The following is a 98425-nucleotide window of genomic DNA, read 5'->3' as shown; positions in this document are numbered from 1 at the left end:
GGAGAGTGCAAGTGCTTGGTCTGAATGAGATTTTCAAAAATCTGAAGCGCACCCATAGGTTCGCTGGTGATTTTTGGGAAGCTCAGGCAGATCAATGACTTGTGCTGTCCGCCAACAAGGGACCCACTGATTCAGGACACTGTCACAGCACCACATCACCATCCGCGGTACAATGGAAACGAACGAAAGCCGGACGAAATATCGGCTCCTGATTCATCCGTGGAGGTACTGCAATGAAAAGCCTCACTCCGTTGTTACTGGCATTGCTGCTTACGGCCTGTTCCGGGGGCAGTTACCTGACCTGGCAGCATCCGTCAGGGCTGGGGGATAAGGAACGCCTGCAGGCCGAGAAAACCTGCGACGAGATCGTCCAGGACGAGACCTGGCGCAGCGTCGATTATCCACCCTATTACGGCAGATACTACAACCGATCCTACTACTACGGCTACCCCTTTGCCTACCGCCACAGCTTCGGCTACGGCTACTACGACTATCCGGGCTATGTCAGGGCCGCCCGAAGCGCCTTCCGCGTCTGCATGCGGGCCAAGGGCTGGCAGCAGGTTGAAAAACAGCGGGCGGTCGAAGCGGTCCATTGATTGACCAGCTGAAGGCTCCCGCGACAACCCGGATAGTCAACAGACTCCCGGATGTTTTCTTGACCTTCCAATCCGTGTACCCTACCCTGTCTTTTTCACAGGCCTGAATCTGTACGCCCCGTGTCGGTGGTCAGCGCACAGTCATGGATTCAGGACCGGGAGAAAATCTCCGTGCACACCACCCAGGACCTGCTGCAATTCATCTTCTCCGGACTCACCAGCGGGGCGGTCTACGCCCTGATCGCGCTGGGATTCTGTGTTGTCAGCAACACCATGGGGATTGTCAATTTCGTCCAGGTCGATTTCGTTTCGCTGGGCGGCATGCTGATGTTCTCAGCCCTGTTTACCGCCGGACTGCCGATGGTGCCGGGTCTGCTGCTGGCGGTGTCCGGGGTGGCCCTGGTGGCGATGCTGGTCGAACGGATCGGCCTGCGCCCTTCACGCTCCGACCATCACCTGGTGCTGATTTTCCTGACCGTCGGCCTGTCGATTATCCTGCGCGGCCTGATGAAACTGATCTGGGGCAAAAACCGCATGGCCCTGCCGCCATTGACCCCGGATGAACCGATCAGCATCCTCGGAGCAACGGTTCTTCCCCAGGCCCTGTGGCTGCTGCTGCTGACCTGTGTCGCCATCGGCCTGCTGACCTGGTTTTTTTACCGCACCTCGCTGGGGCTGTCGATGCGCGCCGTCGCCAGCAACCCGACCGCCGCCGCGGTGGTCGGCATCCCGCCGGGGCGGGTCAGGATGACCAGTTACGCAGTAGCCGGCGCCCTCGGCGGTCTGGCCGGCGTGCTGGTCACGCCGATCACCACCCTCAGCTATGATGTCGGGGTGCTGCTCGGATTGAAGGGGTTCGCCGCCGCCATCCTCGGCGGATTCGGCTCCTTTCCCGGGGCCATTCTCGGCGGCGTCGGCCTCGGGCTGCTGGAATCGCTGTCAGCCGGCTACCTGTCGAGCGCCTACAAGGACGTGGTGGCCTTCGTCGTGCTGCTGCTGGTGCTGTTTATCCGCCCGAAAGGGCTGTTGGGGAGGTCATAACCGAAAATGAAACAACAGATCGAACTGCTGATGGGCAACGAAGCCATCGGCCGGGGGCTGATCGAAGCCGGTTGCCAGATCGCCGCCGCCTATCCCGGCACTCCGTCGACAGAAATCCTGCAGGCAGTCATCGACCACCGGGAACAGGCAGAAGAGCCGTTGCACATCGAGTGGTCGGTAAACGAAAAGATTGCCTTTGAGGTCGCCCTGGCTGCCAGCTATACCGGCAAGCGTTCAGTCGCGGTGATGAAGCAGGTCGGCCTCAACGTCGCCGCCGACCCCTTCATGCGTACCGCCTACCTGGGCGTCAAGGGCGGGATGCTGACCATCGTCGCCGACGACCCCGGACCGCACAGTTCGCAGAATGAACAAGATACCCGCCTGTTCTGTCTGCAGGCCCGGGTCCCGGTCCTCGACCCCGCCAGTCCGGCTGAGGCAAAAGAACTGGTACCGCTGGCCTTTGAGCTGTCGGAAAAGTATGAAATGAACCTGGTGCTGCGGCCGACCACCCGCATCTGCCATTCACGCCAGAATGTTGAGCGGCAGAAGCCGCTCAAACTGGAACGCGGCGCCAACTTCGAGAAAGATCCGACCCGCTGGGCGGCAACCCCGGCCTTTCTCCCGCCGCTGCACCGCAGGCTCAACGCCGGGCTGGAGGAAATCGCCCGCGAGCCGGGGCTGCAGCCACGCCTGACGAAAGGGGACGGCAGCCGGCCACGCGTCGCCCTGGTCGCTTCGGGGATCGCCTGCGCTCACCTGGTCGACCTGCTCGACGAACTGGGCTTGAGCGGCCGGGTTGACCTTTTCCAGGTGCTGATGCCCTACCCGCTCAATCCCGAGTTCAGCGCCCGGTTGCGGCAGGACTACAGTCGGGTGCTGGTGCTGGAAGAAACCTACCCGGTCATCGAGCTGCAACTCGCCCACCCCGGCACGGTCGGCAAGCAGGACGGCGCCGTTCCGCGCGAGGGGGAGCTGGCCCCGGACATCATTCACCGGGTTCTGGCTGCGTTTCTCGACCTGCCCGCGCCGCCGGAACTGCCGGTGCAAAAACGTGGTCAGCGCCCCTCGCTCTGCCCCGGATGTCCGCATCGCGCCGCGTTCTACAGCATCAGGCAGTGTTTCCCCAAGGGCATTTTCCCGTCGGATATCGGCTGCTATACACTGGGCCTGAATCTCGGCGCGGTCGATACCGTTCACTGCATGGGGGCCTGCATCAGCCAGGGGGTCGGCTTTTACCAGGCCTATGCCCAGGACGGTGAGTTCCCGACCATTGTCGTCACCATCGGCGACTCGACCTTCTTTCATGCCGGCATCCCGGCATTGATCAACGCGGTGATCCAGCAGGCGCGTATCATCGTCGTGATTCTCGACAACGCCACCACCGCCATGACCGGCGGTCAGCCGGTGCCGCACCTGGGACTCGCCGCGGACGGCCGAAAGACCCGGGCGGTGGCCATCGAGCCCCTGGTCAGGGCCAGCGGGGTCGACTTCCTGGAAATCTGCGATCCCTACGACAAACCACGCTTCGAGAAGCTGCTCAGGCAGGCCGACAACTACATCCGCGGTGAGCAGGGCGGCGTAGCGGTGCTGATCTCGCGGCATGGCTGCATCATGGATCCCGCGGTCCGCAAGGCCCAGCCGAGCTGGCAGGTGAGCGTCATAGAAAGCTGCGTGGGCTGCCGTCGGTGCGTCGACGCCTTTGAGTGCCCGGCATTGTCGATGGACAGTGAACAGAATATCGCCCGGATCAACCCGGACCGCTGCATCGGCTGCGGCACCTGCATCCCGGTCTGCCCGGTCGACGCGATCGTCAGGGAGGAAACATCATGAAACAGCAGATCATCGTCAGCGGTATCGGCGGCCAGGGTGTGCTGTTTCTGACCCGGGTCATCGCCCAGGCGGCTGTCAATCGGGGTCTCCCGGTGCTGACCTCCGAAACCCACGGCATGGCCCAGCGCGGCGGCACTGTCCTCTCGACCATCAAGGTCGACAACTTTGCCAGCCCGCTGATCCGCGCCGGACAGGCGGACCTGGGCCTGTTGTTGTGGGAAGAGAACCTGTCAGTTCACCAGACGTTGATCAGGCCGGAAGGCGGGCTCTATCTCAATGCCGCTACAGCGGGACCGGGAGAACGGATCGACGCCTCGGCGATCGCCCGCGGATTGGGCAACGCGGTGCTGGCCAACCTGGTGCTGCTTGGACTGGCGGTCAGGAAGCAGGCGCTGTTCTGCTGTGTCGATGAATGTGAAACGGCGATCCGTCAGCTGGCACCACAAAAATTTGCCCGGCAGAACCTTGAAGCGTTTCATCAGGGATTGAATCATAACTAATGACCGACAAAGAGAAAATTCTCTACTTCATCTACCTGCACCGTACCGGCCTGACGGTCACCGCCCTGACCCTGGCGCTGGTTCTGTTTCCGCTGTATGAAGACAACCCCTACACCCTCGGCCTGACCAACCTGATCGCCATCTACGTGATCATTGTCGTCGGGCTCAACCTGTTCATCGGCTACGCCGGACAGATTTCGCTGGGCCACGCGGCCTTCTTCGGCCTCGGTGCCTACGGGTCGGCGATTGCGACCGTGACCTTCGGCCTGCCCGCCTGGCCGGCCATGGTCGGAGTCGCGCTGCTGGTCGCCCTGGTGGCGCTGCTGGTCGGAATTCCGACCCTGCGCCTCAGCGGCCATTACCTGGCCATGGCCACCCTCGGCTGCAACATCGTCGTTCACACCATCATGCTGCAGTGGGACCAGGTCACCGGCGGCCCGAGCGGCTTTCCCGGCATCCCCTTCCTGAGCATCGGCGGTTTTGTCTTCGATGATGAAGTCCGTCTGCATTACCTGCTCTGGAGCTTTGCCCTGCTGGCCCTGTTGCTGGCCCTGAACCTGGTACGCAGCGGGGTCGGCCGCGGCCTGGCGGCGCTGGCCGGAGATGAAACAGCCGCCGCCGCGCTGGGGGTCGATATCCGCCGCGCCAAGATCAAGGTCTTCGTCCTCTCGGCGGTCTTCGCCTCGATCGCCGGAAGCCTGTTTGCTCATTGCTACAGTTTCATCAGTCCCGATTCCTTCGATATTTTCGCCTCGACCGACCTGGCGATCATGGTCGTGGTCGGCGGCATGGGATCGATCTGGGGATCGCTGATCGGCGCCGGATTACTGACCCTGCTGCCGGAATGGATCGATGTCTTTGAAAACTACAAGGATCTTGTTCACGGACTGGTGCTGGTCCTGATCCTGATGTTTCTACCCCGCGGCCTGATGACCGGGTTGTATGAAATGATCAGGAATCGATGGGTTCTGAAGGGGCAGAAAAATGCTGCATCTTGACGCAGTCAGCAAAAAATTCGGCGGTCTGCCGGCCCTCGACCGGGTCGGTTTTTCCGTGCCGCGCGGGCAGGTGACAGCCCTGATCGGCCCGAACGGCGCGGGCAAAAGCACCCTGATCAACTGTGTCACCGGGGTCCTGGCGCCGACCTCGGGGTCAATCCGCTTTGCTGATCAACAGCTGGTTGGACAGCCGTCGCATGCCATCGCCCGTCTCGGCATCGCCCGCACATTTCAGAACCTGAAACTTTTTCCACGGCTTTCGGTCCTCGACAACGTTCTTACCGGTCTGACCTGCGAAGCGGGGCGCTCCCTGACCATGGCGATGCTGCGACTGCCCTACCTGCGGCACCGGGAACGCCGGCTGAAACTGCGCGCCCTTGAGGCCCTCGACCGCTTCGAGCTGGCCGACAAGGCCCGGTTGCCGGTGGCGGTACTGGCCTATGGTGACAAGAAACGGGTCGAACTGGCGCGCGCCTGTGTCTCCGAACCGCAACTGGTGCTGCTTGATGAACCGGTTGCCGGCCTCAATGTCGACGAAACCGCCGCTGTCGGCGAGCAGTTGAAGCGGCTGCGCGCCGCCGGCCAGACCCTGCTGCTGGTCGAACACGACATGGAACTGGTGATGGAGATCGCCGACCAGGTGGTGGTCCTCGACAGTGGACGCTGCATCGCCCGCGGCACCCCGGATGAGGTCCGCAGCAACCCGCTGGTACTGGAAGCCTACCTGGGACGGATGGAGGCAACGGCCTGAAGATGCTCAGGATTGAAAACCTCAACGCCCATTACGGCGCCGCCCAGGCGTTGTTCGACATCGACCTGGAAATGGCCGCCGGAGAAACCCTGGCGCTGGTCGGCGCCAACGGCGCCGGCAAGAGCACCCTGCTCAAGTGCATCATGGGTCTTCTCAGACCGAGTCAGGGACGCATTCTGCTGGAGGGTCGGGATGTGACCGCTGCCAGCCCGGCACAGATGGTGCGCAACGGCCTGGCCCTCTCCCCGGAGGGCCGGGAGGTCTTTCCCGATCTCAGCGTGCGGGAAAACCTGGAACTCGGCGCCCTGGTGCAGAAGCCGGGCAGGAAAGAGCTGCAGGCCCGCTGTGACGAAATCTACCAGCGCTTCCCCAGGCTGGGTGAACGCCGGGAACAGCCGGCCGGCACCCTCTCCGGCGGCGAGCAGCAGATGCTGGCGATGGGCCGGGCGCTGATGGCGCGACCGAAACTGCTGCTGCTCGATGAGCCGAGCCTCGGCCTGGCGCCGTTGATAACCGACGAGATCTTTGCCATTATTCATCAACTGGCCCGTGCCGGCACCAGCATCCTGCTGGTCGAGCAGAACGCCGCCCGTGCCCTGTCGGCGGCCGACAACGCCTGCCTGCTGGCCAACGGCCGGGTGGTCGAAAAAGGGGCTGCCCGCGAACTGCTGGGCGACCCGGTTTTGCGCGCGGCCTTCCTCGGCTCCGCCAGCAACAGCAATCCGGCCGCCAGCCGCCTGGGGGCGGCCGGCCTGACCAATATCCGTCTGGAGAAACCTGATATGCGACAGCAGAATTTCATGCCGGAGTTCAACTCGGAAGAAGAACTCAGGGACCACCAGCTACGCGGCCTGCAGTGGACCGTCCGCCACGCCTTTGAGGGCAGCGCTTTTTATCGAAACAGGCTCGATCAGGCCGGGATAAACCCGAACAGCATCCAATCCCTCGATGACCTGCGGCGGCTGCCCTTCACCACTGCCGACGACCTGCGTGAAGGCTACCCCTTCCCGCTGCGCTCGGTGCCCTTTGAACAGGTCGTACGTGTCCATGCCAGCTCCGGCACCACCGGCAAACGCAAAGTGCTGTGCTACACCCAGAAGGACCTGGATGACTGGACCCGGTTCTTCGCCCGCTGCTACCAGATGGCCGGGGTGACGCCCCTCGACCGGGTACAGATCGCGGTCGGCTACGGCGTCTGGACGGCGGGGATGGGCTTTCAGCTCGGCTGTGAAAAGGTCGGCGCCCTGGCGGTGCCGGTCGGACCCGGCAATATTGATATGCAGATCCAGTTCCTGCTCGATTTCCAGTCGACGGTCTTCTGCTCCACCGCCTCGATGGCGCTGCTGATGGCCGAAGAGATTCACCATCGCGGCATCGCCGACAAGATAGCGGTCAACAAGATCATCTACGGCTCCGAACGCTCCAGCCGTTCGATGCGCCGCAAGATCTCCGAACTGTTCGGCGGCGCCGAGCTGTTCGACATCACCGGCCTCACTGAACTCTATGGCCCCGGCACCGGCATCGAGTGCCGCGAGCATGACTGCATCCACTACTGGGGGGATTACTACATCCTCGAAATCCTCGATCCCGAAACCCTGCAACCGGTCCCGGAGGGTGAATGGGGTGAAATGGTGGTCACCACCCTGGCCAAGGAGGGCGCGCCGCTGATCCGCTACCGGACCCGCGACATCACCCGCATCATCCCCGGCAGGTGCGCCTGCGGTTCCCTGCTGCCGAGGCATTCACGGATCAAGGGACGCTCCGACGACACCATCAAGTTCCGCGGCGTCAACATCTATCCCTCAAGCATCGAAACCATCCTCTCCGCGGTCCCCGGCCTGGGGTCGGAATACCAGATCCACCTCACCCGCGGTGAAAGTTCGGGACGCGACCATATGCGTCTGGTTGTCGAACGGGCCGAGGGGGTCAGCCGGGAGCGGGGCGCGGAACTGATCCACGAGGCCGTCCACCAGATCAAGAAACAGTTGCTGGTCTCGGTGGACATTGAACTGGTCGACTACGGGGAGCTGCCCCGCTCGGAACGAAAAAGCCGGCGGGTGTTCGATACCCGGATCCAGGATGAGATTGTTTAACTTCGGCGGCTGGGCTATGGTATTGACAGGCCGGGTTGTTCACCGGCAGCCAACTCGTTGATTCCGGTTTAATTGAATTTTTTTGAAAAGGAGATCTGCAATGAAAAGAATGACGGGAATCCTGATCGCCCTGCTGCTGACGGCAACGCCGCTGCTGGCCGCTGACAGCATCAAGATCGGCGCCTTCTTCGATCAGTCCGGGCGCGCCGCCTTCATCGGCACCCCGACCAGACTGGTCGCCGAGATGGTGGTCGACAAGATCAATGCCGAGGGCGGCATCAACGGTAAAAAGCTGCAGCTGGTCCTCGCCGACACCGAAGCCAACCCGACCAAGGCGACATCCATCGCCAGGAAATTCATCTACAAGGAGCATGTCAGGGCGATCATCGGACCGACCCTGACCGACACCGGCATGAGCGTCAAGAAGGTCGTCCACAAGGGCCGAGTGCCGATCTTCATGACCGTGGGCGGTGACCCGGTGATCATGGGCGGCGACCGTTTCGGACCTTTTGACTGGGTGTTCAAATCCCCCCAGCGCTCCAGCATCGCCGTCGAGCGCCTGTTCATCTACCTGAAGAAAAAGGGCCTGACCAAAGTGGCGCTGCTGAACGCCGCCGACGGCTTCGGCAAGGACGGCGCCCGCTGGATGAAGAAGCTGGCTCCCAAATACGGCATCAAGATCGTCAGCCAGGAATCCTTCGGCACCCGCGACACCGACATGACCTCTCAGCTGACCAAGGCCCGCAACGCCAATCCCCAGGCGCTGATCGCCTGGACCATCGGACCGGCCGGATCGATCATCGCCAAGAACAAGGTCCAGCTCGGCATCGACCTGCCGCTCTTCCAGTGCCACGGCCTGCCCGACCCGAAATATATCGAACTGGCCGGCAAGGCCAGCGAAGGGGACCGGATGCCGGCGACCAAGCTGATGGTGGTGGACGAGCTGCCCGACAGTGATCCGCAGAAACCGGTCATTCAGGAGTTCATCCGCCTCTACAGGGAAAAGGGCTACGACAAGCAGTTCCCGATCAACACCCACTCCGGCTACGCCTGGGACGCGATCACCATCGTCGCCAACGCGATGAAGAAGGTCGGCACCGATCCCGAAAAACTGCGTGCCGCGATTGAGAACACCAGGGGCTACGTCGGGGTTTCCGGCACCTACAACATCACCCCGCAGGACCACAACGGCCTGGGCGTCGATTCGATGGTGATGGTCCAGGTCAAGAACGGCAGGTTCGTACTGGCCGAATGAGCCGACGCTCTGACAACACAGTCGGCCAATTCCACACCACAGCTACAAGACGCTGAATTTTTTATCAAATCAAGGCGCAGTCTCGATGAGCGCGGAGGCGTAGCGGCAGCTACGTCGCACAAGCGAAGCGGGCCTGCAACGCAGAGTTGATGAAAAAGCCGGCGTCCTGGCGCGGTAGACCACCAGCCCCGGTTTTCCCCGCAGGTACTCCGGCAGATCGACATCCACGACCCGCCTGACACCATCGCGCGAGGAGGCATGGCGCAGCAGGAAACGCTGTCCCTTCTTCACCAGCAGCCCGGTATGGCTGACATCGAGCCCCGCCTTATCGCTGTAGATGCCGACATAATCGCCCGCCTGCAGGGCTGCCAGGAGGTTGCCGTCAATGCTGCCCGCAGGGATATAGACGATCTCCCGCCGCGTGACGGAAATCCCCGGCAGCCAACGACCACCGTCATCCTTGAGATTGAGCTGCTTGACGACAACCCGGGACCTGCCCTGCCCCACGGTTGCGGTCACATCGTCAATCTCCGTACCGGCTACGGCGACCCAGTCGCTGAAAAAGTGTCGCCGGTTCTCATAGGCCACCTTGCCGCCGCGATAACGGACCTGTCGCAGCTGTACGGGGAAATCGGCCGGGTCCGCTGCGCGACGCAGGGCTTCAACCGTGTCAAGGAAGGTAAAACAGTCGAACCCCGCCAGGTTGATGACCAGCCGCTCCGCGGTCCGCGGCCCGCCGACCAGGCTGTGCGCGACATAGGGGGTCGCGAGGAAGTGGCTGGAGATGGCCACGATCTGCTCACCCGGCGACTCAAGCCGGTGTGCCGCCGTGATGATCCGCGCCAGTTCGGCATCGCTCCAGCGGCCGAGGTTGACCAGAGCCGAGTCGGCCGCCGGGGCAAGGCCGGGGAGCAGGCAAAGGATGAAAAGTATCGATTGAAGTCGTTTGAAAGGTGTCATCTTTGTCCATGGTGACGTTATACAGTTCTTTTGGCAACCTCCGATTTGCAATGACCTTTCTTATGATTTAAAAGGCCAAAATCCCGGGCTCGCGGGCCCGGACTCCGCCATACTCTTTTGCTCGCTCCAAAAGAGTATGCAGAAAAGGGCGTGTCCCAACTCTCCGCGCCTGCTGAGCAGGTTCCCGGCAGCGGCAAGATGAAAACCGGCTGCGCGAAAACTCGCTACGCTCAGACAGTTCGCGCAGCTGATCGGTTTTAATCCAGCCGCTCCCGGCGCTATGCCATGGGACGAAAGGCGAAGATCAAAAACCGAAGAAATCTGTAAGGTCTTTATCAACTGCTTATCCCGGGGCCCCATGTGAAGCCACCGAACAAGCGATTTTTCATCTTGCGGTGTGGCGAACAGGGTGAGCGCAGGATGAAAAGATCGCGCAGCGAGGGCACCCGATCGTCGGGTGGCTGAGGTTGGGGTGTCCTTCTTTTGCTTCCTTTTCTTGGACAAGCAAGAAAAGGAAGGCGCTGCCGGTCGCCACCGGCGATGTCTGCTTTAAAGGTCCTGAACCATCACTGCTCCCCAGCAATATCCTATTTTCTTGATGTCTTGAAGGCCAATTTTAAGTATGGTTACAGAATTGAACAAAATGTCCGACATCACGGAGATTTTCCCTTGAAGAACGTCTTCATCATCACCCCCAGCTACCTGATCCGGAAAAAACGCGACTTTGCCGCCGGCCTCCGGCAACTGTCGGCGCTCGGCTTCAACGTCGTCAACCCGCAGTTCCCCGAAACTCTCCCCTCGCCGCGGGAGAAGGCGGAGCAGCTCCACGCGGCGTTCGCCGATCCGGACATAGTTAAAGGTTTTTCTTAAAAAATAGAAACTAACTCGAATTACCAATTAAGGAGAGAACAATGGCAGTAAATCACAAATCAATAGATTCAACAGCAAGTGGAATTTCAAGAATAATAAAAGAAATTCGTGACGTTTACAAAATTGGTGGCATAGCAATTATTGGTATAACTATAATATGTATAGCAATAACTGTAATTTGTAAGGAATATCTAGGAACATCCTATATGCAGATAGCTATTCCACTGGTTTCGATATTAGCAATTTTATTCATTGTAATCAACTACCTATCACTACAAATAAAAAAAATTACTTCAAATATAGACTCTATATCAACAGGCATAAATACTGATATAAATATTAACAACAAGCTAGACCACAATAAAAACAATATGAAGTTCGATATACCTAGCATGCTAATTATACACAGATACGATTTTACTAAAAAAGTTGACGTTTTTTCATATCGAAGTTTGAAAATTTACACCATACGGTCTTTAACAAATGAAGATTTTATTTTTAAAACATCAAGAAAAAGTTTTGGTGAGATCAAAAAAGACAAATCAATATCTGACCAAGTTGATACATTAGTACATGGTATAGGGTCATACACAAGCGTACTTGAAAAAACTTACTCAAATAATTATATCGGAAAACACTATATAAACATCAGTGAAGCAGAATGGGAAACAAAGATAGGATACCGTCCTGAACTTGCGCAAGACGACACTCTTCATAGAATTTTATATAAAAATGTATTATTCACAAAATATCACGACTATATGGGAACAATAATAGTAGCAAATACTGAAAGAATAAGACAACTAATATACTTTCCTTCTCAACAATATCTTCCGAAAAAGTTAAAATCAATACAAATAAATAATGATGGAGAAATAGTTAATCTTGAACCAAGAATAGAAATTGTCAGTCAGAAGAATTTAGTAATAGTTGAAGTAGACAATTTATCAGTCGGTACTGGTTTTTATACTTATTGGGTCTGGTCTGATGAAATCTTTAGCGAGGAACCCGCAGTTTCAAACTGACAAGAGCAACAATATTTTTCCTACAGGTACGGACTTTTCTGGCACACAATGATCCTGCACCTGCGAAAATCGGCGTGGGAAAACACCTCCAGCACCCGCCACGCCCATCCGTTCTTTCTCGGCGACACGGTCTTTTTTCACAACGGCGTGGTCTACGACTACCAGGGGCTGCTCCCTGGTATCACCCGGCCGGGGCTCAGGGATGATTCCCGCGACACCGAGGTCCTCTTCTATCACGTCATGAGCGGAACAACGGGAAATCTGGGGCGGGACTTTCTCGCCACGGCGGCATTGATCCGGCAGAAGCACGACTTCTCGGCTCTGAACTGCCTGTTCAGTGACGGCCGCAAACTCTTCGCCTATCGGGATTACACCAAAGAGGCGGACTACTATTCTCTCTACAAGGCTTACGCGAAAAACTCCTGCCTGGTTTCATCCGAGCCGCTGGATGACGACCTGAGGTGGGAGATGATGGCAAAGGGGGAATTTCTGGCGATCGATCCGGGCAACGGGGCTGATGGCGCGTAAAGCTCATTCAGCCCCCAATCCCTGCGGGTACAACGTCCTGGTTCAGTGTTGATGACCCTCATCGGCACCCTGTGCCAACCCGGGAAAACGTTCCGTGGCAAACTTGCCGTGGCAGGCGACGCAGGCGGTGGTCATCTTGTAAAGGTAGAAGTTGACCACATCCGCGTTCTTCATCTCCGCCGCATGGGCCAGCATCCCCGCCGACGTGTGAAAATCCATGTCCATCTCGATGAACTGCTGCGGCAGCACCCGGTGCAGCTCCTCTTTCTGGGCCGCAGTCAGTTTCTGCTTGAGAATAAAACTCGCCTTGATCTTCTGGCCGATGTCGGCAACCTTGTCCCAGTCGCCGGCCGCGATGGCCGGCACCAGCTCCATCACCCCCTGCTGGATCAACCCCATTTCCTGGTTGAGCAGCGTCCGCAGTTCGGGGGAAAGCGGGACACGATGTAAGGTCTGCGGCTTCATGTGATGGGCCTGCCCACCACCGATTGTCGTGGTCTGTTCATGACCGGCGGCCAGGGCAAGGTGAGGGAAACAGAAGAGGATGGCAGCGATGACCAGGGACATTCGTTTCAGCAGCGACATGGGTTGACTCCTGGTTGCAAGTGTTGAGGTGTGACTTGAAGTTATAGCAGATAACAGCCGGGAACGACCGGGTTGTCAAGGGAAAGAAAGTGAATTTCTTAACAACGCCCCCCGGTTGTCACCCCGGCAATCGCAACAGCCGCTCACTCCGCCAGATGCGAACGATACTGATTTTCTCCGGGAAACGCCGATAAACAATTCGAAAGGGGGGATGGATCAGCTCTCTCAGTTGGGGGCTGTTGAATTCCGGAACAATTCTCCCCCGGTCAGGATGGCCACTCAAGTTTTCAACCGCGGCGACAATCTCTCTGACAAATCGATCGCCGACTTCCGGTACCTGCTGTTCCCGGTAAAAATCCAGAACATCTTCCAAATCCCTTATTGCAGATTCGGCAAAGGAAATGGTCACACAAGGGAGCTGATTGGACATCTTTACAGACCCAGACGTTCTTTTGCCGCCTTGAGGTCGACCTCCCGCTGGTTGTCAAGATCATCAAGCCCCGCCACCACGGCCCGCATGAACTCTTTTTCTTCTTCGGCACGCTCAAAATCTTCAAGGGACTGCATAACCGCAATGCCTCGACCGCGACTGGTCAGCAGGATGGGACGATGAGTCTGGTTGGTAAGCTTGACGATCTTCCCCGGATTCACCTTCATGTCCGTTAAAGGGACGATATCTTCAGAAAATTTCACCCTCATATCGGCACCTCCTCAATGGTCGATTAATAGCACCAGACAAAGATGCTGTCAATTGGTCTCTGTTTCAGAACGGGAACTTGGGGATTATCGAGGTAGAGAAAGTGAATTTCTTAACAACGTCCCCCGGTTGTCGGTCAGCGTATTTCCGTCAGAAACTCGCGCCACCAGTTCCGGTAGGCCTCTCCACCGACCTCGTAGCTGTTGTTGTGCCCTGCCCCCGGCAGGGAATGAAACCGTTTCGGCTGCGGCGCACGCTCGAACAGCTGCCGCCCCATCTGCTGGGGGACGATTTCATCCTCATCGCCATGGAGAATCATCAACGGCACTCTAAGGTCGGATATCTTGCCCAGACTATCGTAACGGGTATTCAGCAGCCAACCGCCAAGCAGCCAGAGCAGCGGTGAGTGATGCCTGCCCATCGCCCCGATGGAGGTAAAGGGCGATTCGAGAATCAGAGCTGCCGGAGGCTCCTCGAGAGCGAGCTGCAGAGCGACCGCAGCTCCCAGGGAGCGACCGAAATAGACCATCTGTTCCTGCTTCCAGCCCTTCTGTTGCAACCAGACGAGAGCGCCGCGCAGGTCGCTGTAGGTTCCAGCTTCGCTCGGCGTACCCGAACTGCGCCCGTAACCTCGATAATCGAAGATAAAAACCGTCAGCCCCAACTCACGCAGCAGCCGCAGATTGTCGACCCGGTGGGAGATGTTGCCAGCATTGCCGTGGCAGAAAACCAGCAGCGGCCTGCCCGGCTCTCCGGGAAGATACCAGCCGTGCAACGCGGTGCCGTCCGCTGCGGTGAAGAAGACATCTTCATACGCCAGCCCGACCGCGGCAGGAGTGGTGACCAGCTCGGCGGTGGGAAAATAGACGAAGGAGCCCTCCAGCGCGGCACTGACCGGAGATGGGAGCAGAAGTGAGCCGAAGAGGATGGGGAGGAGCTGTTTCATTGGTATCCCGGACAACTGATGTTCAGCGTTCAGAATATCAGAAATCCAGTCCCGTGCCCGCGGATTTCAGCAATCGCAACAGACCGGGGGCCGCATAAGATCGGCGGTCTGCATCGCAACGACTTCATCATGGCCAGCAAGACCGACCGGTTGCTCTAGGGCAATCAGCCCCGGATCCCATTGCCGGTACCAAGTGGGGGCAAAAGCGTTACCTGGACATGGGCTTGCTCAAGGAGCAGGACTTTGAACGGCTGAGAAAGTGAATTTCTTAACAACGTCTCCTAGGTGTTATAGGTGCCAACATTCCAGTTATCTCTGGATGTCGTGACGACCGAAACCTTGCAACCGCATTCATATTTTTTGGACAACTTGCCGTGCCCGGCGACACAAGCGATGGTCATGTTGTAGAGGTAGAAGTTGACCACGCTGACAAATCAATCTTTCTCATTCGATGGTACAAACTCGGAAGGTGTGCCGACTTCATCCTGAACTGGCTCCGATGCTTGGCCTTTGGTTTTGTAGATGCATTCTCAAGTTTAATCCCTGGATCGTAATAAACCTGCCCCTCGTTCATGGCTTTCAAATACAACAGGAAATCAGTCCCCTCACCTATCCGAACAACGCTGCCGTATTGATAACATAAATCCGGGGTTTTCCTTTTAATGCTCGGGACGTAAGCGGCTTTAGCGTGTTTCCTGTTCCAATGCTTCATGATATCTGCATAGTGCCAGATAGCGGCCTCCTCACCAGTACTGGAAAGCAAGGCGATACCACCAGTAGCATCGTGAATTTTTCCTTCAACCGGATCAAAACCAATCAGGGAAAGCGTAAGTCCGGTTCTTGAATGGCGTACTCCTGCCCTATGAATACCCCCAAAGTTTAGCCTGTCTTCCCTGCCAGCCCTGCCTGTCATGTCTGGATAGCCAAACCTGCGGACAAATGCTTCTACCCCCTTTTCTTTGTAATACCCACCAGTTGGTTGAGGAGTCATGAGTGTCAACACACCTACATCTATACGGTCAAACGAAGTGACATTATGCTGTTTCACCTCATACCCGTGGAAGTCTGGTTCTGAAACACCATTAGGGATAATTCCAAGTTCCGCCTCCAAGGTGTAGCCACCGCACTGTGGGGCCTCACATGGAAGTAACTGCCCTTTGCTACCCAAACGCTTCGACCTTATCCAGCCCATCATATAGATTCTTCTAAGCTCAGTCAGGAGAACAATTTCTTCTTGGCCGGATTCCTCATCCAGCCCCAGTTCTATAAATACTCCTTGCTGAGACAGTCCTTTTAATGTCCTAAATTCCTTAGCAAGTTCACTTTCAGGGTGGCAAAGGTATCCAACAATCTTGCCATCTTGCCGAATACCCATGAAGAGGATTCTTCCCGACAACCTTAGGGACTCATCCATCATTTCGGAAGGGGCATTAGGACATCGCGCAAGAAACCCTGAAAACCGTACTTCAGGGTACTGTGAATAAAGTATAAGCTGAGCTTTAGGTGCGGGATGACTAGATCCATCTTCAGAAAGCCACCAGAAATCAAGTCCAGCCTTCAGGATATGAGATTTATCAGGGTCTGGTCGAATCTCTCGGAACGGCAGTAGATTAATTGCTGTAAAATTCCCCCCCAGATAAATCTGTTGTTTCCTGTTATCATTGGCAGCCAGGACCTTACAAATGATGGTCCGGCAACCGTTATCTGCCATCATCGTTTTTAGTGTCTGAAGTTTCATACCCCCTAATCTCACATTCTAAATTATCGGACTTTATCCAATCTGATATTCTCTGAATGACATCATCAAGAAGCAGACGCTTTTTCCCCTTCAATGAACATTCCCAAACAATAAGAAGTCGCCAACCAGAAATTTTAAACAATTCTCTGTTTTTGATATCTAACTGCCTGTTTCTTTCAATTTTTTTCTTCCAAAAAATGATATTAGAAGTTGGTTGTTTAAAAAGATGGCAATCATGACCATGCCAAAAACATCCATGAACAAAAATTGCAGCATGGTACTTTGGCAACAAAATATCAGGCTTGCCAGGAAAACGCTTATCATGAATACGATATCTGAAGCCTAGAGAATGCAACTTTCTCCGGATTAGTAACTCTGGGCGGGTGTTCTTACCCCGGATACCTGACATCATCCGGCTTCTTGTTTTCTTATCAACAATATCAGCCATTAGATGATAACGTTAAATTCTCACTCCATATTCTTCCGTTGTAAGATATGGAAGCAACCTTAATACCATTCAGGTAAACATTACCCGCCTCCCCTGTCCAGTTACCACTTCCAAGATTCCACTGATTGATATACTCCCGGCAAGACTTCGAGGCCTCGTCAAGAGAATCAACCCACACTCTTCGGCTCGGGCTTTGGGGACTAACTTGTCCGTGGTCTGGATTACCAAAAGAGCAAAGAACAACTTCATACTTATTGACACGAGCTTTTTTAAGCGCCAAAACATGAGGAACCATAATACGAGCAACCTCCTGAACAACTGGAACGACAACCGAATTTCCAAACTGCTTGTAGGCCCTAGTGTCTGAGACAGGGATTCTGAAAGAGTCCGGATAACCCATAAGTCGAGCGCATTCACGTGGTGTAAGACGCCTCGGATTCTTCTTGGGCCCCTGATATACGAGAATTTCACTGCCATCCTTGTAGTATCGAGCTGAGAGCGTTCTGGCAATGTCTTCCCGTTTAGTCATTCCAAACCCAAAACCATTTCCAGCAGCCTTGTGCTTGGCGGCATAATTCTGAAGGTACAACCAAAGTTTATCTGAAAGAGTGTACTTTGCATCAACCTCGTCATCAGGAAGCAGTATATCTCCCAAGGTCTTCGACTTCGGATCAGGCAAGTTGAGGTCATTCCATGAAAAATCAGTTTTACCATCAAAGCCAACTATAAATATTCGTTCCCGATGTTGCGGTACAAACCCCTTTGCGTCAATCACCTTATGAAAAACCTGATACCCCAGTTCCTTTTCAAGAGTGTACTTGATTACGTCGAATGTTTTTCCCTTATCATGTCGTTCAAGGTTTTTGACATTTTCAAGCAGAAAAGCAGGAGGTCTGAGGTCTTCAAGCATTGATGCTATATGAAAAAAGAGATTCCCTTGGTCCTTGCATGCAAATCCGTGAGGACGGCCTAGTGCGTTCTTTTTGCTCACCCCTGCGATAGAGAACGGCTGACAGGGAAAACCTGCAAGCAGTACATCGGGGGTTTGCGGGATATGAGTTCTTACTTCACCGATAATTTCATTTATGTCACCTGCCAGATCATGACTGTCATCAAAATTGGCTCTGTATGTTTTCTGCGCATATTCATCCCATTCACTGGTGAAAATGCATCTCCCACCGTAAGCCTCAAAGGCTCTCCTTATTCCGCCGATACCAGCAAATAAATCAATAAAAGTAAAATCACCTGTCCCTTGGGCTGGACGATAGAAGTCAAACAGAAGTTGTTCCAACACAAGTAAATCACTTTTCGAAGGGCTGGCTTCTCCCGCAACCCATCTCCGCACTGTCCTTGCTGACTTGCCGAGTTCATCTGCAGTTTGTTCATAGCCCAAAGCATCCACTGCCCTCTTAACGATCCAAATCGGTTCCTGTTCCATATCCACCTCAATCAGGGAAATTTTGTGACAGAATGTCACAAAATTTCCCTGCAAGCAAGAACCAATTAACAGAAAAATTTCCAAGGCGCAGAAACTGATAGAAGATGCACGGCCCTCGGACTGCGAAGCACGCTGGAAAGCATCGCCACGCCCTGCTCGGAAAATGCATAGGGTGGTGTGCGCCTACCACCCCACTGACTTGAGGTCACAATTTGTGATCTCAAGTCTTTAAATTCCTGATTTATCAACTGAAACATGAAGTCGGCAGGAAACCGATCCATATTTCGCTTGACGGCCTGGATAAGGTTTTTAGTCGCGACTCCATACAAGGCAGCCAGATCCTCATCAAGGATAACTTTATCCCCACGAATAATCCTGATCGATCGCTCGATGCGTACCACATCCATGTGGCTCATGCCTCCCTCCCGAAACCAAAACCGCCCGCTCGGCACAGGCCGACACGGACGGTCATCATTCCCTCAAGTTGTCCCCCTCTGGTACTGCATGAATCCCTCCCGGACAAGTCAAACAATGCTGACAACTTATCCGATTTCAGCGCGAATGTAAATCAATTGATGGGCGCTGGGCATAGGGCGCTGGGCGCTGGGCGCTTGGAAAGAGGAAAAAGCCTCAGTCGCCGATAGACGCTGATAAACCCTTGAGCCCCCGGGGATAAAGTTCCGGCAGACGTGAGTCAACTCGGGTCAACCATCGCCATACTGCTTCAACCATTGGCGGCCCTTGTCGGTGAGGCGATATTGCTGCAGGCGGCTGTTGGGCTTGTCGGGGAGGGTCATTTCTATCAGGCCATCGGCCAGGGCCGGCAGGAGATAACGCCGGCGGAAGGATTTGCGATCCGACAACCCAAGGACGGACTGCAACGCCTCGCGGCTCATCTCACCTCGGATCACCGTCAGCAGTTTGCTGACTTGGGGGCTGACTTGGGGGGCATCCTGGGGAACGGATACGCTCACGGCCGCCAGAATCATCCGCAGCATGAAAGAGATGAAGGGCGCAGAGTCTGTCAGGCGGGTACTCTCCTGCAAGGCCCGGTAATACTCGTTCTGGTGTTCGAAGACCAGGCTTTCCACCGGAATATCCGCGAACAGAGGATTCCAGCGGGCCAGAATCAGACTCTGCCACAGTCTTCCCATGCGACCATTGCCGTCGGCAAAGGGGTGAATAAACTCGAACTCGTAGTGGAAGACAGAACTGGCAATAAGTGGATGGGCGTCGGTTGTCGTCAGCCAGCTGAATAAATCCCCCATCAGTTGCGGCACCCGCTCTGCCGGGGGTGCCATGTGAATGACCTGCCGGCCCGCCATGACTCCCACCCCGCCGTGTCGGTAGATACCCGCCTCGTCAATCAATCCGGTCATCAGAATGCGATGCGCCTCCAGCAGGTCCTTTTCTATCTCGGGTTGCCAGATTTCAAACCGGTCGTAAGCGGACAGGGCGTTTTTGACCTCCTGCACCTCGCGGGGCGGAGCGATCACCCGCCGGCCCTCCAGGATGGCGGTTATCTGAGCTTCACTCAGGGTGTTCCCCTCAATGGCCAGGGAACCGTAAATGGTACGGACACGGTTGGCGCGCCGCAGCCGCAGCATCCTGGCCTGATCAGTAAGCACCGTCAGATGTCTGATGGCGTCGCTGATCGCGGCGACCCGGTCCTGAATCTCCGGAGTCATGGTGAAGGGTGGCTGATACGTGGATTTTTCGCTCACGCTCCTCCTCTCCCGATCCGGGGCAGACCTGGATGACTGTCCTCTGTCCACCTGCCGAAGGTCATTTTTCCCCATTATGGGCAACGGGCCCATCACCGGCGGCCCTTTCAACCAAAAACCGCCCGCTCGGCACAGGCCGACACGAACGGTCATCATTCCCTCAAGTTGTCCCCCTCTGATCCAGCATGATCCCTCCAGGGCAAGTCAAACAATGACGACAACTTATCTGATTTCAGCTCGAATGTAAATCTATTGATGGGCGCTGGGAGCTGTGCACTCTTAAGTCGCTCTTTCGACGTCTTCGTCTTCATCCATCCAGGCCTTGAACAGCGAATACATGATGGCAAGAACCACGGCGCCGACAAAGAGGCCTATGATCCCGGAGAGCATCATCCCTCCTAAGGCCCCAATCAGGATAACCGGCATCGGAATGTTCACACCGCGGCCCATGAGCAGAGGCTTCAGAAACCCGTCACTGGCACTGACGACAATGGACCAGATGAGGAAGAGGACCGCCGGAGTGGTCTCGGACACTGAAAAAACATAGGCGGCGACCGGCCCGAGAATCAGAATCGGCGGCAATTGGGCAACGGCGAAGATCAGAACCAGAATCGCCCAGATGCCGGCAGCGGGAACCTCGACCATAAGCATGCCGGCGGTCGCGAGAACGGCCTGAACGATGGCCACCCCGACAACACCGAGCATGACCCCGCGGATGGTCGCGGTGGCCAGGGTCGTAATTTCGACGCCTCGGTCACCGGCAAGGCGGGTCACGATCTTTTGAACCGTTGCCGCGACCGGATCTGCTTTTGCGAGAAAGAAACCGGCGATAAAGGTTGAGAGCATCACGGTCAACAGTCCGACGAGGCCGCCGCCGACAGAGTTGAGCAACGGTCCGATGGCTTTTTTGATGTGGGGCGCGAATTGCCCCAGGGCCTCGGTCAGATTTGTTGACGCCAGTTGCCAGGTTTCATAGACAGACTCTCCGATAAGCGGCCAGTCGGCAACCCTGGCCGGGGGCAAAGGAATATTCAGCGTGCCCTTCTGGATCCGCACGGTCAGGGTTTGTACCGTATCGATGGAGGACGAGACCAGAACGACGCTGGGAATGATGAGAGCGGTGATGATCACCAGCACAAACAGGATTGCGGCCAGGGACTTTCGTCCGCCCAGCAGCCTGGCAACCCTGGTGATAAAAGGATCCGTGGCAACTGCCAGGATTCCGCCCCAGACAACCGGCACCAGAAACGGTTTCATCAGAAGGAAAGACCAGACAACCAACGCCCCGAGGATGGTGACTTTAATCACTGTCTCAATGACGTTTCTGGTAAAGATCTTATTGTTATCCATAAGTGGCGACCTGATGAGAAAGTTTGACGGACCCTGAACGGAGATAAGTATACCCTGAATCCGTGAGCCCCTTGCAAACATTTCCGGTTACCCTCCCCGGCCGGCAATATCCCCCTGTCACAAAACTGGGGCCACCGGAGAAGAGTCTCCGGCGGCCCCGTTTACTTATTCAAAATAGATGATGTGACAACGACTGTTACTCGCCGGGAGTTTCAGAATGGATGCCGGTGCCGTCGTGCGTCCGGTCATTGTTGTGCAAAAAACCATTCCCCGCCTGCGAATGATCCTGAGTCCCCGTCATTGAGCGGTTCTGATGCTGATTCTGGGACTGATGCCGGTTCTGATCCATGCTTCGGGACGACATCGTATTGTAGGACCGATCCGCCATCGACCGGTTCATGCTTCCATGCCCCGCGGAAAAGCCCCCACCGTGAGAGCCTCCGCCCCCTCTTCCGGCGACTGCCATACCGGCGCTACCGACACTGACAACCAGGGCGAGCATTACGATAAGCATTTTTTTAGACGACATTTTTGTTTCTCCTTGACCAATTTGTTCTGTTAACAGTGATGGCGTCGCAAAAACTCACCAGCAGCTGCGTTGCTGCGCTTGTCTCGCTGCTTCAACGTACGTAAGCACGCCTCATTGCTCGACAATCGCGCGCCTTGCTGCTGGCGCTTTTTGCTTAGTCAACACTGTTGATGCTTTTTTGCGAAAACATCAACAGTGACTGCCGTGTTGAGTTCCACCCCTTCAGCGAAGGGGCGCCTGCGTCCGAAACAGACAGGCCGATCCTGCAACTCTCAATTCCATCCGGACATACTCCTTAGACGCAGGTCGGAAGATTTGGTGTACATGATTTTCGGATTGGAGAAAGGTTTCCAGATTCACAGGATTCTCAGAGGGAATGATGCCGCAGGAGTCCGTTATGCCGGGTTTGATTGAAAACAGAGATCAGAGTCCCTCAATACGGCCATCCGCGCCGAGATCAATCCGCTCCGCCAGGGGCGCCTTCGGCAACCCCGGCATGCGCAGCACATCCCCGGTCAGCACCACCAGGAAACCGGCGCCGGAATTGACCTGCACGGCACGCACGGTAATGTCGAAATCACGTGGTCGGCCTTTTAAGGCGGGATTGTCGGAGAGAGAGGTCGGCGCCTTGGCGACACAGACCGGCAGGTGATCGAGACCGAGCCGTGTCACCTGGCGCAGATCCCGTTCCGCCTGGCGGGTGAAGGCGACATCGTCGGCACCGTAGATTTCCCGGCAGATGACACGGATCTTTTCCTCAACCGGCAAGTCAAGCGGGTAGAGGGGAGCGAAGGGGGTACTGGCGGCAGCGTCCATCACCGCCCGGGCCAGCTCGATCGCCCCTTTCCCGCCCTGCTCGAAATGACGACAGACGGCGCAGGCGACGCCCTGCTCTTCGCAGCGCTTCACCACCAGCGCGATTTCCTGCTCGCTGTCGCCGGCAAAATGGTTGAGGGCAACCACCGGCCGCTTGTTGAACTTGCCGACATTCTCGATGTGCTTGTCAAGATTGACCAGTCCGCGCCGCAGGGCGGCGATATTTTTCGCGCCCGGGTTCCCCGGCGGCTGCCCGCCGTGCATCTTCAGCGCCCGCACCGTGGTCACCAGCACCACCGCGACCGGGTCAAGTCCGGAGAGACGGCACTTGATGTCGAAGAACTTCTCCGCCCCGAGGTCGAAGCCGAAACCGGCCTCGGTGATCCCCCAGTCGGCATAATGAAGCGCCATCCGGGTGGCGATCAGGCTGCTGCAACCGTGAGCGATGTTGGCGAAAGGGCCGCCGTGAACCAGGGCCGGCACCCCTTCTCCGGTCTGTACCAGGTTGGGATGAATGGCGTCGCGCAGCAGCGCCAGCATGGCGCCGGTCACCCCCAGCTCGCCGGCATAGACCGGCTCGCCGTCCCAGCGGTAGGCGACCAGGGTGCGATCAATCCGCCGCCGCAGGTCCTCGCTGTCTTCGGCCAGGCAGAGCATCGCCATCACTTCGGAGGCGGCGGTGATATCGAATCCTCCCTCACGGGGAATCCCCTGCCCGGTCCCGCCAAGACCGACGATGATATGCCGCAGACTGCGGTCGTTCATGTCCATCACCCGCCGCCAGACCACCCGCCGCGGATCGATGGCGAGGGCATTGCCGTGATAGATGTGGTTGTCGATGATTGCCGACAGGAGATTGTTGGCGCTGGTGACGGCGTGGAAGTCGCCGGTGAAATGCAGGTTGATGCGCTCGGCGGGGACCAGGCTGCTGCGTCCGCCGCCGGTGGCGCCGCCCTTCCTGCCGAGGCAGGGCCCGAGCGAGGCCTCGCGCAAGGCCAGGCAGACCGAGGCGCCGAGCTTCGCCAGCGCCTGCGCCAGGCCGATGGAGGTCGTGGTCTTGCCCTCCCCGGCCGGAGTCGGCGTGGTCGCCGAGACCAGAACCAGTTTCCCGACACCCGACGAGGGTCGCTTCAGGGCGTCGAGGTGGATCTTGGCGACCTGTCGACCATAGGGGAGCAGGCAGTCCGGCGGCACTCCCAGTTGTTCGGCAATCGTCCCGATATCGACGACACCCGGCATGATAGCACCTCCCTCAGTTGAGAGTTCAGGCGGCACGGGATGAAAGGTGATAATCAGGTCATGAGATGGCGGTGAAGCATCAATGCCTTGACCACCAGAACAACCCCGCCAGCAGCAATGGACCGAAAAAACCGACCAGGCTGGTCCAGATCGGGATGAGATGGCCGGCGATGATGATCTCGGTGCCGGTCAGCAGCCGGAGCAGGTGCAGGGTCGAGACGAACAACAGGATGAAGAGGATCACCACCTCGACCCGACGCGCCATCTTCTGTCTGATGACAGGGATGCGGGATTGTTGCACGGGACCCGGTTTTTTCATTCTGTCCTCCTCCCGTCAAAGCCAGTGGGCGGCGCGGCCATCCGACAGCCTCCTGTTTTCAGTTTAACGCAACGAGATTGGAAAAGTTAATTTCTTCGGGAAGGATATGTTGCGTGAACAGGTACCATGGTCCCTGTGGGCCGGGGTGGCGGGAATCGCCCAAGACAAAAAAGGGATTCCGTTCAATCCGGCCAAAGGCTTACTCAGCCGGCAATTCTGTCCCCTTATCCATGATTTCCAGATAGCCGGGATAGCTGAACAATCGGTTACGCTTCCCCATGGACAGTTCCTGCACAATCCCCAGTTGCCGCAGACGATCCAGGGCCCGGTTGACTGTTGCAGGGGCAAGCCCGGTCATCTCCACCAGGCCACCGGACATGGCAATGGGGTGCTCCATCAATGCCCTGTGAACCTGGAGAGCCGAAGCCGCAGCCCGGCCGATGCTGCTGATTTTCTGCCGATCCCCGTTCGAGAGTTCAAGGAGCTGCTGCGCGGTTTCCACGGCCTGGGTGGCCGTCACCACAACCGCCTCGGCAAAAAAATCAAGCCATGACTCCCAATCCCCGGTCAGGCGAACCCTGTTGAGCAAATCGTAGTAATGCTGGCGATGGGTCTTGAAATAGAGACTCAGGTAAAGCATCGGCGTTCGTAAAACCTTCTGCTCGCACAGCAGCAGGGTGATCAGCAGGCGCCCCAGGCGGCCATTGCCGTCAAGAAACGGGTGGATAGTCTCAAATTGCACATGTGCCAGGGCGGCCTTGAGAAGCACCGGTGTCGGTTCAGGCTGGTCGTGCAGGAAGAGTTCGAGCTGCCCCATGCATTCAGCCACCACCTCGGCCGGCGGAGGAACAAAGGCCGCATTACCGGGCCGAGTTCCCCCGATCCAGTTCTGGCTGCGGCGGAACTCTCCCGGGGCCTGGTGGCCGCCACGTCCCCAATTCAGCAAAACCCCATGAATCTCGCGAAACAAACGTAGGGAAAGCGGCATCCCCTCTTCCAGGCGACGCAGGCCATGATCCAGAGCGGCAACGTAGTTGCTGACCTCGCGCACATCATCCAGGGGAACCCCCGGGATCTGATCAAGCTCGAACAGCAAGAGGTCAGAAAGGGACGATTGGGTCCCCTCGATCATCGAAGAAAGCACCGCTTCCTTGCGAACGTACATGTACAGAAACAGAGAGGTGTCAGGCAGCAGGGTGGCAACACTGTCCAGCCGGCCCAGGGCCAGCAGCGCCCGGTCGAACTTGTTTCGCAGTTCCGGATCCCAGTTGACAGGAGGGTCAGGGGGCAGGGGTGCGGGGATAAAAGCCCGTGCTTTTTCACCCACGGTCGATATCGTCACATACTTTCCCTGCAGCTGCCGTTTCATCTGCAACCCCCTTGAACTTAAAATAAGAATCGAGCTTATTTTAACTTATTGCGTATTTTAAAATAAGCTGACCGGCAAAAAAGCTCAAGCCGGAAATAAAAAAGCCGCCCGGCAGGGCGGCTGAAAAGTCTTGCTGAAGCTGGAGTTCATTCGGAACGCCCCGCATCTTTCGGGGCATCCTCACCGATCATGACCGGTCGTCCATCCTTCCAGACTACGGCGTACTCACCGAGGCGGCGTTTTCTTTCGAGGGTTTTCTTCGCCACTCTCTGCAGGGTTTCGAGTATGATCCTAGCCTCTTCCGAGGGCTGTTTCTTTTCCGTCGGGCTCATAAAACTGCAGCCTCCTTCAGGAGCAGTTGGTAATAGTCTCTGTGCAGAATATCACGCTCAGCCCCTTCTTGGTCAAAAACCAGCACCGGGACATCCCCATCATTCATGTAGCATGTGCAGTGGTCGACCCTGCAACTGAACAAATCGAGTAAATTTCGCAGGCTGCGTGGGAAGCGGCGCTCGATGTCGCGTTCCGGGATGTTGTGTCCGCCATGCGCAATCCGCCACGACAGGCAGGTACTCCAGGGCAAAGGTGGTCTTGCCGGCGCCATTAGGTCCGGCGATGATCCAGCAGGTCGGCATTGAAATAGCTCCAGAGCAAAGCGGTTACGTGCGCGGTCGGAGTATAGCAAATAACGGTGCGAGGAGCCATCTGCAGTCTTCATGTTACCCACTTTTCTACCCACATTTTGGCCCGGTGCTTACTGATTTTTTTCAGTTGGCCAGGTACGGGAATCGCCCCCTACGGTCAGGGCGTCCTGCCCTTCCCTGCGTCGGCTCCCCTCCGCTCGCTGACGCGGCCATCCCTGGCCGCTTTTCGTCCACTGGACGCGCTCGCTGCGCTTCGATTCCCGCGATGACTTCAGACCAATTAAGAAGGGCCGCCCCGACAGGGCGGCCCTTCTTAATTGGTGGAGGTGGCGGGAATCTGTCCTCCACTCTCTAACAACATGAAATCACTAACTTATCTAGCAGGCTGTGCGTTTATTTTTTTCTTGTGTGGCAAAGTTCTGGGACTAGGTTAGAGCAATTATTTTGTCAAAGCAAGAAATCTAGGTTCTACTCCTCGACAACACACACATTTGCGTCCGTAACCTTCTCAGTGTAAGTTAAATCATTACCGTGGTTGGACTACCTACCTAGCATGGCAGGGAAAAAGGAGGGGGAGAATATGCCTTCAGCAGAGGACTATTCACTCAGAGCTAAGGAATTCGTTAATGAACTCAAAGCCAAGAGAAAGCCTCACGTTCGCCCCGAACATGACAACCTTTACCCATGTATTGAAACTATACCCTGTTATTCAGGTGAAGACCAAAACCATACTTTAATGCTGCAATACAGATTTGATCATCTACGCGACAGACACCCCATCGCCAACATCCCAACAATACCGCTCCCGAACGGTAATCACTTCTACCACTTCACAACGACAAGAGATGCATTGATAAATATTCTTAGTGACCCAGAAGGAGCAATAACCTTTCGAGGAAAAACATACGAAGACCTATTTTATAGCGACTATGAATATTGGCATTATGTTTTCCAAGCCAGAGCGAAGAGAAGAACTCTTTCAGGTAGAGAACAAACAATTCATGGCCCGTTCTCAGAGTTAGTACCTGGAGACACCTTAGTTAGCCACGGTATACCCGGTTCCATCGGAAGAGGGTCAACAGACGTATCAAAGCTCTCTCTACCCGACAAACACTATGAACGATACGTCCCTCAAGCACCAGTGGATGACGGAGCCCAAGAGGACGTAAGTCCAACTCAGTACCTTTTTTTCCTAATCGATAATTTTGGAGTTCCTCTAGAAGGCGTATCACATCTGAATTTGCCTTACGGGGTACAGTGGTGGCCCGCCTCAAAATTTCCAGCTGATGACATTTTGTTAGACAATCTAGTACTTCCCAACTCTTTCGAAGCACAAAAAACCTTTACTGGAGTTCTTCTTGTACCATTCAATCAACACGAAATATCTCATGCAGAAAAAACTCAACTATTAAAAGAAGTACAAAAAATTGTTAAAAGAATAAGGTCATACCTTCACATAAATCATTCAGCAAAAATGAGAATAATTGGAGAAGTACAATTTGCATACTCCAATAACAACCTATACAAACAGAGAATAAATATTTATGATTACCCAATATATAGGTGCTGGAGCGAAACAACTCCCATACGACACTCTTTGTTCCCAGTTCAACACCTGATCGATGCCATAGATTTTGCATTCTATGAACCGGCCCGTAAAAAAGACATAAAAAAACTCCTTATACGAGCTGTAGACTCTCTTGATTTAGCAAGAACATTGGGAACTGATCCTGTAGTGGCTCAAATTATTATCTGGTCAGCAATAGAAACTCTCATTTCCCCGAACTCAAAAACTGAACTGGTTACCAATATGGTGTTCTGTCTAATGGGACTACATGAAGACAGGACTTCCCGACTCGAATTTTGGGAAAGAGTTAAAGATTCCTATCAATTGCGAAGTGACATAGTTCACTCTTTCGACATCCCTGACGAAGAAGACCTTTTGGAAGCTCTTGAGTTTACAGAACACCAGTGCTTATCACTAATGAAGTTCGTAACTTCTGTCGCCATTCCCAATGGGTGGTCTCGAGATGAGCTAACAAAAGAACTCAAAAAAAGAGCCCTTTCCTGATAAATCTCTGGAGGAAACTAATGCAACCCATTGGAATTTTATAGAAAAAATCTGAAACAACATCCCACAAGAGAGGCTACCGAATCCCCCCCCCTGCCTTCGTGCCTTGCTGCCACTCTCTAGCCCCCCCTGACAATCATCTCTAGCCATAGTCTCCGCCCTCCAAATAACGATATGGCAACACATCAACTACCAATAGATCACGCCCTATCGATAGCCATCAACAACCACCCTACAGGCTATCACTAAAGTTTATTCTTGATTTTTGATAGCACACTATCGTATCTTCTTTGAACCAATTGATAGGAGGCGTGATAATGGGTGAAGTAATTGGGTATGCAAGGGTCAGCACAACAGGTCAGAAACTAGATGTACAGCTTCAGGCTCTCAAAGAAGCAGGAGCAACCAAGATTTTTCAGGAGAAAGTGACAGGGGTTAAACGTAACAGGAAACAACTACAGTCAATGCTGGACTATATCCGTGAAGGAGATACTGTAGTGGTGACCAAACTGGATCGAATAGCAAGAAGCACTCGTCACCTACTGGAAATAACAGACACGCTCAAGGAGACAGGAGTTACTTTCAAAGTCCTGAACAACAATCTTGACACCTCTACCCCAAATGGAAAACTGATGCTGACCATGCTAGGTGCCATTGCAGAGTTTGAACGAGAGATGATGCTCGAACGTCAGGCGGAAGGCATCGCCAAGGCCAAAGAAGAAGGAAGATACAAAGGAAGAAAACCTACTGCCAGGGCAAAAGCCAAAGAGGTCTATGATTTGGCAGACAAGGGACTCACAAGACAAGCCATCGCTGATGAACTTGGTATCGGCGTAGCGAGCGTCTACAGGATCCTGAAAGACAGACCATCATGACAAACAAAAATGGCCATAGAGCCTCCGTGTTTGACTTCTGAGGCGTTTTCTCTTTGCGGAAGGCCCCAAGCCTACTTCAGAAACTGTTCGCCTTTTACAGGCCAAATTTGACAAGACTCCACCTTGAGTCCCTCCGTCAGAAGGAACTGAAGAAGTTCATGGGAGGTGTCTTCAACAGGAAATTCCTTCAGAAGCCTGACAGGTGGGTAAATACTGGATTTTAAAGAGAAAACTACAGTTTCACTGAAGTTATCTGAGAATAAATTCATCCCTGTGTAACTTATTGAAATCACAAGTTGTTTTGAAACTACACATTATAGGGGTGAGGGAAAGAGACCCCCTGAGGGTGAAATTGAAAGTTTACTAAAGAGATACTATAGGTAGACCTTAGGATTCCCTATAGGTAGACCTTAGGTTGTCTCTGAAGTGGGTACTGATAATTCATCACCTTCATATCCCTCCCTATCATCTCATCACTGAAGTTCTCTACCGGAGGTCACACTAAAGCTTTCCTCCTGGCTAGTGGCCTCCGGCTTTTTTCCTCAGATGAGAATGGGAAGGGGACAATGGATGATCATCTCTCCAGTCACCACTGTCAGGAGAACTATAGATGATGTCTCCCTCTTTACAGAAAACTGTGGTGATGACCCCGGTCTTCCGTACCACAGGTCTTCTGACCGTGAAGACTTGAGATGGATCACCGTCTTCTTTCACTAAACTCCCCACTGGAGGTCATGTCTATTCAGCAGACAGCCTCCAGATTGACCATAAATGCTCCACCTACCTTTCCCGCAACTCTTCTCCACCCAAGGCCACAAAAACAGCTTTCTCCCCTCAAGCTGGTGGCCTTATTTTTTCCACTTTCATAGTTTTTTTTAATCGTTGAGGCATGTCATGACAGATTGACTAATCCTTACCTTCAGGAGCTTTCAACTCAAGACCATAGTCCAGCCTCCTGATGGTGTCCAAGAGAACCTGAGGCTTGTATCGCTTGCCATATCGACCCATCGTCACTGAATCTTTTTGACTGTGACCTACAAGTTCACCTATCTTGGTCTCAACCTCCCCTCCCTGCTTCAGGTTGTCAACGAAGGCATGTCTCAGGGAGTGAAAAACCTGTTTAGGGTCATCAGTAATGTACCGGTCCTTGATCCTTTTGAACTTCTTACTGTAAGCACCTGAATACCCGTCTCGTCCCTTCTTAAGACCGGGAAACAACTTCTTTGCCTCAACCCTGTTATGATATTCAAGGAAGCCAAGCTCGATAAGATGGGGATGCAAAGGAACCATACGTTCAGAGCTGTCTTTCGTTTTCAGCTTCTTATCGCCTTCCCTGTTGACATCAAAGCACCAGACACCGTCAACCTGCCTTACATCTGACGTGTCAAGCTGGCATATCTCATCAAGCCTCATCCCTGAGAACATGCCTATCAGAGGGATCCACTTCTCTTCCTCGTTTATCGACAGATGACTTGTGAGCTTGCAAGGAGCCTCAATAAACAAGTCATAGAGCTTCTGAAGGTTTTCTCTGGTAAACGCTTTTCGTTGTTCATCCGGCGACCTGCTGTCTTTCGGAACAAGCCCTTCAGCAACATTTCTATCCAGATGCCCAGCCTTCACAGCCCACCTGAGAAGCGTACTCAACAACTGCATGTGATGCTTGACTGTAGTGACTCCAAGAGGGTCAGGGACTGTCTTAAGAGACAATAGCTGTCTTACAGTCTTGTCACGATACTCAGGCTTCTTTTTTCTGTGACGTGGAATACGCTTCAGCTTCTCCAGACAGTCAACAACATCGTCCCTTGTAAGACTCCCTGCTGGTCTGTCACCAATGACTTCAAGCATCAATCCAAGACGCTCTGCACACTGTTCCTTGCTTTTTTCTGTCCACTTTTCCTGAGCAGATTTCTCCTTAATGTACTTCTCAATCAGTTCCGACAGCAAGACGCCTCTTGGGGAGCCTTCAACTCCAAACGGTTGTCTTTCTTCTTGACTGGCTGAGAGGTGGTAATAAGGGTCACTGAAGTCCCCCATGTCACGCTGACAGTCTATCTGGTGAATTTGATTGACGTGAGCCAAGGCAATGTCTCGACAAAGCTGAAGATACTGCACCGAGCCTTTATCCACCTTCAGATTGTTCTTCCGCAGGAACTCATCCAGTCGCTGAGACACATAGTCAAACCGGTTCTTCTCCAGTTCTTCCTTGACATGCTCCACCTCTGGGTCAAACAAAGCTCTCTGCGACACCCTCACAGGTCCATCATCAGTCTCCAACACGGTGTCCTCTGAGATGTGTCTGTCCCCTACCCTGGCACCTTCTCTCTTCAGCCTCTCGGTATCGTGTTCAGCCAGAGTGTGCTTGATATAGCCTTCCACCAGCCTCTTCATTTCAGCATCTGACAACATGCCTGTCCTCATCAGCGTGAATACCTTCTCTGTCTTGACGTTCCAGATTTTAAGGAGGCGTTTTGCTGAGGTCAATGACTTGGTCCTGAGCGTCCTTTTCAATTCGTCTCTCTTGAAGAAGGGTCTGAGGTCGACCGGGAACCTGATCCTGAAATACCACGTCTCCCCCACCCTGTAGAGGTGTGCCGCATGGGCCATTTCGAGGTGTCCTTTCTTCCCGCCTTTGTGGCAAAGTTCTGGGACAACCTGCAGACCGGACTTCAGGAGGATACTGACAGAAAAAGGAAAACCCCCTGAAACCACAGATAGTTGTGATTCCAGAGGGTCGTCACTGGTGGAGGTGGCGGGAATCGAACCCGCGTCCGAAAATCTTTCACATAAGGCTTCTACATGCTTAGTTCGTGTATTGGCTTAACCCTCGGAACTCCCACGAACAGGATTCCCTTCGGGGGAGCCTGTTAGGATTTCGCCTCCGCGTCACAGGCAACCGCGAAAACTAGCCCACTGAATTAACGTTTCATGCCCTGCATGGGCGACAAAGCATGAAACGTGGTCGCTTAATTAAGCGGCCAGTGCGTAACGAACGTCAGTATCGGCGTTTGTATGAGTTGGGCTTTTTTACGGAGCCAGCCCACTCCGGCATGCGACCTTAGCTTCCAATCCCCGTCGAAACCGAGTCACCCCCTTAAATGCTGTTAGATGGTCGATGTGAGATGGGCGCTTCGCTGAGGTAAAACATCTTACATCTCACGCTTCTACGGTTAATTCATTATGCCACAAGTTTTTTTAAAAAGCGAACACCAGTGCCTCGTGATCCGTGACCGATAACTCGTCAGATCCAAAGCGCAGACCTCTGACCTTAACAACTCACATCAGCGCAGCGCCCATCTCACATCTTACAGCCTTCCACGCATGGCGCGGGCCATTTCGCGGGCATCCTGCTTCTGCCTGAGCGTCTGGCGCTTGTCGTGCAGCTTCTTGCCCCTGGCGACACCGATCTCCAGCTTGGCGCGGCCTTCCTTGAAGTAGAGCCGGGTCGGGACCAGCGAGAGCCCCTTCTCCTCGACCTTCTTGGTCAGCTTGCGGATCTCTTCGGCATGCAGCAGCAGCTTGCGGCTGCGCAACGGATCATGGTTCTCGCGGTTGCCGAAATCGTAGGGGCTGATGTGCATGTTTTCGACAAAGATTTCCCCGCCGCGGATGCGGCAGTAGCTGTCGCGCAGATTGACGGCCGCTTCGCGCAGCGATTTCACCTCGGTGCCCTGCAGGACCAGCCCGGCTTCATATTTTTCCTCGATGAAGTAATCGTGGAAGGCCTTCTTGTTGTTGGCGACAACCTTAATGCCCATAATCCTGTTCCGAGCCGAGAATGGCGACAATGCGCGGCAGATAGCGTTCACGCTCAAGTTTTCGATTATAACCACGGATGACCAGCAGGCTGATCACCAGCCCGGCAATACCGAAGGCGGCGGACAACAGATTCGGGTCAAGGTCCTTGCCGATCCATGCCGACACCTGCCCGCCGAGAACCGCACCGATGACCAGCACGATCAGCGGGACGATGTAGACCAGGAAGGACGACTTGAGGAAGGTTCGGCTGCTGATACTGATTCTGACCTGATCACCGACGTCCGCGCCCACCTGGTTGCGCGTCTCGACCAGGCGCTCCCCCGAATCGCGGCCCATCTCGCACTTGTCGGCGGCGCTGCAGTGCCCGCAGGCGCTGCCCTTGCGGCAGAGAACCATCGCCGTGCCGCCGGGCCTCAGTTCAACCACGGTACCGGTTTCTTCCATCATCGTTCAGACTCCATGGCCCGGTTTGCAGGGCGGACGGCATTATACCTGAATCATCTGTTTCGTGGGAGAAAAATGGAGGTCGGTTACAGCTGCGGCCGACCGTGCAGGTAGAGCTGCCACACCGGTTGTCGGCAGCCTTCGGCGACCAGTGCCTCGATCAGTTCGGAGGGATTGGCGGCAGGCGGCAGATCAACCACCTGGAAGTGGGCTCCCCGCCCCGGTTCAAGAGTCCCGATACGCGCATCGACACCGAGCAGCCGCGCCCCGCCGAGGGTCGCCGCCCGCAGCAGATCGACCGGGTCGAGAGCATCGGCATAGATCCGTCGCGCGGCGGCGAGCTCATCCCACATGGAAAGAGAATCGTTGGAGGCCAGGCTGTCAGTCCCGAGCGCCAGCGGAATGCCCGTCCGCCGGTAGAGTTCAACCGGAGCGCGACCGACCCGCAGTTTCTCGTTGGAACGCGGGCAGAGAACCACACCGGAGCCGTGTCGCTTCAGCCGCACGACATCCCCGGCATCAACCTGGACGCCATGCACCAGCAGGATATCGGGACGCAGCCCGCCCTGCTCTTCCAGCCAGGCCACCGGCGACAGACCGCACTCCGGCGGCGCCGGCGGCGACCAGCCGGCCCGGGGATAGAGCCTGTCGACCAGCGGACCGGTCCCGGAGCGCAGCAGCTCGCTTTCGGCCGGCGATTCGGCGAGATGAATCGCGGCCGGGCACCTGTGGCCGGCGGCCAGAGAGAAAACCCGGCGAAGCAGTTCAGCGGCGACGGTGTAGGGCGCATGCGGCGATACGGCGGCTGACAGGCAGGACGAGGGAGAACGGTCGAGGCGTTTGCCGATCCTTTCCAACAGCGAACTGAACAGCTGCGGGTCACGCCCCAGGGTTTCAAAAAAAACACTGCCGAGCAGGGGCGATTGACGGTAGGCGTCAACCGCCGAATGAAAGGAAAGAATGTCACCGATGACGCCGGTGCCGGATTCCAGGCAGAGGCGCAGGCCGCGTTGGATCGCAGGCATGAAGTCTTCCGCCGGCCGGGCCCGTTTGACCCGTACCAGGCGCAGTACCCAGTCAACAAAATCTTCTGCGCCGGTCAGTTCGTCCTCGCCCGCTTCGACGGCCCAGGCCGGAAAATCGGTCAACTCAAGATGAGTATGGGCGTTGGTCAGCGGCGGCAGCAACACCTTGTCGCCGAAATCGACCACCTCGGCAGCGGTGCCGGCGGCGCGGAGATCATTCAGAGGGCCGACCGCGACAATCTGTTCCCCCGTCACCAGCATCGCGCCTCCCGCCACCGGTGGGGAAGAGATCGGCAGCAGGTACCGGGCGGTGTAGATGCGGGAATCACCGGCCGCGTTGGGGTTCAAGATTCCTCCCGTGGGTCGACCTCGAGCAACGCTCCCAGGGCATCCAGCAGATCCTGGATCTCTTCCCGGCAGGCGATCCGGCACTGTTCCTCCAGGATGGAATCGATAATCTTTTCGTCTGTCAGGGGATTGGCCAGCACCACCCGGAAAACGGTCAGATTCTGCTGCCCGTAGCGGGCCGACTGCAGAGTGGTGCGGGAGACGAAGGTCTTGCCCGACTCGCGCTGGTATTTCTGAATCAGTCGGATCACCTGGTCGAGAATCGAATTGGCTTCCTGCCGAACCCCGACCCCGGCAAACTCCATCCGCCGCCGCGCCCAGTCCGGCAGGTAACGATAAGTGAGAATGTTCAGCTCCGGCTCGGTCATCAGTTCGAAGTCGCGATGGTCGCGGACCTTGCCGGCAAACATCCGCGCCCGGTCGATACCGAGATCGATGAGCAGCTCATAGCCCTTGCGACCGATGATCGACAGCCCGGCATGAACCAGCATCGCCTTGCCGGGCCGTGACCCCTCAAGGGTATGGCTTCCCAGGTCCTTGGAGCCCTCACGCAGGATGTAGGCGGCATGATGCTCGATGGCGCGCAGCGCGACCGGATTTTTGAACAGCACCATCCCCGCCCCCATGGGAACATAGAGCTGCTTGTGAGCATCGAGAGTCACCGAGTCAGCCCGTTCGATGCCGGCCAGCAGGTGGCGATGGCGGCTGGAAAAGAGAGTCGGCCCGCCCCAGGCGGCATCGACATGAAAATGGCATCCCGTCTCGCCGGCAATATCGGCCAGCCCTTCCAGGGAGTCGACGTTGCCGGTTTCGGTGGTGCCGGCGATGCCGACGATGGCCAACGGCCGGATTCCCTCGTCACGCAACCGGTCGATCTGCTGCCGCAGGGACTTGAGATTGATGCGGTTGTCGGCATCGGTATCGACCCGGACCAGGTTGTCGCTGCCGAGACCGATCAGGTCGACCGCCTTGGTCAGGGAATAATGCCCGCGGCGGGAAACGAAGACCGCCAGTCCGCGGCAGCCGAGATGGTCCAGGGCGCGGGCGTACCCTTCCCGGGCGATGCCGCCGAAATCACCGTCGGGAGCGCACAGCAGGTTGCGGGCGGTCCACAACGCGGTCATGTTGGCGATCGTGCCGCCGGAACAGAAAGCACCCAGGGCATGAACACTGTCATGCATCCGCCGCCGGTAGAAATCATCCGTCTCGGCATAAATCAGCCGGTGCAGCATCGCCAGAACCTGCCGTTCCATGGGAGTGAAGGCCTTGGAGGTTTCGACCTTGACCAGGTTCTGGTTGAGCGCGGTCATGATGCGCGACAACGGCAGCATGAAATAGGGCAGCGCCGAGGTCATATGCCCGGCGAAACCCGGGGCGGCGGTATGGACCGAATGGGCAACCAGCTTTTCCTTGATGAATTCGGTATATTCGGAAACGAAGGTCGGCTCCTCGGGGATGGCCGGATCGGCGAAATCCCTTTCGACATCCTCCAGGCTCCGCTCCAGGGCAACAATATGCGCCTGCAGGAAACCGGCAACGTCCCGGGAGATGGCCTGATCGATGGCCCCGAGGGTCGAATCGGGGGCTTCGGGAATGGTAAAGATGCGGTAGAGGTTCTCCAGGTTGGCCTTGGCTGTTTCTTGCGGGGTCATGGCGGGTCTTTCCCAGGGGGGCCGGAAACGTCGGCAATCAGCCTTCTGGCAGCAACAGGCTGTTGTCAATCAGCCGGGTTGCACCGATAAAGACGGCGAGCAGCAATACCGAATCGGCGTCAATCCGCTGTTGCTGCGCCAGGGTATATTGATGACAAATCTGGAGATAGTCGATACGGGCTTCCGGTTCAACCCGGATCATCTCCTCGATGCCGGCGAGAATGGCGGCGACATCTCTCTCGCCGCCAGCCGCCAGCCGTTTCGCCTCGGCGATGGAACGGCTGAGCACCAGGGCCTGCCGCCGCTGGTCGTCAGAGAGATAGACATTGCGGGAACTCATCGCCAGGCCGTCCGCCTCGCGGATAATCGGCATCCCCACCACCTCGACAGGGAGGTTGAGATCAAGGGTCATCCGTCGGATAACCGCCAGCTGCTGGAAATCCTTCCGGCCGAAGAAGGCGATATGCGGTTGCACAATGGTGAACAGCTTGGTGACAACGGTGGTCACGCCGCGGAAATGGCCGGGGCGGCTGGCGCCGCAGAGAACCTCGGTCAGCCCCTCGACATCGACATAGCTGGCATAGCCGCGCGGGTACATGTCGACGGCCTCCGGAGCGAAAATGATGTCGGTGCCGACCGCCTCGGCCAGCGCCGCGTCACGACTCAGGTCACGCGGGTAGCTTTCGAAATCCTCGCCCTGGCCGAACTGGGTCGGGTTGACGAAAATCGACAGCACCAGCAGATCCCCGCGCTCACGCCCTTCACGCAGCAGTGAGAGGTGCCCCTCGTGCAGCCAGCCCATGGTCGGTACGAAAGCAATCCGCTGCCCCGCCTCGCGGGCGGCCAGGCAGCGCTGCTGCATCTCGGAAACGGAACGAATGATTTTCATAGGTTCACAGGTTCAAGGTTCAAGGTTCGAGGTTCAAGGTTTTAAACCTTTTGCCTCGTACCTTTTGCCTCGTACCTCTCATTTAAAACTATGCTCAGGCCCCGGGAAGGCGCCGCTCTTGACCTCGTCGATATAGTCACGGATACCGCCGCGGATCAGGGTGGCGGCATCGGCGTAGCGTTTGACGAACTTGGGCGAATACTTTTCGCACAGGCCGAGGATATCATGGATCACCAGCACCTGGCCGTCACAATCGATCCCGGCGCCGATACCGATGGTGGGAATCTCGACGGCGGCGGTAATCTCTTTGGCCAGCGAGGCCGGAATCGCTTCAAGCACCATGGCGCAGGCACCGGCCTGTTCGACGGCACGGGCGTCGGCAAGCAGTTTTTCGGCCTGCTCGGCCTGCTTGCCCTGGACCCGGTACCCCCCCATGCGATGAATCGACTGCGGGGTCAGACCGATGTGGCCGACCACCGGGATGTCGATATCAACCAGGGCGTGAATGGTCTCGGCCATGTTGGTCCCGCCCTCCAGCTTGACCGCCTGGGCCCCGCCTTCCTTGATCAGTCGCCCGGCATTGCGGCGGGCTTCGGCAAGGTCGACCTGGTAGGAGAGGAAGGGCATGTCGGCCACCACCAGCGCCTTCTCGCTGCCGCGCGCCACGGCGCGGGTATGGTAGACCATTTCGTCCATGGTCACCGGCAGGGTGGTGTCGTAACCGGCCACCACCGAGCCGACCGAATCGCCGACCAGGATAACGTCGACCCCCTCAGCGTCCATCAGGCGGGCGAAGGGATAGTCGTAAGCGGTCAGGACGGTAATCTTTTCACCCTCGCGTTTCATGCGTTGCAGATCAAGAATCGTCGTCTGTTTCCTGCTCATGGTATCAACTCCAAAGGCGAAATCGGCTAAGGGCCAAAGGCTAAGGGCCAAAGGCTAAGGGGCAAAGGCTAAGGGCCAAGGGCCAAGGGCCAAGGGCCAAGGGCTAAGGGGCAAGGGCTAAGGGGCAAGGGCTAAGGGGCAAGGGCTGTGGGAGTTCCCCTTTAGCCTTTAGCCGCTCCTGGTTTTTTCCTTTAGCCGCTCCTGGTTTTTTCCTTTAGCCGCTCCTGGTTTTTTCCTTCAGCCACCTCTCAACTCCAAACAACAAACGCCCTTCGGCAGGGCCGAAAGGCGCAACAACGGCAACCACGAACAATCCGTGACCGCAAAATGCTTGTGCCTTCCGTCCCGGTCCGTAGATCCAGGCGGTATGTTGTCAAACAAAAACCCGCGACCTGTTCGGCTCCAGAGCCTGTTCCGGGCCCGTCGCGGGTTTCAAAAAGCGTTTTAGTCTATATCACAACGACTTTTTTCAAGTCCAGAAGAAATTTGATATCCGGAGATATTTTGTATACGCAATCGGATGTCTCGATTCAGCAAATGAAATCGACCCCTTGGAAGGTTGTTGAAAAAGTCGTCCCCGGGCTGAGCAAAAATATCCAGAGGCAGGGCGACCGTAACCCCACGGAACAAGGCATAGCGGAAGGCAGGTCATTGACGCGGGGTGAGGGCAACACCGCGGATGGACGTTTTTCCTCAGACTGTCAGTCCTTTCTGTCAGGATCCTCCGGCACCAGTTGCCGGCCGTCATGATAGGCCGTGGCGATCTTCTCTCCCAGCGACCAGTATTCCCGGACCCCGCCGAGGTAGACCAGCGGATCAAAGGGGGGCACCGAGAGTTTTTCCTGTTCATCGAAAGCGCTCTCGGCGGCGTGAATATCGAGGATTTCTCCCAGCAGCAGCCGATAGTCGCCCAGTTCAATTTCTCTGGCCAGTCGGCATTCGACATTGAGAGGAGACTCTTCAATCAGCGGAGCCTGTTGATGAAGCCCGGGAGTCAGGCTCAGACCGGAGACGGCAAGCTTGTCACAATCCCGCCCCGAGCGGATACCGCAGAAATCAGCCGCGACGGCCAGGTCGGCCGGAACCGCGTTGACGGTAAAACAGCCGGTCTGGCGGATATTGGCGTAACTGAGGCGTCCCTTGTTCAGGGAGATGGCCATGGTCGGCGGTGTTTTGCTGACAATGCCGACCCAGGACGCGGTCATGACATTGACCAGACCCTGGTGATCGACACTGCTGATCAGGGTGGTCGGTTGCGGAAAGAAGGTGACACAGGGGCCCAGTTGACGTTTCTGCATTAATTTTACCTCCGCCGGAATCAGGCTCGATGCTTTCGCAAAAAAGCATCAAGTGTGTTGGCCAAGCAAAAAGCGCCAGCAGCAAGGCGCGCGATTGTCAAGCAATGAGGCGTACTTACGTACGTTGAAGCAGTGAGACAAACGCAGTAACGCAGCTGCTGGTGAGTTTTTGCGACGCCATCAGGCCTCGTTCAGCAGCCGGTTGATGCTGCCGACCAGGACCATGAAAGGATGCAGATTGTCGGGGACCGCCGCGCCGAGACGTTTGCGCTGGGCCCGGTAGGTCTGCATCAGGGAGCGCCGGGCGTTGAAGAATTCGGCGGTCCGCCCCCCGTACTGCTGCAGCACCTTGCGGGCAATCTGGCTGACATGAGCATCGATCTGGGTACGCAGCGCCTCCCGACCGAGGCGCCCCCAGCGATCCTTCACCGCAACCCTGGAAAGACAGTCGAGCAGTGGATCGAGATCGAGTTTCTTCCGCACCGCGCGGTAGCAGTCAACGACCTCGGGCAGCGGCCTCTTCGCCTCTCCCGCCAGAACCACAACCGGCAGAAAATGATCGAGATCGGTCAGCATGGTCAGGCCTGCCGCGACCTCGGGCGGCATGTCCTCGACCTCAACCAGCAGCGTCCCGGTTCCGGATAGAGAGGCACAGTACTCCTCGAACTGCCTGCGAAGAGCGGTGATCCGCCGCCGGCTGTAGACAATCGGGAAACCGACGGCCAGTGCCGTCCGACAGAGTTCGGCGATATGACTCTCCAGCAGCCGCAGCAGCTGGTGCTGCTGTTCGGCCGTCATGCGGTTGTCACGGCTGTAGACCCAGTCCCGAACATTGTCGGCCTGCAGCAGCCGGTCAAAGAACAGGTAGGTTCGGGCGATGGCGACCAGGCCCGCCCCGGTACCACGAACCAGGCGGTCGCAGAAACAGGCCCCGGCCTGGTCGACAATCCTGTTGGTCACCACGGTGGCGATGATCTCCCGCGCCAGCGGATGTCCCGCCAGTTCTTTACCGAAACGTTTCTGCATCAGCGGCGGGAAATAGCTTTTCAGATCGTCTCCCGCCAGTTCATCTTCCGGCAGATCACTTTCCAGCAGCGCCTGGTAGAGCTGCATCTTGGCGTAGGCAAGCAGAATCGACAACTCCGGCCTCGTCAGGCTGCGGTCGGCCCGCGCCATCACCTGCTTGGCACTCGGCAGGCCCTCCCCCTTGCGATCAAGCAGACCGGCATCGGTCAGGCGGTCGGCAAGATCGAGAAAGGGGCCGGCATCCTCTCCGCAACGCTCCAGGTCCATGCTCAGGCAGAGGCTCTGGGTGTAGTTGTTTTTCAGCACCAGCCGGCAGACATCGTCGGTGACCTCTGCCAGCAGACGATCCCGCTGCTGCTCATCCTTGAGTTTGCCTTCGGCGATCAGATGATGGAGGAAAATCTTCAGGTTGACTTCATGGTCGGAGCAGTCGACTCCGGCCGAATTGTCGATGGCGTCAGTGTTCAGCCGCCCGCCGCCGAGGGCATATTCAATCCGCGCTTTCTGGGTCATGCCGAGGTTACCCCCTTCACCAATCACCCGGGCGCGCAACTGGGTGGCGTCAATCCGCAGGGCGTCATTGGCGCGGTCGCCGGCATCACTGTGCTTTTCATCCGAAGCCTTGACATAAGTGCCGATGCCGCCGTTCCAGAGCAGGTCGACCGGTGCCGCCAGCAACAGGCTGATCAGCCCGTTGGGGTCGATTGAATCGTGCTTGACCCCCAGCCATTTCCGGACTTCGGGTGAAAGCGGAATATCCTTGGCGCTGCGGCTGAAGACGCCGCCGCCCCGACTGATCAATTGCGGATTGTAATCCTCCCAGGATGAACGCGGCAGCTCGAACAGCCGTTTGCGTTCAGCCCAGGAAACTTCAGGATCGGGGTCCGGATCGAGAAAAATATGCAGGTGATTGAAGGCGGCCAGCAATTTGAGTTTTTTCGACAGCAACATGCCGTTGCCGAAAACATCCCCCCCCATGTCGCCGATACCGACCACGGTCACCGGTTCGGACTGGATGTCGGTTCCCAGTTCGCGAAAATGGCGTTTGACGCACTCCCAGGCGCCTCGCGCGGTAATGCCGAGTTTCTTGTGGTCGTAGCCCCTGGAACCACCGCTGGCAAAGGCGTCTCCGAGCCAGAAACCGTAATCACAGCTGATCGCGTTGGCGGTGTCGGGAAGGTGAGCGGTGCCCTTGTCGGCGGCCACCACAAGATAGGGATCTTCGCCGTCATAGGCGACGATTCCCCGCGGACGCACCACCCTGGTGCCGACCCGGTTGTCACACAGGTCAAGCAGACCACGCATCAGCGTCTGGTAGGCCGCCTTCGACAACGCCCCACCCTCTTCCCGGTTGCTGAACGGTGTCTTGACGATGAAGCCGCCCTTGGAACCGACCGGTACAATGAGCGCGTTCTTGGTCATCTGGGTCTTCATCAGGCCGAGGATCTCGGTGCGGAAGTCATCCGGCCGATCGGACCAGCGGATACCGCCGCGGGCGACCTTGCCGCCGCGCAGGTGGATGCCCTCCATCTTCGCGCTGTGAACATAGGTTTCGTAGAGAGGGCGCGGCGCCGGCATGTCGATGATGCCGATGGCGCTGATCTTGAACGCCAGGAAATAGTCCTCGGCATCACGACGCAGAAAGAAATTGCTGCGGATGGTCGAATCGATCAGGTTGAACATGATCCGCAGGATTTCATCTTCGTTGGGGTCCTGCACCTGCTGCAGAGCGGCGATCAACTCCATGCGGATCGGCGAGAGCGCCTGTTCTTCCCGTTCGAGGGGATCCTGCCAACGTTCATCGGGCTTGAACCGGGCCTCGAAATAATTGTAAAGCAGTGCTGCCACCTGCGGATTGTTGATCAGCGAGAAGGCCACCCGCCGCTTACTGTAGGGAGAACCCAGCTGAAAATAGTAATTTCGATAGGCACGGAAAAGGTCGATCTGTTTCCAGTCGAGGCCGGAGAGAACCAGCAGTCGATTCAGGTAGTCGTTCTCCAGGTCACCCCGGCGCAGAGCGGTCAGGGCGGCGACCAGTTTGTCGCGCAGCGGTGAGAGCGGCAGGCTTCCCGCGCCGCCGCGGATGGCAAAGCTCTTGATGAAGACTTCGCGCTGATCGACAACCAGGCTGAAATCAACCTCGTCGATGACATTGACACCGAGATTTTCCAGAAACGGCATCAACTCGTTGAGATAGCTCTGCCGAAGGCTGTAGAACTGCAGGCGGAAAAACTCCTCCGGGTCGCGCAACGGCCCCCACAGGGCAAAGGAATCTTCGCCATCGATGAAGAGCTGCTCTATGGCCTGGATGTCGCGCAGGGCGAAGCGCGGGTGAGTCAGGTGACGGTATTCAATCGGGAATGCGTCCCGATAGCGTTCCAGCAACTGATCTCGTCGACAGGCATCGAAACGTCGATCGAGCAGGTCTTCCAGACACAGATCCCAGGGGCGGGCGAGACGCGTCAACCCGCGCTCCAGCCTGCCGGCATCGAAGGCGATGTCGAAATCGTCCTTCTGGATGCTGACATGCAGGCTGAGGTAGGACTTGGCCATGTGAATAACGCGTGTTACGACGCCGGCGGCGCTGAAAAAGCGTTTGAGATACTTCTCCATACGACTCATGTTCTGCGGCGTGTAGAAATCACGCGGCATGATCATCATCAGCGTCAGCCCGCGTACCGCCAGGCTGTGAGCCGGGACAACCTTGACCGAGGCGTGGCGGTACAACTGGGTGAACGAGCGGACCAGGCAGAACAACTCCTCGTCAGCCATGAAAAACATCTCGGTTTTGGGGAAGGAATTGAAGATCTCGGTAATCTTACGGTAATCATGGCTGCCGGCGGGGATACAGAGCTGGTCGAAGGCCTGTGCCATCCGGTTCTTCAGCGCGGGAATGCCGAGGGTCGGCTTCTCCAGCTCTTCGGGAACAAAAAGGCCAAGGAAAACATGCTCGACCGACCCGTCCCGGCAACCGACATAGACCAGGGGTTCATCACGAAAGATGGGACTGCGGCGGTCGCTTTCCTCCACCACTTCGGCCGTCGGGCGATGGATTCTGCTCTGGAAGCGTCCCGGAAGCTCACTCAGGGAGAGGGATTCGCCACTGCGGACCTGAACCATTTTCCACGGAATGCCGAGAGCGCTGTCGGCTTCTTCAAGCACCTCCATGGCATCACCACTGCCGGAAAGCCTCAGTCTTTTATATGACAGAGGCAGAAACGCTCCCTGCTCAAGCCAGGACCAGAAATCATGATTGGCGGTACGGCAATGACCGACGGCATTGAGCTGCTGCCGCAGCTTCTGATCATCGGCCGCAACCTGCAGAACCAGTTCAAGCCGGCGCCGCACCTCCTTCAGCAGTTCAGGAATGTCACGACAGCCGATATCTTCCAGTTCAATGACGATCAGTGATTCAGCATCGCCACCCCGGCCCGCGGGACCGAGACGCACGATCTCTCCCCCCTCACGGTGAACCGAGATGATCGGGTGACAGACAACCTGGAAACGAACTCCGAGACGGGAAAGACAGAGTTGAACGGTGTGCAGCAGGTAGGGAACATCGGGGGTATTGGTCACCAGGAAAGAACGGTCTCCCGGAGCCAGCGAGAAACAGTCCACCATCACCCGGGAGTCCCGCCGGGCGAGAAAACGGTCAAACTGCTCAACCCATTCCGCCAGGCGGTCGGTTGTCGGGGCGACAAAGAAACTCAGCGGAGTGTGATCCCGCAGGATCCCGGCGAGGGCTCGCAACTGGTCGGCCCGCTCCGGCTGGCGCTGGCAGAGCAGCATCAGGGCGGTGGAAATTTTCTCTTCGATCTGCTGTTGCGGCAGACGATGTCCTTGTGAATCAACGATAGTCTTCATGATCTGCTCCCGGCGGGATGAAGGGCGTAGACAAACATACTGGCTGGATAATTACCAGTCATTTTGGGAGTTTAGATCATGAGTGGAGCATTGACAAGCAGGTCGGATAAAAAAAGACTCCGGGGAGACGGCGACGAGCCGCCTCCCCGGATGAAAGGAGGCCGGGTTCGCTCAATCCACAGCGATGTTCAGTTCGATCACCGCCTTGTCGCGCAGCTGCTCAACCCAGGCGCGCAATTTTTCCGCTCCCGCCTGCCCCTGCAGAAAACGAACGATCTGCGGACGAGCTTCCTCGAGGCTCATCCGCTGGTCTTCCTCACGGTCGAGGACCATGATCAGGTGGAAACCGAACTGGGTTTCAACCGGGGCGCCGACTTCACCGACCGGTTGCGAAAAAGCCGCCTGCTCGAACTCGGCGACCATGTCACCACGGCGGAAATAACCGAGATCACCGCCGCCGGTGGCGCTCGGGCAGTCGGAACTGCGTCGGGCCAGGTCGGCAAAGTTGTCGGCCGTTGCCTGCTGCCGCAGCTGCTCGATCTTTTCCCGCGCCTGATCCCGCTCAGTTGCAGGGGCCTTGACCAGGATGTGGCAGGCGCGCACCCTGCCCCGGCGAATCATCTGCTCCGGATGCTCCCGGTAAAAGGATTCGACCGCGTCCAGGTCCGGCTCAGGAAGGCCCATGATCTGCTGTTCGGAGAACTGGTTGACGGTCACATCCTGGCGCAGCATACGGCGATAGGATTCACTATCAAGCCCGGCCTTGGCCAGGGTTGCGGCAAACTCCTCTTCACTGGGGAAGTTGGCAACAATCTTCTGCCGCTCCTCTTCGATGGTCTGTTCATCAGCGACGAAACCGCCGGCCATCGCTTCCTGGAATATCAACTCACGGGCAACCAGCTTTTCGAGAGCGAAATCCTCGGCCTCCCGGAGCTGGTCGGCATCGAGCTGGTCCATGGTCTTGCGGTGCTGTTCCATGGCATAGCCCTGGATAGCATTATCCAGGTCAAATCGATTGATGGGGGTGCCGTTGACACGGGCGACGACCTGTTCGGTTGAACTCATAAATAACAACTCCTGAAAAGAGGGAAGCCTGGACGGAAACGCGTCTGTCTCAGGCCTGAAGATTACGGGTCAAACGGGCGAACTCCTCAAGCTCGAGGGTTTCTCCGCGACGGGTCGGCAGAATGTCGCTGCGCTGCAGGGCGGCATCAAGCACTCCGGCTTCAAAACCAGCCGCGAGCAAACTGTTGCGCAGGGTTTTCCGGCGCTGAACAAAGGCTCCCTTGACCACCCGCAGAAACAGTTCCGGCTGGTCGACAACCACCCGCGGTTCGGGCAACGGATCGAACCGCAGCACCACCGAATCAACTTTGGGAGCCGGTCGAAACGCCTGGGGCGGAACCTTGACAACCCGGCGAATATCGAACCACTGTCGGCAAAGCACCGACAGGATGCCATAATCACGGCAGCCCGGCGCGGCGCGCAGACGCTCACCGACCTCTTTCTGGAACATCAGCACCAGTCGGGAAAACAGCTGCCGGTGATCGAGAATTTTGAAGATGACCTGGCTGGAAATATTGTACGGCAGATTGGCAACCAGCTTGACCGGCGCGGGTTCAAGCAACTGCGGCCAGTCGAGCTTGAGGGCGTCTCCGGCCAGAACCCGCAGGTTGGGCTCCGGCCGCTGCTGCCAACGCTGCAGCAGGTCGCGATCCAGTTCCATGATCAGGACCTCGCCGGCGGCCCGCAGCAGTCCATCGGTCAGGGCACCGAGCCCGGGACCGATCTCCAGAACCCGGTCGGTGGCCGTGATTTCGGCGGCGGCCAGGATTTCTCCCACCACATGGCGATCACGCAGAAAATTCTGGCCGAACCGCTTCTTGGCACGGTGGCCTTGATTGACAGACATCAGGATGTGGGCTTTCTCGGCCAGCGGGGCACCCGTAGACGCTTGGCCATCGGAGCGAGTTTGAGACAGAGATAATAGGCGGCAAACCAGCTGAATACGGTCCATACCAGGCTGCCGACACAGAGCGGCAGAATCACCTGCCATCCAAGGTTGCTGAGAGTGGCAAAAGTCAGTTCATGCGGCAGGGAAACAAAGTCCATGCCGAGCATGGTGCGACCGGTTTCATATTCAAGGGCATAGATAAACGGCGCGGTCAGCGGGTTGGTGATCCAGACCCCGAGGATGGCGGCAACCTTGCTCTCCTTGAGAACCCAGGCCCAGAATGCGGCGATCACCATCTGGAAACCGAAGGTCGGGGTCATACCGATGGCGATGCCGAGGGCAACCCCGCGGCTGATCTCATTCGGCGTCCCCTGCAGCCTGACAAAACGAATCAGGAGCAGTTTGAGCAGTCTGACAAACCCCCACCTGCGATACATCAGCCCCTCATGCCATCATTGGTGCAGCCTGGTCCAGCGGCCAGACCGGCACGGCATTCAAATCAAGTGATGCCCGCGCACCGTTGCGCAGGTAATAGTCTCCGGCGACACCGAGCATCGCGGCATTATCCCCGCACAGAGCCGGGCTCGGGAAATCGACCCTCATCCCGCGCGCTCCGCTCTCGGCGGCAAAACGGCGACGCAGGCCGCTGTTGCAGGCGACTCCTCCGGCAACCACGATGCGTTCCAGGTTCTCTTCTTCGGCCGCCCGCAACGTCTTGGCGGTCAGGACTTCGACCACCGCCGCCTGGAATCCGGCCGCAACATCCCGGACCTGCCGCTCGCTCAGGGCGCCGGTGCTGCGAACATGATTCATCACCGAGGTTTTGATGCCGCTGAAGCTGAAGTCGAGGTTGTCCCGGTTCAGCATCGGTCGCGGAAAACGGATCGCCCGCGGATCGCCTTCGCTGGCCAGACGGTCAATCACTGCGCCGCCGGGATAGCCGAGCCCAAGCAGTTTGGCGACCTTGTCGAACGCTTCACCGGCGGCATCATCCAGAGTCCGGCCGAGAATCCTGTAGCGTCCGATACCGTCGACCCGGTAAAGGTGGGTATGCCCGCCGGAAACAGCAAGAGCCAGGTAGGGAAAAGCAATCTCACGCTCTAGCAGCGGCGACAGGATATGCCCTTCGATGTGATGCACCCCGATCAGCGGCAACCGCCGCGACCAGGCCAGCGCCTTGGCAACCGAGACCCCGATCAGCAACGCGCCGACCAGCCCGGGACCGCGGGTAACCACCAGCCCTTCAATATCGTCCAGCCGGCAGCCGGCCTCCTCAAGCGCCTGGTCAATCACCGGGCTGATCGCCTCAAGGTGTTGGCGCGAGGCGATCTCGGGCACCACGCCGCCGTAGCGGGCATGAACATCGATCTGCGTGGCTATGACGCTGGACAGCGGCTCGCGTCCGTCACGGACAACGGCGGCGGCGGTCTCATCGCATGAACTTTCGATACAGAGCAACAGCATGGCAAGTCAAGGTATCCGGCAATCAGCAGTCAGACATGAGCAGCGGCGCCAACCAGGGGGGACGCTGACAAGGATTCTTCAGACACCTGACCACCGGCAGATTCATAACAGGTTCGCCGCCAATTCCGCCAGGCAGGAACGTTCTCCCTTCTGCAGGGTGATATGCCCGGCAACATCCTGGTCTTTAAACTTTTCCACCACGTAGGTCAAACCATTACTGGACGAATCGACATACGGATTATCTATCTGGTAGGGGTCTCCGGTAAGAACAACCTTGGTCCCTTCCCCGGCACGGGTGACGATGGTCTTGATTTCGTGGGGGGTCAGGTTCTGCGATTCATCGACGATAAGGTACTGGTTGGGAATCGAGCGACCGCGGATATAGGTCAGCGCCTCGATTTCCAGGAGACCCATATCGACCAGTTCACGATAACCGCGCTTCCGCTTGCCCTCTTCGTCCACCGAACCGAGCAGCAACTCGATATTGTCGAAGATCGGCTGCATCCAGGGGGCCAGCTTCTCCTCGATATCTCCGGGCAGAAAACCGAGATCACGGCCAAGCGGAAAAACCGGACGGGAAACCAGCAGTCGGTTGTAGTGATCCTCGTCGGCCGCCATGTGCAGGCCGGCCGCCAGAGCCAGCAGGGTTTTACCGGTACCGGCCATGCCGATCAGGCTGACCAGCTGGATATCATCATTGAGCAGCAGGTCGAAAGCGAACTGTTGCTCACGATTGCGCGGGTGAATGCCCCAGAGACCTTCCTTGGGCGTGGGAATCAGGGCGACAAGACGATTGAGCGGACACTGGTAACGGGCCAGTGCGGTGTGCGAGGGGTTGCTTTCATCCACCAGGGTCACGAACTGGTTGGCACGGCACTCACAGTCGATTTCGAGAAATCCGCGGGCATAGAAATCATCGACCTGATCCTTGCCGACCAGGATTTCAGTGGCACCGGTATAGAGTTCATCGATGGACACCTTGTCCGATTCGTAATCCTCGGCCGTCAAGCCGATGGCGTCGGCCTTGATGCGCAGGTTGGTGTCCTTGGTGACAAAGACAACCGGACCGTCAAGCCGCTCCTTGAATTTCAGCGCCACAGCGAGAATACGGTTGTCCCCCCGGTCGCTGCGCAACTCTGGCGGCAGCCGGTTGAGGGCCTCTTCCGTGTAGAGTTCAACCGTCAGGTTGCCCCCGGATTCGAGCGGCACCCCCTCGGTAAGGCTGTGGTCCTTACGGAGCGCATCAAGAAAACGTGAGAACTGGCGGGCATTTCTACCTGTTTCATTGAGATTCTTCTTGAAACCGTCAATCTCCTCGATGACGGTAATCGGAATCGCCAGGTTGTTGTCTTCAAACTTGAAAATGGCCTGCGGATCATGCAGCAGAACATTGGTGTCGAGAATATAGGTTTTTTTCATCGATTCCGATTCTCCGAGGGTTGCAACCGAACCAGAGGCCCCGAACTCACCGGGGTGAACAACCGGGGCTGACTTCAGCGATCGTAATCCACCACTTCAAGACCATCCGAAGTGGCAAGGATTTTCAGGTGAACGGGATAATTCTTGCCGGGAATATTGCGTTTACTCTTGAGCACCACCTCGCCGTCCCGATTGAGCGCGTTGAGTACCTGCTCGGGAGATTCCTCGATCACGTAGTCGTTGTAGATCCGGGTCTTCATCAGCTCGGCACGGGTGACCGGTTTGTCAGGCGGCAACGAGCAGGCGGCAAAAACCAGCAGCAACAGGGGCAATATCCAGAAGACTTTTCGCATCGGCATGACTCCTTTATTCTTTATCGTTGCGGGCTGACGGATCACCCAGGAGGGCAACCGCAGTCAGCAGCTTCTCAACCTGTTCCGGACGGGTGAAGATGCCGGGACTGACCCGGACCGTCCCTCCCGGAAACGACCCGAGGCTGCGATGAGCATCGGGGGCGCAGTGCAGCCCGACCCGGACACAGATGCCGAACTGCTGTTCAAGACGGTAACCGACTTCAGCCGCATCCATGCCGTCAAGATTGAAGGACACGACATTGCCGCGCCGCTCTCCCCGCGCCGGGCCGTAGAGGGTGACGCCGGGAACAGCTTCAAGCCCGGCGAGCAAGCGGTCCACCAGCTCATTGAGCCTGGCTTCGAGCCGCTCCGGACCCTGCTGCTGAAGATATTCGACGCCGGCCCGCAGACCGGCCAGGCCGGGAACATTCAACGTCCCGGCCTCCAGACGCTCGGGCAGATCTTCGGGCATGGTCCGCATGGTCGAATTGATGCCCGTTCCGCCGTAAAGCAGCGGCTCCAGCCGCAGTTCCGGGTCGACATAGAGAAACCCGGTGCCGGCCGGGCCGAGCAGCCCCTTGTGTCCGGGGACAGCCAGCAGATGAACCCCGAGGCGGGCGACTGACAGCGGCAGGTGACCGGCGCTCTGAGCGGCATCCACCAGGGTCAGGATGCCATGGTCCCGGCACCAGGGGATGATTGTCTCCAGCGGCTGGATGGAACCGCTGACATTGGAACAGTGGCCGATGGCGAGCAGCCGGGTCGGAACCCGGCAGGCACGCTGCAGTTCGCTGACGTCGACAATGCCGTCACGACCGGTCACCACCTGTTCGACCTCGATGCCGCGCTGCTGCAGGGCATACAGCGGCCGCATCAGGGCATTATGCTCCATGCTGGTGGTCACAACCCGGTCGCCCGGCTGCAGCAGACCGAACAGCGCCAGGTTGATTCCCTCGGTGGCACCCGATGTAAATACAATACGGGCGGCATCCTCAACAGCAAAAAAACGCGCCAGTGTTTCGCGCGTTTCCAGAACCTCACGACCGGCGTCGAGAGAAAAACGATGGCCGCCGCGACCGGGGTTGCCTCCCGCGTGCCGCATGGCGCGTTCGACGGCACGATAGACCGATTCGGGTTTAGGGAATGATGTCGCCGCGTTATCGAGATAAATACTCATCGGTTTGCATCATAATGGATTTGCCGCGCCCTGACCATTGGAAAAACGCAAAAATATCGAATTCGGAAAACCGGAATTTCGACAGTCGCGAAACAGATTCCGATCACAAATCTCTGCGACCGGAACACATCAGATCTCGTCCCCGGCCTTCATCATCTTCAGACGAAAAAGCACGCGACAGTCCCCGGCATCCGGCCAGACAGCGGGCGTAGACACGACAACCATTGCACGCGTCGGGTTGACGCGCGATGTCATCCCGTATGGAACGACGCAGATCCCCTTGCCAGAGATCGGTGAGCGCGGCATCAAACAAGGCCCCCAGCGGCTGGTTCCAGGACGAACAGGGATAGAGAATACCGGCGGCATCGAGATGCCCGAGGCTGTTGCCGGCCTGACAGCCGCTGTAGTGGTCGCGACGTTGACCGGGACAGAGGATCTCCCACAGAAAGAGATCATGAACCACCAGCCCGGACGGAATCGGCGGTCGGGGGTCGATCCTCTCCCAGAACCCGGCAAAAGATTCCAGATCTTCGGCCCGCAGCAGCCGAGGGCCGGGATCCTCACCGGCAAAATCGGTCAACGGCACGTTCGGCAGAAGCACCTGATCCACAGCCAGGTCGGTCGCCAGCAGGAATAAATCGGGCAGCAACCTGATCGAGGAACGCAGCGGCAGCAACTGCAGGCCGGGAAAGCAGCCTGCCTCGCGCAGCGATTGGACATGCCCCTCAATCCCCCGCCAGTCGGGAACGACATCCCCTGGAGAGGGCCCCAGATCGAGCAACACCCGCGCCGGCGGCTGGCCGGTCACGGGCAACAGATCCCTGTCGTCAGCGGTGACAACCAGACTGACCTGCATGCCGCGCCCGGCAAGAATCCCGAGAATTTCCTTCAGCACCGGACATCTGAGAGGGTGACCGGTCAGGGTCAGTTCAAAGAGCCCGGCCTCGACCAGCCGTTCGGCGAGCAGGATCTGTCGCGCCGGGGCGAGACGGTCATCAAGGAACCAGGTCATGCGCAATGGCGCGTCGAGATGATCGAGAGCTGTCATATCAAGACATCAGGTTCGCCGTCCCGATCATTTCCAGCAATGAGGATCGGGCTCGGAGAAGTCACCGGTGGTGGCAAAGGCGCGGGCCGTACAGCCGCCGAGGCAGTCACCGTAGGACGAGCAGCCGGCGCATTTGCCCTTCGCCTCCTTGTTCCGCATTTTCTGCAGCACATCGGAACCGTTCCAGATTTCGTCGAAATCCTGGTTGAGAATATTTCCCACCACCAACGGAATAAACCCGCAGGGAGTGATATCTCCGTTCGGCCGCAGGTGCAGGGAGAGTTTGCCGCAGCTGCTCCCCTTGACCAGGGGGTCGGCATCGTAACCGGGCAGAGAAGCGATCACCGGATCGTCGAAGGAAATCGCCGGAGCCTCAGTGCTGTTCTTGACCTCAAGTGCCTCAAGATAAAAGGCTTTCCATTCTCCCGGGTCAAGGTCGAGTTCTTCACGATTCTTGAAACCGCGGCCGCTGCACTTGAAGTTATGCAGGTAGACCTGGCTGACATCATGCTCCCGGGCAAGGTCGAGGATATCCCGGAAATTCCGGTAATTGATGCGCGAAATCACCGCGCTCATGGTGGTGCGGATACCGGCCCGGCGCAGGTGGTCGAGGGCGGCAACGGCCCGCGCGAAGGAACCGGGCATGCAGCGGAAATCATCGTGCAGGGACGCCTCAGCACTGTCGATACTGATGCCGACGCTCTTGAATCCGGCCGCGGCCAGCCGGGACGCATTGTCCGCATCGACGAGCCAGCCGTTGGAGTTCATCGACACATTCAGCCCCTGTTCAGCGGCATAGGCGGCGATCTCGAACAGGTCCTCCCGAATCAGCGGCTCACCACCACCGAAATTGATGAACGGGATCTTCTTGGCTGCCAGGATGTCGACGATACGTTTGATATCGGCGGTCCCCAGCTCGGCCGCCTGCTCTTCGCGACTGTAGCAGTGACTGCAGCTGAAATTACAGCGGTAGGAGAGGGTCCAGTTGAATGTCAGCGGCGCCGAAAGCAGGCCCATCTTTGCATCAGCCATCGATCAGCCACCCCCGCTGTTCAAGGTCGGCGACAAAGTCGCGGACATCCTGTTCCAGTTCACCCCGGTCGACCTCATATTCGCCCGCCAGCTCATTGATAATCTGCTCCAGGCTGCGCTCTCCGTCGCAACGCAACCAGATTTCCCCACCAAGCAGATTGAGCTGATGCATGGTTCCCTGGTGGACCAGGATCACCGTCCCGCCGTCGGAGATATCCTCGCCCTGCTGCTGAGCGGCCAGGAGTTCCCGCTCCCGTCCGGTTTCATGCCGCCAGACAATAGCTGTATGACGTTGTGGTCTGTTCACGATCGCTCCTTCCATCAATTCAGGCTTCCGCCACCCGCTCTCTCCAGAGCAGCGAATTGGCGGCGACAAAAGCCAGGCCGACCAGGACGGCAACCTTGCCGTAAAGAGGAACACCAGCCGCCGTGCCGGCCAGGCCCCAGGCCTGCACCAGCCCTCCACCAAGCAGCATGCCGATCACCACCAGCCCGGCGTCGGCATCCCCCTCCCCGGCCTTGATCAACTGGCGGAAAGGACAGCCACCGATCAGGACCGACAACCAGCCGACCAGCAGCATGCCGAGAAAACTCCAGCCATAGTCAAGATGAGCACCGGGCTGGCCGTAGAATCCGGGATGGAAGCGCCCGGCAGCCAGGTTGGTGCCGACAGCAGCCAGGATGAAGGCGGCCAGTCCCCAGATCAGGGGAGTACGCCGCCCCATGAGAAAGGTGTCGCGGACACTGCCGGTGATACAGAACCGGCTGCGCTGGGCCAGACCGCCGAGCAGCAGACCGGCGCCGAGGGAAAACAGCAGCGGAGCATGCTGGGCCCCACTGCCGCGGGTTGAAAAGAGGATGAACCCGGGCTGCAGCAAAAGCAGAACCAGCAGCAGCAGGAAAAACAGCGGTACCCAGAGGCCGCTCGCCCCGCGCGGATCCTGACGCCCCCCACCGAGATGGATGCCCCCGGCCAACCCTTTCAGACCGAACCAGACACCGACAACCAGACCGGCCAATCCGCTCAGAACAGTCAGGTCACCGGCCGTCAGGCGGAGAAACAGCTTGATCGGACAACCGATAAAAACACCGCAGCCGATCATCAGGAAGACCCCGGAAAGAAACCGCAGCAACGGGGCACTGCCCCCGCGGGAACGAAATTCACGGCCGGCCGCTGCGCTGAAAACGGCGCCGAGAACAAAACCGATCAGTTCCGGCCGCAGATACTGCATCCGCTGGTTGCCGTGCAGCCCCAGGGCCCCGGCAGTGTTTTCCAGGAAACAGGAGATGCAGATCCCTGAATTCTGCGGATTGCCGAGTACGGCCAGGCCGACCCCGATCAGTCCGAGCAGGCCACCGGCAACAACGACAATCCAGAAATGGCGGTCAAAAACGGGCATAATTCTATTCGCATCCTCCCGCCAGGCGGCTCTGCAGATAGTGAAGGTTGCTCAGGACCCGTTTCAGAGTCGCGTTGTCGGGATGGGTTCGAGCCCTCTCGGAAAAGCTGGGGAGTTGCCTGCTGACCAGCTGGTTGATCTCGTTCCAGGCGGAAAAGGGCCCCTGCCTGTCGGCAAAATCGCCGTTGAGCCTGACACCATCGACATAATTGGCCACGGCTTCTTCGACAGCGTCCAGCTGCAGCAGGATGCGTCCCTTGATAATGAAGCCGTAACCTTCACCGGGGTAGCGCCGGCTGATTTCCTCCAGCTTGAGCAGCGCCTGCTGGCGGGCGCCGGACTTTTCCAGGTCCAGCACCGGCCGATAGAGATCCTGCAGGAAATCAATCCGGGCACGGTAGGCGACGTCCTGCTCCAACTGGCGGTTGAGCTCACTGCGCGCGGCGGCATCGCCGCCACCGCCGGCGGTCAACAGCAACGCCGCGGCGCCGAAGACGGCCAGCAGCAGCACCAGGACGTGCCAACGGTCAAAATGATCCTGCAACAACCGGCTCACCTCTCTAGAACTCCTGGTAAGGCGGCATGTTGGCCCGTTTGGCCATGCCGCGCAGGATATCGTAATCGCTGTCGAGCAACTGTTCGAAGCCGTCAACCCAGGCGGACTTGAGAACCTTCACCTGTTCGCCGTTGTAGTCAACGGTGTCCTCGGGCGTAAGCGAGACCAGGGCCTCCCGGAACCGTTTCACCAGGTCGGGATCAACCCCTTTGGCGGCACCGAAGGTGCAGTAGGGAAAGATCGGGCTCTGGGCCACGATCTGAAAATCATCGGCAGAAATCTTGCCTTCGCGGGTCATGACCTCAAGGTCAAGCGCCGGGGCGGCGGCGACATCATAGGCACCGAAATAGACGGCGTAGATCAGCTTCTCATGCTTGAAGGACCCGTGCGGGATGGCGTAATAGGAAAGATCCGTTTCCGGGTCGATACCGGCCTTGAGCATCAGGTCGTACTGGGCCAGGTATCCTGACGGAGCGAGCTGGGGCCCGAAAATCATCCGCTTCCCTTTCAGGTCGGCCAGGGTGCGGATACCGCTGTCCTTGCGGGAAATAATGGTTCCGGCGGTCCGCGCTCCGAACTGGCCGCGCTTTTCTGTGGCCACCAGCTGCAGATCATGGTCCTGGCGCAGGATCAGGTACAACAGGGAATTGGTGTGAGTAAAGGCAAACTCTTCTTTCTTGAAGCGATCCTCGAAATCCTGGGTGTCCACCGGCACCATCTCGAACCGGACACCAACTTTCTCGCTCAGATAGCGTGTCAACGGGGCAAACCGCAGACGGGTTTCCTGCTCACTGTTGCAGTTCATGTAACCGATCTTGTAGACCGGTCCCTGGTCGGCAGTCTGCTGGCAACCGCTCAGCAGGATGCTGCAGAGCAGGCCGAAAAGACAAAAAATGATGTTTCGCATAAAGAAAACAATCCTCACTCAGCCCGTCTCGGGTTCTATTCCACGCAAAAGCGGCAAACGCGTTTATTCCGGCAACAGTGGTGTTGCGGTGGGTCCTGCCGAAGGTTTCCCGGACAGGGGAACCGCATAACGGACCAGCCCCGTTTCCGGTCGATCACGCCGGTCCCGAATCAACTGATCAATTCGCTTTTCGTCGACCGAGCCCCACCAGTTGGAACCGACCTGCAGATCGCCGCTGCCATCGTTCATCAGGGCGTATTCACCATTACCGGACAGGTCATTGCCGGCGATCACCCCCTGCGAGTCGAGCCAGCGGATCCCGGCCCGGCCATTGGCGGTGATCCGATTGTCCCGCAGAATCACCTCGGAGTCTTCAAAAAAAGTGCCATGCTCGGCATTGCCTACGATCCGGTTGCCACGCAGGGTCCCCTTGCCGCGCTGCAGGAAGATTCCCCGGCGGTTGCCGATGATCCTGTTGGCCTCGGCAACCAGGGTTGATTCGCGCAGGCTGACGGCATTGATCCGGTTGTTTTCAATCAGGCACCCGGTCAGCGTCAGATCGCTGTAGATGCCGCGGATTGCCCACTGGCTGCCGGTAATCCGGCACTGTTCCAGGACCACGGTGGCGTCACGGAACTGCAGCCCGTTGAAATTGTCAAGCACCCGGCAACGACTGACCCTGACTGTCGAATCCTGAAACTGGAAGGCCCGCAGGTTGCGACGAAAAAGACTGTCCTCGATGCGCCCCTTGCCGAAATGGGCATGAAAACCGCGATAGGCATATTCGACAACGCAGTGACGCAACAGGTTGTCATCTTCCGAAGCCATCATGTTGATGGCACCCCAGGCTCCGGGACGGGGAGCGGTCTCCGCGGAGGTGAACAGGATCGGCTGCTCGGCCGTGCCAAGGGCCAGCAAACGACCCTGGATGAAAATTTCATGTTCACCGATACCGTCGCCGTTGCTGTCGAAAAAGGTGAACCGGACCGTTGTCCCCGGGCGGATTTCCAGCCGGACCCCGGGCGCAACCGTCAGGATTCCGTCGATGAGAATGTCGCCGGACCAGACCGTATCCTGCCATAATGTCTGTTCACCGCTGTAGCGGGTTTCGGCAATGGCCGGCAGGCAGGAGGCGAGCAGCAGCACCAGGCACAGCAGTCTGGTCATGGCACCCCTCCCCCGAGATAGAGCCGCGGCAGGCGATTGTCGATCAGGGTCAGACCGGGCCGGAAGTGATCAGCCGCGACCAGACCGACATCATTGTCGCGGGAAACAACCTGACGCAGACGGACAGTACACTGTCGATCGAGATAGAGCCCTTCTTCATCCATCAGGCTGAAGCTGCTGTCGGACAGGGCCAGCACCGCGTCACCGGAACAGAACAGCCCCACCTCCCCCTGTCGGACATCCATCCTTTCAGCCGTCAGCCGTGCCCCCTCCTGAAGCAGCAGTCCATACCGACAACCGGTCAGGCGGCCACCGGAGAGACTGACCTCGGCCTGCTGAACAAGAAGACCGACATCGGCACGCCGCAGTTCAAAACCGGAGAGACTCGCAACCGCGCCGGGCAACAGTTCAATGCCGGCCCACAACGGATCACCGTCAGCGACCGGGTCAAGCGGCTGCAGCGGGAGAAAGCGGACCGGGTTCTGCCGGTTGCCGGAAATCCGCAGGGTTCCGCGAACCAGAATTTCAGTCAGACTGGAAAGATATTCCGGGAAGATCTTGGTTGACTCGGCCGGACGCACCCAGACCAGCGATCCGGGAGCGAACGTCAGACTGCTCCCGGCTGGTATGCGCAGGTCGTCGGCCAGGACCATTTCTCCGGAAACCTCCACCTGGCCGTGGATGACGCCGGAGAGTCGCGGCAGCGGGGTCGGGGCATAGAGCCGCGGTGACGGCGGCTGAGCGCAGGACATGAGCAGCGGGAGGAGAAATGCCAGACAAAGAAAACGCACTACAGCCACCCTCGGGAATCGAGAAACTCACGCGCGGTTGCAAGAGGAGGCGCACCGGACGCGACGGCCTGGACCAGGGAAGAAAAGTCATTCGCCGGCAACAGCCCGGAAAGTTTTTTCAGGGCGGGAATCACCAGCGTGAACTGCAGGTCGGATTGCGGTCTTTCGCCGCTGACAATGAAAGGCATCTCTTCTTTTTTAAAAACCACGCGGCCGGCCGGGGGAATTTTTTCGCAGAAAACCAGATCAGCCTTGTCCGCGGTCAATACCTCAGCAGGTGACGCTCCGTCGAGATGTACCGCTGCTGTCTCGGTTCCGGTTTTCTCCTTGATGTAGATCGAGACCAGGGCGTACAGGGTTTCCTGACGAACGGAACCATCCAGGCCGATAAACAGCTTGGGGCCGAAACAACCGTCACCGGCAACGGGCAACAGCAGGCCAATGAACAGCAACAGGCACAGAACCCATTTATGTCGGCGCGGGAAGGAAAACACAGCGAATCAGTCAGCAAGGAACGTACCATCAGCAAAAAACCCGATTGTCCAGCCTTGCCGGGATGTTCGGAGCATCAGCACTGGCAGAGCGAAACCTTCGGTTGAGTGCGGGGAAGACACTTTTTCGTCATTCTTCCCCGTCCTCGACCACATCCCCCCCGGCGTTATCGAAAGATTCTTCCTCGCCATTGCCGAGCAGATGGTACTTCTCCATTTTGTAGCGCAGGGTGGTGCGCTTGATGCCGAGGACTTCGGCGGTACGCGTCTGGGAACGACCTTCCCGGTTGAGCGTCTGAACGATCAACTGCCGCTCCAGGTCTTCAAGGATGTCGGTCAGACTGCCGCCGTTCTCCGGCAGAGACAGGCAGATCTGGTCCTGATCCTGGATTCCCTGGGGGAAATCACGCGGGGTCAGGATCTCTCCCTTGGCCAGAACGACCGCCCGCTCGATAGCATTTTCGAGTTCACGAACGTTGCCCGGCCAGTCGTGAGCGATCAGGCAGGCGATGGCCTTGGGAGAAATCTGCTCAATTTTCTTGCCGGTTTCCCGAGTATACTTGTCGAGAAAATGAGCCGCCAGCGGTTCAATATCCTCCCGCCGCTCCCGCAGGGGGGGCAGATGAACATTGATGACATTGAGACGGTAGAAAAGATCTTCCCGAAAAGTCGACTTCTTGACCTCTTCTTCGAGATTCTTGTTGGTCGCGGCGACGATGCGGACATCAACCTTGATGGTACGATTGCCGCCGACCCGTTCGAATTCATGTTCCTGGATAACCCGCAGCAGCTTGACCTGGGCCGCAAGACTCATTTCACCGACTTCATCAATGAACAGGGTTCCCTGATCGGCCAATTCAAAACGGCCCTTCTTGGTATGCAGCGCCCCGGTGAAGGCACCCCTTTCATGGCCGAAGAGCTCACTTTCGAGAATGCTCTCCGACAACGCGGCGCAATTCAGGACGATGAAGGGTTTATCCTTGCGAGTGGAATTGAAATGAATGGAGCGGGCGATCAGTTCCTTGCCGGTTCCCGACTCCCCGGTAATCAGGACATTGGCATTGGACGCGGCAACCGAGGCGGTAATATCAAAAACATCCTGCATCGCCCTGGCGTTGCCGATAATACCGGAAAATTTGTAGCGGCCTTCGAGCTCTTCATGCAGGTAGCGATTCTCGGCCAGCAATCGTTCCCGCTCAAGGGCCTTGGCAACGGTCAGTCGGATCTCGTCGGTTTCAAAAGGCTTGGTGATGTAGTCGTAGGCACCGGCCCGCAACGCCTGAACGGCACTCTCGACGGTACCATAGGCAGTAATGACGATAATCGGCAGACGCGGATCGTAGGCGCGAAGTTCGGAAAGGAGTTCCAAACCTCCCATACCCGGCATCTTGATATCGGTGATGATCAGGTCGTACTGGTCCTGAGCAATCGCCTGCAGCGCGTCATCGCCGTTGCCGACCGCGTTGGTTTCATAACCTTCTCTGACGAGAATGCGGCTCAACAACCGCCGCATCCCCTCTTCATCATCAACAATCAGTATTTTTTCACCAGCCATGGTTTTGCATTCTAGCACGGGTAGATTTTTCCGGGGTTGAAAACAGGCAGAGGGGACCGCACGACAAAAAACGCATCAGCTGTCCGGCAGATAGTGGATCTTGTTCTTGCCCTCGCGTTTGGCGGCATAGAGCAGGTCATCAACAACCTTGAGCAGGCCATCAAATGTTTCACCGTCCCGCGGATAGGTCGCCACCCCGATGCTGACGGTGACACCAGTCGTGGCAAAACCGTCGAGATAGCGTGCCGACTCCTGCTCAATAAGGGCCCGGCACCGTTCCGCGGCGGCCAGAGAAGCAGCGGCATCCGACTCCGGAAGCAGGGCAATGAATTCCTCACCGCCATAACGAAAAATATAATCACAGTCACGCAGGGTCTCGGTCAGAATCTCGGCGACAGCCACCAGCACCTTGTCACCGACCGGGTGGCCATAGCTGTCATTAAAATGTTTGAAATCATCAACGTCAAGCATCACCAGGCCGAGAGGTTTCCGATAACGTCGCGCCCTCATCAATTCCTCGGAAAAGAGCCGCTTGAACTGGCGGTGATTGTACAAGCCGGTCAACCCGTCGGTGGAGGCAAGACGACGCGTTTTTTCGTGCAATCGCGCATTGTCAATGCTCATCGCCGCAAAAGACCCGAGGATTGACAACAACCGCAGATCCATCTGATCGAAACGACGCGGCTTGAAATCATCGACGTAGAGGATGCCGATCACCTTGTTCTGAATTTTCAACGGAACGGCAATCAGGGCCCGGATTCCCTCAGTGACCGCCAGGGGGTTGTTGAAAAAATCAGCTTTATCGGTGTCTTCGACGGCAAAGGCTGTTCCCTGGTTGAGAATAGTGGCCGTCAGTCCCCCCTCGCCCACCCGCCAACGATCACGGGAGATGAAGTTTTCACTGAGGCCGTGATGAACCTTGAGGGAGAGATAGTTGCTGGCCCGGTCGTAGAGCGCAATGCTCCCGGCGGGCATCTCCATAACTGCCATGGCGCTGCCGAGAATATTGTCGAGAACTTCCTCCAGGCGCAGGGATGAAACAACCACCTGGGCGACACTGAGAATATTTTTCAGGCCCCGCAGTTCTTTTTCGAGGTCCTGCGGGTCATTCTTTTTTCGCGTCATTGCGGTTTCCAGAGTGGCGCAATCGTGCAGAAAATGCATTAAACGACTTTGTTTTCTAACATGCTTTTAAGGAAACTGCAAAGCCAAGTTTTCCCTACGGCTTTTTTCCCCGCCAACCCCGCTCATCCAATCGGTTTCGCACCTTCATTCTTGTCCAGAAAATCAACCCGGCAACCTCTTCCAAAATCAATTTCACAATAAATTCAATACCTTTTTAGTCATTTTCCAAACAGGTGAAAAACCGATCTTTTTCCCTTGCCGAAGAATCCGATTTTCCGGCTTGACAGCCACTATATATTGTGGTTTAAAGTCACCCTTACCACAGTATGTGTTATTTCCTCTAGGACACCTCGAACGTTTTCAAAACCGATCACGACAACCTTAAATCGAACATTGCGATTTAATTCAGAAGGGTTGCAACATGCCTAAGACGTCTCGTAAAACTGAAATCCCCCTTTCCCCGAATGCCGTCACGGTCCTTGAACGTCGCTATCTCAAGCGCGACGAAGAAGGCAAGGTTCTTGAAACACCGGCCGCCATGTTCCAGCGCGTGGCCCATACCATCGCCTCGGCCGAGACACGGCTGAAGACAGGTGTTGACGCCAGGCAACTGGAAAAAGATTTTTTCCGCATGATCACCAGCCTGGAATTCATGCCCAACTCCCCCACGCTGATGAACGCCGGCCGCGAACTTGGACAGTTGTCCGCCTGTTTCGTGCTGCCGGTCGGCGATTCGATGGAGGAAATTTTCGAATCGATCAAGAATACCGCCCTGATCCATAAGAGCGGCGGCGGCACCGGCTTCGCCTTCTCGCGCATCCGTCCGGCCAACGACGTCGTCAGCTCAACCAAGGGGGTCAGCTCCGGTCCGATCTCCTTCATGAAGGTTTTCGACGCGGCGACCGAAACCATCAAGCAGGGCGGCACCCGCCGCGGCGCCAACATGGGCATCCTGCGCGTCGACCATCCCGACATCATGGATTTCATCATGGCCAAACGGGACCAGACGGTGCTGACCAATTTCAATATCTCGGTCGGCATGACCGAAGCCTTCATGGAAGCGGTGGAAGTCGACGGTGACTACGAGATCATCAACCCGCGCACCGGGAAACCGATGCAGAAGTTGCCGGCCCGAAAAGTCTTCGACCACATCGTCGACATGGCCTGGCACAACGGCGAACCGGGGATCATCTTCCTCGACCGTCTCAACCGCGACAACCCGACCCCCCAGGTCGGCGAAATCGAGGCCACCAATCCCTGCGGCGAACAACCGCTGCTGCCCTACGAATCCTGCAACCTCGGCTCGATCAACCTGGCCCGTTTCATTCTTGACGGAGATGTCGACTGGAACCGCCTTGGCGAGACCGTGCGCCTGGCGACCCGCTTTCTCGACAATGTCATCGAAGTCAACAACTACCCGATCCCCGAAATCGACCAGATGACCCGCGCCAACCGCAAGATCGGTCTCGGTGTCATGGGCTGGGCGGATATGCTGATCCTGCTCGGCATTCCCTACAATTCAGAGAGCGCCGTCGAGTTGGGCGGCAAGGTGATGAAATTCATCAACGACACCTCCCACCAGATGTCGATTGAACTGGCCGAGGAGCGCGGCGCCTTCCCGAACTTCAAAGGCTCGATCTTCGATGTCAAAGGCGGAAAAAAGATCCGCAATGCCACCTGCACCACCATCGCCCCGACCGGCACCATCTCAATCATCAGCAACACCTCATCCGGGGTCGAGCCGCTGTTCGCCGTCAGCTATATCCGCCAGGTCCTCGACAACGACAAGCTGATTGAGGTTCATCCGCTGTTTGAAAAGATCGCCCGCGAACGCGGCTTCTACTCCAGGGAACTGATGGAGAAAATCGCCGAACACGGCACGGTCCAGGATATCGCCGAGATCCCCGAGGATATCCGCCGGGTCTTCGTCACCTCCCACGACATCACTCCCGAGGACCATGTGCGGATGCAGGCGGCCTTCCAGGAGCACTGCGACAACGCCGTTTCCAAGACCGTCAACTTCTGCAACGACGCCACCCGTGATGATGTGGCCAAAGTCTACCGACTGGCCTACCAGACCGGCTGCAAAGGGGTCACCATCTACCGTGACGGGTCCCGCGACATGCAGGTTCTTTCGGTGAAGAAGTCCGAGGAAAAGAGCGCGCCCGAAGTGCCGATGGAGGTGGAGAAAAAGTCTCACAAACGGGAACGCCCTCGGGCTCTCAAGGGATCCACCTACCAGATGGAAACCGGCTGCGGCCCTCTCTATGTCACCATCAACGAAGACCACAAGGGCGCTTTCGAGCTCTTTACCACCATGGGCAAAGCCGGCGGCTGCGCGGCCAGCCAATGTGAAGCCATCGGCCGACTGGTCTCCCTCGCCTGGCGCTCCGGTGTCCAGGCCCGCCAGGCAGTCAAGCAGATGATCGGCATTTCCTGCCACAAACCGGCCGGGTTCGGCGCCAACCGCATCACCTCCTGCGCCGATGCCGTGGCCAAGGCGATCGAACTGCACATGCTGCCCGAGGGGGACGCCCCGACCCGGTTCGTCGGCAACGGCGGCGCCTGTCCCGACTGCGGCGGCCCGGTCGAGCACGAGGGCGGCTGCTGCGTCTGCCACGCCTGCGGCTACTCGGAGTGCGCCTGATTCAGGACAGGAACAGTTCCAGTGCTGCCCTGCGGGAGAGGGGAACGGACCGGCCGTTCCCCTCTCTTTTTGCCCTTTCCTTCCCCCTCCGATCAAATGATATTTTTACGGCACCATCGAGATTGGCTCTGGCCGGGACCGCCACGTCCATGATAAACTTCGGGCTGAATCCGCGAGCGGCGTATTCCCTCACTCGACAGAGCTTTTCTTTCCCATGACCCTGCCGCCCCTCTCAATCTTCGTTCCGACCTTTTTCCTTGTTTCCCTGACCCCGGGGATGTGCATGACTCTCTCCCTGACCCTGGGAATGACCATCGGCGTACGCCGCACGTTCTGGATGATGTATGGTGAACTGGTCGGAGTCGGCCTGGTTGCCGGCGCTTCGGTCATCGGCGCCGCGGCAATCATGCTGAACTACCCCGCTATTTTCATCCTGCTGAAAATCATCGGCGGTCTCTACCTCGGCTGGCTCGGGCTGCAGCTCTGGCTCTCCCGGGGCAAACTCGCCCTGGACCTGGACGGCGCCCCAGGACTCGAAGATTCGCCACGACAGCTCGCGCTGCAGGGGTTCGTGACCGCTGTCGCCAATCCCAAGGGCTGGGCCTTTTTCATTGCCCTGCTGCCACCATTCATCGATCAACAGCGACCGCTGGTCCCCCAACTCGTTTTGCTGCTGGGGATCATTCTCACCATCGAATTTACGAGCCTGGTGCTTTACGCAAGTGGGGGCCGCACACTCGGCCGCAATCTGCTCAAAAGCGGCAATGTCCGTTTCGTCAACCGCGTCGCCGGCACCCTGATGGCAGGTGTCGGTTTCTGGCTGGCACTCGGTTAGGAGCTTACCTGATGGATTCTTCTCTCAAGATTTTTCTCGACCTGTTCGTCGGCAGTCTCGGCTTCGCCTATTTCATCTACGGCAAAAAACAGCGGGTGCTGATCCCGACCCTCTGCGGGGTGAGCCTGATGGCTTACCCCTACTTCGTCCAGCGCATGCTGATCTATATCCCGGTCGCCCTGCTGCTGGCCATCCTGCCCTTCCTGATCCGCGAATAATATCGTGAGCCACTACTGTGACAGCGCCCCCGGTCACCCCTTTCATGGCCTCTACCACGACCTGGTGTACGGTTTCCCGCTGCGCGACGACAACCTGTTGTTCGAACGACTGGTGCTGGAGATCAACCAGGCCGGCCTGTCCTGGCTGACCATCTTGAAGAAGGCGGAAAACTTCCGCCGCGCCTACGACAATTTTAACCTGGAAAAGGTTGCCGCCTATGACGAGAAGGACCGGCAGCGCCTGCTGCAGGATGCCGGGATTATCCGCAACCGGCTGAAAATCGCAGCCGCGATTGAAAATGCCGGCCGCATCCTCTCACTACGCGATGCTTACGGCTCATTCGGCGCCTGGCTCGATCATCACCATCCCCGGCCGAAAGAGGCGTGGGTCAAACTCTTCAAACAGACCTTCCGCTTCACCGGCTCCGAGATCACCGCCGAATTCCTGATGAGCACCGGCTACCTGCCGGGAGCCCATCGACCGGACTGTCCGGTCTACACGCGGATACTGCAAAGGCAGCCGCCCTGGGCCGACGTCTAGGAGTCATCTCCCGGAACGGCCGGGATAGAGTTCAGGCAAAGCGGCATCGTTGTTTTTGTCCGTCGACGGCACAAAAGAGATAATGCGATCCGCAAGGCCGTCTCCCCGCCAGGGTCGACCGGCTCGACCATAAAGGGTACGGTCAAGTTCATCCAGCTCACTTCGCAGTTCGGGGCCGGCTTCCCGGTACAGTCGTTCGTAGGCACCGACTTCGGCACCGGGCCAGAGTGTCCGGCTCCAGTCTTCCAGCGCCCTCCGGGTCTTGTCCGGCCGATGAGCGCGAGCGGCCTGAACAACGACTCGCCGTACTTTTTTTTCATCCCCCCCGGCCTCATCGGCCTCATCCGCATCCACGGCAAGCCGCCCGGGTTGCCGCCGTCGAAACACCAGGATCAGGGTCAGCAGCCAGCCGACCGCCAGTGCCAGGCATAACCAGGGCCAGAAACCGGGTGAAGATGGTCGGGGTTCTCCACTTGATGCCCCTTGCGAAACCGGCGCCGGGGCAGGTTCCGCCGACACGGTGGAGGGTCGGGAAACCCGAGGGACGGGTTTCACCGGAGTCGTCACCGCCGTTCCATCCGCGGCCGGGGCGACCTCCAGGTCCAGGGCATCAAGGTGGGCCTTGCGCCAGCGACCGGCCTTTGTGTCCCACCAGTCGAGATCGAAAGCCGGCAGGGTGAATCGGCCGGGGCGGGTCGGTACCAGAGCGATCTTCTGGACCAGGTTGCCGGTGATGCCGTCAGTCGTCGACGCGTCCTCACGCTGCGGCTGATCAGGATAACTTTTGAAACTTGCGGGAATGCCCGGTTCCAGTTTCGGCAGGCGAGCTGACGGAAGCCCGGTCGCTTTCAGACGCAGGGTTCTGGTCACAGGTTCTCCGACTTGCAGACGAGGCGGCCGTGACTGCCAGTCATCATGCAGCTCCAGGGCGGCTGCCGGAAGCCATTGCCGTCCCCCGATATCGGCAGGAATCGGCAGGACGTCGACCTGCAGCGGCTTCGACGTGCGGCGGACCCGCCGCCCCTGTCGGCCGAAGGGGTCGAACCGCGCACGACCGGCGGCGATGCTGCCGTCGAACTGCAGAGCGGGGATTGTCATCTTCCCGCTCCCCTGGGGGAAGATGGCGTAATCCCGTTCAATCACCTGGTAAAGTCTGCCGTTGCGCCGCGTTTCATAGTTGCGGTCATCACCCAGTTTCTTCACCACCGCCGCCACCCCGGTCGGTTGCGGTTCACCGAGCTGCCCTTCAAGAAGATCGACCCGGCGCAGCAATCGGACCCTGAACACCACCTGGCCCTGCGCGACAACCTGCCGCCGGCTGACCTCTGTTTCCAGCAGCAGGGGGGCATCGGCCGCCGTGTCCTTATCAGCAGTTCCGGTGACCTCGATCGGCAGCGGCAAAGAACAGTCCCCGGAAAAGCAGACCGCCGGGATCATGACGGTTCCCTGTTTGCGTGGCATCAGAGTCAGGTTGTAAACCACAGAACGACTGAAGCTGCCGTTGATGATCTGTACCTGGCTGCTCTTCGCCCGACTGAGGATCTCCCAGTTCTTTTCCAGGGCGTTCAAATCAGGGTCCCCGTCAGGACTGCCGGAAACCCGCAGCTGCAGTTGCAGGCTTTCGTCGGCCGAAATCCTGTCCCGGTCCGCCACCGCCTGTACCGTCACCGCAGCCGCGATACTTTCACCAAGGGCAAGAAACAACAGGACGAGAAGAAAAAAACTGCCTCTGTTCACCATGATCGTTCCGTCTGTGTCTGCTGACCGCGCTGGCGGTACTGATAATGGAATTTACGCCGCAGAAGACCGCCCGGGTCGTCGGGAATCTGCTGCAACAGCAGGCGGGTTTCACGCTGTTCCGCTGTTTCCCGGTCCCGATCCCGGCCTGCCGGGGCAACACGAGACGTGTCCCCGGAGTCTTTGCCCGCGGCTTTATCGTCCCGCAAACGAACTCTCCGGGCAGCCCCCGGCGTCTTCCGGTTCGGGACCGGTTTCTCTCCTCGGGAAGGTGAGTCAGGGGATTGTCGTTTCCGTGGTTCCCCTCCCGGCCGATCCCGCGTTGCGCCAGGAGACTGCTGTTGTGCCCCCTGCTTCCCGCCGCTTGCCTGTTTCTTCCCGCCCGGAGTATTCTCCTGCGTGTTCTGCCGTCCGGTCTTGCTGTCGGCCTGTCGGGATTGCCGCTGTCGTCTCCGTTTGAGTTCCTTTTCAACAAGGTCCTTGTTGAACCGGGCGTCGGTATCCCGGGGATCTCGCTTCAAAGCCTGCCGATAGGCCTGCAGTGCCGCCGACAGATCACCCTGTTTCGCCAGCGCATTGCCGAGATTGTAGAAATCATCCGCCCCCTGCAGTTTTTTCAGGAGGTTCGCCGCGGCGGCGAAATCTCCGGCCCGGTAGAGGGCGGATGCTTTCCAGCGAATATCCTCGAACTGTGCGGCGGCGGCTGAATAATCCCCGGCCCGGTACAATTGCGTCGCCTGCTGATCCGGAGTTCGCCACAATCCCTGCCAACTGAACGCCTCGGCGGGAACCGGCTGAAGAAGAAGCAACGGCAGCACCAGCAGCCAGCCGCGCCGAAAGCCGCAGGCGACCAGCAGGATCAGCGGCCAGAGCAGCCAGACACCGTCCTCGGACCAGACATCTCCGCGCGCGGTGCTGCTCACGCCCGGATTGTCGAGCCGATGGCTGTTCAAGCCGGACAGCAGGTCCTGCAGATCGGCATCGTCGATGCTTATCCCGTGATAGCGGCCGCCGCCCGCGACGGCCAACTGCTGCAGTGCCCTGCCATTCAGGACGGGCAGCACCAGGTTGCCGTCGGCATCTTTGAAAAATCCGCCGCCCGGTTGCGGGATCGGGGCGCCTTCCGCGGTGCCGACACCGAGAACTGCAAGTTCGAACCCCTGCCGATGCAGACGACGCGCTGCTTCCAGTGCGGTCTCGGGACGATCTTCATCGGTCACCAGCAGCAACCTTCCCTGTTTCAACCCGGCCTGTCGCAACAGCTGAACACCAAGCTTCATGGCCCGGGCGGGATCACTCCCCTGAGCCGGCATCAGCCCCGGTTCCAGACTCTTGAGCAACGCTTCGATGGTATGCCGGTCAGAGGTCAACGGAGCTACGGTGAAAGCGTCGGCGGCAAAAACAACCAGTGCGGTCTGCCCTTCCTTCCGCTGACGAAGCAGGTCTTCGATCTTGTAACGTGCCCGCAGATAGCGACTCGGCTTGAGATCGGCAGCCTCCATCGAACGGGACAGGTCGAACAGGATCACCAACGCCGACTGCTGCCGGAAGAGGGGTTGCGGGAGGCGGCGCCAGACCGGTCCGGCCAGCGCCGTGATCGTCAGCAAGACACCCGCCAGCAGCAGCCACAATGGCCAGTTGGCGCGCCGCACCGAACGGCCGAGCAGCAGATGCGGCAGCAACTCAGGGTCACAGACCGTCTGCCAGCTGCGGCTGCGGAGTTGACGGCGGGCCAGCCACAGCAGCAACGCCAGCGCCGGCGGCAGAGCCCAGAACCATGCGGGCCGGAGAAAATGAAACGTGTTCATGGCGACCTCCGGTCCGGCAGGGGCGGCAGCAACGGCAGCAGCAGCACCAGCAACCCGCCCAGGAAGGCGGCCCCCAACGGCCAGACATACAGTTCGGAAATCGGTCGAAAAACGTCGTGATCACGCACCACCGGTTCCAGCTCATCAATGGCGGCGTAGATCTCCTGCAACTGCCGGGTATCACGCGCCCTGAAGTACCTTCCACCGGTCTTTTCAGCAATCGCCTTCAAGGTCTTTTCATCAAGATCAGCCGAAGGATTGACGGTCTGCCGGAAAATGAAACGACGCACCTCCATCCTCTCAGCGCCGATGCCGATGGTGTAGATCTTCAGATGTTCTCGCGCCGCGAGCTCGGCAGCCTTGAGCGGCGCCAGTCGGCCCGCGGTATTGGCGCCGTCAGTCAGCAGGATCAGGACCTGGTTCTTCCCTCCTCCCTCTGTCAGGCGTTTGACCGCCAGGCCGATGGCATCGCCGATGGACGTGCGATCACCCGCCAACCCCAGGACGGCTTCATTCAGCAACGTCAGCACCGTCTGGCGGTCAAAGGTGAGAGGAGTCTGGATGTAGGGCTGATCACCGAACAAAATCAGCCCCACGCGGTCACCGACCCGGCGGCGAACAAACTCACCAGCCACAGCCTTAAGCGCAGTCAGACGGTCGACCGTCTCGCCGCCCAACGTGAAATCCCGGGTCTGCATGCTGCCGGAAAGATCGACCGCCAGCATCAGATCCCGTCCGCTGACCGGCAGTTCGATCGGCTCCCCCAGCCATTGCGGCCGGGTGGCGGCAAGAACCAGCAGCAGCCAGCACAGCACGGCCAGCAGAATCTGCAGGCGGCCCGGGCGACGGACACCCTGCTGCGCCACGGCACCGAACAGCGAGAGAGAGGGAACCCAGAGGGCGGCCTCCTCGGCGGCCAGGGCCGGAGGGGCATAGCGATGGACCAGCCAGGGAAGCGGCAGCAGGGCCAGGGCCCAGGGCCAGGCAAAATGGATCATCGACTCCTCCTCGGCGGTCCGGACTGCGGCGGCAGTTTCTTCAGCCAGTCCCGGCAGAGTTCAAGCAACCGGGCTTCGTCGATATCGACATGCGGTCGGTAAGGAGCATCCTGAAGGCAGCGGCCGCACCCGGTGCTGAAAGGGTGATCCGCGAACGGTGTATCCAGGAACCTGAGCCAGGCCTCACCGCTCAGACCGGCAACCTGCTGCGGTGAAAAGTGACAGAGCGCCGCCTGCCGAAGCAGGTATGAAAGGGCGGCAGCCAGTTCGCGGCCATGCAGGTCTTTAAGAGTTTCGAGCTGCAGAAGGGCCAGTCTTCGAAGTCGGCGGCGTTGCCGGAAACGCGCCAGCAGCAGCGCCGCGGTCATCAGGAGAACCAGCAATCCGATCAGCAGCCACCAGCCGGGAGCCAGGGGCCAGGCACCGATTTCAGGCGGAAGGTGGAGATCACGCAACGGCAATTGGGGCATGGCCCTGCCCGTCGCCGTCGAAGGAATCGTTGACAGCTGTGCCATCTCAGCCCCCTGCCCCGCCGCTGAACAGATTTTCGATGGGATCGAGGTCGGACGGCAACACCATGAACCGCGCATGCTGCCGACGGCAGAAATCTTCCAGCAGCTGTCGTCGCTGCGCAAAATGCTGCTGATAAGCCCGTCGTGCGGCGCGATCGGTGGTGACAATACTCAGGTCACGCAACCCGTCACTCAGGCGATAGCTGCCGGCCGGCGGCAGATCGGCTTCCAGCGGGTCGAAGCAATGCACCAGCTCCAGCTCACAGTGGCGGTTCAATTGCGCCAATTGCAGTTCGACCCGTTCATCCCACTGGCTGAAATCGCTCAACAGCCGAATCAGGCTGCCCGGCCGCGCCACCCGCCGCAAACGCTGCAGGGTGACCGCCAACCGCTGCTTCGGCTCAAAAGGTTGATGCCGTGGACGCTCCCAGGCCGGATCGGCGACCATCTGCCGCAACAACTGCAGAACGGCCTTTTTGCCGAGCTGCGGGCGCAGTTCGAGGTTGCGTTCTTCAGAAAACAGGAAACCGCCGATGCGATCGCCATGTGCCAGGGCCTGCCAGGCGAACAAGGCGGCCAGTTGCGTGGCCCGCACCGCCTTGAATCGTCCCCGGGTGGCAAAGAACATCGGCCTGCGATAATCGAGCGCAACCAGAACCGGCCGTTCACGCTCTTCATGAAACAGCTTGGTGTGAACCTTGCCGCGCCGGGCCGTCACCCGCCAGTCAATGTTTCGCGCATCATCCCCCGGAAGATAGGCTCGGACCTCGGCGAATTCCATGCCCCGGCCGCGGAAACGACTGAGGTAGCCCCCCTGTTTCGCGGCCAGACGGCGTCCGGCCTCCAGGCGTGATGGCGGCAACCGATCCCCGATGGCAATCAGTTCGGCCAGAGAAACCGCAACCGGAGAAGAGGCTCCCGGCGAAACCCTTGTCGCCATCAGGGCACCGGCACCCGGGCAATCAACTCGGAAATCAGTCGATCGGCATTCATGCCGCCGGCTTCGGCCTCGTAACTGAGAATCAGACGATGCCGCAACACGTCGAAGGCCAGGTTCTGAATATCTTCAGGCAGCACATGGTCCCGTCCGGCCAGCCAGGCCCGTGATCTGGCGCAACGATCGAGAGCAATGCCGGCCCTGGGGCTGGCACCGTACTGGATCGCCCTGCGCAGATCCTCGCCATAATCCTGCGGATGCCGGGTCGCCAGGACCAGCTGCAGCAGGTACTCTTCCAGGTTCTCCGCCAGGTATAAATCCAGGACCTGTTGCCGCGCCCGACGCAATTCCGACGGCGATAGCGGCGTGAACCCGGGCTCGTCGTCTGCAACCGCCGGCAATCCGGCCGCTTCACGCCGGGCGAGTCGAAGAATCCGACGTTCATTCTCAAGGTCTGGAAAGTCAATTCTCACGTGCAACAGAAAACGATCGAGCTGCGCTTCGGGCAGAGGATAGGTCCCCTCCTGCTCAATCGGATTCTGGGTTGCCATCACCAGGAAAGGGTCAGCCAGGGCATAGGTCTGCCGACCGACACTGATCTGTCGTTCCGCCATGGCTTCCAGCAGCGCCGATTGCACCTTGGCCGGAGCGCGGTTGATTTCATCCGCCAGGATCAGATTGTGAAACAGCGGTCCGGGCTGAAAAACAAAAGCGCCCTCCTGCGCGCGATAAACATCGCTGCCGGTCAGATCGGCAGGCAGCAGGTCGGGGGTGAACTGAATGCGTTGAAAGCTGCCCTCAAGCAAACCGCTCAGTTGCCGGATGGCGCGGGTCTTGGCCAGACCGGGGGCGCCTTCCACCAACAGGTGGCCATCGGCCAGAAGGGCAATCAACAAACGTTCAACCAGTTTCGGCTGACCGATGATCTGCCGGGAAAGAATTGTTGTCAGCTGTCCGAAGCGCTGTTGCAGTACGTCCATGGAAAAATTCCTTACGGTTGGACCTGAACCGGGGATGAACGTCCCCGGTCCGGGTTGTAAACTTCTCACCGGGTTCAGGTCTCAGCCGGAACGTTCCGCGCCGGCCTGAAAAAGGCCGGTTCCGCCGTCTGGCAGCGGAACCGGCACTGTCAACTCGCCCCGGAGTTCCCTCCATCAGACGTTGATGGCGGCGACGGGGGATTCATTTTCACCAGTTGTGCCCGTTGATAGCCCTGCAGTTCCGTCAACAGACCGGAACGCACCTTGTACAGGTAAGGCCGGTCGGAAACCTGCAGCAGGACATCCTGATGGTCCCCCTTGCGCAACTGGTAACTGCGCTTGCGGCCATCGACAAAATTGACCGTCAGGTTCAGAATCCCCGAACCGGACAGAGGTTGCTGTGGTTTGTCGACCACATCGAGGATCTGCAGTCCGGTCACCTTGGCGACCAGGGCATCGACTTTCTGCCGGTCGGTCTGTTCCCCGTTGTCCAGCCCCTCGACCTGGAACACCTTGTCCTTCCTGACAATGCGGCAGTCCGGAAGATTGATACTGCTGATCTTCTCACGCTCAACCTGCAACTGTCGCTTGTCAATCCAGTTATCCGCCTTCAGGCTGACCTTGTAGGTACTGAAAGGAATATCGTAAATCTTCTTTTCTCCCTCGACCCGGGCATGAACCTTGCGGAAACCGGGGGAACTTCCCAGCAGCAGTGTCGCCAGCTTTTTCTTTCCCTGGAAAAACTGCAGCCGTCGTTCATAATCGGTGGCCGACACCTTGAAACGGTCCGCCACGTCGTCTCCGTCCGCGGTCGGCCAGGGACGCCTGATGGTGGTCAGGCGATGCAGAAGATCAGCAATTTTCTGCTTGTCGGCGGGGGTTCCGAAGGACTCCGGCAACTGCCATTGACCATCAACCTTCTGAAGCTTTATCTCCGCCTTGTCCGGCCCGGAAAAGACCAGCATGTCGGGCGCGTCTTCCGAGATGGCGAGCAACGGTCCGGAGCCTTTGAAGGCCCCGAGATCCTGCCGCTCCATTTTCAGCCCAAAAGCCAGACCGAGCTGCGCCAGCAGCAACAGACCCAAAAAGATCATTCGACGTCGCATGACCTAATTCCTCCCTTCCAGCAACAACTGGTAACGCTGCCGCACCCGGCGGCTGCGCAACCGGTAGGCCACAAACACCAGCAGCAGACCGACCAGCACCAGGGCGTAATTGAGATATTCCCACCCCATCTGCGTCTCGCGCGTGAGCGGCATCAGGGTCCGCGCGTAATGACCGCGGCTGCGGATACTCAACAGGCCGGGATCTTCCAGTGACCAGTCAAGGGCGTTGTCAAGCAGCTGCAGGGCGCCCAATTGTTCCTGACCGGCGGCACTGGCGGCCAGCTGCAGGGTCTGGTCACTGAGAAAGTCACGCGATCCGAACAGGACCAGCCGGGCCGATTCAGGAGAGCGTTCGATGACACTGTCCAGTTCCTGTTTCGCCTGTTTATCCCGGTTGTTCCCGGTTGTTCCGGCGGTCTTGTCCGGTTTCTCCAGCAAGGGTGAGGGTTTGCCCTTGAAATAGGAATCAAACCGCCCGGTCAGGGCCACGGCCAGTAACTTTTCGCCCCGGTCTTTTCCCGGAGTGAATCCGGCCCGCCCATAGTGTTCGAGACGGGGGATCAGGTTGGTACTGGTCGAGGTCCAGGACTCGGCGGAGCTTTTCAGCAGCCAGTCGACCTTCATCCCGGCCGTCTTCTGCGCATCGGTCTCGATGGGAGACGCCCAGTTGATCATCACCTGGTTGAGTCCTGACGTAACCGGCAGACCGGGATTCAACCCCTCTGCACGCACGTCGACAAAATAGGGATAGGGAACCATGCGCAGTTCACGCAGGCTGAAACCACCGACATTGCGCGTCACCGGTATCGGGAAAGGCTGATTACGGGGGTCAAGAACCATTTTCTGCTGCAGGGTCAGCCCGTTGTGCTTCAACCAGGCCAGCAGGGGGCTGGTCCGGGTCCGGGCCGTCAGGCTGTCACGATTCAGGCTGACCTGGTAGGGAGACGTTGCCAGCATCACCGTCCCGCCCTTCATCAGGAACTGGTCAATGGCGAACACCCCCTTGTCGGTCAGCTGTTCAGGAGCGACAACCACGAGAATATCGGCGATTTCCGGAATGCGACCCTGTTCGAGATCGATGGTGCGCACATTGTGGTTCGTCTCCAGCTGCTTGCGCAGGGTTTCAAACTGCTTGCTGTTATCCAGACCGTAATGACTCATATACGGATTGGCTGCGGGACGGGGAACCGCCAGGGCAACTGTTTTCAGGTATCCGGGAGAGAACCGCTTGAGCGTTGCCAACAGGTTCTGCTTCAGGGACTCACGGGTAAAATCATGCGGCAACGGAACCTGCAGCTGCTGGTCTCCGTCACTCAAGTTGAGATAGAAATAAAAACGCCGAGAGTCAAACAGCCCCGCCTGCATCGGCCGGTAACCGTATTTCTGCTCAATTTCCCGCGCCAGCGCACCGCCATCGGCATCGGGATCCTTGATCTCGAAATGAAATTTATCGCCGGCCTGTTGAGCCAGTTTGTCGGCCAGGGTCTGCAACTCCCGGCGGAATGTCTTCAGAAATCCCGGCAGCTGCCGATCGGCGGAGATGTATCCGGTCAGGGTCAGCGGTCTGCTCAGAGACGCGAACAGGTCGCCGCCCCCCTGGAAACCGTACATCACCTTCCTGATACTGCGGGTTATTTCATATTCGGGGTTGCGCAGTTCGACATCGAGGCCGGTTTCACCGTGTTGCTTGATCTCGATCAGGTCGCGGAAACCGAGAACCTGGTACTGGTCTCCATACTGGATGAGAAGATGGAAATAGGAGTTGATCAGCGACGACTGATAACGGTCGGCAACCTGAAAGGGAACCGGCTTGATTCCATATTTCTGGTTGGCTTCCGCCTCCAGGTCGGGATGCTCCTGCGGATCGATAAATTCAACATGGACCCGTGAGCCGCCGGCAACCTGGTATTCACGGATGAGATCACGCAACCGGGGCACCAGGGGCACCAGCAGGGGATGTGTTTTGGCACTGAAATAGCCCCGAATCAAAAGCGGCTGCTGCAACTGCCGCAGGTAGTTGCGGGTCGCCGGGGAAATGGAATAGATCCGCCCTTCGGTCAGATCAAGACGCGCGCTGCCGATCTGCTGCATCCAGAGATTGCCGCAGACCAGGTTGGCGACCATCAGCAGCACCAGGAAGGCGTAACTCCGGTGACGAGCGGCCTCCCCCCCCTTCGACCAGCGCAACTTTTCGAGACTGTACAGTGTCAGAACAAAGAACACCCCGACCAGGCTGGCATAGTAATAGAGATCACGCAGATCGATCACCCCGCGGGTGATCGACGCGAAACGGGAACCGCTGCCGAACAGCTTAAATATCTCGGCGGTGCGGTTATCGAAAAAACTGGTCAGCAGATCGCTGCCGAGCAGGTAGAAAACGCCACAGACCAGCACGGTCGAGATCAGGCTGACAATCTGATTTTCGCTGCGCGCGCTCAGGTACAGCCCGATGGAGATATAGGCCGCCCCCAGAAACAACGCCGCCAGGTAGCCGCCCCAGACCGGGCCCCAGTCGAGCGGACCGATCAGACTGACGGTCACCGGCAACGGCAGGGTCAGCAGCAACGCCAGGGCCAGCAGGGTCATGGCGGCGAGAAACTTGCCGAACAGAAGCTGCAGCGGCGGCACCGGCAGGGTCAGCAGGTGTTCAAGCGTCCCCATGCGCCGTTCTTCACTCCACATGCGCATGGTCAACGCCGCAACCAGGAAAATCAGCAGGATCGGCATCCAGTCAAACAGGGGCCTGACATCGGCGATGTTGCGGGCAAAAAAGGCTTCACCCCAGAAAAATATGAACAAACAGACCAGCAGAAAGGATCCAAGAAAGATATAGGCGACCGGCGACGCGAAGAATGCCGACAATTCTTTGCGCGCCACACGAAGACTGTCATGCTGCATTTTGGAGCACCTCCCCGGCAGTGATCTGGTGAAAAACCTTTTCCAGCGATTTCTCCTCGGGCTGCAGGGCGTAAAGTTTCCAGCCCGCGGCGACGACCTCGGCAGCCGCGACGGGAGCCAGAGCTGACGCGTCGTCCCGTGGTTCAAGCCGGTAGGTGTAACGACCCTCAGCCTGCTGTTGCAGCTCCAGGCCCGTCAACTCGGGCAACCGCTGCAGGCGTTCGCGCACCTCGCTCGGGGCGGCGTCACAACTCAACAACAATCCGCGTCCATGCAATTCATCAAGCCGGGCATCAAGGGCCAGTTGACCGTGACGTAAAATAAGCACCCGGCCGCAAATCGCCTCGACCTCCTGGAGGATATGGGTCGACACAATAACCGTTGATTCCCGACCGAGATTGCGAAGCAGTTCGCGCATGTGTTCAATCTGCCCGGGGTCAAGACCGTTGGTCGGTTCATCCAGAATCAGAATGTCGGGATCGTGCAGCAACGCCTGGGCAACACCGACCCGTTGACGAAACCCACGGGAGAGGCTGGCGATGGAAGCTGTCGCCTTTTCACCCAGATCGGCCCGTTCGACAGCCGAGCGGATGGCGGCCGGCCGTCGGTCTTTCGGAACACCGCGCAGGGTGGCGGTAAAATCGAGAAAATCGACAACTGACATTTCCGGATAGACCGGACAATTTTCCGGCAGATAACCGATCCGTTTACGGGCCTGCTGCATCGTCTCGGCCAGCGGCTTTCCGGCAATGAATATCGAACCGGAACTCGGCTCAAGATAGCCGGTCAACATTTTCATGATCGTCGATTTGCCGGCGCCGTTATGGCCCAGCAAGCCAACCACCTCCCCGCGACTGATCTCAAACGAAACCTTGTCAACCGCGAGGAAATCTCCATAGTTACGACTGATCTGTTCAACCGCAATCATCTTCTTTCCTTTCCTGAATCGATGTTCCGATTCATGACGTGGCACAAAGCCGTCACCAGCATGAAGCCGCGCCGGAAAACGGCAGGACCTGCATTGTCAGCTCGACCGCAACCAACACGACAGCGGATCTGGTGAGAAACGGGTCGAAACGGCCGAGCGGGGAAAACTTTGAACGAGATAAAAAAGGAGCCGGGTCAGACGGGGAATATTGCAGGGGGCGGACGGGTGAGATGGTCGAAAGGAACACCTGCAGAGAATGTTCCGAGACGAACAACGGATTGCCACACCAGCAGTCCGGATTCGTTGGCGGGGGCGACTTCAGTCGGAGAGTGAAGCAGTGCCTCAAAATTGTCATCGAAATCAGCGGACGATGAGAGGCTGTGGAAAGGGATCGAATCGACCCCGGAATGGGTCACTTCGGAGCTGACAGAGGATGACGGGTGAAAACAGGGGACCGGGTACAGGCCGATCAGCAGCAGGCAGAGGACAGCCAGCGTAAAGATTTGAAACGGGATTCGAACCGGATCAGATTTCTTGAACATTTTCCGCCTGTTCACATATTCTGGTGACGCCTTGAAAGCAACAAATACACCTCTTCGAAACATGAGTCAAGAAGAGATGGCGTTTGCAATTACGCTGGACAAGCTTGCTCTCATGCCTCAAGGCGCTGGATGACTTGCGCTGTTCGCCGACAAGGTGCTCACTGATTCAGGATAGATCAAGACTCAGCCCATGAGTGCCGAGGGACAGCGGCTGCGATATCGCACAAGCGAAGTGGTCCTGCAGCGCAGCGTTGACGAAAAAGCCGGCGCCTTACGACAAAAAAGCCCCCCGCGGATCAACCGCAGGGGGCCTTTGTCTGCAGACGGGACAACAACGAATCAGCAGTCGAAATAAAGCGCGAATTCGGTCGGAGTCGGCCGGTTGCGAACCGGGGCGATCTCGTTCTCGGTTTTGTACTCGATCCACATGTCGATGACATCCTGAGTGAAGACGTCGCCCTTGAGCAGCCAGGCATTGTCCTCTTTAAGAGCGGTCAACGCCTCGTCAAGGGAGGTGGCAACCTGCGGAACATCCTTGAGTTCCTCGGGTGACAGGCCGTAGATATCCTTGTCCAGCGGCTGACCCGGATCGATCTTGTTCTCGATGCCGTCAAGACCTGCCATCAGCTGGGCGGCAAAGGCGAGGTAGCCGTTGCAGCTCGGATCGGGAGTCCGGTACTCGACCCGCTTGGCCTTCTCGTTGTTGGTCGACGGAATCCGCAGCGAAGCGGAACGGTTGCGGTTCGAGTAGGCCAGGTTGATCGGCGCCTCGAAGCCGGGGACCAGGCGCTTGTAGGAGATGGTGCTCGGGTTGGTGAAGGCGCACAGGGCCTTGGCGTGCTTGATGATGCCGCCGATGTAGTACAGGGCGGTCTTGCTCAGGCCGCCGTAGCCGTCGCCGGCGAAGAGGTTCTTGCCGTCCTTCCAGATCGACTGGTGGCAGTGCATCCCGGAGCCGTTGTCATTGAAGATCGGCTTGGGCATGAAGGTCACGGTCTTGCCGTTGCGGATGGCGACATTCTTGATGACATACTTGAACCACTGCAGGTTGTCGCCCATGTTCAGCAGGGAATCGAAGCGCATGTCGATTTCGGCCTGACCGCCGGTGGCGACTTCATGATGCACGGCCTCGATATTCAGGCCGACTTCCTGCAGCACCTGAACCATCTCGTTGCGCAGGTCAATCATCGAATCGGTCGGAGCGACCGGGAAGTAGCCTTCCTTGTTGCGCGGCTTGTAGCCGAGATTGGGGAATTCCTCGCGGCCGGTGTTCCAGATACCCTCGACCGAGTCGACGCTGTAGAAAGACTGGTTCTGCTCCAGACTGTAGCGGACATCGTCGAAGATGAAGAACTCCGGCTCGGGGCCAAAGTAGGCGGTGTCACCGATACCGGATGATTTCAGATAAGCTTCCGCCTTCTGGGCGATATAACGGGGATCGCGGGAGTAACCCTCACGGGTCAGGGGGTCGACAATATTGCAGATCAGGCTCAGGGTCGGGATTTCCGGGAAGGGGTCAACCTTGGCGGTGGCCGGATCGGGCATGATCAGCATATCGGAGTTGTGAATCGGCTGCCAGCCGCGAATGGAAGAGCCGTCGAAGCCGATGCCTTCGTCGAAAATGTCTTCGCTGAATTCGGTGATCGGGGTTGAAAAATGCTGCCAGATCCCGACAAAGTCGAGAAATTTGTAATCGACCATCTGGCAATTGTTTTCCTTGGCAAAAGCCACAACTTCTTTCGCGGTCATTGAACTCTCCTTTTTTAAACAAAGAATTTGCCCGCGACAACGCGGGCAATGGTGTTGGTGAATGAAAAAAAAGACTCCTAAAGAGCCTCTTCCCCCCGTTCTCCCGTACGGATCCGGACAACTTCGTCAACCGGCGTGACAAAGATCTTGCCATCACCGATACGACCGGTCTTTGCCGACTCTTCAATGACCTCGACAACCTTGGCGGCCATATCGTCAGCAACGATGATTTCCATTTTTATCTTGGGAATGAAGTCGACGACATATTCCGCGCCGCGATAGAGCTCGGTATGCCCCTTCTGCCGCCCGAAACCTTTGACTTCGCTGACGGTAATCCCCTGGATACCGATTTCATTCAACCCTTCTTTAACTTCGTCGAGCTTGAAAGGCTTGATAATCGCCTCGACTTTTCTCATCTAACTACCTCCCCGAATAGATGTTTCTGATTCGTTTTGCCTGTGGCCTGCCGCAGATTTTAGCAATTTCTTTGCCCAAAGCGGCAACAAAACAAACAATTGCAGAAAGGGGTTGTTTTACAGGGGGTTTCGTTGAAAAAAGGCCAAGGACGCCCCCTTCTCTGCCCCTGATTTGTTTTCGGAAATGCACATCATTTAAACAGACTTTTTTAAATCCGTCTACTTTTTAAGCACCCTTCCTTACCGAACCCTCCATGCGACCAGAAACCTTGCGTTTTATTTCCTTTCGGGCCCGGGTTGTGCCCTCGTGGTTATTTAGCCGTGAAGCAGACCCGAAAAAGTCACTTAATAGAACACTAATGAAATCATTGTATTTTTTAACTGTTTGATTTTCATACATTTATCATGATAATGTTAGAAAATATAATTGGTACCAGATGCGCTGACAGCTTCAGAGTAACTACGTTTTATTATTCTCCCCGGGAGACAGCAATGGCAGTCCATACCGCCGGACGCTTCGGCATCCTGCAGAAAATCCTGTTGACCACTCTCTGCGTTTCCCTGATCCCCCTGGCCATCATCTGGGCCATCGACAACCAGGGGATCCGGCAATTGACCGGTGAGCGGGCGGAACAGCAACTGGCCGCTTTCTCGCGCAACCTGGCCACCCGGGTGGATGACTGGGTCACCATGAACCAGCGAATGCTGCTGCAGAATGCCGCCCTCAAGGATGTTGTTTCCATGCGGGCGGATCGTCAGAACCCGGTACTGCAGACCATTACCAGGAACTACGAATGGGCCTACCTCGCCTTCACGACCGATACCAGCGGTAACAACATCGGTCGCAGCGACGGCAAGCGTACCAAATATTACGGCGATCGCGACTACATCAAGCAGGTATTGGCAGGCAAGCCGTTCGGCAAGCAGGTGCTGATCGGCAAGACCTCCGGAAAACCGGCGCTTGTCCTTTCCGCGCCGATCCATGACCAACGCAGCGCATTGAGCGGGGTCATAGCTATCGCCATGACCCTGAGCGATCTCTCCCGAAGCATTACCGAAGCGAGGATCGGTCAAAGCGGCTTTGCTTTTCTGCTGGATGAAAAGGGTGAAGTCATAGCTCACCAGTCGAAAAAATTCACTCGCACCCGCGCCGATTTCAGCCGTCACCCGGCCTTTCTGGCATTGAAGCAGGGGCAACAACAGGCGATCTACCAGGATGAAAGCGGAAACAAGGTGATCGCTTCAGTGCAGAAAACCCGTGACGGCTGGGTCGTGATCACCCAGCAGGATTATGACGAAGCCTACGCCCCGGTCCGGGCCGCCAACCTGCGCGCCATGGTCCTGCTGGTGGCGACCCTGCTGGTGGTTATTCTTGTGGCGGTCCTGGTATCGAAACGCCTTGCTGAACCGATTCGCAACCTGACCAGGGCCGCGGACCAGCTGAGCCAGGGCAAACTCGACATCACCATCGAGGGGCTAGACCGCAGAGACGAAATCGGCGATCTGGCACGCGCGGTCGACCGCCTCGGCACCAGCATCAAATTCGCGATTCAACGCCTGAGAAAAAAGGCGGCCTGATCCGCCGCACCCTGGCCATCGTGCACAAAAGGGACCATTGATGCCGCACATCATCAGCAAATCGAGCCGCCGCGCGGCGGACTCCGATGTCCAGCATTCCAACTGGAGTCATGCGGCCCTGCTCGACAAACTTGATATCGGCATCATCGTCTTCGATCCCACGAACGGCCGGATTGACTATCGCAACCGGGCCGTTTTCGACATTCTCCGGGATGGCGGTGAGGAGCTGGTGGGCAACCAGCTCCTGGAAATGTTCAACCATCCCCAGGGGCAGGAATCCGGTCTCACGCGGCCCGGCACATCCCGGACCCTTGAATTCCGGGGACGCATGCTCGGCTTCAGCCAATACTATATTCATGACCGCTGTTGCTGTATCTTTGTCCGTGACATCACCGAGAAACTGCGTCTTGAGTCGATTGCGCAGGCGGTCAACACCATGGACAATATCGGTTTCATCTTTTCGGGAATCCGTCATGAAATAGGCAACCCCCTCAATTCAATCAAGATGACACTGAGCGTCCTGCGCAACAACCTGGGGAAATTCCCTCCGGAAACCATTGAAGAGTATTTCGATCGGGCCCAGCAGGAAATCGGCCGGATGGAATATATGCTGAAATCGTTGAAAAATTTCAGTATGTTTGAGAATGTCGAATGCCGGGAGGTCGATCTCGCCCACTTCATGGACCGCTTCCTGCCGCTGCTCTCACGCGATATCGAAAGCAAGGGAATTTCGCTGCGCATCGACGGCTTTGACAATTCGGTCTTCGTCACCATCGATCCCCGGGCGCTGCACCAGGCCCTCCTCAACCTGGTGTCCAACGCCGCGGACGCGCTGGCAGACACGGACAGGCCGACCATCGCCATCAGGCTCAGATTCAGCGACCATCTTGCCTGGATTTACGTAGAAGACAACGGCTGCGGCATGACCGAAGATGAACAGAAAAGACTTTTCCAGCCCTTCTGCACCAACAAGCCGAACGGCAACGGTCTTGGACTGGTCATTGTTCAGAAGCTTTTAACCAAGATGAACGCCAGTATTGATGTCCAAAGCACGCCGGGGCGCGGAACCATCATGAGAATCGCCTTGCCGATGTCCGACACCCCGGCAACACAGCGAAATGAGGCAGGCCAGGATGCCGACCATACTCCTCGTTGACGATGAAAAACCGTTCCTGCTCAGCCTGCGTGACGGGCTGATCACTCTCGATCGGAATTTCCGTATTCTGACCGCCAACAATGGACAACAGGCGGTTGAGGTTCTCACCACCAGGAAAGTTGATCTCCTGGTCACCGATCTGAAAATGCCGATCATGGACGGGTTCGAACTTCTGGCCTATGTCAGCCGCTGCCAGCCGGAATTGCCGGTTATCGTCATGACCGCGTTCGGAACTCCGGATATCGAGGCGCGGCTGAGCAAGATCCAGGCCCTGCACTACCTGGAAAAACCGCTTGACTTCGACCATCTGACCCGAACGATCGACAATGCCCTGGCAGAAGAAAAACACAGCTATATCCGTGGCATCACCCTGGCGACCTTCCTGCAGCTGGTCCACATGGAACAGAAAAGCTGTACCCTGAAGGTCCATTCAAGAGGAAGGGTGGGCTATCTCTACCTGCGCGGCGGCGCTCTGCTGGACGCTGAAACCGGCGATCTCCATGGCGAAGAGGCCGCCTACCGGATTGTCGCCTGGGATGATGCCGAAATCGAAATGGACAGCATCTGTCGCAAGCAGGAAAAAAAGATCGAAGCAACCCTGGAATTCCTGCTCATGGAAGCCTTCAGGATCAAGGACGAAGACGCTGCGGCTGAAGCCGCTCCCGATGTGCCGCGAAATGAAGGCCTCCCGGAAAACCACTTTGGAAACCTCCTCACTGACAAGGAGGACGCGCCACGAAGCAGCATGAACCCGACTCAACCGGCAACCAATGCTCCAGATAAACTCGACCCGAATCTCCTTGAAAGACTTGAAAAAACATCTGAAATTCTTGAATATGCAATTTTTGATGCGAAAAATTTCCTCGAACACAAGAGCAGGGAACCCTGTTCACTGAGCGGGCTGGATCCCAGCTACCTGTTCCAGGTTGGTGAGGAGATGGAGGCCTACGTCGGCTGCGGAACCCTCTCTCATGTCATGGTCAAGGCCGGGCAGAAGAACCGCTTTCTTTTCTTCCGCCACGGCAGCCACAGGATTGCCATAAGCTTAAAACCGGGCAGTCGCCCGAAACCCGTCATGGAACAATTGGCGGAAGACCTCTTCTGACAAGGACACCATTCGACCCAGGGGGAACACATGCAACAGGCACTCGATGATCTCAAGGCCATCCCGGGAGTGGTTGGCGCGGCCATCTACCAGGCCCAGCAGGGGGTCCTGGCCAACAACCTGCCCGGCCTCTTCAAACCGGAAAAACTTGCCGGCATGGGAAAACTGCTGAACAAGATATTCAGTGCCGGTCGACTCAGTTTCAATGATCTGGCCGAAACCAGTCTCTGCTACGAAGAGGCGACCCTGATCACCCGTGAAATCAGCGAAGGACGCTATATCATGGTGATCTGTGATCCGGCGGCCAACATGAACCTGCTGAGCATGTCTCTGAAGATGGCCCTGGAGGACCTGCGGCAACCACGTTCAGCCGCCCCGGCGCAATCCCCTGTGACAGCTTCCCCGGCAGCCGCGCAGGCTGCGGATCGGCAATCCCCCGAGGTCACCCCGGAAGAACTCCTGGCCAGGGGGCCGCTGTCGACACCGATGAAAGGCATGCAGCAGCAGCTGGCCAGCGTTATCGGGCCGATGGCGGAGATCCTTTTCCAGGACGCGTTGATCGAATGGAGCAAAACTTTCCAGGTATCGATCACCAACCTGCCGCACCTCATCGACCTGGTCTGCCGCGACATCGGCGACAACCAGAAAGCCAAACAGTACCGTGATCTGATCCAGAGCCAACTGAAGCTCGCTGCCGGACAGGGATAACGCCATGTCAAATGCCGACCGTTTCGCCCAGCGTATTGTCCAGATCGACGGTGTCAACCAGTTCGTCCTCTGCCGTCACGATGGGCACGTCATCACCCACAACATGGAGGACTGCGACGACCTGGCCTCCGTTGCCACCATCTGCGGCATAAATGCCCAGGCGATCCAGCAGGCCATCGGTTTCTCCGGCTTTCGCTGCCTGACTCTGAAACGACAGGGACAGCACCACTGCCATATTTTCCCCATCGACAAATATTTTCTGGGCATTATCCAAAACCCCGAAACGGCCGCGACGGAACTGGTCGAAAACGTCCAGAGATTTCTCCAGACCCTGGTGCGAAAAAAACCGGCACCGGCCTGAAAAGATGTAAAAACAACCACTTGAACTTTTCCCCGCAGAGGGTATCATCACCCCAGGCCTTGAAGATTCATTCTATGGGGGAAGCATGCCTTTTACGCAATCCGACCTCGCGCAGATCGCCGCCCACGGTTTATCAATCACTGAAACTGAACGACAACTCGAACTGTTCCGGAACCCTCCAGAGCCTTTGAGTATCGATCGTGCCTGCACACCCGGGGACGGCATCAGCCTGTTCGACGCCGACCGGGAGGGACCTCTCGTTCAGGCCTTCGAAGAGTCCGCGAACAAGGGTCGTTTCAGTCGATTTGTACCCGCCAGCGGTGCAGCCAGCCGCATGTTCAAGAATCTGTTTCATTCCGCGGCGGCGCTTGACCAATGGTTGAATGACGGGGATTGTCCCGACTTCCCGTTTCATCAGCAATTTTTCAGCCAGTTCTCCAGGTTCCCCTTCTACCAGGCCCTGAAAGACTGCCTGCGGAGCAGGCGGCAACAGGATCTTGACCTGCTCCTGCAACAAAGAAACCTGGCTCCGGCCCTGGCCGGACTGCTCGAACCCTGGGGACTTGATTACGCCCGCCGTCCCAAGGGACTGCTCCCTTTCCACGCCTATCCCGACCGGGTCCGAACGCCCCTGGAGGAACATCTTTCCGAAGCCCTCAAGCTTGCGGGCGCCGAAGGCACCCCGGTCCGACTGCACTTCACGGTTTCTCCCGAATTTCTTGAGGATTTCCAACAGGCCGCCCGTCTGGCCAGCGGACAAATCCCTGCCGTCAACAGCCGACCGATTGCGATCAGTTTCAGCTGTCAGCACACATCCACCGACACGATCGCCGTCGATCTCGACAACCGGGTTCTCCGCAACGAAAGGGGTGAACTCATCTTCCGCCCGGCCGGTCACGGCGCGCTGCTCGACAATCTTGAAAAATCGGGGGGCGACCTGGTCCTGGTCAAAAATATCGATAATGTTGTTCCCGAACCGCAACAACCCGAAGTCATTCACTGGTGGAAACTGCTCGGGGGAAAGCTGGTCGAGATTCAGAGCCGGGTCCACGCGATTCTGCGCCGGCTTGAATCCAGCGCCAACAACGAGAATTGTCGTGCCGCGGAAACTCTGCTGGAGACACTCGGCCTGCCGGCATCCTCCCACGGGGACAAAGTCCCGCGGTCACGACGTGATCAATTGCTGCAGCAACTCAACCGCCCCATCAGGGTCTGCGGCATGGTGCGCAACAGCGGGGAACCGGGAGGCGGCCCCTTCTGGGTGGCGGGACGAAACGGAACAACCCCGCAAATCGTGGAAATGGCGCAGATCCCGAGGGATGACAAACGAGCGCAACAGGCCCTGGCAGCAGCGACACACTTCAACCCGGTGCTGATGGCCTGCGCCCTTCGGGACCATCATAACCGTCCCTATCGACTGTCCGACTTCGTTGATGAGCAGGCGATCATCATTACCCGCAAATCGGAACAGGGCCTCGAACTCAAGGCCCTCGAACGCCCCGGGCTCTGGAATGGCGCGATGGCCGGCTGGCTGACCCTGTTCGTTGAAGTTCCGGAACAGGTTTTCCAACCGGTCAAGACGGTCAACGACCTGCTCCGCCCGGGGCACCAGGTCACCAGCAACTGATCCGTTGTCATCTGACACAGACCTCTGTACCCCTATGGCCAGCAGATGCCTTGCCTCACAGATAGCTCTCAGACACCCTGTATTGCCTTTTTGAAATTGGCAACCCACCTCTGAGAGCTCCACCAGGGCATCATTTCAAACCCGACATAACAGCATCTATCTACCTTGAATCACACGAATTATTATCGACATCGGGCGACATCAAGGCTGATGTCTGGTGAAAATCCAAATGAAAATTAGTATACATTACGCAACGTCTCGGACAACATCGTTTTGTCCCATAACTTTTTTTCTGGAGGTAGACATGAAACGTTTCATCGCAGTTCTGGTCGCCGTCGGTTTCATCGCCCTCGGTTCCGCCGCCATCAGCTTCGCCGGCAACGGTCCGGAAGTCATCAAGCTGCCCGCCAAAATGGGCACCGTGACTTTCCCGCACAAGGCTCACCAGGAGCGCATCGCTGATTGCAAAACCTGCCATCACAAGGGTGTTGAAGCCGGTGCCTGCCGCTCCTGCCATGACGGCACCAAGGCTCCGAAATTCAAGAATGCCGCTCACAAGCGCTGCAAAGGCTGCCACAAGGAAAAAGGCGTGAGCACCTCCTGTAAGACCTGCCACAAGAAGTAAGCAGGACTTGCATGCAAGCCTGAAAAGGGCGGAACCGGTCACCCGGTTCCGCCCTTTTCATTTCTGCCTGGAAAACCTCAGCCGTTTCGATTGGAATCGGACAGATTCCGGATAAACTTGAGCAAAGCACCGCAACTCGTCCATGCCGTCTTCCCCCGGCACGGGCATCGCTTTCGGCAAGGAGTCCGGCATGTCCGAAAAAGTACCGGTTGACCCATTTGATCTGGAAGCAACGGAAAACGCCGAATGGCGTGAATCCCTCGACTATGTCCTCCACTCGCAGGGCCCTGACCGGGTCAGACAGATCCTGCGCCTGCTTCAGGTCCTGGCCCAGGAACATGGCGTCAGCATTCCCTTCACTGCCAACACTCCCTACATCAACACCATTCCTCGCGACCGACAGCCGGTCTATCCCGGAGAACGGGAGATTGAACGGCGCATCAAGTCGATCATCCGCTGGAATGCCATGGCGATGGTCGTCCGCGCCAACCAGGAATCACCCGGCATCGGCGGACATATCTCGACTTTCGCCTCGGCGGCCACTCTCTGGGAGGTGGGCTTCAATCATTTCTGGCGCGGCCGAACTGATGACTTCCTTGGCGACATGGTCTATTTTCAGGGGCACGCCTCACCGGGCATCTACGCCCGGGCCTTTCTTGAAGGACGCTTGACGGAAGACGACCTGAAAGGGTTCCGCCATGAACTGAGGCCGGGCAAAGGAGGACTCTCCTCCTACCCCCACCCCTTCCTGATGAAAAACTTCTGGGAATTCCCCACCGTCTCCATGGGACTGACCGCCATCAGCGCCATCTACCAGGCACGCTTCAATCACTACCTGGTGGACCGGGGGCTGCGCAAGAGAAGCGGCCGCAAGGTCTGGGCCATGCTCGGTGACGGCGAAATGGACGAACCCGAATCACTCGGCGCGATCACCCTCGCCGCCAGGGAAAAGCTCGACAACCTGATCTTCGTCATCAACTGCAACCTGCAGCGCCTGGACGGTCCGGTGCGCGGCAACGGCAAGATCATCCAGGAACTGGAAGCTGCCTTCCGCGGGGCGGGCTGGAACGTGATCAAGGTGATCTGGGGAAACGACTGGGACCGCCTGCTCGAAGCTGACACCTCCGGGAAGCTGGTGCAGCGGATGGATGAGGTGGTTGATGGCGAAATGCAGCGCTTCACTCTTTCCACCGGAGCCTATGTCCGGAAACACTTTTTCGGCAAGTATCCCGAACTTACGGAACTGGTCAAGGACTACAGCGACGAACAGCTCGGGCGCCTGACACGCGGCGGACACGATCCGGACAAGGTCTACGCGGCCTACAAGGCAGCCGTCGACCACAAGGGGGCTCCGACCGTCATCCTGGCCCAGACCATCAAGGGTTACGGCCTCGGTGAAGCCGGGGAAGGAAAAAATATCACCCACGCCCAGAAGAAGTTGAACGAGAATGAACTGAAGGCCTTCCGTACCCGGTTCAACATCCCGGTGAGCGACCAGGAAATCGGCGAAACCCCTTTCTACCGTCCCGCCGAAGACAGTCCGGAAATACGGTACCTGCGCGAACGGCGTGCCGCTCTCGGCGGAACCCTGCCGAAACGACAGGATGCCGGCTACCCGATGGCCTGCCACACCCGGGAAATCATCAGCGAATATTTTGACGGCTCCGGTGACCGGCCGCTGGCGACCACCATGGCCTATGTCCACCTGTTGACCAAACTGCTCAAGGATCCCGAATTCGGCAAGCTGATCGTCCCCATCGTTCCCGACGAAGCGCGCACCTTCGGCATGGAGTCCCTCTTCCGCCAGGCCGGCATCTACAGTCACGTCGGCCAGTTGTACGAGCCGGTCGACAAGGGCAGCCTGCTGTTCTACAACGAGAAGAAGGAGGGTGCCATTCTCGAAGAAGGTCTGAGCGAAGCCGGTTCAATGGCCAGCTTCATTGCCGCCGGCACCGCGCACGCGAACAACGGCGTCCAGACCATCCCTTTCTATACCTTCTACTCCATGTTCGGCTTCCAGCGGGTCGGTGACCTGATCTGGGCAGCCTGTGACAGCCGCGCGCGAGGATTTCTCATCGGTGCCACCGCCGGACGTACCACCCTGGCCGGAGAAGGGCTGCAGCACCAGGACGGCCACAGCCACGTCCTCGCCCTCACGCCAACCCGGGTCAAGGCCTATGACCCGGCCTTTGCCTACGAACTGGCGATTATTATTCACGACGGCCTGACCCGGATGTACTGTCAGCAGGAAGATCTGATCTATTACCTGACGGTGATGAACGAAACCTACCCGATGCCGGCGATGCCCCGAAAAGCCGACATTCCCGAAGGGATTCTCAAGGGGATGTACTGTTTCCGCCGGTCAGACCTGAAAAAAGCCGGGGGCAAGGTCCACCTGCTCGGCAGCGGGGCCATCCTCAACGAGGCGCTCAAGGCGCAAACCCGTCTTGAAAAGGATTACGCCATCGCCGCCGATGTCTGGAGCGTGACCAGCTACAAGGAACTCTACAACGACGCGGTGGAATGCGAACGCTGGAACCTGCTGCATCCCGACAAAAAACCGCGCGTTCCCTACCTGCGCGGCCTGCTGGAAAAAGAAGAAGGCACCTTCGTCGCCGCCAGCGACTACATGAAAGTTCTGCCGGCAATGGTGGCCGGATGGTTCCCCGGCCCCCTGCATTGCCTCGGCACCGACGGATTCGGCCGCAGCGATGACCGGGCAAGCCTGCGTGACTTCTTCGAAGTTGATGAGCGGTACATCACTCTCGCCGCCCTGAAACAGCAGGTTGAAACCGGATCATTACCAAAATCGGTTCTCACCGCGGCCGCCGGGAACTTGAAAATCAATGCCGACAAACTGAATCCGCACCAGGATTGACAGGGAAAGCCATGAAACAGGACATCAAGCTGCCGGAAGTTTCCGAGGGTGTCAGGGCCGGTACGGTAACGTCCCTGAACGTTGCCGTCGGTGACCGGGTCGAAGACGACCAGACCCTGCTGGAACTCGAAACCGACAAAGCCGTGGTCGCCATCCCGTCTCCCATGGCGGGCACCATCCGTGACATTCTTATCGCCGAGGGAGATACGGTTGAAATCGGAGCGACCGTCATGGTGCTGGAAACGGCGGACCCGAAAGCGGTTCCGGTGAGCGATGAGAGCTCCCCGAAACCCGTCGAAAAAGAACGTACGGAGCCGACGGAGGATGAACCCCCCGCAGCGGAACCCGCCCCGGCTGCAACCTCCCGCCCCGAAATCGACCTGGCCGCCGTTCGTCGCGACGACCGCGTCGCCCCGGCCTCCCCCACCATCCGGCGGATGGCCCGCGAACTCGGTGTTGACATCTACCAGGTACAGGGAAGCGGCCCGGGGGGCCGCATCAGCGCTGACGACATCCGTGATTACGTCAAGACCACCATGCAACGGGTCACCGGCGGCGGCATCCCCCCGTCCGAATTTCCCGGGCTGCACGCCCAGCGCCCCCTTCCCGACTTCAGCCGGTTCGGCACCTCCACCCGCGAACCCCTCTCCCGGATTCGCGAACTGACCGCTGACGCCATGAGCTACGCCTGGTCCACCATCCCGATGGTGACCCAGTATGACCAGGCGGTCGTCGGTCCCGTCGAAGAGTTCCGCCAGGCCCGCAACAGCGCCACCGGCCCGGACGGCAGGCTCACCATGACCGCCATCCTGATCAAGGTCTGCGCTGCCGCCCTGCGAGTCTTTCCGCACCTGAACAGCGCCCTCGACCTTGCCGGGCGCGAATTGCTGCTGCACGATTTCATCAATATCGGCGTCGCTGTTGATACTCCCGACGGTCTGCTGGTTCCGGTGTTGCGCAATGTTGACCGTAAGGGGATCGAAGCCATCGCCGGAGAATTGAATGACCTGGCTGACCGTACCCGCAGGCGCAGGATCAGGCCGGAGGAACTCGAAGGCGGCACCTTCACCATCAGCAATCTCGGCGGCATCGGCGGGACCGCCTTCACTCCCATCGTCTACCCGCCGCAGGTCGCCATCCTCGGGGTCTCCAGGGCAGAAATGCAGCCGACCTGGAACGGGACCGGGTTCGAACCACAGCTGGTCCTGCCCCTCAGCCTCAGCTATGACCATCGGGTCATCGACGGCGCCGCGGGGGCCCGCTTCCTGCGCTGGGTCTGCGAAGCCCTGGAACAGCCCCTGAACCTGGTCATGAAGAACTGAAAGGCCCGCCATGAACGATTCCATCCCCCCGCAATCCCAACTGGTCGTTATCGGCGCCGGACCGGGCGGTTACAGTGCCGCCTTTCGCGCCGCCGAACTCGGCCTGCAGGTCACTCTCATCGACCCCGGAGAACGTCCCGGCGGTGTCTGCCTTTATCGCGGCTGCATCCCCTCCAAGGCCTTGCTGCATGTCGCAAAACTGATTTCAGAAACAGAAGAAGCCGAATCGGTCGGCGTCAGGTTCGCAAAACCGACGCTCGACGTACAAAAAATCCGCGCCTGGAAAAACGGCGTCATCGACACCCTGACCAAAGGATTGGGCGCCAGGGCCGACAAGCTGAAGCTGACCACCCTTTGCGGCACCGCTCGTTTCAGGGACAACCACACCCTGCAGATCGCCACGGCCGCAGGTGAAGAGGGGCAACTTGTTTTCAAACAGGCGATCATTGCCACCGGCTCCCGTCCGGTCATGCTGCCCGGAATACAGACCGGGAAAAGAATTCTGGACTCGACCGGCGCTCTCGAACTGGCCGATATCCCCAAAACCATGCTGGTCATCGGCGGTGGCTACATCGGCCTGGAACTGGGTTCCGCCTATGCCGCGATGGGGACCCGGGTCTCAGTCGTTGAAATGACCGCGGATCTGCTTCCCGGCTGCGATCGGGACCTGGTGTCGATCCTTAAACGCCGGCTGGACAAGAACTTCAACGAGATCCTGCTCAACACCAGGGTTATGGAACTGAAAGAACAGAAAAACGGCGTTGCCGTAACTTTCGAGGATAAAAAGGGGGAACAAAGCAGGAGACGATTCGATAAAGTTCTCATGGCCATCGGCCGCCGGCCCAACAGTGAAGAACTGGGGCTGGACAACACCTCCATAAGGATCAACGAGAAAGGCTTCATCGTCGTGGATGGCCGGCAGCGCACAACGGAAGTCGGCATCTTCGCTATTGGCGATATCGCCGGGGAACCGATGCTGGCCCACAAGGCCTACGGCGAAGCCCATGTCGCCGCGGCGGCTGCTGCCGGTCAACAGTCCGTCTTCGACCCCCGCGCGATTCCGGCCGTGGTTTTCACCGACCCGGAAGTTGCCTGGTGCGGGCTGACCGAAACCGCGGCACGCGAGCAGAAGATCAAGGTCAAAACCGCCAAGCTCTCCTGGCGGGGAAATGGGCGTGCCCTGACCCTGGGACGTCATGACGGCATGACCAAACTAATCGTCGACGCGGAGAATGACCGTCTCCTGGGTGTCGGGCTGGTCGGACCGGGAGCGGGGGAACTGATTGCCGAAGCGGTGCTGGCCCTGGAGATGGCGGCAACCGGGGAAGATCTGCGCGCCGTCATCCACCCCCACCCCACCCTGTCCGAGACGATCTTCGACGCAGCGCAGATGTTGTTCAGGGGGTGAGGGGCGAGGTTCAAGGCTCAAGGTTCAAGGCTCAAGGTTCAAGGCTCAAGGTTCAAGGCTCAAGGTTCAAGGCTCAAGGTTCAAGGCTCAAGGTTCAAGGCTCAAGGTTCAAGGCTCAAGGTGCGAGGTGCGAGGTGCGAGGTGCGAGGCGGGTGTGATGTTCGGTTACGCTGAATCGGTGAGTTCCTGTCGGATGGAGAGTGCAAGTGCTTGCTCTGAATGAGATTTCCAAAAATCTGAAGCGCACCCACAGGTTCGCTGGTGATTTTTGGGAAGCTCAGGCAGATCAATGACTTGTGCTGTCCGCCGACAAGGAGCTCACTGATTCAGGTCAAAGGCTCGGAGAATTTCCTGTATGTCCGGCGGGAGGAAAGGCCTGACGCGGGTGCGAATGAATTCCGGGACCGGGCCATAACAGGCTTCGGCGATGGAACCGGCGATGGCGGCCTGGGTGTCGGCGTCGCCGCCGAGGGAGATTGCGTTGCGGATGGCGCTTTCAAAACTATCCGCTTCGAGAAAGCAGATGATGGCTTCGGGAACCGACCCCCGGCAACTGACATCGAAGCGATAGCCGGGCCGAATCTCCGCCAGAGTGCGGCTCAGATTGTAGTTGAAGTTTTCCTCGATAAATTGTTTCACAGCAATCTTTTTTTCACCCTTTCGCGCCAGCCAGATCGCACTCGCCACGGCCTGGGCGCCCTTGACCCCTTCCGGGTGATCATGGGTTGCTGCCGCGCTCCGGGCCGCCTCCCCGAGCACCGTCTCCAGTTCCCCGCACAACCAGCCGACCGGACTGACCCGCATCGCCGAACCGTTGCCGAAGGAATTGTACGGACCGGCCCCGTCGGTCATTCCCCAACGGATGAAACGGGCGCCGTAGCCGGCATCCGGATAACGCCGGAACCAGTCCCTGAGGCTCTCATCATAGGGACGATCGTTCAGCAGCGCATCCGCCACGGCGCAGGTCAGCACCGTGTCATCCGTCAACCGGCACTGCGGTGCGAACAATGCAAAATCGGTTGATTGGGTCGGATGATGTTCAAAACGGGAACCGATGATGTCACCGGCAATGGCACCGAGCATCTCTATTCCTCCGCCTGCATGGATAAAACCGCTCCTGGACGCGAACGGCGACTCAGTCCGCGTCCGGCAACAGGTCCAGTTCCCGTGACCGCCAGGAAAGAATCGCCTTGCGACAATGCATTTTCGGCGCAAGCTGAGGGAAACGCGACCGGATGACATCAGCAGCAAAATCAGCCAGAAAACTGGACTTCAATTCCGCTCGGGCACGATCCGGCCCGATCTCCTCGTAGGGGACTGATGCCAGCAGAAGGAAACCATCATCCGGAATTCGCCCGGCCTGCATATTGTTTTCAATGATCCCGGCGGCTTTGTGGATCGGGTCTGCCAGATCAGGGCTGTAGGGACCGATTATCAGGGCCAGGTTCGGAGTGTGAAGAAAATCAAACCCCCGCCCGAGGCAGATCATCCACTCCCGATGTTCAATCTCCAGGGCCCGCTGGCTTCCCCGGACCTTGGCAATCCATTTGAGATTTCCCTGCAACAGGCGCAGCAAATCCACCTGAACCTGTTCCGGCATATCCGGGTAAAGTTCAGCAACCCGCCTCGGCAATGCGTCGCCCTCTCCCACACCAACCAGCGACAGGTCAAGAACCTCATCCCCGCAACCATGCAGCAGCAGGGCCTCTTCATCAGTCTCGAAACCGCAGATCAGCGGATAGACCGTCGCGTGATCCCGACCAAAAATCTGTTCCGCCTGATCCTTGATACGATGGGTGAAGGCAATCGCGGCATTCGTATCATAACCAAAGCCGGCGCACCCTCGTTGAACACTGCCACGAGAAAAATGATAGGTGATCAGAATCAGAACCCGCTTGCCGTTGGCAACCATCTTCTGCACGTGGCTGCCCAGCACCTCTCCGAGATAGGGCCAACCGAGATCAAACATCCCTCCCAGGTTGCGGAGCGGCTGGATAATCCCGGGGGGCGTCCCGGTCACAACCGGGACATTAATGCGCCCGTCCATGCACTTGAGAACCACAATGGCGGTGGGATGGCGGGACAGGTACAGTTCCCTCGCCAGACAGGCCTCGGGACTGCGAAATTCGGCAGTATGACGACGGGCAAGATCGAATACCCAATCGATGCGTTCCCTGATCGGACCGTGCTGCACAGTCATAGAAATCCTCCGTGGCCGAGAACCCGTTCAAAACAATATACCAACGTTCTATGTCCAGCAATTGAAATGACTGCCCGTCTCCTGCATCCAGAGAGAAACCTTCAGACGGTGATATGCTGACAACAGGAGATGAAAAGATGCGAAAGGCACTCACGCGTGAAAAAATACAGGACATCTATAGTCGCCTGGCCGCGCATTACGATACGCTGCACCGACTCCTGACTGCAGGCGCGGACCAGCGCGGACGCAGGATGCTGGTGGAAAAAACCATAACTTCGGAGGAAAAAATTCTGGACTGCGGCGCCGGAACCGGCAGCTGCGGTCTCCTGGCCGCAAAAATGTCGGGCGCGACAAGCCACGTCATACTACTGGACCTGAACGAAACGATGCTCAGAACGGGGCGCAAAAAAACGCTGCAAGAAGACCTCACTGAGCGAACCAGCTGGCTGGTCGGCGATATGACCCGCCTGCCTTTTCCCGACAACAGTTTCGACCTGGTTTTCTCCAGTTACTCCCTCTGCCCACTGACAGACCCGAGGCAGGGGGCATTGGAGTTGTACCGGGTTACCCGTCCGGGTGGGAAAATAGCTGTCGCCCACTCCACCGAAGCAGAAAACCCTTTCATTCACTGGGCAGCTGACAAAATCGAAACCCTGGCCTGGAGATACCCGATACTGTCAATGGGATGTCGACCGGTCAGCGTACTGCCAGCACTGGAACGGGCCGGCGCAAAACTGCTCTTCCGCCAGCGGATCGGGGTACCACTCTGGCCTTTCCTGATTTTCATCATGAAAAAGCCGCAATCCTGACCCCGGCCCTTTCATATCAGCGATCCGCGCAGTCCGGCCGGGCTCCAGCCCTCCACCTTGACCCAGGCACGCCTGCCCTGCAATTTGCTGCCGCCGCGAAACTGGACCGTCAGGTAGTTGCGGGCCAGGCCACGTCCCCAGCCGCCGCGGTTGCCGCCTTCGACCACGACCTCCAGGACACGGCCGATAAACTGCTCGGCAAAACTGCGGTTTTTGCGTTCACCAAGGCTGCGCAGAATGGCGCATCGCTGCCTGGCGACATCTCCCGGCACCTGGTCGGGCATGGAGGCCGCGGGTGTTCCGGGACGACGGCTGTAAGGGAAAACGTGCAGATGCGAAATCGGCAGGTTCTCGATCAGGCGCCGGGTGTTCTCGAACTCGACCTCGCTCTCGCCGGGGAAACCGGCGATGACATCAAGGCCGATAGCGGCTTCCGGCAACTTCCGGTGAATCCGCTCGATCAACTGGTGAAAAAAGGCGGTATCGTAGTGGCGGTTCATCCGCCTGAGAACTTCGTTGTCCCCGGCCTGCAGCGGAATATGCAGATGCGGGCAGATCTTGTCCGAATCGGACATCAGGGAAAGCAGACCGTCGGGAATTTCGGTCGGCTCCAGCGAACCGAGACGCAGACGCGGCAGTTCGATCTCATCCTCAATCCGGCGCACCAGTTCCAGCAGGTTCGTCTCCGGCTCAAGATCCCTGCCATAGGCCCCCATGTGGATACCGGTCAGCACCACCTCGGGGAACCCACGCTCGGCAAGACCGGCAATCTGACGCAGGACGTCTGAAGTCGGAAGCGATCTGCTGCTGCCGCGGGCGTAGGGAATGATGCAGTAGGAACAGAAAGCGTCACAACCGCTCTGGATCTGGACAAAAGCACGGCTGCGTTCGGTAAAACTGGAGAGGGAGAGCGGCAGTTGGCCCCGACTGTGGCTGTGGTTGTCGACGGCAACGAACTGAGCCTCATGCTCCTCGGCAAGGTAACGCAGCAAATCCTTTTTCTCGTCATTACCGATCACCATCGCCACGCCGGGGATGGAACTGATGGCGGACGGGTCGATCTGGGCGTAGCAACCGGTGACGATCACCCGGCAGTCAAAGTTGAGCCGTCGGGCGCGGCGGATCAGGTTGCGTGACTGGGAGTCGGTGGCGGCGGTCACCGTGCAGGTATTGACCACCACCAGGTCGGCCCCCTCCTCGAAGGGGATCACCTGGTAGCCGGCTTCGCGCAACCGCTCCTCCATGGCCGCCGACTCGAACTGGTTGGTCTTGCAGCCGAGAGTGGCAATAGCAACGGTCCGCTTCACTTGATCCATCCTCCGCCGAGGACCTCGTCCCCGGTGTAGAAAACCGCCGCCTGCCCTGGTGTGACGCCCGCTTGCGGGATGTCAAACCGGACCTCCGCTGAACCGTCGTCAAGGGGGGTGATGGTGGCCGGCACTTCCTGATGACGATAGCGGATGCGACAGGACGCCCGCAGGGCCCGCCGCGGTTCCGGAATCAGCCAGTTGACGTCTCCGACCTCAAGCCGGGCGACCGCCAGGTGCTGTTTTTCCCCGACGATCACCTGTTGTCCGGCGGCATCGATGGCGATCACGTACAGGGGCTCGGGCCAGCTCAGGCCGAGCCCGCGACGCTGACCGATGGTGTAGCGATAGGTTCCCCGGTGGTGGCCGAGAACCCGGCCGCTGACATGAACAATCTCGCCGTTCAACTGTCCCGCCCCTCTTTCCTCTTCCAGAAAACGCACGTAGTCACCATCCGGAACGAAGCAGATATCCTGGCTCTCGGCCTTCTCCGCCACCCGCAGGCCGAGGCGCGCCGCGTGACCGCGCACCTCCTCCTTGGTCATACCGCCGAGAGGGAAGCGCACCATGGCCATCTGTTCCTGGGTCAGGGTATAGAGGAAATAGGTCTGGTCCTTGCCGGCGTCAACCCCCTTGCGCAGCCGGTAACGGTCCTGCCCGTACTCGATGCGGGCGTAGTGACCGGTGACCAGCGCGTCGGCCTGCAGCTCCCGGGCCTTGTGCAGCAGTCGTTCGAATTTCAGAACCTGGTTGCAGAGGACACAGGGATTGGGCGTACGACCGGCAAAGTAATCATCACAGAAGCGATCGATGACCGCCTGCTGAAACGCCTCTTCGAAGTTGACGACATAGAAGGGAATCCCGATCTGTTCCGCCACCCGCCGGGCGTCGTAGACATCATCCAGGGAACAGCAGGTCCCGAAACTCTTGCCGTCGGGAGCGGTGAACCTGGAATAATCCCAGATCTGCATGGTCATGCCGATCACCTCGTGACCCTGTTCCTTGAGCAGGGCCGCGGCGACCGAGGAATCAACCCCGCCGCTCATGGCGACGACAATGCGTTCTCGTTTATCCATCAACATCCTCTGCAACGCTGGACGAATGCCTGAAAGCGGCATCTTACCGGAGACTTCAGAATAGCACAGCACAAAAAACCAGAGGGCCAACCACCCACGGTCCGCCCCCGTTCACATCTCACATCTCACATCTCACATCTCACATCTCACGCCTTATACACCGGACTCATCTCCCGCAGTCGCTGCACCGATGCCGGCAGCACCTCAAGAACATGGTCAATATCCTCCTCCGTGGTCTCCGCGCCGAGGGAGAAACGTACGCTGGAACGGGCGAGCGAGGACTCCAGCCCCATCGCCCTGAGGACATGCGAAGCATCCAGTGACCCTGAAGAGCAGGCACTGCCGCTGGAGGCGGCAATGCCGTGCAGATCGAGATTGAGCAGCAGCGATTCCCCCTCAATACCGGCAAAACTGATATTGAGAGTATTGGCCAGGCGCAGGTCCCGATCCGGGTGACCATTGAGATGCACCTGGGGGATGGTGGCGAGAATCCCGTCCTCAAGGCGGTCCCGCAATCGTCTCACCTGTTGTCGGTAGGTCGCGAGCCCGGCA

The 98425-nt window shown here is 58.0% G+C and carries 84 protein-coding genes, 1 other RNA gene and 3 pseudogenes (1 of these 88 cut by a window edge); 28 read left to right on the top strand and 60 right to left on the bottom strand.

From position 1 onward, the window contains the following. Positions 1–233: 233 nt before the first annotated feature. From B5V00_RS06240 to B5V00_RS06205, 8 genes are all read left to right on the top strand, one after another. Positions 234–596: a hypothetical protein gene (locus B5V00_RS06240; protein WP_085009902.1), complete on the top strand. Its 363-nt coding sequence runs from the start codon at positions 234–236 to the stop codon at positions 594–596. A 171-nt stretch (positions 597–767) separates the two neighbouring features. Beyond that, positions 768–1637, top strand: coding sequence for a branched-chain amino acid ABC transporter permease (locus tag B5V00_RS06235; protein WP_139800679.1), 870 nt, complete (start codon positions 768–770; stop codon positions 1635–1637). Between the two features lie 6 nt (positions 1638–1643). After that, positions 1644–3467 (top strand): thiamine pyrophosphate-dependent enzyme, encoded by a 1824-nt coding sequence (locus tag B5V00_RS06230; protein ID WP_085009901.1) that lies wholly within the window; start codon positions 1644–1646, stop codon positions 3465–3467. Then, positions 3464–3967: a 2-oxoacid:acceptor oxidoreductase family protein gene (locus B5V00_RS06225; protein ID WP_085009900.1), complete on the top strand. Its 504-nt coding sequence runs from the start codon at positions 3464–3466 to the stop codon at positions 3965–3967. The genes B5V00_RS06230 and B5V00_RS06225 overlap by 4 nt, the downstream gene beginning before the upstream one ends. Then, complete coding sequence (locus B5V00_RS06220) at positions 3967–4965, top strand: branched-chain amino acid ABC transporter permease (RefSeq protein ID WP_085009899.1); 999 nt, start codon at positions 3967–3969, stop codon at positions 4963–4965. Before B5V00_RS06225 ends, B5V00_RS06220 begins: the two co-directional genes overlap by 1 nt. Continuing rightward, positions 4952–5716, top strand: coding sequence for an ABC transporter ATP-binding protein (locus tag B5V00_RS06215; RefSeq protein WP_085009898.1), 765 nt, complete (start codon positions 4952–4954; stop codon positions 5714–5716). Before B5V00_RS06220 ends, B5V00_RS06215 begins: the two co-directional genes overlap by 14 nt. A 2-nt stretch (positions 5717–5718) precedes the next feature. After that, on the top strand, positions 5719–7809 hold the full coding sequence (locus tag B5V00_RS17515; protein ID WP_085009897.1) for an ATP-binding cassette domain-containing protein: 2091 nt from the start codon (positions 5719–5721) through the stop codon (positions 7807–7809). A gap of 100 nt (positions 7810–7909) precedes the next feature. Further along, a complete protein-coding gene (locus B5V00_RS06205) occupies positions 7910–9064 on the top strand; it encodes an ABC transporter substrate-binding protein (protein ID WP_085009896.1) in 1155 nt (384 codons plus the stop codon). A gap of 69 nt (positions 9065–9133) precedes the next feature. Here the strand turns inward: B5V00_RS06205 and B5V00_RS06200 are convergent, their stop codons facing one another. Next, a complete protein-coding gene (locus B5V00_RS06200) occupies positions 9134–10024 on the bottom strand; it encodes an N-acetylmuramoyl-L-alanine amidase-like domain-containing protein (protein WP_085009895.1) in 891 nt (296 codons plus the stop codon). 669 nt (positions 10025–10693) lie between these two features. Here B5V00_RS06200 and B5V00_RS06195 point away from each other — a divergent pair. Genes B5V00_RS06195 through B5V00_RS06190 form a run of 3 tightly spaced genes read left to right on the top strand, consistent with a single transcriptional unit; the run spans position 10694 to position 12447 of the window. After that, the gene (locus B5V00_RS06195; protein WP_245803918.1) at positions 10694–10894 is read left to right on the top strand and encodes an LD-carboxypeptidase; all 201 of its coding nucleotides are present in this window, start codon (positions 10694–10696) and stop codon (positions 10892–10894) included. Between the two features lie 41 nt (positions 10895–10935). Then, positions 10936–11919 carry a hypothetical protein gene (locus B5V00_RS16875; RefSeq protein WP_139800678.1) on the top strand — a complete coding sequence of 328 codons (984 nt, stop codon included), beginning with the start codon at positions 10936–10938 and terminating at the stop codon, positions 11917–11919. Positions 11920–11967: 48 nt separating this feature from the next. Then, positions 11968–12447 carry a class II glutamine amidotransferase gene (locus tag B5V00_RS06190; protein WP_085009894.1) on the top strand — a complete coding sequence of 160 codons (480 nt, stop codon included), beginning with the start codon at positions 11968–11970 and terminating at the stop codon, positions 12445–12447. Between the two features lie 42 nt (positions 12448–12489). Here the strand turns inward: B5V00_RS06190 and B5V00_RS06185 are convergent, their stop codons facing one another. The 15 genes and pseudogenes from B5V00_RS06185 to B5V00_RS06110 form a co-directional block, all read right to left on the bottom strand. Beyond that, on the bottom strand, positions 12490–13032 hold the full coding sequence (locus tag B5V00_RS06185) for a hypothetical protein (RefSeq protein WP_085009893.1): 543 nt from the start codon (positions 13030–13032) through the stop codon (positions 12490–12492). Positions 13033–13150: 118 nt separating this feature from the next. Further along, complete coding sequence (locus tag B5V00_RS06180) at positions 13151–13462, bottom strand: type II toxin-antitoxin system RelE/ParE family toxin (RefSeq protein WP_085009892.1); 312 nt, start codon at positions 13460–13462, stop codon at positions 13151–13153. A gap of 2 nt (positions 13463–13464) precedes the next feature. Then, positions 13465–13731: a type II toxin-antitoxin system Phd/YefM family antitoxin gene (locus tag B5V00_RS06175; protein ID WP_085009891.1), complete on the bottom strand. Its 267-nt coding sequence runs from the start codon at positions 13729–13731 to the stop codon at positions 13465–13467. A gap of 134 nt (positions 13732–13865) precedes the next feature. Then, a complete protein-coding gene (locus tag B5V00_RS06170) occupies positions 13866–14675 on the bottom strand; it encodes an alpha/beta hydrolase (RefSeq protein ID WP_085009890.1) in 810 nt (269 codons plus the stop codon). 397 nt (positions 14676–15072) lie between these two features. After that, the gene (locus B5V00_RS06165; protein ID WP_216355463.1) at positions 15073–16413 is read right to left on the bottom strand and encodes an MvaI/BcnI family restriction endonuclease; all 1341 of its coding nucleotides are present in this window, start codon (positions 16411–16413) and stop codon (positions 15073–15075) included. Continuing rightward, entirely contained in the window at positions 16376–16861 is a 486-nt protein-coding gene (locus B5V00_RS06160) for a very short patch repair endonuclease (protein ID WP_085009889.1), read from the bottom strand. Before B5V00_RS06160 ends, B5V00_RS06165 begins: the two co-directional genes overlap by 38 nt. Positions 16862–17132: 271 nt before the next feature. Beyond that, positions 17133–18299: pseudogene (gene dcm, locus B5V00_RS06155) on the bottom strand (DNA (cytosine-5-)-methyltransferase); the annotation flags it as partial. Between the two features lie 107 nt (positions 18300–18406). Then, positions 18407–18715, bottom strand: a pseudogene (locus B5V00_RS06150) (ORF6N domain-containing protein); the annotation flags it as partial. A 288-nt stretch (positions 18716–19003) separates the two neighbouring features. Then, positions 19004–19987, bottom strand: coding sequence for a Fic family protein (locus B5V00_RS06145; RefSeq protein WP_085009908.1), 984 nt, complete (start codon positions 19985–19987; stop codon positions 19004–19006). 315 nt (positions 19988–20302) lie between these two features. Beyond that, positions 20303–21373 carry an AI-2E family transporter gene (locus B5V00_RS06140; protein WP_172399637.1) on the bottom strand — a complete coding sequence of 357 codons (1071 nt, stop codon included), beginning with the start codon at positions 21371–21373 and terminating at the stop codon, positions 20303–20305. Positions 21374–22325: 952 nt separating this feature from the next. Continuing rightward, complete coding sequence (locus B5V00_RS06130; RefSeq protein ID WP_085009886.1) at positions 22326–23957, bottom strand: formate--tetrahydrofolate ligase; 1632 nt, start codon at positions 23955–23957, stop codon at positions 22326–22328. Positions 23958–24036: 79 nt separating this feature from the next. Beyond that, a complete protein-coding gene (locus B5V00_RS06125; RefSeq protein ID WP_085009885.1) occupies positions 24037–24276 on the bottom strand; it encodes a hypothetical protein in 240 nt (79 codons plus the stop codon). Between the two features lie 199 nt (positions 24277–24475). Beyond that, positions 24476–25645, bottom strand: a complete 1170-nt coding sequence (locus B5V00_RS06120) for a Fic family protein (protein WP_085009884.1) — start codon at positions 25643–25645, stop codon at positions 24476–24478. Positions 25646–25791: 146 nt separating this feature from the next. Beyond that, complete coding sequence (locus tag B5V00_RS06115) at positions 25792–25977, bottom strand: hypothetical protein (RefSeq protein WP_085009883.1); 186 nt, start codon at positions 25975–25977, stop codon at positions 25792–25794. Next, positions 25974–26280: pseudogene (locus tag B5V00_RS06110) on the bottom strand (hypothetical protein). Before B5V00_RS06110 ends, B5V00_RS06115 begins: the two are co-directional and overlap by 4 nt. Positions 26281–26842: 562 nt before the next feature. Here B5V00_RS06110 and B5V00_RS16870 point away from each other — a divergent pair. Next, positions 26843–28360 carry a hypothetical protein gene (locus B5V00_RS16870; RefSeq protein ID WP_139800677.1) on the top strand — a complete coding sequence of 506 codons (1518 nt, stop codon included), beginning with the start codon at positions 26843–26845 and terminating at the stop codon, positions 28358–28360. Between the two features lie 317 nt (positions 28361–28677). Continuing rightward, positions 28678–29235 (top strand): recombinase family protein, encoded by a 558-nt coding sequence (locus B5V00_RS06105; protein ID WP_085009882.1) that lies wholly within the window; start codon positions 28678–28680, stop codon positions 29233–29235. A gap of 906 nt (positions 29236–30141) precedes the next feature. Here B5V00_RS06105 and B5V00_RS06100 read toward each other — a convergent pair. From B5V00_RS06100 to B5V00_RS05965, 28 genes are all read right to left on the bottom strand, one after another. After that, positions 30142–31839: a site-specific integrase gene (locus B5V00_RS06100; protein ID WP_085009881.1), complete on the bottom strand. Its 1698-nt coding sequence runs from the start codon at positions 31837–31839 to the stop codon at positions 30142–30144. 134 nt (positions 31840–31973) lie between these two features. Further along, positions 31974–32326, bottom strand: a transfer-messenger RNA (tmRNA) gene (gene ssrA, locus B5V00_RS06095). Between the two features lie 211 nt (positions 32327–32537). Further along, positions 32538–32990, bottom strand: coding sequence for an SsrA-binding protein SmpB (gene smpB, locus B5V00_RS06090; RefSeq protein WP_085009880.1), 453 nt, complete (start codon positions 32988–32990; stop codon positions 32538–32540). Further along, a complete protein-coding gene (locus tag B5V00_RS06085) occupies positions 32980–33438 on the bottom strand; it encodes a SoxR reducing system RseC family protein (protein ID WP_085009879.1) in 459 nt (152 codons plus the stop codon). Before B5V00_RS06085 ends, smpB begins: the two co-directional genes overlap by 11 nt. A gap of 83 nt (positions 33439–33521) precedes the next feature. Beyond that, entirely contained in the window at positions 33522–34808 is a 1287-nt protein-coding gene (locus B5V00_RS06080) for an amidohydrolase family protein (protein ID WP_085009878.1), read from the bottom strand. Then, a complete protein-coding gene (gene panP, locus B5V00_RS06075) occupies positions 34805–36460 on the bottom strand; it encodes a pyridoxal-dependent aspartate 1-decarboxylase PanP (protein WP_085009877.1) in 1656 nt (551 codons plus the stop codon). The genes B5V00_RS06080 and panP overlap by 4 nt, the downstream gene beginning before the upstream one ends. Positions 36461–36497: 37 nt before the next feature. Further along, positions 36498–37349 carry a pantoate--beta-alanine ligase gene (gene panC, locus B5V00_RS06070; protein WP_085009876.1) on the bottom strand — a complete coding sequence of 284 codons (852 nt, stop codon included), beginning with the start codon at positions 37347–37349 and terminating at the stop codon, positions 36498–36500. Between the two features lie 78 nt (positions 37350–37427). Beyond that, positions 37428–38234: a 3-methyl-2-oxobutanoate hydroxymethyltransferase gene (gene panB / locus B5V00_RS06065; protein WP_085009875.1), complete on the bottom strand. Its 807-nt coding sequence runs from the start codon at positions 38232–38234 to the stop codon at positions 37428–37430. A 701-nt stretch (positions 38235–38935) separates the two neighbouring features. Then, on the bottom strand, positions 38936–39532 hold the full coding sequence (locus B5V00_RS06060) for a flavin reductase family protein (protein ID WP_085009874.1): 597 nt from the start codon (positions 39530–39532) through the stop codon (positions 38936–38938). A gap of 180 nt (positions 39533–39712) precedes the next feature. Then, positions 39713–44422, bottom strand: coding sequence for an NAD-glutamate dehydrogenase domain-containing protein (locus tag B5V00_RS06055; protein ID WP_085009873.1), 4710 nt, complete (start codon positions 44420–44422; stop codon positions 39713–39715). Between the two features lie 171 nt (positions 44423–44593). After that, the gene (locus B5V00_RS06050; protein WP_085009872.1) at positions 44594–45487 is read right to left on the bottom strand and encodes a peptidylprolyl isomerase; all 894 of its coding nucleotides are present in this window, start codon (positions 45485–45487) and stop codon (positions 44594–44596) included. 49 nt (positions 45488–45536) lie between these two features. Continuing rightward, complete coding sequence (gene rsmA / locus B5V00_RS06045; RefSeq protein WP_085009871.1) at positions 45537–46334, bottom strand: 16S rRNA (adenine(1518)-N(6)/adenine(1519)-N(6))-dimethyltransferase RsmA; 798 nt, start codon at positions 46332–46334, stop codon at positions 45537–45539. Next, positions 46334–46813 (bottom strand): DUF2062 domain-containing protein, encoded by a 480-nt coding sequence (locus B5V00_RS06040; RefSeq protein ID WP_085009870.1) that lies wholly within the window; start codon positions 46811–46813, stop codon positions 46334–46336. Before B5V00_RS06040 ends, rsmA begins: the two co-directional genes overlap by 1 nt. Before the next feature lie 7 nt (positions 46814–46820). Next, positions 46821–47840: a tRNA (adenosine(37)-N6)-threonylcarbamoyltransferase complex transferase subunit TsaD gene (tsaD, locus tag B5V00_RS06035; protein WP_085009869.1), complete on the bottom strand. Its 1020-nt coding sequence runs from the start codon at positions 47838–47840 to the stop codon at positions 46821–46823. A gap of 102 nt (positions 47841–47942) precedes the next feature. Then, complete coding sequence (locus tag B5V00_RS06030) at positions 47943–49259, bottom strand: PhoH family protein (protein WP_085009868.1); 1317 nt, start codon at positions 49257–49259, stop codon at positions 47943–47945. A 74-nt stretch (positions 49260–49333) separates the two neighbouring features. Next, positions 49334–49612 carry a hypothetical protein gene (locus B5V00_RS06025; RefSeq protein ID WP_085009867.1) on the bottom strand — a complete coding sequence of 93 codons (279 nt, stop codon included), beginning with the start codon at positions 49610–49612 and terminating at the stop codon, positions 49334–49336. A 13-nt stretch (positions 49613–49625) separates the two neighbouring features. Next, complete coding sequence (locus B5V00_RS06020) at positions 49626–50789, bottom strand: aminotransferase class V-fold PLP-dependent enzyme (RefSeq protein WP_085009866.1); 1164 nt, start codon at positions 50787–50789, stop codon at positions 49626–49628. Between the two features lie 103 nt (positions 50790–50892). Beyond that, positions 50893–51837 (bottom strand): SPASM domain-containing protein, encoded by a 945-nt coding sequence (locus tag B5V00_RS06015; protein ID WP_085009865.1) that lies wholly within the window; start codon positions 51835–51837, stop codon positions 50893–50895. 27 nt (positions 51838–51864) lie between these two features. Beyond that, on the bottom strand, positions 51865–52869 hold the full coding sequence (locus B5V00_RS06010; RefSeq protein ID WP_085009864.1) for a GeoRSP system radical SAM/SPASM protein: 1005 nt from the start codon (positions 52867–52869) through the stop codon (positions 51865–51867). Beyond that, entirely contained in the window at positions 52862–53176 is a 315-nt protein-coding gene (pqqD, locus tag B5V00_RS06005; protein WP_172399636.1) for a pyrroloquinoline quinone biosynthesis peptide chaperone PqqD, read from the bottom strand. Before pqqD ends, B5V00_RS06010 begins: the two co-directional genes overlap by 8 nt. A 19-nt stretch (positions 53177–53195) precedes the next feature. Next, entirely contained in the window at positions 53196–54269 is a 1074-nt protein-coding gene (gene yedE / locus B5V00_RS06000) for a YedE family putative selenium transporter (RefSeq protein ID WP_085009862.1), read from the bottom strand. A 4-nt stretch (positions 54270–54273) separates the two neighbouring features. Then, entirely contained in the window at positions 54274–54825 is a 552-nt protein-coding gene (locus B5V00_RS05995) for a hypothetical protein (protein ID WP_245803916.1), read from the bottom strand. A 4-nt stretch (positions 54826–54829) separates the two neighbouring features. Then, positions 54830–55732: a PhnD/SsuA/transferrin family substrate-binding protein gene (locus B5V00_RS05990; protein ID WP_085009861.1), complete on the bottom strand. Its 903-nt coding sequence runs from the start codon at positions 55730–55732 to the stop codon at positions 54830–54832. Between the two features lie 63 nt (positions 55733–55795). Further along, complete coding sequence (locus B5V00_RS05985) at positions 55796–56899, bottom strand: right-handed parallel beta-helix repeat-containing protein (RefSeq protein WP_085009860.1); 1104 nt, start codon at positions 56897–56899, stop codon at positions 55796–55798. Beyond that, a complete protein-coding gene (locus B5V00_RS05980) occupies positions 56896–57690 on the bottom strand; it encodes a hypothetical protein (RefSeq protein ID WP_085009859.1) in 795 nt (264 codons plus the stop codon). Before B5V00_RS05980 ends, B5V00_RS05985 begins: the two co-directional genes overlap by 4 nt. Continuing rightward, positions 57690–58142 (bottom strand): hypothetical protein, encoded by a 453-nt coding sequence (locus B5V00_RS05975; RefSeq protein ID WP_139800676.1) that lies wholly within the window; start codon positions 58140–58142, stop codon positions 57690–57692. Before B5V00_RS05975 ends, B5V00_RS05980 begins: the two co-directional genes overlap by 1 nt. A gap of 169 nt (positions 58143–58311) precedes the next feature. Further along, positions 58312–59736, bottom strand: coding sequence for a sigma-54-dependent transcriptional regulator (locus B5V00_RS05970; RefSeq protein ID WP_085009857.1), 1425 nt, complete (start codon positions 59734–59736; stop codon positions 58312–58314). 75 nt (positions 59737–59811) lie between these two features. After that, entirely contained in the window at positions 59812–60861 is a 1050-nt protein-coding gene (locus B5V00_RS05965) for a GGDEF domain-containing protein (protein WP_139800675.1), read from the bottom strand. A gap of 421 nt (positions 60862–61282) precedes the next feature. On the opposite strand from B5V00_RS05965, the gene B5V00_RS05960 reads away from it, so the two are divergent. From B5V00_RS05960 to B5V00_RS17510, 4 genes are all read left to right on the top strand, one after another. Beyond that, on the top strand, positions 61283–63508 hold the full coding sequence (locus B5V00_RS05960; RefSeq protein WP_085009856.1) for a vitamin B12-dependent ribonucleotide reductase: 2226 nt from the start codon (positions 61283–61285) through the stop codon (positions 63506–63508). A 214-nt stretch (positions 63509–63722) separates the two neighbouring features. Further along, the gene (locus tag B5V00_RS05950) at positions 63723–64343 is read left to right on the top strand and encodes a LysE family translocator (protein ID WP_085009854.1); all 621 of its coding nucleotides are present in this window, start codon (positions 63723–63725) and stop codon (positions 64341–64343) included. Between the two features lie 11 nt (positions 64344–64354). Further along, entirely contained in the window at positions 64355–64561 is a 207-nt protein-coding gene (locus tag B5V00_RS05945) for a hypothetical protein (RefSeq protein ID WP_085009853.1), read from the top strand. Between the two features lie 4 nt (positions 64562–64565). After that, positions 64566–65102, top strand: coding sequence for a DNA-3-methyladenine glycosylase I (locus tag B5V00_RS17510; protein WP_085009852.1), 537 nt, complete (start codon positions 64566–64568; stop codon positions 65100–65102). Positions 65103–65105: 3 nt separating this feature from the next. On the opposite strand, the gene B5V00_RS05935 is transcribed toward B5V00_RS17510, so the two are convergent. The 11 genes from B5V00_RS05935 to B5V00_RS05880 form a co-directional block, all read right to left on the bottom strand. Next, positions 65106–66842 carry a BatD family protein gene (locus tag B5V00_RS05935; RefSeq protein WP_085009851.1) on the bottom strand — a complete coding sequence of 579 codons (1737 nt, stop codon included), beginning with the start codon at positions 66840–66842 and terminating at the stop codon, positions 65106–65108. Next, the gene (locus B5V00_RS05930; protein WP_085009850.1) at positions 66836–68647 is read right to left on the bottom strand and encodes a VWA domain-containing protein; all 1812 of its coding nucleotides are present in this window, start codon (positions 68645–68647) and stop codon (positions 66836–66838) included. Before B5V00_RS05930 ends, B5V00_RS05935 begins: the two co-directional genes overlap by 7 nt. Then, the gene (locus tag B5V00_RS05925; protein ID WP_085009849.1) at positions 68644–69645 is read right to left on the bottom strand and encodes a vWA domain-containing protein; all 1002 of its coding nucleotides are present in this window, start codon (positions 69643–69645) and stop codon (positions 68644–68646) included. The genes B5V00_RS05930 and B5V00_RS05925 overlap by 4 nt, the downstream gene beginning before the upstream one ends. Further along, complete coding sequence (locus B5V00_RS05920) at positions 69642–70160, bottom strand: DUF4381 domain-containing protein (protein ID WP_216355459.1); 519 nt, start codon at positions 70158–70160, stop codon at positions 69642–69644. The genes B5V00_RS05925 and B5V00_RS05920 overlap by 4 nt, the downstream gene beginning before the upstream one ends. A 1-nt stretch (position 70161) precedes the next feature. Further along, positions 70162–71097 carry a DUF58 domain-containing protein gene (locus B5V00_RS05915; RefSeq protein WP_085009848.1) on the bottom strand — a complete coding sequence of 312 codons (936 nt, stop codon included), beginning with the start codon at positions 71095–71097 and terminating at the stop codon, positions 70162–70164. After that, complete coding sequence (locus B5V00_RS05910) at positions 71097–72074, bottom strand: AAA family ATPase (protein WP_085009847.1); 978 nt, start codon at positions 72072–72074, stop codon at positions 71097–71099. Before B5V00_RS05910 ends, B5V00_RS05915 begins: the two co-directional genes overlap by 1 nt. A gap of 149 nt (positions 72075–72223) precedes the next feature. Further along, the gene (locus B5V00_RS05905; RefSeq protein WP_085009846.1) at positions 72224–73180 is read right to left on the bottom strand and encodes a DUF4340 domain-containing protein; all 957 of its coding nucleotides are present in this window, start codon (positions 73178–73180) and stop codon (positions 72224–72226) included. Between the two features lie 3 nt (positions 73181–73183). Beyond that, positions 73184–76078 (bottom strand): Gldg family protein, encoded by a 2895-nt coding sequence (locus tag B5V00_RS05900; protein WP_085009845.1) that lies wholly within the window; start codon positions 76076–76078, stop codon positions 73184–73186. Then, a complete protein-coding gene (locus B5V00_RS05895) occupies positions 76068–77006 on the bottom strand; it encodes an ABC transporter ATP-binding protein (protein ID WP_085009844.1) in 939 nt (312 codons plus the stop codon). The genes B5V00_RS05900 and B5V00_RS05895 overlap by 11 nt, the downstream gene beginning before the upstream one ends. An 881-nt stretch (positions 77007–77887) precedes the next feature. Then, on the bottom strand, positions 77888–79297 hold the full coding sequence (gene glnA, locus B5V00_RS05885) for a type I glutamate--ammonia ligase (protein WP_085009842.1): 1410 nt from the start codon (positions 79295–79297) through the stop codon (positions 77888–77890). 77 nt (positions 79298–79374) lie between these two features. Next, positions 79375–79713 carry a P-II family nitrogen regulator gene (locus B5V00_RS05880; protein WP_085009841.1) on the bottom strand — a complete coding sequence of 113 codons (339 nt, stop codon included), beginning with the start codon at positions 79711–79713 and terminating at the stop codon, positions 79375–79377. 492 nt (positions 79714–80205) lie between these two features. Between B5V00_RS05880 and B5V00_RS05875 the strand changes: the two genes are divergently transcribed. From B5V00_RS05875 to lpdA, 10 genes are all read left to right on the top strand, one after another. Then, positions 80206–81291: a HAMP domain-containing protein gene (locus tag B5V00_RS05875; protein ID WP_172399635.1), complete on the top strand. Its 1086-nt coding sequence runs from the start codon at positions 80206–80208 to the stop codon at positions 81289–81291. Positions 81292–81331: 40 nt separating this feature from the next. Continuing rightward, a complete protein-coding gene (locus B5V00_RS05870) occupies positions 81332–82447 on the top strand; it encodes a two-component system sensor histidine kinase NtrB (RefSeq protein ID WP_085009839.1) in 1116 nt (371 codons plus the stop codon). Further along, on the top strand, positions 82425–83552 hold the full coding sequence (locus B5V00_RS05865; RefSeq protein ID WP_172399634.1) for a response regulator: 1128 nt from the start codon (positions 82425–82427) through the stop codon (positions 83550–83552). The genes B5V00_RS05870 and B5V00_RS05865 overlap by 23 nt, the downstream gene beginning before the upstream one ends. A 30-nt stretch (positions 83553–83582) precedes the next feature. After that, positions 83583–84260: a DUF8082 domain-containing protein gene (locus tag B5V00_RS05860; protein WP_085009837.1), complete on the top strand. Its 678-nt coding sequence runs from the start codon at positions 83583–83585 to the stop codon at positions 84258–84260. Between the two features lie 4 nt (positions 84261–84264). Further along, a complete protein-coding gene (locus B5V00_RS05855; RefSeq protein ID WP_085009836.1) occupies positions 84265–84621 on the top strand; it encodes a roadblock/LC7 domain-containing protein in 357 nt (118 codons plus the stop codon). Between the two features lie 85 nt (positions 84622–84706). Then, positions 84707–86248 (top strand): DUF4301 family protein, encoded by a 1542-nt coding sequence (locus B5V00_RS05850; protein ID WP_085009835.1) that lies wholly within the window; start codon positions 84707–84709, stop codon positions 86246–86248. Positions 86249–86552: 304 nt separating this feature from the next. After that, positions 86553–86873, top strand: coding sequence for a cytochrome c3 family protein (locus B5V00_RS05845; RefSeq protein WP_085009834.1), 321 nt, complete (start codon positions 86553–86555; stop codon positions 86871–86873). A 190-nt stretch (positions 86874–87063) separates the two neighbouring features. Beyond that, on the top strand, positions 87064–89751 hold the full coding sequence (aceE, locus tag B5V00_RS05840; RefSeq protein WP_085009833.1) for a pyruvate dehydrogenase (acetyl-transferring), homodimeric type: 2688 nt from the start codon (positions 87064–87066) through the stop codon (positions 89749–89751). Positions 89752–89762: 11 nt separating this feature from the next. Continuing rightward, positions 89763–91073, top strand: a complete 1311-nt coding sequence (locus tag B5V00_RS05835; protein WP_085009832.1) for a 2-oxo acid dehydrogenase subunit E2 — start codon at positions 89763–89765, stop codon at positions 91071–91073. A 10-nt stretch (positions 91074–91083) separates the two neighbouring features. Further along, on the top strand, positions 91084–92481 hold the full coding sequence (gene lpdA / locus B5V00_RS05830; protein ID WP_085009831.1) for a dihydrolipoyl dehydrogenase: 1398 nt from the start codon (positions 91084–91086) through the stop codon (positions 92479–92481). 318 nt (positions 92482–92799) lie between these two features. Here lpdA and B5V00_RS05825 read toward each other — a convergent pair whose 3' ends face one another. Both B5V00_RS05825 and B5V00_RS05820 read right to left on the bottom strand, forming a co-directional pair. Beyond that, positions 92800–93564, bottom strand: coding sequence for an ADP-ribosylglycohydrolase family protein (locus tag B5V00_RS05825; protein WP_085009830.1), 765 nt, complete (start codon positions 93562–93564; stop codon positions 92800–92802). Between the two features lie 52 nt (positions 93565–93616). Further along, positions 93617–94681: a hypothetical protein gene (locus tag B5V00_RS05820; RefSeq protein ID WP_085009829.1), complete on the bottom strand. Its 1065-nt coding sequence runs from the start codon at positions 94679–94681 to the stop codon at positions 93617–93619. A gap of 113 nt (positions 94682–94794) precedes the next feature. Between B5V00_RS05820 and B5V00_RS05815 the strand changes: the two genes are divergently transcribed. Beyond that, the gene (locus tag B5V00_RS05815) at positions 94795–95490 is read left to right on the top strand and encodes a class I SAM-dependent methyltransferase (RefSeq protein WP_216355458.1); all 696 of its coding nucleotides are present in this window, start codon (positions 94795–94797) and stop codon (positions 95488–95490) included. 11 nt (positions 95491–95501) lie between these two features. Here B5V00_RS05815 and mtaB read toward each other — a convergent pair whose 3' ends face one another. The 3 genes from mtaB to nifS all read right to left on the bottom strand — a co-directional run. Further along, positions 95502–96806, bottom strand: coding sequence for a tRNA (N(6)-L-threonylcarbamoyladenosine(37)-C(2))-methylthiotransferase MtaB (mtaB, locus tag B5V00_RS05810; protein ID WP_085009827.1), 1305 nt, complete (start codon positions 96804–96806; stop codon positions 95502–95504). Further along, positions 96794–97879, bottom strand: a complete 1086-nt coding sequence (mnmA, locus tag B5V00_RS05805; RefSeq protein ID WP_085009826.1) for a tRNA 2-thiouridine(34) synthase MnmA — start codon at positions 97877–97879, stop codon at positions 96794–96796. The genes mtaB and mnmA overlap by 13 nt, the downstream gene beginning before the upstream one ends. A 140-nt stretch (positions 97880–98019) precedes the next feature. Further along, positions 98020–98425 carry the end of a cysteine desulfurase NifS gene (gene nifS / locus B5V00_RS05800; protein ID WP_085009825.1) on the bottom strand. Its footprint extends 761 nt past the window's final position, so the window shows 406 of its 1167 coding nt (coding positions 762–1167); its start codon lies off the right edge, out of view; the stop codon is at positions 98020–98022.

The organism is Geothermobacter hydrogeniphilus (assembly GCF_002093115.1).
Lineage (GTDB): Bacteria > Desulfobacterota > Desulfuromonadia > Desulfuromonadales > Geothermobacteraceae > Geothermobacter_A > Geothermobacter_A hydrogeniphilus.
Note: the sequence above shows the minus strand (reverse complement) of the source record. Positions and strands in the feature narration are given on the sequence as shown.

What these genes read in the sequence shown, in the direction of transcription:
- B5V00_RS06165 (WP_216355463.1), bottom strand. Translation starts at nt 16,413, where the DNA reads ATGAAACTTCAGACACTAAAAACGATGATGGCAGATAACGGTTGCCGG.
- B5V00_RS06130 (WP_085009886.1), bottom strand. Translation starts at nt 23,957, where the DNA reads ATGCCGGGTGTCGTCGATATCGGGACGATTGCCGAACAACTGGGAGTG.
- B5V00_RS06030 (WP_085009868.1), bottom strand. Translation starts at nt 49,259, where the DNA reads ATGAAAAAAACCTATATTCTCGACACCAATGTTCTGCTGCATGATCCG.
- B5V00_RS06050 (WP_085009872.1), bottom strand. Translation starts at nt 45,487, where the DNA reads ATGAGTTCAACCGAACAGGTCGTCGCCCGTGTCAACGGCACCCCCATC.
- B5V00_RS05920 (WP_216355459.1), bottom strand. Translation starts at nt 70,160, where the DNA reads ATGGCACAGCTGTCAACGATTCCTTCGACGGCGACGGGCAGGGCCATG.
- B5V00_RS06215 (WP_085009898.1), top strand. Translation starts at nt 4,952, where the DNA reads ATGCTGCATCTTGACGCAGTCAGCAAAAAATTCGGCGGTCTGCCGGCC.
- B5V00_RS06200 (WP_085009895.1), bottom strand. Translation starts at nt 10,024, where the DNA reads ATGACACCTTTCAAACGACTTCAATCGATACTTTTCATCCTTTGCCTG.
- B5V00_RS05900 (WP_085009845.1), bottom strand. Translation starts at nt 76,078, where the DNA reads ATGCAGCATGACAGTCTTCGTGTGGCGCGCAAAGAATTGTCGGCATTC.
- mtaB (WP_085009827.1), bottom strand. Translation starts at nt 96,806, where the DNA reads ATGGATCAAGTGAAGCGGACCGTTGCTATTGCCACTCTCGGCTGCAAG.
- B5V00_RS05845 (WP_085009834.1), top strand. Translation starts at nt 86,553, where the DNA reads ATGAAACGTTTCATCGCAGTTCTGGTCGCCGTCGGTTTCATCGCCCTC.
- B5V00_RS06190 (WP_085009894.1), top strand. Translation starts at nt 11,968, where the DNA reads ATGATCCTGCACCTGCGAAAATCGGCGTGGGAAAACACCTCCAGCACC.
- tsaD (WP_085009869.1), bottom strand. Translation starts at nt 47,840, where the DNA reads ATGCTGTTGCTCTGTATCGAAAGTTCATGCGATGAGACCGCCGCCGCC.
- B5V00_RS06225 (WP_085009900.1), top strand. Translation starts at nt 3,464, where the DNA reads ATGAAACAGCAGATCATCGTCAGCGGTATCGGCGGCCAGGGTGTGCTG.
- smpB (WP_085009880.1), bottom strand. Translation starts at nt 32,990, where the DNA reads ATGGGCATTAAGGTTGTCGCCAACAACAAGAAGGCCTTCCACGATTAC.
- B5V00_RS06175 (WP_085009891.1), bottom strand. Translation starts at nt 13,731, where the DNA reads ATGAGGGTGAAATTTTCTGAAGATATCGTCCCTTTAACGGACATGAAG.
- panC (WP_085009876.1), bottom strand. Translation starts at nt 37,349, where the DNA reads ATGAAAATCATTCGTTCCGTTTCCGAGATGCAGCAGCGCTGCCTGGCC.
- aceE (WP_085009833.1), top strand. Translation starts at nt 87,064, where the DNA reads ATGTCCGAAAAAGTACCGGTTGACCCATTTGATCTGGAAGCAACGGAA.
- B5V00_RS16870 (WP_139800677.1), top strand. Translation starts at nt 26,843, where the DNA reads ATGGCAGGGAAAAAGGAGGGGGAGAATATGCCTTCAGCAGAGGACTAT.
- B5V00_RS05875 (WP_172399635.1), top strand. Translation starts at nt 80,206, where the DNA reads ATGGCAGTCCATACCGCCGGACGCTTCGGCATCCTGCAGAAAATCCTG.
- B5V00_RS06010 (WP_085009864.1), bottom strand. Translation starts at nt 52,869, where the DNA reads ATGGCTGATGCAAAGATGGGCCTGCTTTCGGCGCCGCTGACATTCAAC.
- B5V00_RS05860 (WP_085009837.1), top strand. Translation starts at nt 83,583, where the DNA reads ATGCAACAGGCACTCGATGATCTCAAGGCCATCCCGGGAGTGGTTGGC.
- B5V00_RS06055 (WP_085009873.1), bottom strand. Translation starts at nt 44,422, where the DNA reads ATGAAGACTATCGTTGATTCACAAGGACATCGTCTGCCGCAACAGCAG.
- B5V00_RS05850 (WP_085009835.1), top strand. Translation starts at nt 84,707, where the DNA reads ATGCCTTTTACGCAATCCGACCTCGCGCAGATCGCCGCCCACGGTTTA.
- B5V00_RS06240 (WP_085009902.1), top strand. Translation starts at nt 234, where the DNA reads ATGAAAAGCCTCACTCCGTTGTTACTGGCATTGCTGCTTACGGCCTGT.
- B5V00_RS06015 (WP_085009865.1), bottom strand. Translation starts at nt 51,837, where the DNA reads ATGACAGCTCTCGATCATCTCGACGCGCCATTGCGCATGACCTGGTTC.
- B5V00_RS05905 (WP_085009846.1), bottom strand. Translation starts at nt 73,180, where the DNA reads ATGCGACGTCGAATGATCTTTTTGGGTCTGTTGCTGCTGGCGCAGCTC.
- panP (WP_085009877.1), bottom strand. Translation starts at nt 36,460, where the DNA reads ATGACCCCGCAAGAAACAGCCAAGGCCAACCTGGAGAACCTCTACCGC.
- B5V00_RS05915 (WP_085009848.1), bottom strand. Translation starts at nt 71,097, where the DNA reads ATGGCGACAAGGGTTTCGCCGGGAGCCTCTTCTCCGGTTGCGGTTTCT.
- B5V00_RS06060 (WP_085009874.1), bottom strand. Translation starts at nt 39,532, where the DNA reads ATGCAGAAACGTCAACTGGGCCCCTGTGTCACCTTCTTTCCGCAACCG.
- B5V00_RS06115 (WP_085009883.1), bottom strand. Translation starts at nt 25,977, where the DNA reads ATGAGCCCGACGGAAAAGAAACAGCCCTCGGAAGAGGCTAGGATCATA.
- rsmA (WP_085009871.1), bottom strand. Translation starts at nt 46,334, where the DNA reads ATGTCTGTCAATCAAGGCCACCGTGCCAAGAAGCGGTTCGGCCAGAAT.
- panB (WP_085009875.1), bottom strand. Translation starts at nt 38,234, where the DNA reads ATGAGCAGGAAACAGACGACGATTCTTGATCTGCAACGCATGAAACGC.
- B5V00_RS17515 (WP_085009897.1), top strand. Translation starts at nt 5,719, where the DNA reads ATGCTCAGGATTGAAAACCTCAACGCCCATTACGGCGCCGCCCAGGCG.
- B5V00_RS06085 (WP_085009879.1), bottom strand. Translation starts at nt 33,438, where the DNA reads ATGATGGAAGAAACCGGTACCGTGGTTGAACTGAGGCCCGGCGGCACG.
- lpdA (WP_085009831.1), top strand. Translation starts at nt 91,084, where the DNA reads ATGAACGATTCCATCCCCCCGCAATCCCAACTGGTCGTTATCGGCGCC.
- B5V00_RS06145 (WP_085009908.1), bottom strand. Translation starts at nt 19,987, where the DNA reads ATGACTCCGGAGATTCAGGACCGGGTCGCCGCGATCAGCGACGCCATC.
- B5V00_RS05880 (WP_085009841.1), bottom strand. Translation starts at nt 79,713, where the DNA reads ATGAGAAAAGTCGAGGCGATTATCAAGCCTTTCAAGCTCGACGAAGTT.
- B5V00_RS05910 (WP_085009847.1), bottom strand. Translation starts at nt 72,074, where the DNA reads ATGGACGTACTGCAACAGCGCTTCGGACAGCTGACAACAATTCTTTCC.
- yedE (WP_085009862.1), bottom strand. Translation starts at nt 54,269, where the DNA reads ATGCCCGTTTTTGACCGCCATTTCTGGATTGTCGTTGTTGCCGGTGGC.
- B5V00_RS05825 (WP_085009830.1), bottom strand. Translation starts at nt 93,564, where the DNA reads ATGCTCGGTGCCATTGCCGGTGACATCATCGGTTCCCGTTTTGAACAT.
- B5V00_RS06040 (WP_085009870.1), bottom strand. Translation starts at nt 46,813, where the DNA reads ATGTATCGCAGGTGGGGGTTTGTCAGACTGCTCAAACTGCTCCTGATT.
- B5V00_RS06170 (WP_085009890.1), bottom strand. Translation starts at nt 14,675, where the DNA reads ATGAAACAGCTCCTCCCCATCCTCTTCGGCTCACTTCTGCTCCCATCT.
- glnA (WP_085009842.1), bottom strand. Translation starts at nt 79,297, where the DNA reads ATGACCGCGAAAGAAGTTGTGGCTTTTGCCAAGGAAAACAATTGCCAG.
- B5V00_RS05815 (WP_216355458.1), top strand. Translation starts at nt 94,795, where the DNA reads ATGCTGACAACAGGAGATGAAAAGATGCGAAAGGCACTCACGCGTGAA.
- B5V00_RS05945 (WP_085009853.1), top strand. Translation starts at nt 64,355, where the DNA reads ATGGATTCTTCTCTCAAGATTTTTCTCGACCTGTTCGTCGGCAGTCTC.
- mnmA (WP_085009826.1), bottom strand. Translation starts at nt 97,879, where the DNA reads ATGTTGATGGATAAACGAGAACGCATTGTCGTCGCCATGAGCGGCGGG.
- B5V00_RS06205 (WP_085009896.1), top strand. Translation starts at nt 7,910, where the DNA reads ATGAAAAGAATGACGGGAATCCTGATCGCCCTGCTGCTGACGGCAACG.
- B5V00_RS05895 (WP_085009844.1), bottom strand. Translation starts at nt 77,006, where the DNA reads ATGATTGCGGTTGAACAGATCAGTCGTAACTATGGAGATTTCCTCGCG.
- B5V00_RS05855 (WP_085009836.1), top strand. Translation starts at nt 84,265, where the DNA reads ATGTCAAATGCCGACCGTTTCGCCCAGCGTATTGTCCAGATCGACGGT.
- B5V00_RS06025 (WP_085009867.1), bottom strand. Translation starts at nt 49,612, where the DNA reads ATGCGAAAAGTCTTCTGGATATTGCCCCTGTTGCTGCTGGTTTTTGCC.
- B5V00_RS06230 (WP_085009901.1), top strand. Translation starts at nt 1,644, where the DNA reads ATGAAACAACAGATCGAACTGCTGATGGGCAACGAAGCCATCGGCCGG.
- B5V00_RS05870 (WP_085009839.1), top strand. Translation starts at nt 81,332, where the DNA reads ATGCCGCACATCATCAGCAAATCGAGCCGCCGCGCGGCGGACTCCGAT.
- B5V00_RS06105 (WP_085009882.1), top strand. Translation starts at nt 28,678, where the DNA reads ATGGGTGAAGTAATTGGGTATGCAAGGGTCAGCACAACAGGTCAGAAA.
- B5V00_RS06100 (WP_085009881.1), bottom strand. Translation starts at nt 31,839, where the DNA reads ATGGCCCATGCGGCACACCTCTACAGGGTGGGGGAGACGTGGTATTTC.
- B5V00_RS06185 (WP_085009893.1), bottom strand. Translation starts at nt 13,032, where the DNA reads ATGTCGCTGCTGAAACGAATGTCCCTGGTCATCGCTGCCATCCTCTTC.
- B5V00_RS16875 (WP_139800678.1), top strand. Translation starts at nt 10,936, where the DNA reads ATGGCAGTAAATCACAAATCAATAGATTCAACAGCAAGTGGAATTTCA.
- B5V00_RS05950 (WP_085009854.1), top strand. Translation starts at nt 63,723, where the DNA reads ATGACCCTGCCGCCCCTCTCAATCTTCGTTCCGACCTTTTTCCTTGTT.
- B5V00_RS05990 (WP_085009861.1), bottom strand. Translation starts at nt 55,732, where the DNA reads ATGCGAAACATCATTTTTTGTCTTTTCGGCCTGCTCTGCAGCATCCTG.
- B5V00_RS06020 (WP_085009866.1), bottom strand. Translation starts at nt 50,789, where the DNA reads ATGAGTATTTATCTCGATAACGCGGCGACATCATTCCCTAAACCCGAA.
- B5V00_RS05960 (WP_085009856.1), top strand. Translation starts at nt 61,283, where the DNA reads ATGCCTAAGACGTCTCGTAAAACTGAAATCCCCCTTTCCCCGAATGCC.
- B5V00_RS05835 (WP_085009832.1), top strand. Translation starts at nt 89,763, where the DNA reads ATGAAACAGGACATCAAGCTGCCGGAAGTTTCCGAGGGTGTCAGGGCC.
- B5V00_RS06120 (WP_085009884.1), bottom strand. Translation starts at nt 25,645, where the DNA reads ATGAAACGGCAGCTGCAGGGAAAGTATGTGACGATATCGACCGTGGGT.
- B5V00_RS05820 (WP_085009829.1), bottom strand. Translation starts at nt 94,681, where the DNA reads ATGACTGTGCAGCACGGTCCGATCAGGGAACGCATCGATTGGGTATTC.
- B5V00_RS06180 (WP_085009892.1), bottom strand. Translation starts at nt 13,462, where the DNA reads ATGTCCAATCAGCTCCCTTGTGTGACCATTTCCTTTGCCGAATCTGCA.
- B5V00_RS05930 (WP_085009850.1), bottom strand. Translation starts at nt 68,647, where the DNA reads ATGAACACGTTTCATTTTCTCCGGCCCGCATGGTTCTGGGCTCTGCCG.
- B5V00_RS05865 (WP_172399634.1), top strand. Translation starts at nt 82,425, where the DNA reads ATGCCGACCATACTCCTCGTTGACGATGAAAAACCGTTCCTGCTCAGC.
- B5V00_RS05965 (WP_139800675.1), bottom strand. Translation starts at nt 60,861, where the DNA reads ATGACGCGAAAAAAGAATGACCCGCAGGACCTCGAAAAAGAACTGCGG.
- B5V00_RS05935 (WP_085009851.1), bottom strand. Translation starts at nt 66,842, where the DNA reads ATGGTGAACAGAGGCAGTTTTTTTCTTCTCGTCCTGTTGTTTCTTGCC.
- B5V00_RS06220 (WP_085009899.1), top strand. Translation starts at nt 3,967, where the DNA reads ATGACCGACAAAGAGAAAATTCTCTACTTCATCTACCTGCACCGTACC.
- B5V00_RS06160 (WP_085009889.1), bottom strand. Translation starts at nt 16,861, where the DNA reads ATGGCTGATATTGTTGATAAGAAAACAAGAAGCCGGATGATGTCAGGT.
- B5V00_RS05970 (WP_085009857.1), bottom strand. Translation starts at nt 59,736, where the DNA reads ATGGCTGGTGAAAAAATACTGATTGTTGATGATGAAGAGGGGATGCGG.
- B5V00_RS05925 (WP_085009849.1), bottom strand. Translation starts at nt 69,645, where the DNA reads ATGATCCATTTTGCCTGGCCCTGGGCCCTGGCCCTGCTGCCGCTTCCC.
- B5V00_RS06140 (WP_172399637.1), bottom strand. Translation starts at nt 21,373, where the DNA reads ATGGATAACAATAAGATCTTTACCAGAAACGTCATTGAGACAGTGATT.
- B5V00_RS06125 (WP_085009885.1), bottom strand. Translation starts at nt 24,276, where the DNA reads ATGAAAAAACCGGGTCCCGTGCAACAATCCCGCATCCCTGTCATCAGA.
- B5V00_RS05985 (WP_085009860.1), bottom strand. Translation starts at nt 56,899, where the DNA reads ATGACCAGACTGCTGTGCCTGGTGCTGCTGCTCGCCTCCTGCCTGCCG.